We start from the raw sequence: 84963 nt of genomic DNA on the forward strand, positions 1-84963 counted from the left end.
GCATGTATTAGGCACGCCGCCAGCGTTCGTCCTGAGCCAGGATCAAACTCTCCATAAAAGTGTTTGATATAGCTCACAGTCACAAACGTGACGTTTTTTAAAACATTGACGAGATATCATGTATCTCTTTATTTCGCTTGGCTTTTTGTTCAGTTTTCAAAGAACTTTTTTCGTCGTCCTGATGGCGACTTTTAAATTATAACACCGATAAAATGTTTTTGTCAACACTTTATTTTCGTTATTATTCTTTCCTAAAATAAAAACATCGCCGCAACAGCGACGATTAATAATATATCACATCCATTTTTGTAGGTCAATACTTTTCAAAAGTTTTTTTATCTGCATTCGTACAAGCGATGGTAAATCCCCTTAGCTTTCGTTTCTTTATGAATAACTTCTACTACACCTTTTTGAACTAAGAAGCTAACTAACAGTTCTAAGTCAATGGAATACTCCTTTAACTCTGGGTGCTCCATTAATTCTGAAATCGTCCAAGGATCCATCGATCTGTTCATAATTTTAAGAATGTGCATACTCCCCAGCTGCGCTTTTGAAGTAATCGCAAATTCATTCGCAAGCAGGACTAACTCCACTCTTTTCTCAATCGTTTCATGACCTAATAGAAGTTCCTGATAAAGTTTAAACGTTTCTGGTTCAATATGTTTTACTTGATCCCAAACAGTAACCTCTGGATAAAACCCTCTTTCGATCACAGAAAGCCTCGCTTGGTGATGAAGCGCATGTAAAATATGATTAAAAGCATCGAAGTAATTCTCAGATTGATACAAAGCTTTACCCTTTTCAAATCGACGAATTAATTTTGAAAACTCAATTCCGAGTTTTTGCTGTCTTTCTTCAAACGGAAAATCATTTATTCGTTTTTTCATATTATAGACATATTCATTTCGATCAAAAAGAACTTTCCCTTTAAATACCCAGTCAATAAATCGACGATTAGAACCTGTAATCATCCATTGAAAAAGACGATCTTCATCAATAATGTTCATTGAAACGGTCTTATCTAAGTATTCATAATGTCTAACTAACCATTCACTGCTACCCTTTTCCTTAATAATTAATAGGATAACATCATGACCATCAGTAATAGTATCGAAACCAGACTCCTTCTCTACTATTAATATCCCCAACGTATCTGGCTCACTCGCTTTATCCTGATACAACTGTCGTAACATTACTTCCATCAAGTGGTCCCCTCTCTACAAAACACTACTAGAATATCGGAACATACTACTATAATTACTATTCCTAAAAAATTTCTCCACTCTTTAATATAATAAGTCAAATAATTCTTCGACAAGAAAAACCAAAACCCTCTTCTATTTATAAAAAGCTATTAAATAATTTTTTTAGATTGAACTCTATGCTATACTAAAACAAGGAGGGAACTACTATGTCTACTAAATACTCAAATAAAATAAATAAAATAAGAACATTTGCCCTTTCATTAGTTTTTATAGGGATTATCGTTATGTATGTAGGAATTTTCTTTAGAAACTCTCCTATAATTATGTCCTTAACGATGTTACTCGGTTTTTTATTCGTAATAGCTAGTACAGTTGTTTACTTTTGGATCGGTATGATTTCAACCAAATCAGTAAAAGTCGTTTGTCCTAATTGTAATACAGCAACGAAAGTACTCGGCCGAGTGGATGCGTGCATGAATTGCAACGAGCCATTAACATTGGATCCAGAGCTTGAAGGTAAAGAGTTCGACCTTAAATATAACCGCAAAAGAAGCTGATGCCATTGGCACCAGCTTTTTTAATGAGTTGATTTCTTTTTACAATCTGGGCATACTCCATAGATTTCCATACGATGGTTAGTTACGTCGAAGTTCGTAACATGTTCAGCAAGTGTCTCCACTTCATCTAAACCTGGATAGTGAAAGTCGACGATCTTTCCACAATCCGTACAAATGACATGGTAATGATCAGTTGTAACACAATCAAAACGGCTGGATGAATCCCCATATGTTAACTCTTTTACAATCCCTACTTCTTTAAACATCCGTAAATTATTGTAAACCGTAGCAACACTCATATTTGGAAAACGGCCTTCTAATGCTTTATAGATGTCATCCGCTGTTGGATGAGTCATCGATTCATATAAATACTCTAGGATTGCATGACGCTGCGGAGTCATGCGAACCTTTGTTGTTTTTAAAGAATCGATCGCTTCCTGCAGGAGATGTTTGGTCATCGTCATGCACCTCACTTTCAGAACAACAATTCTTAATTTATAATGTTTATAAATAGTATAATTAGTTTTCGGTAAATTGTCAATGTTTCCACTGTACTTTCAGTCAAAACTAAGGGTGTAAAGTTATTGACCTTGAAGTAGCGGTATGAGAGCTGGACTTGTTGGAATAATAAACGACGTGTAGCGATGCGACACCGACCTTTTTTTACCTTTTTGCTTTTCTACATGTAAGCACGCTTCTTGTAATGATTTCCGTAAATCCTCAAGATCTTTTTCTTCAACACCAAATAAAAATGTTGTATTTCCTTTTCTTAGAAAACCACCTGTACTCGCTAATTCTGTCATCCGAAAGCCCTTGTACTTTAACTGTCTTTCCACTTCATTAGCATAGTAATTTTCCATTATGCAGATCATTAACTTCAATCGTGCATCCCCTCTCTTAATAGCCTATGTTAACATCTATTAAATTAACCAAATCATTCTTACCCTGACTATACAATCCAAGGTTTTCTTTAAATATTTCAAATGCTCGATATTGATATTGAGGAGAAACTCCTGAAATGTGAGGTGTAATCGTTACATTGTCCATTGACCAAAAAGGGTGATCCTTAGGAAGCGGTTCTTGTTGAAATACATCCAATACCGCATGAGCAATGACTTTTTCATTTAATGCCTTTATTAAATCATCTTCAACTACTGTTTGACCTCTACCTATATTTATGAAAACACCGCTTGGTTTCATCACTTTAAAAAATTGATCATTAATCATTAACTTCGTCTCTTCTGTACTCGGAAGAACAGAAACTACATAATCAGAAAGTTTAAGCATATCGCCAAGAGACTCCATCGTAAACATCTGATCAATATATTCAACTTTCTTACCACTACGATTAATACCCAATGTTTTCATCCCAAACGCTTTAGCGAGTCTGGCGATTTCAGATCCAATCGCCCCTACACCTATAACTCCTATTGTTTGAGTGTTAATTTCAGTCATAGGTAGACGCCGATTCCAATCTTTATTCTCTTGTTGGTGTAATAGTTCTTTTGTTTTTCTGGCAACCTGCAATATCATTCCTAAAGTGTATTCTGCCATTGGCTTTTTATGGATCCCTTTTGCATTTGAGACAAGTATTCCTTTACTTTTTATTGCACGAAAAGGCAATTCTTCAACACCTGCTGAAATGACCATTATCCATTTTAATTTTTGTGCTTGTTTAATATGTGTTTCTTGCAGGTCTTCTCCGTATGTTATTAGTATTTCTGTATCCTCAAGATCTTTTCCTACTTCATCTATATTAGAATAAAAATGAAATGTTACCGATGGAAACTCTTCTTTCAGTCGTTGTTGTATATCTGGTTTTACTTTCGCAGATGAAACAACCTTCACATCGATCCCTCTTTTCACTTATGGTTATTATGCAAGGTTTTCTTTTATATAAGAAAGAGCTTCCTCTACATGACCTTTCACCCTAACCTTACGCCATTCCTTAACGATCTTTCCTTCTTTATCAATAATAAAAGTCGATCTTTCAATTCCCATGTATTCTTTACCAAAATTCTTTTTCAACTTCCATACATCATATGCTTCAGCTGCTTCATGATTTTCATCAGCTAGTAATAAAAATGGAAGTCCGTGCTTATCTATAAATTTTGTATGACGATCTACAGGGTCTGGGCTTACTCCTAAAATAACCGCATCCACATCTGAAAAACTTTCATGATGGTCTCTGAAGTCACAAGCTTGAGTTGTACAACCAGGAGTCATATCTTTCGGATAAAAATATAAAACAATATTTTTACCTTTGAAATCCTTTAACGATACCGTTTCTCCATTATTTGCTGGCAATGTAAATTCAGGTGCAGTTTGTCCAATTTCTACAGTCATTACTATCCCTCCAATTGTATTCTTTCCTTTCGTATAGATTAACGAAACTTGTCGCTAAGTACAACTAATCTGAACGTTTGTCCATATATATTACCGTCGTTACAACAAAAGCAGCTGGAAGTACATATCCAATTAACGCCTGCAGCATAGCGATTGGTCGGCCAAATCCTAAAGGCGTAATATCCCCGTATCCGACTGATAATAAGGTTACCGCACTAAAATACATCGTATCTTCTATGAGGTGTAAGACATTCCCGCCGACATGCCTCTTCCCTTCAGTGAGAACGGTATACCCTGCCATTTCAAAAGCCATATATAAGGCACCAAATCCAATGGTAATCGTTACATATACGATAAAAAGGACCAGAAAATTTCGAAGCGAGAGTGCTTGACCTCGAACTGGGCGGTTTTTTAATAACAACAAAATACTCATAAGAACTCCAAGAACAGCTATCAATATAACGGTTAATATCAATAATTCCCCCATAAAACCACCTCTAACCCACTTTATGTGCAAATTAGAAAAAATAGGACAACTCACAACTTTTTGCTAGAGACAAAAAAGGTGAAGAGTTTCCCCTTCACCTTAGTTTCCTGCTCCTCGATATTTAGTTACACCAACATTCCATATGAAGATAGCTAATATAAAGAAAACAATTCCCATTACTGGTGTTAACGCTGCATATATGAACCACTCTTCTCTTCCAAGGAAGTAGGCCGATGGATATACCCCAACAAAAGCAAACGGTAAGATCCAAGTTAAAATAAAACGAATAACTCCATTATATATATCAACAGGATATCTACCGTAGTTCCCAATATTGTACATCATCGGCATAAAGTCTGTTTTACTATCTGACCAGAAGCTAATACTTGCAAGCATCGTAAAAATACTTCCATAGATTAAAGCACCGCCAATGACTAACGCAATAAATATAAACGGATCGTACCAAGAAAGTGACAATTCTAATTGTATCCCTGCGTAAATCATGATCGCCATACCCGTAATAACCCCAAATAACGATTCCAATTCCATTCGTTCTAGCACAATTTGAAACAAACTATGAATGGGGCGAGTTAATACTCGGTCCATTTCCCCTTTTACAATATACCTATCATTAAAATCCCAAATATTAAAGAACGATGTGAAAATTGCATAAGGAACAAGGAAGAAACCATAGATGAAAATTATTTCCTCGCGACTCCAACCACTTAGAAATGACGTATGACCAAAGACAACTAGAATAAAAATGAGATTAACCGCCTGAAATAATAAATCAGAGAAGATTTCTACAACCGTATCCACCCGATACGTAAGTCTTGTTTTCAAATATTGAGAGGCGTATTGAAAAAACATGGATATATGAAACATCATTTAGCCTCCTTGTACTACCATTTGTTTTCTAGCAATTACCCATAAAACCTGGATTGGAACAACTAAAATAATTGCCCAAATGAATTGAATGGCTAACCCTTGCCAAACTTCAATTTGCGTAAAGCCTTCGGTAAAGATCATACTCGGAATATAACTAATCGCCTGAAACGGTAAAAACATCATCACATTTTGTGCCCAAATCGGATAAAAGCTAATAGGAAGTAATAACCCAGAAAACAGGTCAATAACTACACGCTTCCCTCTAATTAACCCAGTATTGTTATAGAGGAAGAACGTTAAAATTCCCGTAAGTAGATTTATTTGCGTATTAATAATAAAACTGAACAGAAGAGAAACAACAAAAAATAACCACGTAGAAGGACTTGCCGAAAATGTAATTGGGAAAATGATCCAAACTATCACCATACCAGGAACCGAGAAGAAAAATAATCTAAACAACCCTTCTCCAAGTCCTTGCATCGTCTTCATACCTAAGTAACTGTAGGGTCTAATAAGCTCAATAGCGACCTTTCCTTCTTTAATTTCCTGTGCAATCTCGCGGTCAATATTATTGAAATAAAACGCCCTTGCCATCCAAGCAACAGCAACATAGGTTGTCATTTGTAATACAGAGAGGCCTTGAATTTCATCGTTCCCCCCATAGATTGCCATCCATAAAAAATAATAAGCACCTATATTAATACTATAAATTAAAATCCCACTATAGTAGTTTGTACGGTAGGCAAGCATCATGAGGAAACGAATTCGAATCATCTCCACATATTTACTTGCCATAGAATACACCTTCTTCGTAAATATTACGGATAATTTCCTCTGTTGAAACTTCATTGATTCTCATATCCGACAACTTGAATTGGCTAGCTACTAAACTAATAATCTGTGAAACAACTTCTTCCTTTGTAACGACAGCTACCCAAACATTTTCTTGCTCACCTTGTTTCCATTCAACAGGCAGCCCTTCTGTTACATCCATTAATTTAGGTTTCACAACAACTTCATCAAACTGGAACTGTATCTCTTTCCCTTGCCCCCAGTTTCCACGCAAGTCCGCTAATGACCCATCATAAATGATTTTTCCTTCATCGAGCATAATGACTCGCTCACATAAAGCTTCAATATCACTTAAGTCATGTGTCGTTAATAGAATGGTTGTATTAAATCTTTCATTAATCTTCTTGAGAAATTCTCGAATTTTCAGCTTCACTAGTACGTCGAGACCTATAGTTGGCTCATCTAAAAATAATAAAGGCGGGTTATGAATTAATGCTGCAGCTAATTCACACCGCATTCGTTGACCTAAAGAGAGTTTTCTCACAGGTTTATCTAACAATGGTTCCAAATCTAATGTTTCAATAATTTCCTTAATATGAGGTTCATATTGTTCATCTGGAATATTGTAGACCTTCTTTAGAAGTCGAAACGATTCTTGCACCGCAATATCCCACCAGAGCTGTGAACGTTGTCCAAAGACAACACCAATGGTCCTTACAAAGCGCTCTCTCTCTTTATGAGGGTTCATACCATTTACGATAACCTCCCCCGCACTTGGCGTTAAGATCCCCGTCAACATTTTAATCGTCGTTGATTTACCTGCACCATTTTCACCGATATAACCAACCATTTCTCCCTTTTTTACTTCAAACGAAATATTATCGACAGCGGCTAGTATTTTATAATTTCTCGTAAGTAAATCACGAAAAGCTCCCTTTAGACCTGAACGACTTGAATAGGATTTAAACTCTTTTCGTAGTTCACGCACTTCTATCGCATTCATAATTACACCTCTCCTATATATCCTCGACGTTCATATTTAATATACTTATCTATTTTTTATAACTAAACTAGTTTAACGCAAACCCCATTTTCGCTCAAGATTAGAGCTTATGGTAAAATGAACTAGGTAAATTTACGTTAAGAGGTGTTAACAATGAATCACACGAAATCTGAAACCCTTTATGGTGAAGCAGTTGAACATATCGTTGGAGGCGTTAATAGTCCTTCACGTTCCTATAAAGCCGTTGGTGGCGGAGCTCCTGTTTTTATGGAGCGAGGAAAAGGAGCTTATTTTTGGGATGTTGATGGTAACCGTTACATTGATTATTTAGCAGCCTATGGGCCAATCATTACAGGGCATGCTCACCCACATATTACAGAGGCGATTACAAAGGCAGCCGAAAATGGAGTACTTTACGGTACACCTACAAACTTAGAAATTAAATTTGCAAAGATGCTTAAAGAAGCCATTCCTTCGATGGAAAAAATTCGCTTCGTTAACTCTGGAACTGAAGCAGTCATGACAACGATTCGTGTTGCGAGAGCTTATACTGGCCGTGACAAGATTATTAAATTTGCAGGCTGCTACCATGGACATTCAGATTTAGTATTAGTTGCTGCTGGGTCTGGTCCTTCAACACTTGGAACTCCTGACTCTGCTGGTGTACCGCAGTCGATTGCCAAAGAGGTTATTACGGTACCATTCAACTGTCTAGATAGTTTTAAAGAAGCATTAGACAAATGGGGTCATGAAGTAGCCGCAATCCTAGTTGAACCGATCGTTGGAAACTTCGGAATCGTTGAGCCTAAAAAAGGCTTCTTAGAGGGAGTTAATGAATTAGCGCATGCAGCAGGAGCCCTGGTTATTTACGATGAAGTCATTACAGCTTTCCGCTTTATGTATGGCGGCGCACAAAATTTATTAAATGTAGAACCTGATATGACCGCACTAGGGAAAATTATCGGGGGTGGACTGCCAATCGGTGCATACGGCGGAAAAAAAGAAATTATGGAAAAAGTCGCACCACTAGGGCCCGCTTACCAAGCTGGAACGATGGCTGGAAACCCTGCATCTATAAGCGCAGGTATCGCCTGCTTGGAAATTCTTCAAGAAAAAGGATTATACGACCGACTGGATCACTTAGGTGAAATCCTCGAAACTGGTATACTCGAACATGCAAAAACATACAATATCCCGATAACATTAAATCGCTTAAAAGGGGCTTTAACTGTTTACTTTACTGAAGAGAAAATAACAAACTATGAACAAGCAGAAAACAGTGATGGTGAAATGTTCGGTAAATTCTTTAAACTCATGCTTGAGCAAGGGATTAACCTCGCCCCTTCAAAATACGAAGCTTGGTTCCTTACGATAGCACACACAGAACAAGATATTCACCAAACCCTCAAAGCTGTAGAGCACGCATTTATGAATCTAAGAAAATGAATATTTATGCATTAAATACAACCAGAAAAGAAAACCCTTTTCTGGTTTTTTTATTGGAAAACCCCATGAAAACGCTTACACAATCATTATTTACTTACTCACTTTTCAGGGTAATTCCCGCTAAATTTGAATGACAATATCAAAAAAATGAATAAAAATAATTGAAATTATTCATTCCTCATGATATACTTGCTATACTATTCTGACAATTAGAACCTTCTCTATCGGGGTTCTATTTTTGATATGTTAGAATAGTATTTTGACAAGCTTTAGAGTCAAGAAGGCTGTTCGAAAAGTTCACAAACAGAGAACATGGAACTAGTTTCTTGAGTACTTAAAATTTGTTTCGGTATTTTTTGTAAGGTTTTATTACATGGTTACACACTGCTTGCAAATTTTTCGAACATGCACTTTCAACCTTAGGAGGTGAAGGTCAGACGATCTGACCATTCAGATGAAAAAAACATGGAGTCCAAGTACATTCAAAAACTTTAACACAATTGAACATGATAGCTGCGGTATTGTATCTGTCATGGAAAAGGCAAAAAAGCCAACGAAAAAAAACATTGATGACTGTATTGATGCTTTAGTTAAGATGAATCACCGTGCTGGCTTTATTAACGACGAAGGTGATGGAGTTGGGATTCACATTGACATCCCTAAAGCGTTATGGGAGCAAAAGCTAACAGCAGCTAATGTAGATAGCAGCCTCGCGCAACGCCAAGACTTTGTTGTTGGACATTTATTCATTGATAAAAAGGTTGACACAGAAGCTGCAAAAGAACGAATTCGTACGTTAGTTACGAAACATGAATTTAATCTTGTCTTTGAAACGGATCAAGTAACAAATAGCGATGCTTTAGGGCCACTAGGTCGGAAAGAAGAACCAGTATTCTTCCAAGTTGCTTTACTTCCTAATTTTGATATCGCTAAATTAAATCTAGCAATCTATAATCTAATGCTAGAAATTGAAGAAGATACAAATGTTCACGTTGCTTCATTAAGTAATTACTACGCAATTTATAAAGTCATGGGTGCTGGCGATGTTTTACCGCGTTATTATGATGACCTCGCTAACACGCTTGTGGCATCTGCTATGACTCTTGGCCATAACCGCTACTCTACAAATACCTTATCTACATTTTTCCGTGTCCAGCCTTTTAGTATCATTGGGCATAATGGTGAAATTAATACCATTTCAAAATTACGAGATGAAGCTCGTATGATTGATGTTCCACTCGTTGACGGAGCTAGTGATTCCCAAGACTTAAACCGTGTAATTGAAACAATGATTTACAGACATGGATACAGCCTATTCGAAGTATTAGATATTTTATTCCCACCAATCGTAAATGAAATTAAAGCATTACCTGAACACCTACAAGATTTATATACTTATGTTAGAGAAGCTTGGGGGCATTTTGCACAAGGTCCAGCAGGTATTATTTCTCGCTTTGGTAATGAAGCAGCATTTAGTGTCGATGCACTTGGTCTTCGTCCAGTATGGATGATCGAAAATGAGACATCATACTATTTTGCTTCAGAACAAGGAATTATTTCTTCTGCAGAGTTTGTCTCAGAGCCAAAACCTTTAGCTCCTGGTGAAAAAGTAGGACTGAAATGGAACGATGATGATACATTATCTGTCTACTTCCAAGATGAGTACCAAGAAGAAGTATACCAACGCTTAAATAAAAGATTAAATGTAGCAGGAAGTCATCTAAGATTAAACGCTCCTGCATTAGAAACAAATAAGAAAGTTTCTAGCTTACCATTAAAAGTAACGAATAATCATTACGCTGCATTTGGATGGGACCGGGAACACATTCAAATGGTTGAACAAATGGCTGAAAAAGGTGTTGAACCAATCCGCTCTCTTGGCCATGATGCACCATTAGCAGCTTTGCACCAAGGTCGTAAAAACATTGCTGATTTTATTAAAGAAAGCGTTGCTGTTGTTACAAATCCAGCAATCGACCGCGACCGTGAAATGGAGCATTTCTCCACACGCGTTATTTTAGGGAAACGCCCTTCGCTTTTTGATCATGAAGAAGGTCATACAAACTTAGAGCTTTCTTCACCTATCATTGTTGAAGGAGAAGCTGGAGTTTATTTAACAGAACAAACAGCACACCCATCCTATGAACAAATCGTCAATTACTATACAAACCTTGGAAGCAGTTACGTATTATCAGCAACATTTACTAAAGAAGAAACAGTAGCTAAGGCGTTAAAGCGTCTCGTCGAAGAAGCAGCAGAAGCTGTACAAAACGGTAAAGAGCTTATCGTCATTGATGACGCAAAATCACATGTTGACGGGAATCTATGGATAGACCCACATCTAGTTACTTCTGCTATTGACCAAGGTTTAACAGAAAAGCAAGTTCGTCGTAATTGTTCTTTAGTAGTGCGTTCTGCATCCATCAGAAGCCTACATGATATCGCTGTTCTTTTCGGCTTAGGTGCAGATGTTATTAATCCGTACCTATTAATTGCAACAGTTTGCGGCGATTCAAATGAGCCTGTCTTAAAAGTAATTGAAGCATTAAATAAAGGTTTAGAAAAAGTAATTTCCACAATTGGTATTCATGAGCTGCGAGGTTACGGACGATTATTTTCTGCGATCGGCTTAAATACTGAAGTGTCTGATGTTCTTAACATCGTTAACTTCCTTGGTTCAGATGAATTAAGTTATAACTTTGAAGAAATGAAGAAAGATGCTTTAGAACGTGTAGAAGACTTTGCAAGTGACAAAGCACGAGCAGGGAAATCTTTTCACTTTTTCCCTCGAATCTGGAAAGCAATTGGTGATATTGCATCAGGTTCAGGAGAATACAGTCAATATAGTCAAAAATTAAAAGACCAAGAGGAAAGCAATCCAATTTCTATCCGTCACCTTGCAGACATTAAAAAATCTAATAAAAAGGTTCCAGCAGAAAATGTTAATGTTGGAGTTAACAAACACAGCCTTCCTTTCATCATCAGTTCGATGTCTTTCGGTTCACAAAACGAAATTGCTTTTAGAGCATATGCCGAAGCTGCTGACCGTCTAAATATGATTAGCTTCAATGGTGAAGGTGGAGAAATTAAGGATATGCTTGGTAAATATCCGAACACACGTGGACAGCAAGTTGCTTCTGGACGTTTCGGAGTAAACGCTGAGCTTATTAACTCTACAAATCTAATTGAAATAAAAATAGGTCAAGGAGCTAAGCCTGGAGAAGGTGGTCACTTACCAGGTTCAAAAGTAACTGCGAAAGTTGCTGCTGCTCGTAATGCAACACTGGGCTCAGATTTAATTTCACCTTCAAATAACCATGATATTTATTCGATCGAAGACTTAGCTCAAATGGTTACAGAAATTAAAACAGCTAATGACCAAGCAAAAGTTTGTGTTAAAGTTCCAGTCGTTCCTAACATCGGGACAATTGCAGTTGGTATTGCAAAAGCTGGTGCTGACTACATTACCCTAAGTGGATTTGATGGCGGTACTGGTGCAGCACGTGTTCATGCCCTTCAACACGTTGGTCTTCCAGTTGAAATTGGTATAAAGGCTGCACATAATGCTTTAGTAGAGTCTGGCCTCCGTCAAAAAGTTGAACTTTGGGCAGACGGCGGGATGCGTAGCGCACTTGACATTGTTAAAATCATGTTGCTTGGTGCTAACCGCGTTGGATTTGGTACATTAGCAATGATCGCTGTCGGTTGTACAACATGTCGCGGCTGTCACTTAGACACATGTCATGTCGGTATCGCAACACAAATCGAATCAGAAGCTCAAGCGAAAGAACACGGTCTTCGTCGTTTCGTTCCTCGTCAATTTGACAATGCTGTTCAAGGGTTAATGAACTTGTTTACAGCGTTTGGAAAAGAGCTAAAAGCATTAACGGGTGCACTCGGTTTCGAAAATACGCAAGACCTAGTAGGACGTTCTGATTTACTAGAACAAACACGTGGAACGGACTTAATGGATTTAAGTAATATGCTACAAGTCATTGCGGCTCAAGATGTTCCAATGTTACCGCAACTCGAAGTTGCTGCTTCTTCTGAAGAAAATCAACTGGCTGTAGCTGCCGGTGCAGAATATCTGGACTATAATGTAGAAGATTTAAATAAATCTAGAGAGTTCAGAGGTGTGACTGCTGAGCAACGAATTCTCGGAAGTCGCGTCTCTTGTCACCGTGTGAGAGGTCACTTAGATGGCTCTTATCGCAATCTTCCTGAAGTTAAACTAAGCTTTAAAGATGGATCAATTCCTGGAAATGGTCTAGGTGCTTACAATAGTGAAGGAATTGCTATTCACGTAGATGGCGGCGCACAAGATGGGATTGGTAAGACATCTTTCGGTGGTCAAATGATGATCTTTAAAGCAAAAGGAAAAGATGGCAAGTTCTACAATGGATCAGTTGGTAAAGGAGCTGGTTATGGGGCACAACAAGGTGTATTCATGTTCCAAGGTAACGCCGATGCTCGTGCTGGTATTCGTTTATCTGGTGCTGACATGATCTTTGGAGGTCGCTTGACGAAACCATTAAAAGAAAACCATTATGCTAATCTAGGAGTCAATGCTAACCTTAAAGGATTTGCATTCGAATACATGACTAACGGACGCGGAGTTGTTTTAGGTGATCCAGGTCCATGGATTTGTGCTGGTATGACAGGTGGAGTCGTTTACCTTCGTCATCAACCAGAACTCGGTCTAACAAAAGAAGCATTACAAGCTCGTATTGCAAAAGGAGCTAAAGTGGAGCTTCAACCGCTTTCTGAAACTGGAAAAGCCGATTTAAATGAGCTTCTAGGGCTTTACCATGATCGTTTAAGTGAATACGGTCAAACAGAAGAAGCTGAATTAATTGCTGGTCTACTTAAAGACCTAGAAACAAACTTCATGCAGGTAATTCCTGTTAAGCAACAAGCAGACCCATCTGTATCAACAGAATAATACGTTTATAATCGCCCTCTCCATTGAGGGCGATTTTTTATACTACATAACTTTTGAATTGCTTTTGAGTTAAATGACCTACCTTATGTCTCATTACATTTTTGTTAACAATATAATATTGAGGAAAATTATGTTACCTTTATCTAAAATTACTTTTACTACTTGATTATTTTTTTATTAAGGTGTATATTACGTCATTGTCTTAGTTTTTAAATGCCTGTTAGCATGAAAGGGTTGTACGAATATGAAATTAGGTGCAAGAATATTTAAGACAGGTTTGGCAATCATTTTATCGTTATATATTGCAATATGGATCGGTCTAGAGAATCCATCTTACGCAGCACTTGCTGCAACATTTGCCGTGCAACCGTCTATACATCGTTCGTTTCAAACAATACTAGAACAAATTCAAGCCAATATTATTGGTGCCGTCCTTGCAGTCATCTTCGTACTCACTTTCGGCCCAGACCCATTTGTTGTTGGCTTAGTAACTGTTATCGCAATTGCCATTATTATAAAGCTAAAGCTAGAGGCATCTACAATACCACTTGCAATTGTAACAATTATTATCATTATGGAAAGCCCAGTAGATAACTTTATTGAATTTGCTTCATTTCGTTTTCTACTTATCCTTATTGGTGTATTTTCTGCATTTATCGTAAACTTAGTTTTCATCCCACCTCGTTATGAAACGAAACTTTATCATCAAGTTGTAGAATACACCGAACAGACCATCCAATGGACGATGTTACTTTTACAACGTGACGCGGATCATAAAGCCATGCGTAAAGATCTTTCGATGCTTCATGAAAAAATGGTGAAGCTTGAAAACCTTTTTTTACTATACAAAGAAGAGCGAAATTACTTTATAAAAAACAAATATAGTAAAGCCCGTAAAGTTGTTTTATTTAAACAAATGATCTTAAGTAGTCAAAAAATCTCAACGATCTTAAAAAACATAGAACGACGGGAAAATGAATTATTTCATATGCCAGAAAATCTTCAGGATCTCATCAAGGATCAATTAAGACGACTAACCGATTATCATAATCGGATTTTGCTTCGTTATGCTGGAAAAGTAAATTCACAACCAAGCCCTGAAGTTCTCGAGGAAATAGATGAGGGTAAAACCAATTTAATGGAAAGCTATTTAGACTTATATGAACAAGCCGAAATCAGCAAAGAAGAATGGCTTCACCTCCTCCCAATCATTTCTCATATCATGGAATACGAAGAAAAATTGGAGCATTTAGACCATCTAGTTGACAGTTTCTTTACGTATCATAAAAAGGAAAACAAAGTCCTTGTACAAAAAGAAGAAGAATAAGACATATACTGGTCTTATTCTCGGTTTATCAGTGCAACTTTCGATTTTTCGGCGCAACAATAAAAAAGGTAGCAGACACAACTACGTGCCTGCTACCTTCTTTTTGTAATTAATTTACGCTCTTTAATACTCGTCTTCTTTGGATAACCATGGCGATAATACCTGCTACTAATAGAGCAAGTCCAGCAAACAACCAATTATAGATCGTTGTTGCTGTGTTTGGTAGCTTTTGCCCTTCTTGTGCCTTTGGTGTTACTTCTTGTACGTTCTCATTTAATTCTTCTTCAGTAAGTTCAAATACTGAATAGATACTAAAATGATAAACAGTAGCCGTTACAACACCATTACGGTATGTTCCACCAATTAGCTCCCACTTATTTTCCTCTGCGTTCCAGTAGAAGACTTTTACATTGTTTGGATTCTTCACTTCCTTTTTATCGACATCAAAAGAAAGTTCAATACCTTCAGCAAACTCTTTTATTTTCTTGCCACCTTGTTCAAGGTTGAAATAATAAACAGAGCTTAATGCTTTCTCAATATCCGCTAACTTTTTCATAGTGAAGATCACTTCTTCATCACTTTCAAAAGTACTTGCAGGGATATTTACTACAAGATCACCTTTACTAATAATAATCGAGCCACCTACTGCTCTTAAGTGCTTGATTTGCTCTGGATCTAATGAGAGTTCAACATCCTCGAGCGAATTATTCAAGTCAATCTTTAGCGTACCATTTTTTCTTACTTCTTTTACTTTTGATGTAGGAACAGTTACTTTTTTGCCATTTACGACCAGCTTAGCTACAACTTCATTAGGTTTTGAAGTGTTAGTTTTATTGTTTTTTTGCTTTTCTGTTCCTTTCTCTTTTGACTTCTCGTTATCTTTTGTTTTGCCGTCTTTAGCAGACTCTTTATCTTTATATTTGTTATTATCTTTGTCTTTTGGCTTTTCATTCTTATCTTTGTCTTTTGGCTTTTCATCTTTATCTTTTCCTGTATCACCTGGTGCTGGTTTTGGATCACCTTCACTTGGGTCCTTAGGATCTACAACTTCTCCTTCGCCCATTTTCACTACTACAGCTGTTAATGGATCCAACCTAATGTGATCAGAAGAAAGCTCAAAACCTGTAGGGTTTACAACTTCTGTTGTCCCTGCTTCATTTCCGTCGACAATGACTTTACCTTCTGTAAGATCAATATCCGATAATGTTAGAGTACGCTCTTTATTATCAGCATTAACGAAGACATAATATTCTTCAGAGCCATCAGAAGATACTGTTTTATAGCCAATTGTTAAGTCCCACTCTTGGATTTCTGGAGCATTAATTAGTGAAACATTTGCATGTACCTGCTCCATCGTTCCTAATCTAAACGCATCACTTGAACGACGTAATTCGATTAAACCAGTAGTATATTCACGAGTTAGATTATGAATTGGGAACGTTTCTGCATTTGTTGCCATCTCCCAATCAACCTTGTTAATCATATCTGAAGAGTCATACGAATCATGGATGAAATACGGATAAACAAATGGCTTACCATTTTCATCTGTCATATAAGTTGATTTGTATGGCGCTTCTGACGTTTCGTCTCTAAATTGCTTCGTACGCCCAAACTCTTGCCCAGCATGGATAAATGCTGTCCCCTGTGCTGTTAATACCATTAAGTTCCCTAAACGAATTCTCTTATGAATTTCTTCTTGATGGAACTCTGGATCTTTCTTAATGGATTGCGCGATCACATCATGTAGTGTTAAGTTATCATGTGCTTCGATGTAAGGAACTACATCTCCAGGGTGTGTAGCGACAAAGTTATGAGGGTTAGCCGCAACATTATCAAAGATTTGCTGAATGTTTCTTGGGCCTCCTGTTAGGAAACGAGGCTGACCTTCGCTACCAAAACCAGATTTTAATTCGTTTCGGAAGTCATCAGAGAATACTCCAACACTTTCTGTATGCTGCACCCAGTCTTGGTCTGCCGCCATTACAGGGTCTCCTTCGTCACCAACGAACGTTCTCCAACCTTCACCAATCATAATGATGTTCGGGTTGATTTCTTTTGCTCGATCATAAGCGATCTGGATACTTTCTGCATCGTGATCCCCCATCATATCAAAGCGGAAACCATCTACTTTGAACTCATCAACCCAATACAAAATCGAGTCAACTAAAATTCTTCGTGCCATTTCATGTGTTGTACCTAAACGTCCACCACCGAAGCTCGTTCTTGGTGTACCGTCTGCATCCATAAAGTGATAATAGTTAGGAACTAGATCCTCAAAGATTTCAACACGTGCTGTATGGTTATAAACAACATCAAGCACGACTCCCATACCACGGCTATGGATTTCATCGATTAACATTTTGAACTCTGCAATTCGTAGCTCTGGATCATCAGGGTCTTTAGAATACATACCTGTCAGTGAGAAATAACTATGTGGGTCATACCCCCAGTTATAGTTGTTTCCTGAAGATGAGTACTCCATTTCTCGAATTGTTCGTGCCCACTCATCACCCCAGAAATAGCTCATTACTGGCAGAAGTTGAATGTGGGTTACACCTAAAGCTTCAATATAGTCAAGCTTGTCAATTAACGCTGTAAACGTACCAAACGGTGCATTTAATTGTCCTTCAATACTTGGGTCCGATGTAAAATCTCTTACGTGAACTTCGTAAATAATAGCATCTTCACGTTTTTCAAAACCTTCGATTGTTGCAAAATCTAATTCTGGACCAATTGTAGATGGATCTACAATTGCTGCTTTCCCAATAGGATATTTGCCACCACGCTCTTCATTAGCCCAAGTAGCCATTGATTTAGCATAAGGGTCAAGCGCTAAATTCGTTTCATCTCCATGCGTAATCGCAAAGTGATAATAGTAGCCTCTTAAACTATCTAATCCAGTATTGTCTTTGTTCAGTGTAACTTGCCATACACCACGATCTCCTAAAGTCATCGGAATGTCTTCCTTGATAACTTTAAATTGATCATTACTATCATAAAGAACGATAGAAACATTATCTGCTTTCGGTGACCAAAGCTTTAACGTTGCAGTTCCATCTTCATGTAACGTCGCTCCTAATTCACCTTCATAACTAAACATCTCATCGATCATTCTCCATCCACCCGTTACAGTGATTGTTTGCTCACCGTATGTGATCGTGAATGGTGTTGCTTCTAAATCATAAGCTCCATATACTTCAACGAATTTATCATCTTTAATTGATACACGATCAATAATGACTTCGTTCCCATTACGGTCAACAATTTCTAGTTCAGATTTCAATTCTTCTTCTACTAAATCTTCTGTTTTTGTAAAACGAAGTTGTATTTTCGAGTCAGAAAGAACTTCACCAGAAAGAAGCACTGTAGGCACTGAACCAAATGGATTTGTATAAACCTGATCATCGCCATCTTTAATAAAAATTTGATTATAATCTAATAACGAAAATTTATAATCGGTCGTTTGTGCATCGGTCTTTTTATTAACAAATAGGAAGCCGATCTCTTTAGCATTATCTGTTAATTGAACATCATAATAGGCACCATACTTACCTTCACCAGCAGCATCTTGTGCTCCATTTGGCCATCCATCTGAAGGAGAAATGACATCTCCCCATAACCAAGTTGACCATCCTTCATATGTTTTATCTGTTCTTTCATAATGAATTCGGATCGTATCTTTTGGAAGATTTACAGGTTCTATAAGGAATACTTCATCAGATCCTTGCTTAATCCAAACTTCATTTATTTCAGGAGAGAACAGTTCTACTAGCTTGTCATCTCCGTCCTTATCTCCATTCGTCGTATTTAATACGAGGAGACCTACTTTTTTTGCATCTTTTTTAAGTTGAATATCAACATATGCTCCGTAATCTGTACGTTGTCCTTCAATAAAAGGTGTTCCACCAGAAGGCCAATTTTCAGATGGTGAAACTACATCATGCCATAACCATAACCCTAGATTTTTATAGTTATTATCATCTCTTTGGTAATGGATACGTAAAGTGTCTTTTTCAACAGACGGAACCGTAATCTCACTTTCTCCATCCTTCTCACTAGAAGCGAGAATAAACGTCCCTCCGTCTTCTCTTCCTGGAAGCGTTAATGTTACTGTTTTATCATTTGCAACCGTAGTTGTTGTGTTATTGTAAACATCTTCTATGGTTTTTCCTGCTTTAAATGGAACAGGAATCGTTATTTCTGCAGCTTCTTTTTTTGTATTAATACCTACTAGTACTGATTGATCTTCATAACTTCTTTTAAAGATCATATAACCAGAAGCATTATTACCCTTAACTAGTTCATGACTACCTTTTGAGAAGATTTGAGAATAGTCTCCACGAATATTTAATAGTTTTTGATAATGTTCATGAACATCGTTTCCTTCGACTTCATCCCAAGGGAAGTCGTAACGATTATCATAGCGCGGCCAATTATCTTTACCAGATAACCCAAGCTCTTCACCATAATAAATAACTGGTTGACCTTTAGATGTAATCTGAAGTGCTGCAGCTACTTTCAGCTTACTCGTATCCTGGTCATTGATCAGATGAAGGAATCCATCCTCATCGTGACTTCCTAAAAATTGCCCTAACGTCGCACTGTTGTTTATGCTGTCATTTCTATCTTTAATTCTTCTATTGACCGATTCGACTTGCCCGTTGACTAAGTCACGTGCAATATATTTAAAATCAAAGTCTAATAGAGAGTCCATCATTCCTGAATTTAAATATTGTTCTGTATATTGGTTATTAGCCCCTGCACCCCACGCTTCACCAATCATCTTAAAATCAGGTTTTGCTAGAGTTAATTCGTTCTTAAAATGCATCCATGTTGTATCTTCAACGTGCTTGACGGTATCAACACGGAAATAATCAATCGTGTTTCCTTTAGCGGTAGTCGCTTTTTGTAACCAACCTACTTGCCAATCGACAATTTGCTCACGAACTTCTGGGTCTTCTGTAATAAAATCAGGAAGTCCTGCGAGTTCACCTGTTAAAGCATCACCGCCGCCACCATCTTGACGAAGCATGTCTGCAAACTTTTGACGGTCTTCATTTGAAGGAAAACCATTTGGCGGGTTCTTTACATTGTCATTTTCAAGTTTTAATCCATAACCTGTATGGTTTAGTACAACGTCAACCATGATCTTAATTCCACGATCACTAGCAGCGTCGATTAATTCATGAAAGTCTTCTAATGTGCCTAGATGTGGATTTAATTTTTCAAAATCCAATGCCCAGTATCCATGGTATCCGTAATATGGGATAGCTGCATTTGAGTCGTTGTACACTACATTATGGTAAACGTTTTCAACAATCGGTGTAATCCAAATCGTATTGATCCCTAATTCATCAAGGTAATCAAGGTTTTGAGTAATTCCTTTAAAGTCCCCACCTTGGTAGGATCCGCGGTTGTTTGGATCATAGCCATAATGATTATTGTTTGATTTATCACCATCAGCAAAGCGGTCTGTTAACATAAAGTAAATACGAGCTTCATCCCAATCAAAGTCACCTTCGTTTGCGAACTCACAAGGCTCGATATGAACTTCTGCTTCTCCACTATGGGTATTACCGTACACATCGACTACCGTAATCGGTAACGTCTTCGTACCAGCTGAGACATTGTCTCTTACAGCAATCGTAATCGCTTTCAATTCTGGATCAATTTTTGTACGTTCTTTTCCACCTAAAGCAGAAAGGTCTACGTACATTTCTCTTATCGCTTCAAGGTTTGCCTCGTTACCCTCTTGATCTTTAACCTCTAAAGCTAGCACTGCATTTTGATTATAGTTAATAGAGCTTGGTGTTACGTCTGTCGTTACTTCTATACTGATCGACGAAAGATTAATGATTGATTTTCCATCAGCATTAGTATTTAAAGGATCCGTAATTTCTTTAGTAACACCATTTTTTGTTACTAGATAAGTATATTCATACGTTCCTTCTTCGAGGTTTTCATAAGTAAAAATAAAGCGTTCGTTCTTTTCTTCGAAAGTCATATCGTGAACTTTTCCATCAAGCTTCACTTGTACAGCATCAATCGTATTCATTGCATCCTGTATATAAAGGTCAGCATCACGATAAAAGAAAGTTACATTTCCTTGTTCAATAGAAGGTGCTTGTGCGAACGGAACAGTAAAGAATTCATGCTTACCTTCTTGTACGTAAACTTTCGTCAGCTTTTCAGTTGGATTAATTTGGATTGAACGGTCTTCATCTACATCTACGACACGCCAATCAGTGCCTTTACGTAGTTTAAAGCCCATGCTTTTTGTTGATTTTCCAACCTCAATATTAGCTGTAGCAACATCGCTTACATCATCAAAGTCGATTTGGCCATTTTTTGCACCTGTATTCCAAACCCATATATTCCAATTGTCATAATCTTTATTTTCTCTTTCATAAACAAAACGGACAGTCGGAGGGAAATATGGATCAGCAGTAAAGTTTGGTTTCTCGTAATAGACTTGCCCTTCTCCTTGAACTAGCCATACTTCAACCTGGCTTTCCCCTTGAGGCATCTTGACTTTTCTTTCATCTTCTTGGCTTTCCCAGTTGCCAAGTCTAGTAATGACAGAAATCTCATCTTGCACAAACTTATATGAACCTTTAGCAAACTCTCCATCTAAAGCTTGGAAATCATACGCAGCACCGTTTAATCCAGCACCGAAAATCCACATATTCCAATCCATAGGCTTGCCATCATGACGATAGTAGTTGATGATAAACTCATTTAATCCACTAACGATCGAGATTTCTCTTTCCGAAACATACCCATCATGTTCCGCCTGAATTCTAAACGTTTTTCCAGCTTCTGCATCGCTTGCAACTGTTAAAACATTATCTACTAATTCAACACCTTCAACAGATGTTACTACTGACCAGTTTGGAGATACTTCAGAAGTTACCCCAGCCTCGTCAATAAAGCTTCCTTTGAGACTTGTTTCACTGCCTTGTTCTAAGGAACTAGGAATTTGGTCAACCACTACCCCTGGTACATATAGGATGGAATTGCCACCTTGATTATGGGGATTCAATGGGTCTATAAAGTCACCCTCATTCCAATTTTGCGCGAATGTATATTTATATTCGTATTTATTAGGGCTTAAGTTCAACGTTGTTGAAAAAACACCATTTTGTTTTTTCATAGGAATTGCGTTTGCAATATCCCACTCGTTAATACTTCCAACCACATATAGGTTGTCCCCATCATGTTCAGCATTAAACGTAACGTTACCTGCTTTATCGACTACTGGACTCTTTAATGAGTCTTTTATTTCTGTAGTAGCAAATGCCGGAAACGCACCAGAAAAAACACTGAAAAACATAAGAAATATTAAAAAGATAGCAATACTTCTTTGATTTTTTCTTTTTAGCATTATTCTTTCCCCTTCCGCAATTTTTGTAAAAACGTTTGCATAAATTAGGAATAAAAAAAGTTAAGGAACAAAGTAAATTCCTAAACATTTTTGCAAACGCTTTCCCTAAGTAAAAAGTTACTATGAAAATAGTTTTTTAGCAATATAAAAAAGTAATAATGTTGTATTGTTTTAGAAAATAATGTGAAATTTTCTTGATTTTTTAGGTTTTTCTTTGCCTCTAGTTGACACAATTACGTTTAAAGGTATGACTTAACACTATTACCAAATAGTTGGGTTGGTTTTTTAATTTATATTGATGTCCAATAAAGTTTAGGTTTTTTTATCTATCCTTCACCAATAAAAAATAACTTTAGTTGCACAAGATTGCGCAACTGTTTGCACGTAGCAATCACACAATATTTTTCTCACAAATCGTAGAGAAACTATTCTATAAAGAATAAAGGAGCTGTTAATATCAGCTCCTTTAACACTTTTTCTAATTCAATTGTTGGACTTCAAAAAGCCGCTTGTAACTACCGTTTTTACTCATCAACTCATCATGAGAACCAATTTCAGATATTTTTCCTTCCTCTATAACAACGATGCGATCTGCGTGTGTAATCGTAGACAGTCGATGAGCAACAATAAATGTCGTCCGATTTTTGGCCAAGACTTCTAATGCCTCTTGAATATAATGTTCACTTTCTAAATCAAGTGCCGACGTAGCTTCATCAAAGATAAGGATCGGTGGGTTTTTCAAAAACACTCTAGCAATGGCAACACGTTGTTTTTGACCGCCAGAAAGTTTTACACCCCTTTCACCTACTTCGGTGTCGTACCCATTCGGCAAATTCAAAATGAAATCATGAGCATTGGCAGCGATTGCTGCAGCTATTACTTCATCATCTGATGCATTCGGATTTCCCATCAAGATATTCATTTTAATTGTGTTGCTAAAAAGAATATTGTCCTGCAACACCATACCAATTTTATCTCTAATACTTTGAACTTCATAATTCCGAATATCGTGTCCATCAATTTCTATACTTCCTTCAGTGACATCGTAAAAACGAGGGATCAAGCTAATGATAGTACTTTTACCACCACCGCTCATTCCCACGAATGCGATCGTCTCTCCAGCCTTTACGTCGAGGTTAAAGTTTGATATTACCTTCGAGCTATCCTCTTCATAGCGGAAAGTTACATTCTTAAACGATATATCGCCTTTGACATATTTTAATGGTTTCGCATTTTCCAGGTCGACAATATCATACTTCTCATCTAAAAATTCAAATACCCGATCCATTGAGGCAATCGACTGCGTTAATGTAGTTGACGAGTTAACCAGCCTTCTTAGCGGATTGTATAGTCGCTCCATATACATTACAAAAGCAACCATAGCCCCAATTTCTAAGCGGCCCGTTATGACGAAATAACCTGAAACAAGAATGACTAAAAGTGGAGCAACATCTGTTATCGTATTGACAACTGCAAATGTTTTCGCGTTCCAACGGGTATGATCAAGTGCTCTTTCTAGAAAATGACCATTTCGTTTTGCAAACTGTTCTTTCTCATAGTTTTCTAAAGCAAAGCTCTTGATGACATTCATGCCTTGAATTCTCTCATGAAGATGACCTTGAACTTCGGCTAACGCTTGAGAGCGCTCTCGTGTTAAGTGCCTTAAACGAGAGTAGAAAAATTTAATTGAGAAACCATAAAACGGGAACATACATATAGCAACTAACGTTAACCACGGGCTCATTGTAAACATGATCGCCAGCGCTATTAATATAGTAAATAAATCAAGCCAAATATTCATTAATCCCGTTATTACAAAGTTTTTCGTTTGCTCCACATCATGGATCACTCGTGAAATAATTTCTCCTACTTTGCGATTAGAATAATACTTCAGACTCAGTTTTTGAATATGAGAGAAGAGTTTCTTGCGAATATCATACAAAACCTTGCTTCCAATCCACTGGGCATAGTATTGACGGAAATATTCGATAGGCGGTCGTACTACTACAAAAATGAAAAACATAATCCCCATGAGCCAAAGTAGTTTGGTTATTTTCTCTTCCTGTAATAAGGTTTCTGCTAATACTATGTCATCAATCACATATTTTACAATTAATGGTGTCAATAGCGGTATTCCGAATTTAAAAATACCAATACAGACAGCTACTAAAACGATCTTCCAATATGGTTTTACAAATTTTAAATATCTTCTTATAGAGGTCAGACCCGATCCCCCCATCAATCATTATGTATTACGTGTAACATAAAAGCGCAAGATACCTGCGCAATCATCATCACTAGTATTTACTCTTATTTGTGTGTTATAAAAAAAAGCAGACTCAAATGTTAAGTATCTGTGCACCTTATAAAAGATCTATAGGGCCTACATCTTATTGATGACCCTATTATCACAATATGAGGAGTACAGATACTTATGAGTCAGCCTCTACAGTCGGTATTGTAAAAAGCGCTCGTACCACATTTCTACAAACTGTGGTGCGAATGGTCCCTTTCTTTGATGAATCCAAGAAATAAGCTCTTCTACATTCCGTTCTAAAATATGGTCTAGTTGGTCAGGATATTTCATCTGCTTTCGATGAACTTCATATTCATCTTCGTCTAAAAGCTTATAGGTCATATCAGGAAAAACTTTAATATCTAAATCATAGTCAATATACTTTAACGCCTCTTCATCCCAAGTAAAAGGGGAACCTAAATTGCAGTAATAGTAAATTCCGTCGGACCTGATCATACCAATTGTATTAAACCAATGATTAGCATCAAAATAACATATAGCTGGTTCACGTGTCCGCCATTGGCGACCATCTGCTTCCTTGACTAAGATACGGTCATTACCACCAATTACTACTTTTGACGTCCCCTTAAGTACAACTGTTTCTTCCCATACGCGATGAATGAAGCCATTATGCTTATAACTATGGATTTGAATAACGCTTCCAGTCTTGGGGAAATCCATAAATAACTCCTTTCTCGCTTACTGATTTGGACGCCGGTGTGTAACTAAACGGTCATTAGGATCGATATATAAAGGATAATCTGGCTGATCGTGGTGGATATATTCCTTAATTAGAAAGTAACTAATTCGAAATGCTGGATCACCAGGTATTACTGGGATCTCGTTCTTTTCGCTTATATATTGATCGACAGCAATTTGCACTTTATCAATTGTTTTTGCCTTTTCAGCGTCTTCAAATACTTCAAACGTCTCTTTTGACATATAAAATTTTTGTCTCGGTATACCTTTTAAAATGCTTTTTAGTAACTTAAAGTTAATGGAGTGATCATCGTTTACTAACGAGCGCAATGAAATCCCCATCGGCATATCATTTGCACATTGCATGATAGCCTGTCTAACTTCATCAATTGACACATCAATCTCTTGGTACTGTCTTTCTTCTTCCTCCTTTTTACGTTTCTTCCTCCAGAACATGATGTTTCTCCTTCCCCTAACGAAACTGCCAATCTGAACACTTATTACGCTTCAAAAAAGTTTTATCTATATTATTATACATTTTTCAAATTTATTTTAAAATGAATAACCTAATTATTTATTTACGGATTAACTTTTAATCGATGCATTATACCAAAATATCTTGCACTAGCTCATTATTAAAAGCTTTACTTAGGCCAGAGGAGCCAAGCTATGCTTGGTTAACTAGGCAGCAATCTATAAGGAAGGTCCTATGTTGTTGATAAAAATAAATGTATGTATTGTTGGGGACTATTTTTGCTTTATCTCTTGATTTTGCCCATCCTTCACTTTCTCACCTATTTCTTACTTTTCCTGGTAATATTGATGCACTTCCTTCTCTTTCTTGCCTGTTTTTCCTTTCCTTGGTAGAACTAGCATGCTTTGCTCACTTTTTTCCGCCTCTTCCCTGCCAACACAAAAAAAGGCACTTTCTGAACGTCTCTCAGAAAGTGCCTGGCGTCAATAAAGATTATTGACCTTGTTGGTTTGAAGAAGCTTGTTGCTTACGTGCTGCTGATTGCTGGTTTTGCTGACGTACTTCTTGTGCATCAGTTTCACTAGCAAATTCAGTGTTGTAGCTTTGCCCTTGAGCTGAAGCAGCGTTTTGCTGTCTCACCTGTTGAGCGTTAGTTTTAGAAGCTTGGTTTTGTTGGTTGTTATTCATGAGTCTCACCTCCACAGAAGTTAATTTGTCCTGAACTTTATCATTTTATCCAAAAAATTTTTTACAAAAATATGAAATTAGACCATCAACTATTGTTCACGTTGGAAGGCATAGGACAAGTTCATCACACAAACAATATAAGTAAACAAGTTAAGGAGGCACTCTGAATGTACGTAGGACGTGATATGACAGAACTCTCAATGATGTCTAAGAAAGATTGGTCCGATAAGGAATTAGCTTATTTTCATAAAAACTTACAGCAAATGACCCCTTACTTAAATTCTGAAGGTGTTACGATCCATCGAGAAATTATTAGAGAAATTGAAGACAGAGGCGGATTTAAACAAGAAGCCGACTATGAACATGGCAGCCAAATTCATTACGATTAACTAACTTCTATATAGAGAACACATTAGATTTTTTCCTTGTGTTCTCTTACTTACCTTCCCAACTATAAAACTCCCCAAAAATTTGTTGCATTTCTTTTGTCCTTAAAATTTCGATCAACCGACCTTCAACAAAAATTCAAATTAAATTACACTTTAAAAATAAGGTTATTAAATAGGCAATTACCTTATTTTCCGTTAGAATATTCAGTAAAAGGATTTATTGGGAGGTTGAAAAATGATTAACCCTTCACGCAGATTAGATCACCTAACCACTAGTGTATTTTCAGAGATGGCCGAACGAAAAAGAGAAAAGATCAATCAAGGTAATGACATGATTGATTTAAGTATAGGAAGTCCAGATCAGCCACCACCCCTAATCGTACGAAAACATTTTTCAAACGAAGTGCTTCAAGACCATTCTTACCAGTATGCTATTAATAGCACTCAAGCTTTTAACGAGGCAGTCGTTTACTTTTATCGAGAAAGATATGATGTTGAAATTGAGCCTAGAGATGTCCTCCAACTAATGGGTTCACAAGATGGATTAGCTCACATTGCCTTAGCCTACTTAGATGAAGGTGACGTTATCATCGTCCCTGACCCTGGATATCCAATATATTCAGCATGTGCACATATTGCTGGTGCGGAGTTATATTATGTTTCTTTAACTGAAGAAAACCAATTTATGCCCGACCTAGAGGCGATCCCAGCAGAGATTCGAGACCGTGCAAAGTTAATGATTACGAACTATCCAGGCAACCCCACGGCTGCCCTTGCTACTAAAAGCTACTTGGAGAAATTAGTTCAATTCGGAATTAATCATAATATCTTGATCTTACATGATTTCGCATATTCCGAACTTATTTTTGACAATAAGAAACCATTAAGCATCTTTTCTGTCCCCAATGCTAGAAAGACAGCAATCGAGTTTAATTCATTATCCAAAAGTTTTAATATGGCAGGTGCCAGAATAGGATACGTTATAGGTGAACCAAACTTTCTTAAGCCACTTGCGGTATTAAAATCCCACTTAGATTACGGAGTATTTTTACCCGTTCAACATGCAGCTGTAGAAGCCTTAACAGGTGATTTCACCTTCTTAGAAGAACATTGTCAAACCTATCAGCAACGCCGTAATGTATTTATAAATGAGCTTAAAGAAATTGGTTGGTCTGTTCGACAACCTGATGGGGGGATGTTTGTTTGGGCAAAAGTACCTTCACACCATACTTCTATGTCATTTTCACTTGCTGCACTTGAAGCTGGTGTCGTCGTTACACCTGGAAATGCCTTTGGTAATGCTGGGGAAGGCTATGTAAGGATCGCTCTAGTTCAAGATGAAGAAAAATTAAGAGAGGCAGCCCAACGTTTAAGAGAAATATTATAATTACAAAATTCACAAACAATAAGAAAACACTTAAATACTGAAGTTCTCTCTATAGGAGGTCAAAAGATGAAAGCTGTTGCATATCAAAAATACGGTGGACCTGAAGTCCTCGAAGTCATAGAAGTCGCTAAACCTACACCACAGCCTAATGAAGTTTTAGTAAAAGTAGGCGCCAGTGGAATTAATCCTGTTGATACATACTTCCGCTCTGGTATTCGCCCTGTTGATCAATTTCCCTATATCCCTCACTTTGATTTAGGCGGAACTGTTGTTGAGGTAGGAGACAGTGTAACGAAATGGAAAGTTGGCGATCGAGTCTGGGGTACAAACATCAAAGGTACTGCAGCAGAGTTTGTTGCTGTGTCAGAAGAAAAGGTGTTCCCACTTGCAAGTCATTTAAGTGAAGAAGATGGTGCAGCCTTATCTATGGCATTTATGACTGCTTATTTAGCCCTTTTTAATCGTGCTCGATTAACAAAAGGCGAAACCGTGCTTATTTACGGTGCTGCTGGTGCTGTTGGGAATGCAGCTGTACAACTCGCAAAACAACATGGAGCAAGTGTTATTGCTACTGCAAGTTCACCTGAAAAAGCTAAGATCGCAACGAATGCAGGCGCTGATGAAGTCATTCTCTATAATGAAACAAATCTAGTTGATGCTGTAAAAGCTTGGACAAAAAACGAAGGGGTTCCAGTCATTCTCGATGTTTCATTAAGTGAAAATATGGAAACTGACTTTGAAGTGTTAGCAAATGGTGGACGAATCGTTACAATTGGCTCACCAAAAAACAATACACCAACATTGCCATGGCGATTTCTTAATATGAAGAATGCTTCGTTAATTGGCGTCCTTTTATTTACAGCGCGCCCACATGAATTAAAGGCTGCTGGAGAAGAAATTTCAAAACTGTTTGCAGAAAAGAAGTTAACTACTCATATCGCGAAAGTCTTTAATTTTAAAGAAGCAAATAAAGCGCACGAAGCTATTGAAAGTAAAAGCTTTAGCGGAAATATTCTAATCACCCCATAATACATGTTTATAAATACTCTCTCTTGCAAAACCTAACAAAAAATGAGGGCAAGGGGGAGTATTTTCTAATGAATAAAGATATTTATTACGTTAATCTAAATCCTATTAGTATGGATAACATCAGTCGTACACCTGTTCATGACGGACAAATGATTGAATATGAAATTGAAGCCACCGACGAGCAATATCGAGACCTGCAAAAGCTATTACAAGAAGTTCAGGCACATGACTTAGAAGCTGCTGATCTTTTTACATTTAAACACTTTAATGAAGAGTTCTCTGAAGCTGACCGTCGCGAAACACAGCGCGGGCTTAACCAAGTCTACCGCATTATCTATGAGCTTGGCACACCTACAACGAAAAAGGCGCTTGAAGAAATTCATTTAATGGATAATGACGAGGTATAGTTAACATTGTGCATTAAAATGAGAAGAGGCTGACTTCATATGAAAGTCAGCCTTTTTCTCATCAGGATAATCTCTTAACTTCGTTTGAGCATATTTTTGATAGACAAGGTTTATAAGAACTACCCTAAAAATACTGCTCCATATACTAATGCACCTGCGATAACGAGAGCGGGATGCACCTTCCATTTTTCTAAAAGTAAAAAACTAATAATGATTAATACTCCCGTTTGCCAAATTCCTGTTGCTTCGTATGAAGAAGCAAAGAAACGGTACGCTAATACTCCTAGTAATACAGCAATTGTTGGACGAATAAGCATCGTCATTTTTTTTACTTTTGGTGAGTGACGGAATTTGTATAATAGGCTTAGTAGTGCAATCATTAAGACAAGAGATGGTGCTACAGTCGCAAATACACCGACGATCGCACCGAATACTCCTCCTTGTTCGTAGCCAACAAATCCAGCCATTTTCGTAGCAATTGGACCAGGTAATGCATTACCTAATGCTAACACCTCTCCAAATTCATCAACCGTCATCCAACCATACCTATGGACAACTTCATGCTCAATTAATGGGATTGAGGCTGGCCCCCCACCATAACCAATGATACCTGGAATGAAAAACGCAATGAAGATTTCAATATAAATCATGATGGATCAGCCTCCTTTTCACTAGTTTTTCTTTTTCTTCCAACTAGTGCATATGTAAGGAGAACGGCAATAACAATCCCTGGATGTACTCCTAAAAACTCAATAATGACTAATGAAATAATTACGAGAGCTGAAGTTTTCACCCAGCCAAGTCCTTCTTTACCCTTATCGAAAAATTGCCACGTTAATACGGCCATCATGACACCTACCACAGGAAGAACCCCATGTGTCATTCCTTGAACCCAAGCCTGATCTTTATAGGCAGCTAATGACGTTAGGAATACAATCATTAGGATGATGGTTGGAACGATCGACGCCATAAGTGCATTTATCATTCCAACATAACCACCCACACGATATCCAATATAACCTGCCATCTTCGTTGCAATTGGACCAGGTAGAGTATTACCAATGGCTAAAATATCTCCAAACTCATCGTTATCCATCCATTTGTATCGTTCAACAACCTCTTTTTGAACGAGAGGGATGGACGCTGGTCCACCCCCATAACCAAAAATCCCTACTCTAAAAAAGGCAATAAAAATTTCCCACTGTAACTTCATGCTGCTCTTCCTCTCTATTACCAGACAGCAATTGCTCCATCTGTCCGCATCTCAGTTCCTCCTGCTAAGACACCCGTTTTCGGATCTCTCCAAATAATTTGCCCTCTACCGAAGCTGCCAGAATGAGGTGCAATTTGAATTTGGTGTCCTTTTTCTGCTAACGCTTGGACGAGATGACTTGGCATTGATTGTTCAACAAGAACTGTCTTATCTTTCATCCACTGCCAACGCGGAGCATCTAAAGCTGATTGTGGATTTAGATGAAAATCAATAGTATTCATAATAACTTGCATATGTCCTTGTGGCTGCATAAAACCACCCATTACTCCAAACGGACCTACAGGCTCATTATCTTTTGTTAAAAAGCCTGGAATAATTGTATGGAAAGTTTTCTTATTTGGAGCAAGAGCATTGTCATGCTCCGGGTCCATCGAGAAGTTATGACCACGGTTTTGTAGAGCGATTCCTGTACCAGGTACAACAAGTCCTGATCCAAAGCCCATATAGTTACTTTGAATAAATGAAACCATATTTCCTTCTTCATCAGCCGTTGCTAAATAAACCGTTCCGCCTCTTGGTGGTTCGCCAGCTTCTGGCATTAATGCCTCATCACCGATAAGGTCTCTTCTTGCTTTTGTATACTCTTCAGATAAGAGCTTGTCCACTGTCGTTTTCATCGCGTTTGGTTCGGTAATATACTTCATGCCATCTACAAACGCTAATTTCATGGCCTCAATTTGCTTATGTAATGTATCAACACTATCACGTTGTGAAAATTCATAACCTTTGGCAATATTTAATGCCATAAGGGCAATGAGCCCTTGCCCGCTCGGTGGAATTTCCCACACATCATAACCGCGGTAGTTAACACTAATAGGGTCTACCCATTCAGGAGTGAAGTTTTGTAAATCTTCTTTACGTAAAAACCCACCATATTGTTTAGAGAACTCATCGATCTTATCAGCAATAGTACCTTCATAAAAATCCTTTGCGCCTGTTTCAGCAATTGCGCGTAACGTTTCAGCATGGCCTTTTGATGACCAAAGCTCTCCTACTTCAGGCGGCCTGCCATTTGGTGCAAATGTATCGAACCAATACTTAAACTCATCACCATCCAGCTGTTTCTTATAGCTATTGTAAGCACCTTTCCAAAAGTATGCTAATATCGGTGATAATGGGTATCCATTTTCAGCGTACTCTATCGCTGGTTGGAGAACTTCTTTTAAAGGTAATTTCCCGAACTTTTCCGATAATTCAGCCCATGCTGCTGGGACACCAGGTACTGTAACAGGGATCCAGCCAAACTTCGGAATTTCTTCATGCCCTTTTTCTTTAACTGCATCGATAGAAATTGCGCTTGGTGAAGGACCACTTGCATTTAAGCCATGTAATTCTCCCTTTGTCCAAACGAGTGCAAAAGCATCTCCACCAATCCCGTTAGAGGTAGGTTCAACTACTGTAAGACAAGCTGCTGTTGCAATCGCAGCATCAATCGCATTTCCACCTTTTTTAAGAATATCCAAACCTACTTGAGCAGCAAGTGGTTGAGAAGTTGCCACCATTCCTTTTTTTCCATATGTGACCATTCGCTGTGATGAATAAGGATACTCATTTCCTTTTTCTAATAACATGTAAATGCCCCCTTTTTATGTCTTATTTTCTATTCTACTTTGTTTCCCCATTTTTCTGCAAAAATAAGTCCTTCTAATTGACGTCTTATCTCCCAGCCTTCTGCTTCTAAAATTGGTTTTTCAGGATAAGTATTAGTATATCCAATCGAGAGCAACGCCACAGGATCAATATGAGGTGGAATGTTTAATATATCTCTAATATCATTTTTCTTATAAAAGCTTACCCAGCCCAAAGCTAACCCTTCTACTGTAGCCGCAAGCCACATATTTTGAATAGCACACGCTGTAGACATAATATCTGTTTCAGGAATTGAGTTTCTTCCCAAAACATGAGATCCACCTCGGGTTGGATCACATGTCACACAAATTGTAATTGGTGCTTCTTTTAATCCTTGTACTTTTAGTCCAAGAAACTTTTGATGTCTTTCATCCGTATCTTCATAATGTATGGCAAGAGCCCTCTTCTCTTTATTAGCTGCCCAAGCAAGCTTCTCTTTTACTTCATTTGATTGAATAATAATAAAGTTCCATGGTTGCATAAAGCCTACTGATGGTCCATCATGGCCTGCCTGAATGATGTTCATAATTGCTTGCTCTGGAATTTCTTTATTTGTAAATGTTCTTACATCACGACGGCGTTTAATGACATCATATACCGTTTTTTTCTGCTCTTCATTATACATAGCCGTTCCCCCTTAGAAATTTGATTTTGATTGACCACCATCAACATTTAAGGTCGCCCCTACAACCCATGAAGCTTTTTCACTCGCTAAAAAAAGAACTGTATTTGCTACTTCCTCCACTGTCCCAAAACGGCCAGCGGGAATTTCATTCTCAACGAATTGATTGATTTTTTCAGGATTTTCCTCTAAGCGTCTTTGCCAATTACCTGTTGGGTGTAGAATTGAGCCAGGTGCAATACCGTTTACCCGAATCCCATCTTTAATCACTTCATCTGCAAGCGATTTAGTAAAACTAATCATCGCAGCCTTTGCACTATTATATGTCGGTTTTCCACCTGATTCCCTACCGAAAATCGATGAAATATTCACGATTGCTCCTGACTGGTTTTTCTTCATAACTGGTATTGCCAGTTTACTAAATTGAACAGCGGAGAAGTAATTAAGCTGCATCGCCTCTTCAAACAAAGATAGGTCTGTTTCTAAAGTTGTTGAACCGTTACTTCCACCTACATTATTAACAAGAATATCAATCGTTCCAAAGTGAGAGAGCAGCTGTTCAAATGCCCGCTCCCGTTCTATAGCATTCGTTAAATCTGCTGCAATACAAACAATGTTTCCAAGCTCTTGCTGCACCGCTTCTAAAACGGCAGTATCTCTTGCCATTATTGCTACTCTTGCCCCTTCTGCAATAAAGCCTTTTGCGATAGCTTTACCAATTCCTTTAGATCCGCCAGTTACTAATACTACTTTATTCTGTAAATTTAAATCCATACGTTCACCTTCTTATTTGCTGTTCAATTATTTTTTGATGCGAAACTGGAAAAGGATAGCTTTCGATTGAATTTGCATCCACCCATCTCGTTCCCTCATTATTCAATTGATTTTCTTCAATAACGGTTCCTTCATATACGGTAATATTCCAGACCAAATGTGAAAAAACATGCTCTACCTTCTGGACTTCTTCACCGATTTTAACCGACATCCCTAGCTCTGTACTTATGAAGTCTTTCAGGCAATCTGGCTCACTTTTTTTACTTTTTGTTGTTTCAATGTTAGGAAACTGCCATAGTTTCGCTAGCAACCCAGTGTCTGGACGCCGTTGGATAAGTACTTCACCCTTCTGATTCCTCAATACAATAGCAGCCATATCTTTTACCTTTACTTTTGTTTTCTTCTCTTTAATTGGCAAGCTCTTTTCTTTTCCAACATAGTAAGCTCGGCAATGTTCGCGAACAGGACACAACAAACAGCCAGGTGACCGCGGTGTACACACCAAGGCACCTAACTCCATTAAACCTTGATTGAATTCTGACGGCTTGTGCTGCGAGATCAATTTAGTTAATGCACTTTCAAAGATTGGCCTTGTCTTGGCCTTGCCAATATCTTCTTCAATTAAGAGAATTCTTGAAATGACTCGCATGACATTTCCGTCTACAGCTGGTTCAGGCTTATTATAAGCAATACTTAAAACGGCTCCAGCTGTATAGGGTCCTACTCCTTTTAATTGGCTAATTTCTTTTTTCGTATCTGGTACCTTTCCTCCGTACTCCTCTACAACTTCACGGACTGCTGTTTGTAAATTTCTTACGCGAGAATAATAACCTAAACCCTCCCACGCCTTTAAAACTTGCTGTTCTTCAGCGAAAGCCAAATCTTGTAGTGTTGGAAATTTATGTACAAAATTATTATAATAAGGGATAACCGTATCGACTCGAGTTTGCTGCAGCATGACTTCTGAAACCCAAATTCGATACGGATCCTTTGTCTTTCGCCAAGGTAAATCTCTTTGATGTTCTTCAAACCAATGAACTAGTTGTTCCTGAAAACCTTTTATGTCAAATTCTCGTAGTATTTCTGTCGTCAACCTTGTACCCTCCAGTTGTTACACTTCTTTCTTAGCACGAAATGCCCAACAATGAATTTTTTCCTTTCCACCTTCAACCATAGAATGAATTCTACTAAAAAGGTGATGTTCATCATCTCGTCTAAGTTTTTTCAAAGCTACATAATGTGCTTCTGTTGGAACCTTAAACATTTCTACATACAAATGTGGTTGATCTGTTGCAACAAACCACTGTATCTCTTTCGCTTCAAAGTTCGGAAGTTCGGCAATGATATGTTCCATAGCTTGTTCATATTCATTAACATTATCTGGTTTTATTCTATACTCCATGAAAATTTGTAAAGATTGTGTCATAATCTCAATTCCCCCTTTTTAATAAGGTCAATTTCGGGTATAAATAAAGTAATGACTGTAAATAAGAAAAATATAGAAACTAATATTCCACACTATAAATAAAATCCCCAAAAAGCCAATCTTTTCTGAAGGGTCACTACGTACCGCTTTTGGGTAAGATTTGTTTTTGAACAGGAGCGATCTGTATATAGTGAAACAGCTTATTTTTATCATCAAGCTTCACCGAAAGGAGGTAGTTCAGCTTGGATACTGGAACTCACGTTGTAATGGGAATTGCTCTCGGTGGGCTTGCCACACTAGATCCTGTCGTTGGAAATGACCCAGTAATGAGACAGACCGTGATGGTAGCAGCCATTATCGGCTCACAAGCACCTGACTTTGATACCGTTCTAAAGTTAAGAAATAATGCTGTTTACATACGTAATCACCGAGGAATAACACACTCCTTACCAGCTATCTTAATCTGGCCTTTTATAATCGCTGGAGGTATTTCTATGTTAGTTCCAGAAGTGAATTATTTACATTTATGGCTTTGGACATTTATTGCTGTTTTCCTTCATGTTTTTGTCGACATTTTTAACGCTTATGGGACACAAGCTTTGCGACCGATAACTCAAAGATGGGTTGCCCTTGGATCGATAAACATTTTTGACCCTTTTATATTTCTAGCACATGTTGTTGGAATTATTTTATGGCGTTACGGCTTTGATCCAGGCTATACCTTTTTGGCTATTTATTTTGTTCTTATACTTTATTATATTTGGAGGTTTCAAGCTCGATCAAAAGTGATTGCTCATGCTAAGTCTCTCCATCCAACAGCAACTCATGTGTTTATTTCACCAACATTTCGTTGGAATCAATGGCATTTAGTTATAAGAACGAAAGAAATGCTATATGTTGCAGAATCAAGAAATCATAGAATAAATTTCTTTGAACAATATCCTTTTGAACCTATTCCAGATGATCCCATTATTAATGCAGCTAGAAAAGATGCAAACCTTTCTGCATTTCTATCCTTTTCTCCTACATACCGGTGGGAGGTTGAAAGTGATAACTGCCAATATGAGGTAAGATTTATCGACCTAAGATACAGAACAAAAGGGCATTATCCTTTTGTTGCCATTGTGCAATTAGATGAAGATCTTAATATTTTGAGCTCATATACAGGTTGGGTATATAGTGAAGAAACATTAAAACGGAAACTTGAATTATCAACACAATCTTAAGGTTGACTCTTATGTGGCATTTCATTATGCCACTGGAGCCAACCGTTTCCTTTTTATAAGAGGTAAACACATATTTAGTTTTTTAAGCCATCATCTTCAAGTAAATGTTTAAATTTCTCATTTTTTGAAGCGTATGAATGCAAATATGGTCCATAATTCGTTATCCATTGCATTACAATTTGCTCGGTTTTTTCGGGTCCCTCATAGGTTCTTCCTGATTTAGCACGTGTTGCTTCAAAATCCTCCCATAAGCTTTCCACCCATTTTCGAGCTTGGCCATAAGATAATTTATCATTTCGTCTCATTAATTGGTCCGCTAAGCGCTCAAATCGTTCATTCATTTAACTTTACCTCCTATAACAATTATTGCATATCATATGATGGCTTGTACCATCTCATACTATAAGAGAAGCAAGCAATGATGCTTCAATGTTTGGTCCAACTTTAAGTTGTAGTTCAAAGGAGGGTTCACCGATGCGTAACAAAGAGAAAGGATTTCCAAACCGTATGTCATTTTCGGGAGAACCAAGAGCAAAAGAAGAATATTCTTCTAAACGAGCTGACGGTAGCATTCGAGATCATCCCCAACAGCGGATGAAGCAATCGAATCAATCTCGCTAAATGATTTTGATTTCATTTCTCTAAGCTATTAGGAGGTGTTTACCTTGCATAAGGTAAGAGGTAAAAACTACGCTGATCCATTCCAATCTCCACGAGCTAATCCAAAGCATGCATTCCATCAAGTGAACGGTGAAACAGAAAGAGGTCTCCACAACTACGTTCTTAAAGTTCAAACAAGAAAACGTTCGTAACTCTCATGAACGTTTAAGTCTTCACAACCTTTTCCTTCCTTATTTTAAAGGAGAAGCAACTCCTCTGCTTCTCCTTTTTTCTTGACTAAATTGACTTATTTATTTTTCAATAAAGAAATTGGTACCCCTTCTAGTTCACTGCTTCCATTTCGGAAACCCCAAGCAAACCTTCCGTTCATATACGAAATTACAAAGGTTGATTGATCATCGACCATTTCATATGTTGTCCCTGGTTGATAATCTTCAGGATCAAGTAAATAAGCTTTGGCAAGAAGCATTTTACGCTCATAGACAGCAAACTCACTAACCATTCCCATTTGTTCTGCTTTTTTTGCTTTTTCATTTAACCGTCCTATTTCATTATTGAGTTCATAGGCCGTCATTTCACTATAACGCTTTTCCATTTCCACGCCTCCATCGGCTTTAACCATATTATTTACTTATTATAATTGATTTTCGCTAATGGAACCAATAACAATGCTTTCCTCTCACGCTATAAAATGAGATAGGCAAAAATCAAACCAATCACACCTGAAAAAAATGCATAATAAAACATAGGTAATAATGTTAACCGAATGATGGGTCCTTCCTTACCTAATAAGCCAACAACTGAAGCTGCTGCCACTACATTTAGCACACAAATCATATTTCCTCCATTGGACCCTAGAACTTGTAATGCTAAGACTAACATAGGATCAACGCCAATTTGATCTGCAACGCTAAATTGAAAAAGGGAAAACATCATATTACTAAATGTCGCACTACCAGATACAAATGATCCAAGTGCTCCGATAAAAGGCGCTACAAGCGGCCAGCTTCCCCCCAATGCACCTGATACCGTATTTGCTAATTCCATCGGCATACTCTCCAAACCAGCTCCGTTTACGCCAGAATTAATGAAAATACGTACCATTGGAACTGCTGTAAACAATGTAACAGCGCTTCCTACAACAGCTTGGGCGGAAGAGCCAATTGCTGTTTTTATTTTGGCAGTGTTCATCTTATGAATCACAAAAGTAATTAGGACAACCATTACGAAAATCGTTCCAGGTAAGTATAGCGGCTCAAGACTAGTACTAATATTTGTATTTAAAATATTGGGCCAGCTTAATCGTACAGATTGAAACCAAGCTTTAAATGGCAATACTTCTAGTCGCGTTAGAACGAGAAAAAGTCCCACAAGTAAATAAGGCACCCAAGCCATAACTAAGTTTAATGAAGGATCTTTTTTTTCTTTCTTATGAGAAGTTAAGACTTTTCCTACCCAGTCAGGTGACCATTTTTCACTTGGAGCAAAGTCCCAAGCTTGTTTTGGAAGTAGGAAGCCTCTTTTAGCCGCAGGAACTACGACCATTAATCCAAATAATCCACCAAAGATAGATGGAAACTCTGGACCAAGAAAAACAGCTACTAGTAAGGCCGGGACGGTAAATGCTAGCCCTGCAAATAACGCGAACTTCCAGACTTGCAAGCCTTCTCGCCATGATTTGTTCTCACCAAAAAAGCGCGTCAACATGACGACAAGAATGAGTGGCATAAATGTGCCAACAAATATATCTATTTGCATGACTTGAGCTCCAACACCTTTAATATACTCTCCAATATGAGTAGGGTCAGTTAAATAAGGTGTCACTACAGCTGCTATTTGAGAACCTTCTTGCAACCCCTGTTCTACCCCGACAATAACAGGTGTCCCTACTGCCCCAAAAGAAACAGGGCTACTATCAGCTATCAAGGCGAGGACAACGGCTGCTAATGGAGGAAAACCTAGTGCAACTAGAAGAGGAGCTGCAATTGCTGCTGGAGTCCCAAAACCTGCTGCCCCTTCAATAAAAGCTCCAAAAAGCCATGCAATAATAATGAGCTGAACTCTTCTATCAGGGCTAATTTCTAAAAAGCTATTTCTAATTGTCGTTATAGCCCCACTTAGCTGCAAAGTATTTAATAATAAGATAGCTCCAAAGACAATATATAAGATTGAAAAACCAATAATAATTCCCTCTAAAGACGCCGCAACAATTTGAACAAAAGGAACTTTCCAATACAAGTACGCTAATAAGCCCGTTGCAACTAAGCTAATTGGCATCGCTTTTATCGCAGGCATCCTCAATACTACTAGAAACAATAAAACGGCAATGATTGGAGTTAAAGCTACGATGCTACTCACAAAAATTTACTCCCTTTCTATCGCTTAGATATAACCATAATAACAAAGTATGTTCAATCATTCACAATCTCTTTGTTATTATTTTATGACATTTTATTGTTCCCTATTTTCCTCTAAGTATTGATCAATGAGGTCTAGTGGAAATCCTTTTTTATAAAGCCACTGCTTCATTTTATATCGATATTCATAATCCCCTAAATGAGCAAACTTTTTTTTGCCCTTTTCAGCTTGGAATGAGATAGCTTCCCACTTTTGATCATTATCAAAGGAAACTGTGCTTGTCCTAATCCCTTCCTCAATGGCTTCATATGAATACCCTTTGGCTAGAAGTTGGCGTGTAATTCTTTGTTGATATGCTTGTTCTGACTCCCTTAACGTTTTCTTCGCTTGTTTCTCGATCCATTTTAAAATATGTTCTAATTGTTCAGCATATGTATATTCATCAAGAGCCTCTAATGCTATCTTTCCGTAAATTCCTTTCTTTGAAAGCTCCTGTTTAATATTCTTAGGGCCTTTTACTCCAGTATTTTTTTTCGTACGTACAAAAGCAGTTGCAAAATCATTATCATTTAAAAAGTTATATTCATTGAGCTTTTTAAGTACTAAGGATATTTCTTGGTCGGCAAATTCTTTTCTTTTTAAATAGTCGATGACTTCTTTTTCTGATCTCATCCGGTACGATAAATAGGATAATGCTAAGTTATAGGCTTTTTTCACTTTATCTTCAGCCAGTATTTTTTCAACTGCTTCAACATCAATCTCCATTCCTTTTTTAAGACCCCAAGAAATAAGTACATCTTGATCAACACTAAACCCGTACTCTTCTCCGGCTCCATTATCGATAAAGATATTAAAACGCTCAGCATTATTTTTTTGCGTAGTAATTTTTGTAATAACAGCCATCCAACCCAACTCCTTTCTTCAGTGGTTTGTATCATTAAAGGTTTTGTTAATATTATGGATATAGGTTGATTTAACAACCTTATTTTAAAAGGTATTTTACTTTTGTAATTTTTATAAATTACTTATACTATAACTAAACAATAGTTGAACATCCATTAAATTCTTGAAAGGCGGTGGTTTTATGAATATTGCAATTGCTGGAGGTACTGGCTTTATCGGTACAGAACTAACACAACATTTCACAAAACAAGGTCATCAAATTTATATTTTAACGCGAACGCCTAAAGAAAAGAAGGAGAACATTAACTTTATTCAATGGTTAGTTCCAGATTCTAAGCCACATGAGAAGCTTCCCAAAATTGATGTATTTATTAATTTAGCTGGAGAGTCGATTGGTGCTGGTCGCTGGACTCAGCAGAGAAAAGAGCGAATTTTAAAAAGCAGAATTACAGCTACGAAAGCTGCCGTTTCGTTGATGGAACAACTAGAACATAAGCCTTCAGTGTTTATTAACGCTTCTGCAATTGGTGTATATGGGCATTCTAATACGATTACCTTTACAGAAAAAAATACCGACGGAGGCAAACAAAATTTTTTAAAAGACGTTGTAGTACAATGGGAGAAAGAGGCAGAAAAAGCCAAAAATATCAGTATCCGCACCGTCCTACCTCGCCTAGGGTTGGTCTTAGATAAAAATGAAGGTGCACTACCTAAGATGTTGCTTCCCTACGAGTTGTTTGCTGGGGGAGCTTTAGGATCAGGAGAACAATGGTATTCATGGATTCACATTCAAGATGTTGTTGGAATGATTGAGTTTGCGATAAATAATGACCAAATAGAGGGAGCCTTAAATGTAACTTCACCTAACCCTGTTCAGATGAAAGAAATGGGCAAAGCTATTGCTTCTGCTTTAAAACGCCCGCATTGGTTACCGACACCTTCTTTTGCATTAAAACTAATTTTAGGTGAAATGAGTGCCTTACTCCTTGAAGGACAGCGAGTCATACCTGATAAAGCTATTCACCATGGTTTTACGTTTTCTTTTCCATCCATTGACGGGGCGTTAAAGCATTTATTAGCAAATGATTAATATGAAATCATAGTCCTTATGTAATTCATAATTTTGCTAATCCAAAATTTGCTTATAGTAATAGAATATTTTTCCTTCAATATACTCATACTGTAATTATCACTTCAATACTAGGAGGAAAAATTATGGAGAAAAAGAAACGTCGTGACCAACAAGAAAGACATACTCTAAAAAAGGCACAACAAGTAACATATCAATCAGAATTCAAAGCTGCTGATCGTGCTGCTCGCAGATAATTAGTCTGGGTACCTTTTTTGTGTTTGGAAAATATTTTATCACATGAACGTTAAGCTCCTTTCTCAAAATAACAATAGGTGTTGTTATAGATACAACATCGATAATTAAGCGAGGAGGGTTCTTAAATGGGTAAAAAGCGAAAAAAACAACAACAAATTGCTAATGTAGATAACGATGGAATGAATGTAGAGTACTCTGCAGAATTAGCTGATGCTGAAGATATTGAAGCAAATGAACGCGCAGCTGCTGCTGATCGACGCGCAAAAAAGAAGAAAAATAAATAGCTCCCAATAAAAATTTAAATACTTAAACTAGCGGTTGACTTTCGAAGCAGTAAGATAATGCTCTTAAGTCAGCCGTTTTAGTTTGATTTTTTAGTCATTAACAACTTGTTTTATAGCCAAAAATCAGCAACACAATGTTCTTTAAGACTGCTTATATAATAATTCGTCATCTTTTGTTAGATTTGCTCACATTTTTTCAAATTGTTCGAAAACACTAAGATATGGAAGGAATATGAAAGATACGTGCTCTTAATAGATGGTAACGTAAGTCATCCTAATTAATCATTGATTATCCTTAAATAGCTGGTTTGCTTTAATTTCCACATCCCCTTATCATTTATAATAGCTAAGTTAAATATTTATAAATCATCCATTTAAGGAGGAATACGCTATTATTTACAATAATTTGCGATTTGTAGGTGAAAAGCGATGAGTCAACTAACAAAGACACTTACCCAACCTATTCCAAACGTAACTTTTGAAAAGCCTTCTGTTGAAGATGGCGCTGCAATGTGGGAACTTGTGAATAACTCTACGCTAGATTTAAATTCTTCATACAAATACATTATGTTTTGTGAGTTTTTTGCAGAAACATGTGTCGTAGCAAAAGAAAATGGCAAGGTGGTAGGGTTTGTTACAGCTTTCATACCTCCTACGAAACCAGATGTCATTTTTGTATGGCAAATCGGAGTTGATGCTTCTCAAAGAGGAAAGGGTCTTGCATCTCACCTTTTACAAGAGTTGATTATCCGAGAAGGTTGCCAAAACATTAATTATCTCGAAGCCACTGTTACACCTTCTAATCAGGCCTCTCAATCACTATTCCGACGCCTTGGGCGAGATCTCAAAACGACCTGCGAAGTGTTAGAATGTTTCTCTGAAGATTTGTTTCCTGGGGACGACCATGAAGCAGAACTTACTTTCCGAATTGGACCATTCAATAAAGATAAATAATTACTTGTAAAAATTTATTAGGAATGCGCTTGATTCGATCGGCACATGTGAAACACTTCACAAAATTTTAGATTGATGATAATTCCTTTCTTACAAAATAAAAGGAGGATCTATATAAAAATGGAAACGAATAATTTAAGTATTTTTAATGAATTAGAATCAGAGGTACGTAGTTATTGTAGAAGCTTTCCCGCTGTTTTTAACAAAGCAAAAGGTTACAAATTATGGGATGTTGAAGGAAATGAATATATTGATTTCTTCTCTGGTGCCGGTGCATTGAACTACGGTCACAATGATCCTAAAATGAAGGCTAAGCTAGTGGATTATATCTTAAATGATGGAATTGCCCATTCCTTAGATAAAGCCACTGAAGCAAAAGCAGAGTTTTTAGAGAAATTTAATAATGTAATTCTTAAACCTCGTAATATGGAATACAAAGTTATGTTCCCTGGACCAACAGGAACAAACACAGTAGAAAGTGCATTAAAACTTGCAAGAAAAGTGACTGGCCGTACAGATGTAATTAGCTTTACTAATGGTTTTCACGGGATGACAATTGGTTCTTTATCAGTAACAGGTAATTCCTTTAAACGTAAGGGTGCTGGTATTCCATTGCAACATGTCGTAACAATGCCATATGATAGCTTCGTCAATGACGAACTCGACACTCTGGAGTATCTCGAGCGCTTTTTAGAAGATAACGGAAGCGGAGTTGAAATTCCTGCCGCTATGATCCTCGAGACAGTCCAAGGTGAAGGAGGCATTAATGCTGCCCGTTTCGAGTGGCTGCAAAAAGTAGAAAGCATTTGTCGCCGATGGGGAATTTTACTCATCATTGATGATGTTCAAGCAGGTGTGGGAAGAACAGGTACATTCTTCTCTTTTGAAGAAGCTGGTATTAAACCAGATATCGTTTGCTTATCAAAATCAATTGGCGGCTACGGTTTACCGCTTGCTTTAACTTTAATTAATCCTAAATATGATATTTGGGAGCCTGGTGAGCACAACGGAACATTCCGTGGCAATAACCTAGCATTTGTTACTGCAACTGAAGCACTTACTTATTGGGAAAATGATGCTTTTGAGAAAAGTATCCAAAAGAAATCTAAAAAGATCTCTGAGTTTTTAGTTGGGCTTACTGTAAAGTACCCACAAATTAAAGGTGAAGTTCGCGGTCGTGGATTTATGCAAGGAATTGTGACCGAGGTAGATGGCCTTGCTTCTGATATTGCGAAAGCTGCCTTTGAACGTGGTCTTATCATGGAGACAGCAGGTCCAAATGATGAAGTATTTAAACTCTTCCCTGCTCTTACGATTGATGATGAAGGACTAGAAAAAGGTTTTGCTATTATCGAAGAAAGCATCCAAAGCCTAGTAAACGAAAAAGAACTCGTATCTTCATAAGATTATAACTATAGAAAGGTATCAGCGCCATAAATGCGCTGATGCTAAATATCATATCTTAAATACAAAATTATTGGAGGAAACTACAAATGAAAGTCATTAAATTAGAAGATGTTATTGGAACTGAAAATGAAGTAAAAAGTGATAATTGGATTAGCCGTAGGTTATTATTTAAGAAGGACGGAATGGGATACTCCGTAAATGATACAATTATTAAAGAAGGTACAGAAACTCACATTTGGTACCAAAATCATTTAGAAGCGGTTTATTGTATTGAGGGTGAAGGTGAAGTAGAAACTTTAAGCGATAATAAAATTTATAAGATTACTCCGAACACTCTATATGCTTTAGATAAACATGATGAGCACCTACTTCGTGCAACAAAAGGCGATATGCGCATGGTGTGTGTATTTAACCCACCACTTACTGGACGAGAAGTTCATGATGAAAATGGCGTATATCCAGTTGATGAAGACTAATACTAAAACAACCTAAAAAAGCTGTGCTTAGGATTTGTATCCTACGGCACAGCTTTTTATTTTCTACTATGGTCTCTAATCATATTTCCATGCTTTGTACATATCTATGATAAAATAAAGGTGTATTATTATGTAAAGGAGACTATTATATGGAAGTGATTGCAGCGTTTAGTGTTATCTTATTTTTTATATTTGGTTTATTTCTTTTAAACATATTCACTAGTATTTGGGCTTATCGTGATGCTATTAGTAATGGAAATAGTAAGGAATATGCCCTGCTTGTTTTAATAGGAACCTTATTTTTTCCGATCCTAGGATTAATCGTTTATTTTTTCATTCGAAATGACTGAACCAATAATACCTTTATTAATGCAGAAGGATTTTTTGAAACTTAATATTATTCGAATTAATTCCAATTGTTTCTAATAAGTCCTTAACCTCATCTAATGAATCAGCAGGATATGCTGACTGACAAATATGATCTGTTTTGGACAATTTTTCTTCAGTTATTACTTCTTCTACCATGAGGTCTTTCATTGAAGATATAACTTTGATTACCTCTTCATCTCTCTCAAACGAAATGAGTCCAGTAACGTTGTTGTATAAAATAATAAGCGGTACATTTGTCAGTGGATGTACAAAATGTGCTTTATAAATAGCTTGTTCCATAGTTCAAACCCCTCCTTCTTACTTTAGTTCATATTCTACCATGAAAAAATGAAAGTCTCACATAAATTGAAACTTTTTCAGAACCAATCGAGTTGTTACAGCGCTTATCTCCCACTTAGCTACCGCTTCCTCGAAGGCTTAAAGTGGGAGTCTTAGTGCCAGTAGAACTAGATAAAAATAAGGATGACTCATAGGCTGCTTATATCGAAGCCCCTCCTTGAATCATCCTCATCTTAATTTATTTTTTCATGTTGCTATCAATCTCTGATAATAGTTTACTAGCATCTCTTGCTGTTAGCCTTTCAATTGAGTGAGCAATTCGATTACCAATTATCATAAAGCCTAAGAAAAGGGAAAAAAACACAATAACGAAAACAACAACAAAACCTTCAAATAACCCCATATGTCCCCTCCTTGTAATATGCTTTATGAAACTATATGAGGTTAGCAGGCGTTATATGTGCGGTAATTCTCATTCATACCACAATAAATTGAAGATCTTTTGAACTTTTTCAATCACATCCTTTAAAAAGATCAAAAAAAACACGAAGACCTCGCCATCTTCATGTTCTTTTTCTTAGTACGCTTGTCAGTTGTTTTCTAGCTCACTTACACGCCGCTTTCCTTTTTCCGAAACAGCCTGTTTTCTTACCATCGTCTTAATATTAGTAACATGACGAAAACGTAGTGCAGACCAATCTTCGTCGACTGCAACTTGACGTACAGGTTCATAGTCTTTATCTGCTAATAACTCTGCTACTGATTCGCGACTACAATTAGATCCTTTGTATGTTTTAGAAGATTTCTTCGGATAACATAACCAGAGTAATCCGTCTTCCGAAATTACCTCTACTGCTTTACCACCTAACTCTCGTAAAAGTTCATTTGAAGTGCCAAAAACTTGAACAAAAGTGTAGTTTTCTTCTTTCACCTCTGTATGAACTTCTGCTTCAAATGAAGCAATGACTTCCTCATATTCTTTCGGAGCATTTAGAATTAAGACAGGTTTGCTCTGGTCTTTTAACTGTAATTTTTTAATAACAAGGTTGATTTCTTTCATTATGGTCGCCCTTTCGATAATCATAAATTTTCCAATTTTATTATAGGTGAATGGTTTGTAAGTATCAAAAGGAGTAATTCCACTGAAACTAAAGCTGACTCGATAGTGATGACCCCTTCTATTCTAGAAGAGTGGATTATACGAGGCAGCTTCTTCTTCATTTATTCATAACGTTTATCTTGGTAGAAGTAATTAGGAGTCAACACTTCATTTTCATATGGTTTGTGAAAAATATGAGTTGTAGCTGGTGAAACAGGTGGTATTAGCCATGTCCAATCTCCTGTTATCGATCGTGAACAACGTTTTTCTTTTTCCTCAAAATGTTGAAATTGAGATGCTGCGGTATGATGATCGACGATACTAACGCCGTTCTTTTTAAATGAATGCAAAACTGCAACATTTAACTCAATTAAAGCTTTATCTTTCCATAATGTCGAAGCACGACTCGTATCTAACCCCATAATTGAAGCAATTTTAGGAAGCATGTTGTAACGATCTTCATCAGCTAAATTCCTTGCTCCAATTTCCGTACCCATATACCAGCCATTAAAAGGAGCCGCTGTATAGTGGATACCTCCAATTTCAAGCTTCATTTCTGATACAATCGGGACAGCATACCACTTTAATTGCAAGTCAGCAAACCCTTTAATCTCTGGATGAATAAGTGGAACTTCTAAAACGATATCCTTAGGAATATCAAACCATTGTGGATCTCCCTTTTTCAATTGAATAACGTAAGGTAATACATCAAAATGTGTCCCCTCATCCTTCCATCCTAACTCTTCACAAAACTTAGTAAATGAAATAGAAGCTGGATCACCAATGATCCCATACTCTGTATCATATCCTGCATAGCGTATTAGTTGATAGTTCCATATTCTTACTTGTTCTTCACCATTAATAACAGGTTTAAACACTGTTATTGTCGGGAGGATTTTCCCACCATTAGTCCCGTATGTAATATGCTTATTTAAGGCACTAATGACTTGTTCACCAGTATCTGCATTTCTTGCATCTAAGACATGAAGACTATCCCAGAATAATCGACCAATACAACGATTGCTATTCCGCCATGCCATCCGTGCTCCATGCTCAAGTTCTTCATATGTATGATCGTAATGTCCCGTTTTTTCAATTTCTTCTCTAACCTCTGTTAACCTTGCCTTAATTTGTTCCTCATTTTTACCTAGTTCTCTATAACAGATATATATGAAATTTTCCGCTTCTGTCAATAAATCTTGCTTTGTTTGCAAAACTGTCCACCCCATTGTTATAAATAACCCTTTTTTTAGTATGACCGTATTAATTATCATTATTATAGCCGACATTTTTATCTACAACTGTTGGTACAAGACTATTTCACTAAAACGACACAGGATGAAATGTTTAATGCCATGTCTAAATCTAACGTGACTCGGCAAAGATAATTGCTAAGTGTAAAGGGGGGAGTTCCATTTAAACTTAGAGTTTTATCGTTTAATATACGTCATGGTCTCGGTACGGATCGCCGTGTCGACTTACATAGAATTGCCAAAATCATTAAACAAAGTGATGCTGATATCATTGGTCTTAATGAGGTTGACAAAACATTCTCAAAGCGAAGTCAGTTTCTTGACCAGACGAGTTGGCTTGCCGAAAAATTGCAAATGGAGTATGTTTTTGCACCAGCTCTTTCCATTCAATCCCGTAAGGTCGAACGCCGTGAATACGGAAATGCTTTATTTTCAAGGTTTCCTATTAAAAATTCTACTAGCCACATTGTACGTCTCCAACCTTTTCTATGTGAGCCACGGTCTATAATCGATGCTACTATTCAAATTAACCAAACTTTAGTGAAAACGTTAATTACCCATGTTAGTCTGCATCCTTTATTAAGAAAAAAACAAATAAAAAAAATATTAGAGCATTCTACAGACGAACTCCCAACTCTGTTAATGGGAGATTTAAATTGTAGACCCCATTCTAGAGATTACCGTAAAATAGCTAAATATTATCACAATACATGCGAAAAACGTATAATAAAAGAACTTTGTACCTTTCCATCACGGAAACCAAAGTTTCAACTAGACTATATCTTTGTAAATGATAAGTTGGATGTCATTTATTCCGATGTTATTACGACCTATAAAGAAGCATCTGATCATTTACCGATAACCTCGTTAGTTAAAATTAAAAATGAAACATCGATCACTTTGTAAGCTTCCCCATCTTCAGGTCTGTCGAAGAGGGGAAGTTTTCTACATGGTCGCACCGTTATGGTTTCTTGTTGATGTGCCTTATTATAGCTCTCAAAATCAGCATGCACATAAGATTAACCTCATAACCAATCCTTACTTTTCCTTTTTCACAATATTGTTGTTTTTATTAGCAGCAACATACTGATATAATCACTGTATAAAGCTTGTTTACTACAAGAGGGAGGTTCAACATGTTAGATACACCGCTTAAATGGTTTCGAAACATTGGTATTCTAGAAGGCTGGTCATTTTTATTGCTTCTAGGTGTAGCTATGCCTTTAAAATACATTGCAGATCTGCCCCAGTTTGTTACTGTGATTGGTGCAGCCCACGGGGCATTATTTATGCTTTACTTAGCAATCGCTTTATATGTTACCGTAAAATACAAATGGCCTTTAACACGATTTATTGGTGCTACTCTTGCAGCTGTAACTCCATTTGGTCCTTTTATTTACGATGCTCGGATTTTAAAGTCCTACAAAACAGAGGTTAAGGAAAGCATCTAATTTATTTCTTTATCGAACAATTAACCGCTAATTCCATTTTGAGGAGCAGCGGTTTTTTCGTGTGGGTTTTAGAACAGCACTCTTCCTCTTTTTTCCTTATCGCTGTTCTAAGTGAGGATTTGGAACATGCATTTCATGTAATCAGCTACGCTCTCTTACTTCTAAGTAACACAGATTTGGGACAAAGTAATAGTCCCTATAACGCTGCTAGCAATTTGTTAAGTTCCTCCTCCTCTATTTCTTTCCATTCGCCTTCCTGTAGTGATCCGAGTAGTATGTTCATGATGCGAATTCTTTGAAGACGTTCTACTTTATATCCAAATACTTTACTCATCCTCCTAATTTGCCGATTGAGCCCTTGTGTAAGAATAATGCGAAACGTATTATCGTTGATACGAGATGTATGACATGGTTTTGTTTTTGTCCCGAGAATTTCCACCCCAGCTGCCATGCCATGAAGAAATTCATCTGTAATTGGCTTATCGACCGTTACAATATATTCTTTTTCATGATTTTTTTCAGAATGCATTATCTTATTAACGATATCACCATCATCTGTAAGTAGGATTAATCCTTCTGAAGCTTTATCTAGTCTGCCTATCGGAAATATTCGCTTCGGATAGTTGATGAATTGAATTATATTTCCTTCTACTAATGGTTGTGCTGTACATGTAATACCGACTGGCTTATTAAAAACTATGTAGGTTTTTTTATCACTTTCTTTGATCTTGATTTGTTTCCCATTAACACGGACAACATCTGTTAGCTCTACTGTATCTCCATGTTCACAAATTTTTCCGTTAATAGTAATGCTTCCAGCGTCAATTAAACGATTAACCTCTCGTCTAGAACATTCACCTGTTAAGCTAATAAATTTATTAATTCTCATCTTTTGTTCCTTTCCTAGGTGAGGGAACCTTATTTCTATTCTACTAAATCATATATTAATATACGCAAAAAGCTACGGTTTCATCTGAATACCGTAGCCTTCTTTTCATTTTTATTCATTTAAATTTTAAGCTCTGTTAATGTTGATAAGAATGAAAGGCCTGTGAAGCTTAGCTCGACATTTTGTCTTTATCTTTGTTATATTCATTTTCCCAGTAATCTGCGTTTTTAATATTTAACTTCACAGGGTCAAACACTGGATCGATCCCTTGTTTTTTCTGCTCTTCGTAATCTTTAAGTACTCTTAGTGCAGGTTTTGCCAAGATCAGAATAGCAATAAGATTTAACCAAACCATCAAGCCTAATCCGACGTCCCCTAAAGCCCAAGCAAGATCTGCTTCGCGAACAGCACCGAAGTATACAGCACCGAGTAAAACTATTTTTAAAATAAACATTCCAAATTTATTTCCTTTACCACGAATTAAGTAAGCGATATTCGTTTCTGCCATATAGTAATAGGCCATAATTGTAGTAAATGCGAAGAAAAATAACGCAATTGCAACAAAAGCTGCACCAAAGCCAGGAATTACAGATTCAATGGCAGCTTGAGTATAACCTGCTCCTGCAGGAACTTCACTAATATAACTTACAATTGTATTTCCAGCTCCATCAACAACATTATACATTCCTGTAAATAAAATCATGAATGCCGTCGCAGAACATACTAGTAACGTATCAATATATACCGAGAATGATTGCACTAACCCTTGTTTCGCTGGGTGAGAAACTTCAGCTGCTGCTGCCGCATGTGGACCAGTTCCTTGACCAGCCTCATTTGAATAAATCCCACGTTTTACTCCCCAAGCAATAGCTAAACCAATAATTCCACCAAATGCAGCATCAGCACCAAATGCACTGCTAACAATTAATGAAATAACAGCTGGGAGTTGTGTAATATTTGCACCGATAATAACGAAAGCAAGTAAAATATACGCAACAGCCATAAAAGGAACAACTAGCTGTGCAACGTTTGCAATCCTTTTAACCCCACCAAAGATAATAACAGCGATAATAGCAACAAGTATTGTTGCAGTCAGCCAAGGCTGAATCGAAAACGCATTTTCAACTGCAATCGCAATTGAATTTGATTGAATACCAGGCATTAGTAAACTCATCGCAAGAAGTGTAGCGACCGCAAAAATAACAGCGTACCACTTCCAACCGATACCTTTTTCAATGTAGTAAGCAGGTCCACCACGATAAAGACCGTCTTGCTTTTCTTTATAAACTTGAGCTAATGTCGATTCAATAAATGCACTTGATGCTCCGATAAAAGCAATCGTCCACATCCAAAACACGGCACCAGGTCCCCCGAAGGCAATCGCAGTTGCAGTCCCAGCAATATTACCAGTACCAACCCTTCCTGAAAGCGCTATCGACATCGCTTGGAACGATGATACACCAGCGGATGAACTTTTACCTTTAAACATCAAAGTAACCATATCTTTAATGTGCCTTACCTGTAAAAAGCGAGTAAGAATTGAAAATAACAAACCTACTCCTAAACAAAAGTAAATCATCGGATTACTCCACAAAACACCATTAAGCCAGTTAACTAAAGTTTCCAAATAAATCCCTCCTCTTTTTCTCAATTGAATTTTTAGAACTTTTTTTATATTCGAATTATAATTTAAAAATATCTTTATGGCAATATACTAAAACGTTAATTTATTAATTTACTAAAGTAATATAGTAAAAAAATTTGATTAAAAAAGCCACCTCAAACAATTGAAATGGCTTTGGTAATAATGGGAAATTACTCGCTTTAAAGAGATTGAGTTTTCCTTCTAAACCTTTGTACGGTTAATAATATCATCCCTAACAGTAATAATAATATTCCGCTTCCCATGTAGTTATACATTGGTGTTGCAGTATTTGGTAATTTATTTTTCTTAATAGGTGTTACAATTGTTTCACTTTTCTTTTTCTCTTTATTTATGGCTTTCTTTTGATTTTGTGCAGGCTTTTTTACTATTGCTTCTTCTTCAGTTTCTTCCTCCTCTACTGGCAATTCAGTTGGTGGTTCTTCTAAAACTGGTTCGTCCACTGGTGGTTCCTCGACCACTGGAGGCTCTTCTATAGGCGGCTCTTCTACCGGTGGTTCTTCATCGATTGGTGGTTCCTGTATATTCGTTATATTAATTAAGTTTACAGATTCATAGCCAAAGATATTCTTTACATAAACAGTATACGTCCCATTTTCAGTTACTTGAAACTCACCATCAGTAATGATATTCCCTTCTTCTTGAAAGTCTGCAACTGCTTTCTCACCTTGCAGCCATTTCATATCTGTAGCTTGTCCGCTAGCTGAAACAGCAATAGTAATAGGATCACTCGTTTGTTCCGATGTTGAAGCTGTTAACTCTATTGAAGAAGGAACTAATAGTGGGACTAACAATTGGTTCGCTAAGTTAGCAAGGACTTGATGACCTGCTGGATTCGGATGAACATCATAAGGAAGTAAGTAGTTTAGTTGTTGGTTAGTATAAGGACTATAAGCATCCGCTATGAAAGAATGGCTACGTGAACCTATTAACTTTATGACGTTATTCGTATTAAAGATCATTTCTTCAGCTAATGCATAAAACCCTGGTCCAATAGGGTTTTCTAATGGAATTGGATTATACAACGTATAAAGAATAATCGGTGCTTGAGTCTGTTGCCTTATAGTCGAAATAATGGTTTGCAAATTTGAATTTAATGCTCCTATAGCTAAAGCAACATTCATAGTAAGTGTCTCGGGATCAAATGATGTGGGGTCAGTTACTAGCCCAGCAAAATTCGAGGCCTGCAGTAAATCATTGCTACCAATATTGAGCGTTATTACATTTGCATTTTGTACTGCCTGAATAAAAGATGGTTGCGTTTGTAATGCTTCTAGAAGATCGGCTGATGTCGCACCTGGAACTCCTAAATTTGTTACATTCAATTGGTCTTCACCTATTAAATAAGGAAAAGCCTCACTACCTGGGTTTCCTAAACCATAACCATATGTAATCGAATCACCTAAAGCAACTAAAGATGGTCTAGTAGGTTCATTTGCCAGGGCAAATGAAGAAAACAATGTACTTGCTAGTAACAAGGTAATAAGTAACAAAACTAAACGCTTGAGCTTCAAAAAAATTCCTCCTATATTCAATTTTTCATACTAATCTTTCACATTATAATTCTATTTTACTGAATATTCTATAAATTATTTTGTTGAAATATAACATGTTTTGTAAAACATTCGTGACTTTCCTATCACTCATCCTACTCAACATTAAAAATGGTGCCAGGCACCTTTAAGGTGCCTGGCACCATTTTTTAGATGGAGTTTTCTGCATTAATATAGCCAGCTCCGTATATATAAACCTCTGGTACTCTTAGATTGTTCCATAAATCTGTACCGTTTTTCAGGTTCTGTTTTACTTGGTCAGGAGTTAATGATGGATTATGTTCTAACATTAAAGCAACAATACCTGCACAGATTGGGGTAGCCATGGAAGTGCCTGATAGAGTAATATAGTCTGAGCCAACGCGGTTTCCTTTTTGCAGTTTATCTATAAACGATTTCGGTGATCGAAGTGAGACGATATTTACACCTGGAGCTACAATATCTGGCTTTATCTGCCCATATAATGTTGGTCCTCTACTTGAAAAACTTGCAACATCATCATCTTCTCTTTCCACCGTATCTCTATCATCCAATGCTCCAACGGTAATTACTTGTCGACTTACACCTGGGCTGGCAATAGTCTCGAATTCCGGACCGCTGTTCCCAGCAGCAACACAGACAACAATTCCCGAAGTCCAAGCTTCATTTACAATTTGTACCATAGGGTCATCATTTTCACTATCATGCCTTAGAGCTGGTCCTCCTAAGGACAAGTTGATGACATCGATTCTATTTTCTGGATTACTTGCATTGTAATTTATACAATATTCTACTCCTTGCATGACAGTTTCTAGCGTGCCTGACCCTAATTTATCTAACACTTTTATCCCTACCAAATTAGCTTCAGGGGCGGGCCCTCTATATCTGCCATTAGATGCTGAACCGTCTCCAAGAGCATCCCCTGCACAATGAGTTCCATGTCCGTTATCATCGTATGGCTCAATTCTTTGATTAATAAAATCCACAAAATTAACAATCCTACCCGAAAGATCTTGATGAGGGTGAACCCCCGTATCAATAACAGCAATAGTGACTCCTCTTCCAGTAAGAGTCGTTCCGTTTCTCACAACATCTCGGGCATTTGCTGCAACAACAGCCGTATCTAACAAAGCTTGAACTTCACGATTTAAATATATTTTTTTTACATGAGAACAGCTTGTTAATATTTTTTCTAAAGCAATTGGTGTCATTTGAGCACTGCAGCAAGATACACTAGTAAACTCATTTCGAATTTTACAGCCAGAATGGCCATTGAAAATTTGTTCGACCTCCGAACACCCCTGTTCATAACACCCCTTTTCAAACTGAATGATTACTGAAAATCTTTTGGTCCTTTTTATGACACCTTCAAAAAATTTATGAAGAAAACAAGGTGTCCATTTAAAGGGCTTGTATTGATTTAATACTTTTTCCCGTAATGGTTTGTCTAACTTATGGGCATGAGCTCGCACCATTTGTACCATAGAATATCCAAACAAAAATCTCCCCTCCTATTTATCATTTGCAATACTCTATGGAATTTTTAAGAGTTTTGACTTGGTTAATGTCCATTCTCGTAAAAAATATGCTAGTGACTAGGGTTTTTTTGACTATTTGATTAATTTCTGAATTATCTGTTAAAATATAGTGAGTAAATTGATTATCGTGTTCGTTTCTATTTAAAAGGTTGTATCCGTATACTTTATAAATACCTTTCTTAGGTTCCTAAAAAGGAGCTTGGAAAATATAAGAGAAGGAGTTAAATGCATGAGTAAATTAAATTTACATTCACAACATAATAATGAGAAAAATAGTAGAGATATCTATTTAGAGGGGGTAGTAAATTTCCGAGATTTAGGTGGATACCCTACAGCTGATGGTCGAAAAGTCAAGTGGGGACAATTTTTTCGATCAGGGGCGCTTAACGGGCTAACAGAAAATGATGTGGTTCGTTTACAAAATCTAGGAATTAAGAGAATATGTGATTTACGCCGAAGTATTGAAACAAAATCAAAACCTAATCCGAGAATTTCTGGAATTGACTACATTCATCTGCCCGTTATTCCAGAAAATGAAGATAAAGAACAGGTTAGGCAAGTTGGCGAATTATCTTTACATGGTGAAAAGATCCAGTTGGGTGAGCCTGGTGAAATGCTTCTACGATTAAACCGTGTAATTGCCCACCAAACAAATACTTATTCTCAACTATTAAGAATGCTGTTTGAAGAAGAAAGTGTGCCCTTAGTTATTCATTGTGTTGCGGGTAAAGATCGCACAGGAGTATGTAGTTCATTGATACTAATGACTTTGGGTGTCCCTGAAGAAATAGTAATCGAAGACTTTACGTATACAAATAATTACCTTGAGCAATTAAAGCAAAAAATCCTTACTAAAAGGTTCTTAGAGAAAACCAAAGATGTTAACCCTCAATCTATTGATGCCCTACTAGAGGCAAGACCAGATTACTTAAAAGCATTTTTAAAAGAAATCGCCGATCATTATGGTACCTTCGACGACTATTTATCTCAAAATCTAGGGATAAGTAAACAAGATCGTAAAGATATACAAAATCGTTACTTAATCTAATGAGTTACATGTGTTATTGACTATACTTTTTTGTATGTTTACTAATTAAACCAAAAGTATAACTCCAACTGTACAAGGACTGGTTCAATTATGTCTGCTTCAGGGCCATAGGTTAAACGGTGAAGGCCAAATAACCAATGGAAGACAACGATGTCAAAGCTTGCAAAAAAATCCTGAAGCAGCAATTACACCGTGAAAAAAAGGCTAGAGAAAACCATTTTCTACAAATGATAAAGGCTGTTTTTCATAAACTTCGGTGCTAAAGCGTGAAGAACCAAGCTTATAAGTCTTATAGCAAAGAGCCAACAATCTTTGAGAAAACAGCCTAATAAAATTAGGAATGTTCGTACTCCTCCAAAGGCTTGATGACCTCTTCTTCTGTTTCAGCTACTCCTCTGGCTTCTTTCGGGCTCTTTGATGACCTCTTCCTTCTTTTCAGCTGTTCCTCGGGTTTCATTCCCGCTCTTTGTTGACCTCTTCCTTCGTTTCAGCTGCTCCTCGGGCTTCATTGAGTCTCTATGATTCCCTCTGTCTTCAGTATTAAAGCCTCTGAACTTTCTACTGTTATAGTTGCTGTTAATTCTAACGCATAGATAAGGTTGGTATGAAATAGCCGATCTATAAAAGCACCTTTTAAAAAAACTTTTATACAAAGGCGTTGTTTAAGCATTTTGTTCGACGTATTAGTGAAAATACTAAAAAAGGTAATCTTATAGATTATGAGCAATTGTTTTAATTAACTTTACTAAGTGTGTATGAAATAAGGATTTTCTCCTTAACATATTGTAAAATAACATTGGAGTGATTCAGGGCAAGTTTTATAAATGAGCGCAAAAAAGACTATTGGAGGATTTACTTTTTCATGGAAGAATACAATCAAATTAGCAGTAAATACACTTTTTTGTATGGTTTCCATTCACGAAAGTATTTTAAACTTTTTATTACCGATAATGGCATTTGTGGGGCAGTAATTGCAGGAACCATACCTGATCCCATTATGGCTGATATTATGCTACCTCGAAACCCTGCTGGCTTTTTCTTAGAACCAGTTTACAATAAAAAGATCATGAAACGCCATGATAAAGAAGATGAACTAGATACAGATACAATTGAAAGTCTAGATTACCTAAAGTTAGACAAAAAGAACTTCTTTTGGAAAAAGGAAGAAGTCTCTGAAATAAACATTCAAGCAAAAATGCATAATTTTACATGGCCAGCTAAAAATTCGGGTACAATTACTTTTCACTTACCTAAAAGAAAAAAGAAGACCTTTATTATGTATCCCGTGCAGGATATCGAAGGTTTAATTGAAGAACTAAAAAAAGTGATAGCTAATGTTAAAGTAACCCACTAACATCTGTTACTATCTCGTTTATGCATTCAACTAAAAGAACCAGGCTCTAAACGATAACAAAAAGAGTTGCTACATCATTATTAGCAACTCTTTTTTCTAATCTTTTGTTTTTAGTTTTTGTTTAAAATTAAACTTGTTGAGTTTCTAACACTTCATGAATATTTTTATATGGGAAATTATGCGCCCTCGCTATACCTTCATAAACGATCGAACCATTCATAATATTCAAGCCCCTCAATAAAGCTGGGTTATCTATACATGCTTTTTTATAGCCTTTATTCGCAACTTGGATAGCATATGGTACAGTAACGTTCGTCAATGCAATCGTTGACGTTCTTGGAACAGCTCCTGGCATATTCCCGACCGCATAATGGACAACACCATGCTTTGTATAGGTGGGATTAGCATGCGTTGTTACTCGGTCAACTGTTTCAAATATACCGCCTTGGTCAATCGCAACATCTACGATCACAGTACCTTCTTCCATTAATCGAACAGTCTCTTCAGTAACAAGCTTAGGTGCTTTAGCTCCTGGGATTAAGACAGCGCCAATAACTAAATCAGCTTCTGTACAAGCGTCACTTATCGTTTGAGGGTTGGACATTATCGTTTGAATAGATGTTCCAAAAATATCGTCTAGCTCCCGCAAACGGCTCGGGTTTACATCAATAATTGACACATCTGCCCCTAATCCGATCGCAATTTTCGCTGCATTGGAGCCAACAACTCCTCCACCAATAATTGTTACTTTGCCACGTTTAACTCCAGGAACACCTCCGAGTAATACTCCTTTACCACCTTTTGCTTTTTCAAGAAATTGTGCACCAATTTGGGTAGCCATTCTACCTGCGACTTCACTCATCGGTGTCAAAAGAGGAAGCGTACCGTCTTCTAATTGTACGGTTTCATAAGAGATGGCAACGACATTCTTTTCTATCAGTGCTTTAGTTAAATCCCGTTCTGCTGCTAGATGGAGATAAGTAAATAAGATCAGTCCATCATAGAAGTATGGATACTCTTCTGGAAGAGGTTCCTTTACCTTCATGACCATGTCACATGTCCAAGCCTCTTCTGCTGTTACGATAACAGCACCCGCCTCGGTATATAGCTCATCATAAAAACCAGATCCGAGTCCTGCACATGTTTCCACAAAAACCTGATGTCCTTCCTTCACTAGATTTAATACCCCTCCAGGAGTTAAAGCAACCCGATTTTCATTGTTTTTAATTTCCTTTGGAACGCCAATCCGCACAACAACGAACCTCCTTTTTCAGTGAATAATGCTATAAAGGGGGAGGTGCCAGGCACCTTTTTGGTGCCTGGCACCTCTTTCTTTTTATTTATCTTTTAACTCATTTAACGATTCTTTTAGTATTTTAACTAGGAAGGCAAGGTCTTCCTCTTCAATATTTAGTGGAGGTGAAATCGTTAAGACATTATTGTACCCTGCTACTGTCGCACCATTTTTACCAATAATGACGCCTTTTTGCTTACAAGAAGCAATAACTTTATTGACGATACTTACATCAATTGGTGCCTTCGTATTTTTGTCTGCAACGAGTTCAATACCAATGAGAAGACCTTTTCCACGAACATCGCCGACATAAGGATGGTTTTGCAGAAGATTTTGCAGATCGTTTTTAAGCCGTTCTCCTAACTGTTTTGATCGTTCAAACAAGCTTTCTTTTTCCATAATTTCCAAGTTCTTTAGAGCCAATGCACAAGCAGCAGGGCTGCCACCGAATGTGTTTACGTGTCTGAAGTAGTCATACTGCTCTGTTCCATTAAACGCTTCGTATATTTCTCGTTTAACTGCGGTTGCTGATAACGGTAAATATGCACTCGTAATCCCCTTGGCCATCGTAATTATATCTGGTTTGACACCGTAGTTCATAAACCCAAACGGCTCACCTGTACGTCCAAACCCACAAATAACCTCATCAACAATCATTAAAGCTCCGTGCTTTTCACACACGTCTTTTACAGCAGACATATATCCATCTGGTGGAACGAGAACGCCTCCCCCAGTAATGATTGGCTCCATAATCACAGCAGCGATCGTTTCACTTAATTCCCATGTCATCGTGCGATCGATTGCTTGGACCGCTTCTAATTCCTCTGGAGGACAATCGGGGGCATCATTGGAACGGTAGAGGTCAGGTGGTGGTACATGGATAAAACCAGGCGCTAACGGTTCATATTTGTACTTTCTTTCAGCTTGCCCAGTTGCAGCCAGTGCTCCCATTGAATTTCCATGATACGCTCGATACCTTGAAATGAATTTATACCGATTGTGGTCTCCTTTTTGCTGATGGTATTGTCTCGCTATTTTGAAAGCCGTTTCATTTGCTTCCGAACCACTATTTGAGAAAAAGAAAACATACTCATCCCCTAGTAATTCATTTAGTTTTTCCGCTAGCTTAATAGCAGGTAAATGACTTTGTGTTAAAGGAAAGTAAGCTAATTCTTTTAATTGTTCATAAGCTGCTTCAGCTAACTCCGTGCGACCATAACCTACATTTACACACCACAGCCCTGACATAGCATCTAAATACCTATTTCCGTCATTATCAGTAACCCAAGCCCCTTTCGCTTTAGTTACTACCATCGTACTTTGTGGATTGTAAGGCTTCATAGAGTGCCAAATATACTTTTCATCTTTTTCAAGAGCTTTCATATTTTCATTTGTTCTAAGCATGCCCTTCCTCCTTCCTTCCTTAAAAAATTTATTATATTAAAAAGCTGTTTTCGTTAGCTTTGGCTTCGGCTATTCAAGAATTGATTTGAATGCTAAATGAGTGGGCTTCCGCCCAAAAATGATGAAAGCCTTTTCTATCGATTAGCTCATTGAACTAACATGTTAAAAGTCGTATCTTGAAGTAATCATCTTCTTACGAGTAAAGAAATTAACACCGTCTTTTCCATTTACATGGAGGTCGCCATAGAAGGAATCTTTCCAGCCAGAGAATGGGAAAAACGCCATTGTTGCTGGTACTCCTACGTTAACCCCTAGCATTCCTGCATCCGCTTCTTCACGGAATTTACGAACAGCTTTTGCATCCTTCGTATAAATCGTCGCCCCATTTCCATAACGTGATTTTCGGATGTATTCTAGACCTTCATCTAAGTCTTCTGCACGTAGCATACTAATGACTGGTGCGAAGATCTCTTCTTTTGCGATAACCATTTCTGGTGTAACATGGTCAAAGATTGTTGGACCTAAGAAATTTCCGTCAGTCATTTCGTCTATTTCCTTACGACCATCACGAATGAGTGCTGCTCCTTCTTCAATACCTTTTGAAATATAATCTAATACTTTCGCTCGATGCGAATCGCGAATGACTGGTGTTAAAAGTACTTCATCATCTAATCCGTTCCCGATGATTAATTCATCAGCTCGCGCCTTTAATTCCCTTACAAAAGCCTCTCCATCACCTACTACAACAACTGCACTACAAGCCATACAACGCTGACCTGCACTACCATAAGCCGATGCAACAATATGTGTAACCGCCTTTTCTACATCAGCATCTGGCATAACAATGTGGTGGTTTTTTGCACCAGATAGTGCCTGAACTCGCTTACCATTTGCTGCTGCTCGTTCATAAACATATTTCGCGACAGGTTGAGAACCTACAAAGGAAATTGCTTTAATTTCTTCATGATCAAGTAATCCATTTACAACATCATGAGCCCCGTGAACAACATTTAGTACACCCGCAGGAGCACCTGCTTCTGAAAACAACTCTGCGAGTCTATTTGCTAACATTGGTGTTCTTTCAGAAGGCTTCAAGACGAATGTGTTTCCACACGCAACGGCCAACGGAAACATCCATAGAGGTACCATCATTGGAAAGTTAAATGGGGTAATCCCACCAATTACGCCTAATGGGTACCTGAACATTTCAGAATCAATGTCTTCAGCAATTCCAGATAACGTTTCTCCCATCATTAATGTAGGTGCCCCCGCTGCAAACTCTACACATTCAATTCCACGTTGTACTTCACCATGTGCTTCTTTAAACGCCTTCCCATTTTCTTGAACGATTAACTTTGCTAATTCGTCATGATTATCTGATAGTAATGTGTGAAATTTAAATAGAATACGAGCACGCTTTGGTACTGGTGTGTTTTTCCACGTTTTAAAAGCTTCACTAGCTGCTTGAACCGCTTGGTCAACATCCTCTTTTGTTGATACAGGAACGGTAGCCAATACTTCCCCTGTTGCTGGATTCGGTACATCTAATGTGCTCTCTCCGTTTGATTCCACCCATTGGCCATTAATATAATTTTTTAAAACATTTGTTTGTTTTTGTATCATAGTCATCGTTATTACCTCCTATATTTTCTGATTTTTCAATCAACTATTCCCTTGTAATCATTATCTCTCATTTTGAAAAGGCATTCATTAGACACAATGTCAAATATCTCACGAATAAAATTCCACAAAATGAACAATGAAAATAATAATGATGAAAATATAAAAATAACGAAAATGGTGCCAGGCACCTTTAGCGCAGTAGCGCATAAAAGGTGCCTGGCACCATTCTATTTCTCTGTTTTCTTCGAACTTTCTCTCTACCGTTCATTTATTTCCTGTGCGGGTATGTGTTCATTTTCATCGGTCATATGGAGGTAATCGTATGCTAGTAACATAAATTCGATTGCTAGTCTTTTTTCTGGATTCATAAAGTCTTGACCTAGTAGACCTTCTAGCTTTTCTATGCGGTGATACATTGTTTGTCTTACAACGAACAGTCTTTTTGCCGTTTCTTGTTTAGAGCCGTTACATGCTAAGTAGGCTCTCAAGGTTTCTATTAACTTCCCATTATATTTTTGATCATATTCCATTACAGGTTGTAAGTACTCCATAACAATTTCTTGTAAGTCACTATGTCTATTAATGAGTGACAAGATCCGGTATAAATGCAAATCATCATAGAAATAACTTTTCCCTTCATTCGACAATTTATCTTGTAGTATCAACGTTTCTTTTGCAGTTCTGTAACTCATATGTATGTCACTAAGCTGTTTCACAAATTTTCCTACTCCGAATGAAATCGTAGATACCTTTAACTTTTGACAATACTCTGCTGTATTTAAACGCTTAAAGCCATCAGTCATTCTCACTTTCCACGTTTTTACGGTTCGCTTATTGCCTAAAATGAAAATAAGGAGATGTCTAACTTCAATTGAAAAAACATAAAAACCCTGTTGTTCAAAGATCGTTCGAAATAGTAGCTTAAAGTAAGTACCGTCTAACGTAGACGATTTATCAGTTAAATTTAACTTACAAGCACAAACGACTCCTCCGTTCAACTTAAGACCTGGCTCAACGTAGGCTAAATGTTCTTTAATCCCCTCATTACTGTGATGACCCTCTAACCAATCTGTCATCCATTCAGCTTCTTCCATCCTTCTTTTTTCTTCAACATATAAATCGCGTAATAAATATTGTGCAAGTGCAGTTGTCGTTCGATCTAAGATGAGCAAATCAAATTCGTTTATCTCTTTATCTTTTGTCACAATTACTAACTCAGCAAATTGGTGGCCTAAAATTTGAACAGGCTGACGAGCAATAGAAGCCACTGGACTATTCTGTTGCTCACCCTCTATTTTTTCTAGTACTAACCGTCTTTCGATTGCAGATAATTGAGGTATAAAAATAGTATCTTCATCGAGAAAGGCAACAATTTGTACATCTAAGAATTTTTGAAAAAACGTTAAAATCTCTTCATAGTGGTTAATTTCTAATAGTTTTTTATTTAAAGTTTGGGAATAGCTTTCTAGGTCGGAAATCATTTGGTATTGTTGATTGATTAGTACGGAATGAATATCTTGTGTGATTTGCACAAATGCTACTTCTTCATGAAAAAGAATAATTGGAAACTGATGTTCATTTGCTATTTCAATAACTTCTTGAGGAATAATAGAGGTATGAGTTCCCATCTCAATACATAAGCCTGATGCATTGCTTTCAATTAGTTGTACGAGAAAAGAGATAAATAAAGCTTTATTATCTTTCCAGCCTAAACCAGTTGTAAGAATAAGTTCGTTACCATTCAATAGCTTTTTTATATTGATTACTTCAACGACATGAACCCATTTCACATTTCTATTTAAGCCTTCTGCCCCAGCAATAACTTCTGTATTACTAAAATGTTTTCTGTGTAAGATTTCATTAATCGTTATATATGATTTCATTGACTCACTCCTTCTTTAACATTTATCTGTTAACGAGGATACAACGTAACAAACTATTTCTATATACATTTTTAAATTACCTTTATTTTCAAACAAAACAAAAATAAAGCTTGATAGATTTTCTCTTAACCTTCTCAACTTGGAACTTGTCTTATAGAAAAACAAAAAGAGACAGGGATTTCCCCTGTCTCCTATTAATTCATCTTCATCCCACTTAGCCAGTTCGCTGATTTTGTTGAATAATAATAGAACTAAAATATTTTCTCGCATCAGCTGTTAAAATATGAAGTCGTTCGATTGAATTTTTATGACCAGATGGGTCTGGCTTTTTTAATTCAAACTCTACAAATGCTCCACTTAAATTTTCAGTTACACCTTTAATCACATAACCTTGTTCTATTAAAAAATCAATTTTTTCTCTTTCGGCAATAAATTGTTGATATTCAGCCATCAGTTTCCTCCTTATTCGTAAATGACTTCCTAAGGTGCAACTTTCTGCACTTCTTCCTTTCCTTCGCTAATTTCCCAATCTCTTCCTACCGTAATCCCTAAATACTTTTCATCACTAGGATCTTCAATTTCTGCTTGTTTATATTTCACAAACCACCAGTACTTAGCAAGGAAATAATAGGATACTAAACCTACAGCAAACCCAACAATAAACGAATAGTTGGCTAAGAAATACGCTGCAGCTCCACCTAGGATCCAGGCAATATATCCAGCCGCATTAAAACCTCCTGCATAACTATATTGACCATCTTCCTTATATAAATCAGGGACATTTACGCGACGTTTACGAAGGAGATAGTAATCAGCTACTAAAATTCCAACAATCGCAGATAGAATTCCACCGACAATAAGTAAAGCTGGGATAATAATGCCAAACAAGCTCCATGGTTGCACAAGGGAACCGATCACACCTGCTGCTACTACACCTGCCCAAAACGGAACTTTAGGTCCTCCAACATTAGAAAAGATAGTCGCAGCTGGAATTAAGTTTGCAGATATATTTGTAGACCATTGTGCAAATACAATCATAAGCAATAGAACACCTAGTACTAAACCACTCGCTGCTTGTTGAAGGGCAACGACTGGGTCATAGTTCGCAACCGCAATATAGGATACCCCTCCGATTACAACCATGAACGTTTGTACAATTGGTAAAGCAATTAAGCTTCCTGCAATTTGTGATCTATTTCTTTTAAACCAATTTCTTTCATGCTTTGGTCCTTTTATAAAACGAGAAATAGATGGCATATCAGCAGCAAGTGTACCCCAGAAGCCCATATTACTCATAATAACAATCATAAATGCAGTAATAGCAGCTCCTCCAGTTACTGGACTCTCAACCCACGCCCATACATTTCGACCCTCTGCTAATGCTTGATCAGATAATGTTAAGTACATCCAACCTGAAATGATAATAATAATCGGCGCAGCTAAATCAGCAAAACGTTCAACAGCTTTTATACCTAAAGCAGTATTTATAACTTGAAGTGTGGCAAAAATTAAAAAGCAGACAAACCAATTATCGAAACCAAATAAAACAAATAGTATTCCATTCATAGCAGTTGAACCGAAGTACGTATTAATACCAAACCAACACGCTGCAACAAAGCCGCGAATGACTGAAGGGATATGAGTTCCAATCGTACCAAAAGGAGCCCTCATATAGACTGGAAAGGATAATCCATGTTCAACACCAATGTCACCTGTTAGTGTCATACATAGACCTATCGCTAAACTACCGATAACAGTAGCTAATACAACCCAGCCAAGTGAGAGACTCTGAACACCAGAACCACCAATAGCAAATGCTGCTAGAACAACAGCCATTCCAACCCAAATGAATGCGAACCCAACTGACCCAATTTTCTTTCCACTATGTGGAATTGGTAACAAATCTGGAGACTTTAGATGACTTTGTTTTTCCTTCATTCTATCACCCTACCTCATAAAATTTCATAATATTCAGTTAAATAATGACAGATCGACGTTGGGCCTCGTACTTTGTTTATGAAAGCAACTGCTCGACCAAATGTATTTTGGCCAAGCAATTGTTATTTTACTGTTGGTTTGTAACAATTACTAATTACTTACTTTATCCGTTACATCGGTTGCTGATGAATTGTATCTTGCTCTCTTGATATACTGTCCTTTCCCTACTTTACCTACAAACTGCTTCTCACGAATAACAAACTCACCTCGAGATAACACTGATACTGGTTCACCCGTTACCTGCATTCCTTCAAATGGGTTATAGTCAGCAGCCATGTGATGAGTTTCAGCTGAGATCGTTCTCTCAATATTTGGATCAAAGATGACAATGTCTGCATCTGCTCCGACAGCAATTGTTCCCTTTTGCGGATATAAACCAAATAGCTTGGCATTTCTAGTTGATACAATATCAACAAATTGGTTCAAGCTAATACGTCCTTTTTTTACACCTTCAGAATAGAGAATACTGACTCGATCCTCGATAATTGGTCCTCCATTAGGAATTTTAGAGAAGTCTCCTTTCCCTAAGTCTTTTTGACCGTTAAAGTCAAAGGAACATTGGTCAGAACCTAATGTTTGCAGGTCACCATTCTTCAGTGCATTCCATAATACATCTTGATGCCACTTTTCTCGAAGCGGCGGTGACCAAACATACTTAGCTCCTTCAAAATTTGGCTTCTCTAAGTAGGTCTGATCAAGTACTAAATACTGCGGACATGTTTCTCCCCAAACATCATAACCTTTTCGTCTAGCTTCTGCGATCTTCTCAACTGCTTCAGCACATGATACATGAACAACATATAGTTGAGAGTTTGCTAACCCAGTTAATTGAGCAGCTCTTCCAGTTGCTTCTCCTTCCACTTCTGGTGGACGTGTTAAAGCATGATAGATTGGATCTGTATTACCTTGTTCTAACGCTTGATTTACTAAGTATTCAATTACATCACCGTTTTCAGCATGAACCATGACTAGCCCACCAAGTTCTTTTGCCGCTAATAATGTCCGGAACAGTGTACCATCATCGGCCTGGAACACGTTTTTATAAGCCATAAATACTTTAAAAGAAGTAATTCCTTCTTCTTCCATAACAACTGGTAACTCTTCTAAAACATCTTCATTTATTTCACCAATCATCAGGTGAAAGCTATAGTCGATAACGGCTTTATCCTTTGATTTTGCATGCCATGTTTGGATGGCATTTTTCATTGGCTCACCTTTATTTGTTAAACAGAAATCAATAACGGTTGTCGTTCCGCCAAAGGCTGCAGCAATTGTTCCCGTTTCAAAGTCATCCTTAGAAACCGTCCCGCCAAACGGCATTTCAAGATGCGTATGAGGGTCAATGCCACCTGGAAAAACATAAGAACCTTTTGCATCAATTACTTCTGCACCACCTACTGGAAAATCATGCCCAATAGCTGCAATCTTACCATTTTCAATAAGTAAGTCCGCTTGATACGTATCTGTTGCTGTTACAATTATTCCGTTCTTTACGATTTTCTTCATTTGTTTTCCCCCTAATACTCATTACTTAATAATATCTACTTCACAGCTTTGAACTGAACCGATAGCCGCCTGTCGTTCGTTCCACGTCATTGGTGGATGCTCACTTTTTACTTCAACCATATCGATAGCTCCGTCTACTGGACAAACAATTGAGCATAAGTTACAACCAACACAATCTTCCTCACGAACTTGTAAATAGTCGTTGCCATTTCCATCCTTAAGCATATCGATACACTGGTGGGATGTATCCTCACAGGCAATATGACACTTATTGCAATTAATACAAACATCATTATTGATCTTTGCAACAACTTTATAATTTAAATCCAAGTTCCCCCAATCCGAATAACGTTCAACGGACTTACCAATAATTCCATCTAGCGAAGAAATCCCCTTTTCATCTAAATAATTTGATAGACCTTCAATCATATCTTCGACGATACGGAACCCATGGTGCATCGCAGCTGTACAAATTTGCACCCCTGTTGCTCCCATTAATAGAAATTCGACTGTATCCTTCCAGTTGGAGATGCCGCCAATTCCCGAAATTGGAACGTTAATACGAGGGTTGCGTGCACACTCTGCCACCATATTAAGTGCAATTGGTTTAACAGCAGGTCCGCAATATCCACCATGAGCACCTTTTCCTGCTACATGCGGAATTGTATTCCATGTATCAATATCTACTCCTGCTAGACTGTTGATCGTATTAATCATACTAATGGCATCGGCCCCGCCTTGAACGGCTGATTCAGCAGTAACAGTAATGTCTGTAATATTTGGAGTCAGCTTTACGATTACAGGTGTTTGAGCTACTTCTTTCACCCAGTAGGTCTGCTTCTCAACGAGTTCAGGCACTTGACCAGAAGCCGCTCCCATTCCACGCTCAGCCATTCCATGCGGACAGCCAAAATTAAGCTCAAGGCCATCGACACCAACATCCTCAACTCGTTTCACAATCTCATGCCATTTTTCTTGCTTTGGTTCAACCATTAACGATGCAATAATTGCGTGATTAGGGAAACGTTTTTTCGTTTCATAGATTTCTTTTAAATTAACTTCAAGTGGGCGGTCTGTAATTAGCTCGATATTATTAAATCCAGCAACCTTTTGACCATTAAAACTGACAGCAGCAAAGCGTGAGGAAACGTTTAAAATAGGATCACCTAACGTCTTCCAAACTGCTCCTCCCCATCCTGCTTCAAATGCTCGTTGAACTTGATAGCCTGAATTTGTTGGAGGAGCCGAAGCAAGCCAGAATGGGTTCGGCGACTTTATTCCTGCAAGATCTATTCGTAAATCAGCCATAGTGAAATCAACCTCCTCGATTTTTCATTACGCAGTTTCTGTTACTTGCTTAAATAATTGCTTATGAATTGCGTAAGCCGTTTCTTTCCCTTGCTGCGCAGCAGATACAACCATCGCTTCTCCTTGTCCTTTACCAAAGATTACATCTCCACATGCAAAGATTTTTTCGTTTGATGTTTGAAATGTCTCTTCATTAATCTTCACGACTCCACCGTCATGCTCTAAACCAAACTGTTCTATTAATTGAATATAGCGTGATTGACCAATCGCTTTAATCACAGCATCTACTTGTAAAGTAAACTCAGACCCTTCTACAGGTAGAGGCCGTCTTCTCCCACCTTCATCAGGCTCACCTAACTCCATTTTGATACATTCAATCGCTGTCACCTTACCATTTTCATCCCCGACAATTCGTTTCGGAGCGGTTAACCATCGGAATTCAACACCATCTTGTTTTGCGAATTCATATTCAAAATCGTAAGCTGTCATCTCTGCTTCTGTTCTTCGGTAAAGAATTTTTACATTTTCAGCTCCAAGACGAACAGAACATGTCGCACCGTCAATTGCTGTATTTCCAGCTCCTATGACGACTGCACGTTTTCCTAACAGATGATCGGAAACTTTTTCTTTCGTCTCTTTGACAAAGTCAATCGCATCATAGACCCCATCTAAGTCTTCTCCATCAATACCAAGCTGGGGTACACTAGACATTCCAATTGCTAAAATGACAGCATCGTAGTTTTCCGTTAGCTCAATAACAGAAACATCTTTTCCAACTCTTGTATTTGTACGAATTTCTACATCTAAGCTCTTTACTTGATCAACTTCCCAGAATGAAATTGCTTGAGGTAAGCGGAAGGAAACGATACCGTACGTATTTAAACCACCCGCTTCTTTTTCCGCTTCGAATATCGTAACTTGATAGCCTAGTAGTGCTAATTCACGAGCTGCAGATAAGCCAGCAGGACCACCACCGACAATCGCAACCTTTTTACCGTTTTTCTGACCAGCTTTGAACAACACTTGTTCATTTTTGATGGCCCAATCGGTTGCAAACCGTTGCAGGTTTCCGATCATGATTGGTTTGGTAGAGTGATTAAGTACACAAGCACCTTCACACAATTCTTCAGTTGGACATACGCGAGCACAGCTTGCACCTATTGGGTTTGACGTCATGATCGTCTTTGCGGATCCTTTTAAATTTTCAGATGCAATTTTTTTAATAAAAGTAGGGATGTCAATTCCAGTAGGGCAAGCGGTAATACAGGGAGCATCGTAGCAATATAAACAGCGGTTCGCTTCTTCAATAGCTTCTTGATTGGATAGGCTTGGGTGGACTTCTTCAAAGTTTTTCTTCAAATCGACTAACGATATATTTGTAGAGCTCTTGGGATTCAATAGAAATGCCTCCTTTACAAATTAAAGTCGAAACTTTCGTAGGGGCTACAACTTTACATAAAGTTATGTTTTCAATAAAATTGGATGGTTTTTTTAGAAGAGTTATTTATTAAGACTATTAATGTGAGTGGTTATTGGGCTTATATAACAGCTTGAAGTTTGGTAGGGTGATTTATTTCTCTCGTTTATTTGATTCCAATATTAAGGTCCTTTCAGTATTCAAAAAGCAGACATTTTAAAGATAGAAGATGACTCAAAACAAAAACATCATCCAGCCACCGTCATCGTTCAATAAGAGTGGTGAAGCGGAGACACTTTTGATGAGTCACCCTCATTCGTTTTAGTTTTTTATGGAAGAAGTGAGGTCATTTCCTCATAAGTTTCTGGACGACGATCACGGTAGAATTGCCATGTGTCTCTGACTTCACGGATGAGCTTTTTGTTCATCTCACCAATTATGACTTCATCTTGGTCACGACTCCCTATTGAAACGAAGCTTCCTCTAGGATCAACTAAATACGATTGACCATAGAACTCTCCCATATTCCAAGGAGCTTCTACTCCTACACGGTTAATTGCACCAACATAATAACCGTTTGCTACTGCATGAGCAGGTTGCTCTAACTTCCAGAGGTACTCTGATAAACCAGCAACTGTTGCCGACGGATTAAAGATGATTTCAGCTCCCTTTAATCCTAGTAATCTTGCACCTTCTGGAAAATGACGATCATAACAAATGTATACACCGACTTTAGCAAAAGCTGTATCAAAGACTGGATACCCTAGGTTTCCTGGCTTGAAGTAATATTTCTCCCAAAACCCATGACCTTCATTTCCTACGCCTACTTGAGGAATATGTTGTTTTCGGTATTTACCTAAATAAGATCCGTCTGCATCAATAACCGCAGCAGTATTATAGTAAGTCGCAATTCCTTCACGTTCATAGATTGGTAGTACGATTACTACACCTAATTCTTTCGCTAACTCCTGAAACCGTTTGGTTGTCGGACCATTTGGAATTTCTTCAGCCGCATCATACCATTTCGAATTTTGCTCAGAGCAGAAATATGGGCCATAAAAAATCTCCTGTAAACAAATAATTTGAGCGCCTTTCTCCTTTGCCTCTCTTACTAACTTTATATGTTTTTCGATCGCCTTTTCTTTATGGACCTCCACTGCTTGGTCCCCATGTACATCGTTAGAAGCTTGAATTAGTCCAATTTTAACGTTATCTGACATTTCCATTCCTCCTTGATATATCAATACATTTATAGATAAAGTGAAACTTCACCCCGTAGATATTCATTTCTACAGAGATTAGTTAAACCAATCAACTACAGGTAGATTTACCTTACAAACGACTTGTAAGCGTTTACATATCTTTTTGGTTCAGTACGATTTTTTTCTACTATCCTTCTATGTACCTCCCCTCTTTTACTAGGCTCTTTTCTTAAAGATTGTTGCTCTAGTTTATTGGACCGTTAACTAAGCGAAAGCTTGGTTCTTCACGCTTTAGCGTTCAAAAAAACGGTCCAATAGCAACAAAGGTATAAAACACTTTACATAGAAGTATTTATGACTGAATATTTAGAAGTTTAAGTTAATTTTACTTATTATTTTAGGCTAATACACTATACAAAGTGTTAAATGGTGCTATTCAATTATTTATCATTTTGTAAAATATAGTTATTGCTTTCTAGTAAGGGAATTTATTAGCCCAACCTGTTTCATATCATTTAGCCAAGCTAGTTAATAACTCTAGTTATAACATAGTCTTTATGCAAAAATTGTTGTATTTTCGTGGGAACAGAAAATAGCTTGTTAACTAATCTCTCAATTTCCCCTCCAAAACATAACAACATTTTTGTAGGATGCATTAGCCCGGTTTATCTAAGGAGATCACTGATACTTTTCACAATTTTACTTATGAATAAATTAACATAATAGTTTGACAATTTTAACAAAAGGACATACAATATAATTTGTAAGCGTTTTCATGCAAGGAGGTTAGATCTATGTCCTTTACTTCTACATACTCGAACGATAAAGAGCATTTAATTGATTCTTTAATTAAACATCAACATTATAAAATGCCAGATGGTCGCCAGTTTTATCAAGCAACAGAACAAGAATTGAAGCTACTATTATGTTCACAGCAAAAAAATCAATATCATTTCTGTAATAACCACGAGAATTAAATTAAACCATTATAAAGAGCCTGTATGAGTTTAATCTTTCATACAGGCTTTATCATGTGCCGTGAATTAAGGCTAGATTAATGGCATATTCGTTATTTCCCTTGTGCTTGTTTTATTTGCTTACTTCTTAATTGTCCACAAGCAGCATCAATATCCGTCCCATGTTCTTGTCGAATTACACAGTTAATTCCATTCTTCTTTAATGTATCATAAAACGCTAATACAGATTCCTTCTCACTTCTTTGATATTGACTATGCTCATCAACTGGATTGTATGGAATTAAATTCACATACGTTAAACGACGTCTGTCACCAATTAAATCAGCAAGCTCTTGAGCAGTTTCACGTTGATCATTTACATCTCTTAATAAAATATACTCTAGAGTAATTCGACGATTTGTCTTTTCAATATAGTAATCAATAGCTTGCATTAATTTTTCAATCGGGATTGCACGATTGATTTTCATAATACGTGATCTGAGTTCATTGTTTGGAGCATGTAATGAAATCGCTAAATTTACTTGCATTTTTAAATCGGCAAATTCATAAATTTTATCCGAAAGTCCACTCGTAGAAACGGTTATATGTCTTGCACCTATCGCAAGACCTTTTTGGTCCTTCATGATTTCTAAGAAGTCAATCAGGTTGTCAAAGTTATCAAACGGCTCACCGATTCCCATGACAACAATATGACTTACTCTTTCATCTTGACCTGCTTCATCTAGGTGATGCTGTACATTCATAATTTGTTCTACGATTTCACCACTCGATAAGTCACGACTTTTCTTTAATAATCCACTCGCACAAAAACTACAGCCAATATTACATCCTACTTGTGTTGTTACACAGACAGAAAGTCCATATTTATGGCGCATTAAAACAGTTTCAATTAAGTTTCCATCCTGTAGTTTAAATAAAAATTTCACCGTGCCGTCAGCAGATTCTTGTTTTACATGTTGTTTTAATGTATGAATAACAAAGTGTTCTTCTAATAATTGCAAACATTCCTTGTTAACATTTGTCATTTCTGAAAAACTAGTTACCCGCTTTCGATATAACCAATCCCACACTTGTTGTGCCCGGAATTTTTTATGGCCATGCTCCATAAGCCAAACTGTTAACTTCTCTAATGTTAATCCATAGATGGATGATTTACTCATTTATTACCCTCTTTTCAACACTTAAAAATTTGCTTTGTTAACAAACTTGTAGTTATGTTTATTATTGTCTCAAAATTTATATATTAAAACAAGAATGGCGATCAGTCAAATAATGCAAGTTCGTATCATTACCCATTTTTTCTGTAATAATGCAACTTAACATGAAAGATATACAACTTAATAAGGACTGAGCCTATAATAAATAAGGCAACATAATTAAAACATAAGTTAGACCCGTATGATACGATTGTTCTATTAGGAGTTGAATATATGAAGAAGTGGGCTTTTGTTTCTGATTTTGATGGTACCATTTCACACCAAGATTTTTATTGGTTAGTAATCGAAAAGTATTATCCAGAGGGGCATGACCTTTTTACTAAATGGAAGGCACAGGAAATACTTGATATTGACTTTTTACGTAAAGTATTTTCTTCAATCCATCAAAGTGAGGAGAACATTATTGAAGACATTTTATCCATTTCAATTGATGAGTACGTTCCGACCTTTGTTAAAAAGGTCCAACAGCATGGTGGGGACTTTTTCGTGTTAAGTGCTGGGACAGATTATTATATTTACCACATCTTAAAAAAGCACGGAATTAATAACGTTAAAATCTTCTCAAATGAAGGGGTTTTTCAAGAAAAGAATATTCATTTAAACATAGACGAAGCTCACCGCCATTTTTCCAAGAGATATGGTATTGATAAATCTAAAGTGATTAACGAATTAAAACAAGAGTATACGGAAGTTTATTTTATTGGTGACAGTGAACCAGATAGTCATCCAGCACCCTTTGCCGACTTAACATTTGCTAAGAATGGTCTACAGGATTTATTACGTGAAAAGAACATTCCGTTTATCCCTGTTGAGACATTTAAAGAAGTTGAAGCCTATTTAATTACCAAAGGAGTGCTCACTTAATGATCACTCCTGTAACAAGTGTACCCATTCCTGCGATATTAGAAATTAAAAACGGTGTCATCCATCAATTAGGAGACATTTTAGAAAAGCATCAATTTGCAACAGCTATTATTATTTTTGACCCATTTACGTATGAAAACTTCAAAGAGGACATTCTTAAGGTTAGGACTTCTATAAATATTGAAACATTAATCCTATCTTCAAATCTTGATATACAAGATTTAATTAAAAAAGCTTTTGAGTTATCACGATACGATGTCGTCATTGCAATAGGTGGTGGATCTATCGTCGACTATGGAAAATATATTGCATTTGCTAGAAGAAGTCCGTTCATTAGTATTCCTACATCAGCCTCGAATGATGGCTTTGCAAGCAGTAATTGTTCCATTCTCGTTGATGGTAAGAAAACGACTGTACCTGCAAGAGTTCCATACGGAATTTTGGCCGACTTAAATATTATAAAACATGCACCAAGCCGTTTTGTTTTAGCTGGGATCGGTGACTTAATGAGTAACATTACAGCGATTTACGACTGGGAGTTTGAAGAAAGACACGGAAAAAGTTTTGTAAATGCCTTTGCATCAATGTTAAGTAAAAAAGCAGTAAATAGCTTTATTCGCACGCCAATGACAGACATTAAAAACCCCATCCTCCTAAAAGAGTTAATTAGTTCAGCTACAATGGGAGGAATCTCGACTGCAATTAGTGGAAACAGTTCACCTATTAGTGGTTCTGAACATCTTATTTCCCATGCCTTAGATAAAATTGCAGCAAAACCCGCGATGCACGGGATTCAAGTTGGAATAGCAACATATATTATGGCTAATGTACAAAACCACCGAGCTGTGAGAATGAGAAAAGTATTTGAACGCACAGGGTTTTTTCAGTATGTAAAGACACTCAACCTACTAAAGCATGAATTCGCTACCGCCATACAAATGGCTCCTAGTATTAAACCGAATCGATATACATATTTGCATGATCCAACCTACCAAGCAAAAGCATTACAATTCCTAGAGGAAGATCCGATCATAAATGAATTGTTAAAGTGAAAATGAACTTACTCATAGACCAAGGTTCCGTAAAAGAAACGAACAACAATAGGCTTTACAAAACATTCCAAAAAAAGCTGACTCAAAACCCTTCAAAAGAAGAGTTTAAGTCAGCTTTCAATTAGTTGCCAGACTGTTTTCTTTCAATAAATTTGAATATTTCCATCATAATTAACACTGAAGCAGCGACTGCCATCATAATGAACCATTCTATTAGGGTGACTGGCTCTACATTAAGAACCACTTGCATGAATGGAATATACGTCGCACCAATATGAATTGCTTGAGCAGCTATAATTGCCCATATGAGTAATCGATTGCTAAAAAATCGCATAGAAAATATTGATTTTTTCTCGGATCTACAGTTCAGTACATGGAAATTCTCAAAAAACACAACGAGTAACAGTACTAAATTACGTGCCGTAAATTCACTTAGATTAAATACATCAATCATAACAACCCAAGCTAAGAAAGCTACCGCACCAATAAATACCCCTGAAGTTATAATTTGACGAATCATAATAGGATTAAACACCGATTCTTTTGGTGAACGTGGCTTTTGTTTCATTTCGTCGCCTTCTTCTGGTTCAAAAGCAAGAGCGACGTGCTGAACACCATTTGTAACGAGATTTAACCATAAAATTTGTGCAGCCAGTAACGGTAGCGGATAGCCAAATAAGATGGATAATATAAACAATACAACTTCAGCAACACCAGTTGAAACAAGCAAGTATATAACCTTACGAATATTGTTATATGACACACGTCCTTGCTTAATACCAGCTACAATCGAAGAGAAATTATCATCGGTAATAACGATATCTGCAGTTTCTTTTGCTACATCTGTACCTGATCCCATCGCCACTCCGATATTGGCTTCTTTTAACGCTGGGGCATCATTTACCCCATCACCAGTTACGGCAACAAAGTGTCCATTAGACATCAATGCCTTAACAATCGTTTGTTTTTGAATAGGTTCAACTCTAGCAAAGACCGTTTTTTCTGCGACAAAATGATTAAACTCTTCTTCACTCATTGATTTTTCTAATTCCGTTAATTCTGCTCCAGTTACAACCTCTTTTTCAGAAGTAGCAATGCCTAGTTCTTTTGAAATCGCTAACGCAGTAACTGGATGGTCCCCTGTCACCATACAGACATTGACACCAGCTTCAATACTTTCTCTGACCGCAACTTTAGCTTCTTGGCGGATCGGGTCGATCATCGCTACTAAACCTAAAAATATCATTTCGTTGAGATGCTCGTGCTTTAATTGTCCCTCAACTAGAGCAGTTGTCTTTTTTGTAAAAGCGAGTACACGATACCCATTTCTCGCTAAGTCTAATGCCTGTTTTTCAATGAGCTCCGAGCTGATTGGCGCAAGGCCGTCCTTTGTTTGCATATGTGAACACATGGGAAGTAATGCCTCTAGTGCCCCTTTAACGTTAATATCCATTTCTGATTCGCTAACCTGGTTAGCGGTAGCAGCATATCGGTAATCTGCATCAAATGGAATAATACCAACCTGCGCATATTTAGATAAAAGGGAGGTCATTGATATACTTTCTTTTTCACCTAGAATTAGCAATGCAACGTCAACCGAATCCCCTTGATGATGCCATCCATCTTCTTTTTCATAAATCGTTCCTTCATTACATAGGACACTCGTTTGTATTAGGTTATAAGCTAGTTGTTTTTGGTCACTATTTGCCTCAATTTTCCCATTCGGCTGATAGCCTTCCCCAGATACTCGTAATTGTTCTCCGTTAGGTAGCGCTAACCTTTTTACAGTCAATTCGTTATGAGTTAACGTTCCTGTTTTATCACTAGCAATGACAGTACAACTTCCTAATCCTTCAACAGCTACCAGATTTCGAACGATTACAGATAGTTTCGTCATCCGATTCATTCCATTTGCTAACGTTACTGTAATCCCAACTGGTAAACCCTCTGGAATAGCTGCAACTGCTAAAGCAACTGCCATAAAGAAAATTTCTTTATGTTCATACCCTTTAAATAAGGCAAGTAATGCAAGAAGTATTGTAGCTCCCAAAATAGCAATAGCAACGTTTTTTGTAAATACTTCCATACGTTGAATTAATGGTGTTTTTACATCGCTCGGGGCAAATACTGAAGCCGCAATTTTACCAATTTCAGTTTTTTCTGCTGTTTCTGTTATTAACCCTAGTCCAGACCCTCTCGTTACAACTGTACTTGCAAATGCCATATTTATACGATCGCCAAGAGGGATATTTTCTTTTGGAAGCGCAGCAGTTTGTTTCGTTACAGGAATTGACTCCCCTGTTAGGAGTGACTCATCAATTGAGAGACTATTTGCTTCTATTAATCTCATATCGGCTGGGACTTTTAATCCTGGGTCTAATAAAACAATATCTCCAGGAACAAGATTTTCAACATCTACCATGGACTTCTGTCCATTTCGGATAACTTGAGCTGTGTGAGGAACAATTTTCTGGAGAGCTTTAGCACTCTTAGCTGCATTCCATTCTTGATATGTGCCTATTAATGCATTTAAAAGAAGAACGATTAAGATAAAACCAGCATCGATGAATTCCTTTAAAAATAAAGAAATAACGCCAGCCAACAGAAGAATATATATTAGAGGGCTTTTAAATTGCAATAAAAATATTTTATAAATCGAAGGCGGTGGTTCACTCGGTAAAACATTTTTCCCGTATTCATTTAACCGCCGATTTACTTCCTGATCGCTTAATCCATGTACTGTTGATGAATATGCTGAAAACATTTTCTCTAATGAGTATGTATGCCAGTTTTTCATGATCCTCCCCCACATTACCTTTTTATTATAGCTATAGCACCTTACTATAATAATTTACTTAATAATATCGCTAATTTAATCTTAACAAATGACTACTAAAATACTATTGGGGGATTCCCTGATTGAACAAATCAGGATGTCTCCTAATATATCAGAATAAAGTATTAGTTTAAAATAGATTAAGGAATATTACCTATTACCTTTAGGGGGGGGATTGCAAATATGGAAATTAAAGTGAATGAAGTTGAAGTATTGAGGCAATTATTATATGCTACTGTACAGAATAATGGGTTAAATTGCCCAGAAACAGTAAGGATTAGCCAACTGTTAGATGATAAATTAAATGATTTTTTATACTTTATAAATAAATGATTACAGAAAAAGGCGGGCCTCTATAAAAAGAGCCCGCTTTTTACTTAGATTGTTTTCGTAAGCTACGTTGCTATTTTTCCCCTGAAGTTTTCTCAACCCTATTTAAGGGATTTTGGTATAAAAAAATTCAGGATTTCTCCCGATAACATTAATTTAAAACGCCTGTTATTATTTAGGTAATTACAATAAATGACCGAAAACACTAATTGAAATCAGTTTATAGAAAAAACATTTAGGAAGGGAGTTGGCACATAATGCTAAGCCTTATTGGAATGTTATTAATCAGTTACTTACTATTAACGATACATTTAAATAATCTCTCAAATAACTAACAAAACACTATTTCGTTTTAGCAAAGGATGATCCTCAATGTGGAAGATAGTACCGATTTGTGAAGATATTTTTGGTTTATGGGCAGAACAAAGTGACAACGATGCTTGGACTGCAACAATGATACTCAAAGAGTCCCATTATCAGATAGAAATAATTGCAGAAATTCATATCTCCTATTTAAATCATATGGATGAAGTAGATAACCTCCTTAATGAAATTCGTGATTTTTCTAATTTTATTAAAAAAGCAAAAGAAAAAGAGTATGGAGAAATACACTTTCATTGTAAGGGGATATCTACCTTTAATAATAGCTATCCCTTACCTTCATTCTCACATTCCAGTGGGCTTACTTTTATAGATACAGAGTTTACTGAAGAACTACATAACGCTTACAAAACAGTAACTATATAACCAACCTAAACTTAAAGAAACGTCCTCTCGCAGAATTGAAATTTATTAAGATTGTATTTCAATAAAGTATTGATTTACCTTCTTGAATGTAGTCATGAGCCAAGCAAACTTGGCTCATTTTTTAAGTTCAATTCATGGTAAAACGTGGTGGTTTAACTCATTTAAAAGCCAAAGAAAAAGTGACCTAACTCTGCCTGCAAAAGGCAAAGAAATGTCACTCAAAGAGAATTCTCATATGTTTTTTTAAGAAATTACTTAGGAAACTTTCCGCTCCTCATACTTTCCTTTGATCATTTTCAGATAGTAATTTTCTTTTTCATTGCTTGCCATAAAGCTTACGTAAGATTGTTCTGTAACTGCATAATATACGAATATTTCTCCAGTTTTGAACCGTACGTGAAATTTTTTTGTGGTTTTGTCATATGCTATAGATTCAATATTTTCCGTATCAATTGTCGTATAAGATAGTGTCATTTGCCTTCTCCCCCTGTGTTCCTCTATTATTTTATGATACTTTTATTTTTAACCTAATTTTACCTTCGCTTTTTCTAACGATATTCATTTATTTAACAACGTAAACATCGCATGATGCTTTCTGTACCACATGGAAACTGACACTTCCTAAAAAGAAGCGCTTAATACCCCCAAGCCCTCTATTTCCAAGGACAATTAAATTGACATCCTGCTTCTCTGCAAATTCGATAAGCGTAATTGATGGAGAGCCTTTTAGAATAAATGATTCCTTTTCGTTTGGTAAATCTTGAATCATTTCTTCAGCTACTTTAATATTCTCTTCTGCTTCTTTTTTATAAATATCAGCAATATAATGATAGTTATGAGCTTCATAGGACGCATTTGGGAGATCCCAAACAGTTACAATTAAAACCTTGGTTTCGATATTTTTTTCTGCAATCTCTTTGGCTTTCAGCAAAGCTTTTTTACTAGTTTCAGAGCCATCATAAGCAACTAATATTTTTGAAGTATTCATCGTTTTTTTACCTCCTAAAATTGAATGTTGAAACTTTGATTTATATAAAAAATTTTATAATTAGCTATTTGAGAGTCTACTATGATGCATAATCAGTAGTATGTAACAAACTAAAAACGTTGCGATTAGATAAAGCATTTTAAGTAACTCCCTTCTTTGTCTTCCTTATGTAAATCATAACAATTGTTTCTATTAATTGTTATCGGGAAATATCCTGAACTTTTTCGGAACTAAAACCCTGAAAAATGAATAATAGTACTCCTACTTTTGTTCCGTTGTACTTAAATAACCCTAGCTTTCATCAAGTAACATTGAATAGTCCTTAATCCCCTTGACTGAAGTTCTTCAGGTGTCAAAAGAGCAAACAAAAAAGCCAAGCTATGCTTGGCTTTCAGTCACCCCTATAAAAATCAGGATTTTGGAAAAGTTAATGTTACGGTTGTCCCTTTACCTAATTCCGAGTCAATTTGGAAGGTGCCTTGAACACTTTTAGCACGTTCCTCCATACTAAAGAGACCTACACCCTTTCCATTATTTTTTCTATTAAATCCTTTTCCTTTATCCTCAATAGAAACTTCAATATTATCTTCTTTCTCTACTAAGGTAACATGAGCATCAGAAACATTTGCATACTTTGCAATATTCGTTAATGCTTCTTGAATAACCCTATAAATTGTCGTTTCCTTTTGCATACTAAGACGTTTACGTAAATTAGTTTCGAACTCAACTTTTATTCCGTAATACTGTGAAAATTTGTCAATATGTCTATTTATCGCTGGAACTACACCTAAATCATCTAACAGCGATGGCCTTAAATCCCAAGCCAGACTTCTTATTTCCTCCATGATACCTGATACTTCATTCCGAAGCATTTCCATTGATGAATAGTTTTGCTCACTCATCATTCGGTCCATATGAATAATTAATGAGAATAAACTTTGACCAATGCCATCATGAAGTTCTCGCGAAAATCGCTTACGTTCTTCTTCTTGAATTTCCATGACACGGTTCATCATTACTTTTAATTCTTCTTGTGCTTTTTTTAACTGTGTCACTTCATTACGAATAGCCAAGTATTGATAGGGTTCACCATCACGTGCTAAAAAGGGAACAATTGTTGTATTTACCCAATAATAAGAACCATCCTTCGCCCTATTTTTTATCTCGCCCTTCCATACCTTCCCTGAAGATATAGTTTTCCATAGGTTTTTCATAAACTCTTTGCTATGATAACCTGAATTAATAAGTCGATGATCTTGATCGATAAGTTCTTCTTTATCGTACTTAGAAATTTCGCAAAACTTTTCATTAACATATTTAATTTTGCCTTGATGATTGGTAATAGCTACAATCGTTGACTCATCTAATGCAAACCGAATGTCTGCCATTTCTTTAAGAGACTGCTTTAGTTTATCACGAAACATAGAGTCATCAATATGCTGATCAAGCTGTTTTAGTAAACTCAACTCGTTCTGTTCATAACCTTTATTTACGTTATCAAAGGCTTTTTCCTTAGTCAAAATTAAGCAGTCCTTTCTGTAGAGCATATTTCACTAATTCTGGTCTAGTTCTAAAATGAAGCTTCTCCATGATATTACTCTTATGTGTTTCAACTGTCTTTACGCTAATGATTAGATTTTCAGCTATTTCCTTGTTAGAATAACCTTTTGCAATCCACTCTAGTACTTCTTTTTCGCGTTGTGACAGAGATTCAAACGTTTTAGAGTTGCCTCCGTCGTTTAACTTTTCCATATACTCGCTCATTAATCTCTTAGTGGCAGTAGGATTTAAGTAAGCATTTCCCGTCGAGACCGATTGAATAGCTGCTATTAAATCTTCATGTGGGGAGCTTTTTAATATATATCCAGATGCTCCTGCATGAATTGCGTTAAATAAATACTCGTCATCATCATGCATAGTAAGAACTAAAACCGCAGTTTTAGGTAATAGCTCCTTAATTTCTGCCGTAGCCTCTAATCCACCCTTACCTTGTGGCATACTCAGATCCATCAATATGACATCTGGTTGCAACTTCTGAGCTTTTTCAATAGCTTCATCCCCATCAGCTGCTTCTCCAACTACTTCTATATCATTTTTTCCATTTAATAGCATAGCCAGTCCAGAACGAACGACAATATGATCATCGACAATAAGAAGTTTTATCATGATGAAAACCTCACTTCCCACTATATATATCTTTTTTAACCTATATTTATAGTAATAATATTATTATTACTATAACATAAAGCTTTACATTTATATTGAACTTTATGGCTTGTTACCAATTACAATATTACCCTATTTCATTATTGTAATGTCTAAATATGTATTATTTGTGAGCATTATATCTGCATCGGAGCTGAAAATCAACGTATACCAAGAATAGGCTTAAACAGCTAAACAACAAAAAAGCGATTCCATTTTTCAAGCTGTAACTTGATCAAATGGATATCGCCTACATTATATTTTTTATTAGTGGAAATAAAAATAATTACAGCCAGGGATTTTTATTTTTTACTATTTTCTTCATCTAATAGGAGCGCTATTTCTCCTGCAAGGTTTGTAATTGTTTGTATGTCTTGTTCGTTATATATTCTATTATTGCGACTACCTACAAGAAGTACGCCTACTATACTATTATTTAATAGTATAGGTGCCGCAATTGCGGATTGTAGTTGCTCCGCAAGCATAATCGGTGATTCTAATCGTCTCTTTTCCGCATTAGCTGAACTATCATCAATTATAATAATTCGACCGTGCCGAGCTACCGCACCAACTAAGCCACTACCATATTTCTTTCGCATATTCTTATACTTTTCATTTAAACTACCAGCGGCTTCTCTCCAGCAAATTTGGTGACTGATTGGAACTACTATGGCTATTGCTGCAAAATCACTAGAAGTTTTTGAATTAAGTTCCTCTAATATTTCCATTTTGACTACATCCCCACTAATGTCTTTTTTAATCTATACTCATTTTATACCTTTTATGAGGAATTGTAATTCGGGAAAAACCCTGATTTTTTTATAATCTTAATAAGTTTTTTTTCTACTATACCCTATAATTTAGCTTGTTTGATGTCGCTGATTTCAAAGGTGGAATAATGTTATAAGCTGCATCTTAAGCTAAGTTACCTAGGACCCTGCTGCTGTAATAACAGCATAAGTCACAAGGCTTTTCGGAGTAACTAAGCTAAAACTATGACTTTTCTGTTAACTATTGCTAGAATCCCTTTAAAGTATTATCGAGTTACAATTACTTTGAAGCTATAAAGTAATTCTTTTTAGAATTTTTCTAAAATAACTAACGAAAGAGATAGTAATTATGTTGGTTTGCTAAATTAAGAACACTCTTCTACGATTGGCAATCGAATATAAAAATTAGTTCCTTCATTCACTGTACTGCTTACACTTAATTTACCTCGCATTGTCTCAATAATATTAATAGCTGCCATCATCCCAAGACCCGTTCCTTCCCTCCCCTTAGTTGTAAAGTATGGTTCTCCCAACCTGGAAACTTGTTCTTTAGTCATGCCTTTCCCATTATCAGAAATTACTACTATAAGTTCACCGTTTTCTTTTTTCGTTTCAATATACAGCCTCCCGCGATCTGGCATTGCTTCTATACAATTTTTAGTAATGTTTAATAAGCATTGTTGAAAGACTTGAGTCTCTCCTTCAATAAAATAATTTTTAAGCTTTGTTACTATTTCGACACCGTTCATATTAGCTAATGGTGTAATGATTTGTATAGTCCTTTCTAATTCTTCTTTGACGTTCAAATTTCTTTTATTTTCAGGTGAAGGTTTGGCAAATGTTAAATAATTACGAATAATATCATTAGCCCGATCCACTTCTTCGATGGATATTTTTAAAAACTTTTTTCTTTGCTCTTCTGGAATGTCATTTTGTTCCATCATTTGTAAAAAACCTTTAATCACCGTTAACGGATTTCGAACTTCGTGTGAAACTGAGGAAGCAAGATGACTGACGATATCCATTTTTTCCGCCTTAATAAGTCTTTTTTTAATTAACAAGCTTTCTTGAAAAACTTCATAGAGATATATAGTTATAGCAGTCGTACAGTATGTTAACGTTAAGAAAATGAGAAGAAATGAATAAGAGAAAGGAGCACCAAATAGTAGCGTTGAGTTTACGATCGCCAACAAAGCTGCAAATAGGGATAGAGAACTTCCTAAAATTATTTTATTCTTACGGGATGATTTTCCGAAATAATCGGTTAATAATATGATACAAAATAAAAGTATTATAACCACTATTAACGTAGCGTGAACTCCAGTTCCCCCTACTAAAAACCGATAAAAAATGGTAACCGCAGCTAATAAAATACTAGTGGAAACCCCTCCGTAAAGACCCGCAACCGTCAGCACCACTAGGCGTAAATCAAAAATATAACCATCCATAATCGTAATTGGAAACGAAATACAGCTGATAATTGCTAAAGAAGCTGATATTATAACGATCCAATTCTTTCGGATTTTCGATAATCTTTGTGCATTCACTTCTACTAGGATAGGTATAAATAGTAAAAAAACAATTACAAAAAGGACATTTAACAATAATTGCTCAATTCCTTCCACAATAATCATACCTTCTTTCTAGAATAATAGTGTTTAAATCTACTTATGTAATATATTTTTATATTCAAAATTAATTATTTAGATTATAACATTGGATAAGCCTAATACTACAACAAATAAAAGAGGCTGGGACAAAACCCAGTAAATAAAAAATAGAGTGGCATTCACCCTAATGAGGGTGAGTGCCACTCTTTA

The 84963-nt window shown here is 36.9% G+C and carries 78 protein-coding genes and 1 rRNA gene; 27 read left to right on the forward strand and 52 right to left on the reverse strand.

What is annotated here, in order from left to right:
- Together GKP30_RS16155 and GKP30_RS16160 are read right to left on the reverse strand one after the other, a co-directional pair.
- A 16S ribosomal RNA gene (locus GKP30_RS16155) occupies positions 1-58 on the reverse strand; the annotation flags it as partial.
- A 277-nt stretch (positions 59-335) separates the two neighbouring features.
- Entirely contained in the window at positions 336-1202 is an 867-nt protein-coding gene (locus GKP30_RS16160) for a nucleotidyltransferase-like protein (RefSeq protein WP_216830500.1), read from the reverse strand.
- A 209-nt stretch (positions 1203-1411) separates the two neighbouring features.
- On the opposite strand from GKP30_RS16160, the gene GKP30_RS16165 reads away from it, so the two are divergent.
- A complete protein-coding gene (locus tag GKP30_RS16165) occupies positions 1412-1762 on the forward strand; it encodes a YgzB family protein (RefSeq protein ID WP_216830501.1) in 351 nt (116 codons plus the stop codon).
- A 20-nt stretch (positions 1763-1782) separates the two neighbouring features.
- On the opposite strand, the gene perR is transcribed toward GKP30_RS16165, so the two are convergent.
- From perR to GKP30_RS16205, 8 genes are all read right to left on the reverse strand, one after another.
- Positions 1783-2220: a peroxide-responsive transcriptional repressor PerR gene (gene perR / locus GKP30_RS16170; protein ID WP_216830502.1), complete on the reverse strand. Its 438-nt coding sequence runs from the start codon at positions 2218-2220 to the stop codon at positions 1783-1785.
- Between the two features lie 123 nt (positions 2221-2343).
- Positions 2344-2634 carry a cyclic-di-AMP receptor gene (locus GKP30_RS16175; protein ID WP_328703173.1) on the reverse strand — a complete coding sequence of 97 codons (291 nt, stop codon included), beginning with the start codon at positions 2632-2634 and terminating at the stop codon, positions 2344-2346.
- Between the two features lie 25 nt (positions 2635-2659).
- A complete protein-coding gene (locus GKP30_RS16180) occupies positions 2660-3610 on the reverse strand; it encodes a D-2-hydroxyacid dehydrogenase (RefSeq protein ID WP_216830504.1) in 951 nt (316 codons plus the stop codon).
- A gap of 27 nt (positions 3611-3637) precedes the next feature.
- Positions 3638-4108: a thioredoxin-dependent thiol peroxidase gene (bcp, locus tag GKP30_RS16185; RefSeq protein ID WP_216830505.1), complete on the reverse strand. Its 471-nt coding sequence runs from the start codon at positions 4106-4108 to the stop codon at positions 3638-3640.
- A gap of 64 nt (positions 4109-4172) precedes the next feature.
- Positions 4173-4595 (reverse strand): potassium channel family protein, encoded by a 423-nt coding sequence (locus tag GKP30_RS16190; RefSeq protein ID WP_216830506.1) that lies wholly within the window; start codon positions 4593-4595, stop codon positions 4173-4175.
- 99 nt (positions 4596-4694) lie between these two features.
- A complete protein-coding gene (locus GKP30_RS16195) occupies positions 4695-5480 on the reverse strand; it encodes an ABC transporter permease (protein WP_216830507.1) in 786 nt (261 codons plus the stop codon).
- A gap of 3 nt (positions 5481-5483) precedes the next feature.
- On the reverse strand, positions 5484-6278 hold the full coding sequence (locus GKP30_RS16200; protein WP_216830508.1) for an ABC transporter permease: 795 nt from the start codon (positions 6276-6278) through the stop codon (positions 5484-5486).
- A complete protein-coding gene (locus GKP30_RS16205) occupies positions 6268-7278 on the reverse strand; it encodes an ABC transporter ATP-binding protein (protein ID WP_216830509.1) in 1011 nt (336 codons plus the stop codon). The genes GKP30_RS16200 and GKP30_RS16205 overlap by 11 nt, the downstream gene beginning before the upstream one ends.
- A 153-nt stretch (positions 7279-7431) precedes the next feature.
- Here GKP30_RS16205 and GKP30_RS16210 point away from each other — a divergent pair, with 153 nt between their 5' ends.
- The 3 genes from GKP30_RS16210 (at position 7432) to GKP30_RS16220 (ending at position 14993) form a co-directional block, all read left to right on the forward strand.
- Positions 7432-8724: a glutamate-1-semialdehyde 2,1-aminomutase gene (locus GKP30_RS16210; RefSeq protein ID WP_216830510.1), complete on the forward strand. Its 1293-nt coding sequence runs from the start codon at positions 7432-7434 to the stop codon at positions 8722-8724.
- 454 nt (positions 8725-9178) lie between these two features.
- A complete protein-coding gene (locus GKP30_RS16215) occupies positions 9179-13666 on the forward strand; it encodes a glutamate synthase-related protein (protein WP_216830511.1) in 4488 nt (1495 codons plus the stop codon).
- Positions 13667-13910: 244 nt separating this feature from the next.
- Positions 13911-14993 (forward strand): FUSC family protein, encoded by a 1083-nt coding sequence (locus GKP30_RS16220; RefSeq protein WP_216830512.1) that lies wholly within the window; start codon positions 13911-13913, stop codon positions 14991-14993.
- Positions 14994-15102: 109 nt separating this feature from the next.
- On the opposite strand, the gene GKP30_RS16225 is transcribed toward GKP30_RS16220, so the two are convergent.
- The 5 genes from GKP30_RS16225 to GKP30_RS16245 form a co-directional block, all read right to left on the reverse strand.
- The gene (locus GKP30_RS16225) at positions 15103-22377 is read right to left on the reverse strand and encodes a pullulanase (protein WP_216830513.1); all 7275 of its coding nucleotides are present in this window, start codon (positions 22375-22377) and stop codon (positions 15103-15105) included.
- A gap of 478 nt (positions 22378-22855) precedes the next feature.
- Entirely contained in the window at positions 22856-24601 is a 1746-nt protein-coding gene (locus tag GKP30_RS16230) for an ABC transporter ATP-binding protein (RefSeq protein ID WP_328703174.1), read from the reverse strand.
- A gap of 222 nt (positions 24602-24823) precedes the next feature.
- Positions 24824-25354: a nucleoside tri-diphosphate phosphatase gene (gene ntdP / locus GKP30_RS16235; protein WP_216830515.1), complete on the reverse strand. Its 531-nt coding sequence runs from the start codon at positions 25352-25354 to the stop codon at positions 24824-24826.
- Positions 25355-25372: 18 nt separating this feature from the next.
- Entirely contained in the window at positions 25373-25828 is a 456-nt protein-coding gene (locus GKP30_RS16240) for a DUF3939 domain-containing protein (protein ID WP_216830516.1), read from the reverse strand.
- 511 nt (positions 25829-26339) lie between these two features.
- Positions 26340-26534, reverse strand: a complete 195-nt coding sequence (locus tag GKP30_RS16245; protein ID WP_216830517.1) for a gamma-type small acid-soluble spore protein — start codon at positions 26532-26534, stop codon at positions 26340-26342.
- Positions 26535-26701: 167 nt separating this feature from the next.
- Here GKP30_RS16245 and GKP30_RS16250 point away from each other — a divergent pair, with 167 nt between their 5' ends.
- From GKP30_RS16250 to GKP30_RS16265, 4 genes are all read left to right on the forward strand, one after another.
- Positions 26702-26923: a cytosolic protein gene (locus GKP30_RS16250; protein WP_216830518.1), complete on the forward strand. Its 222-nt coding sequence runs from the start codon at positions 26702-26704 to the stop codon at positions 26921-26923.
- A gap of 235 nt (positions 26924-27158) precedes the next feature.
- The gene (locus GKP30_RS16255; protein ID WP_216830519.1) at positions 27159-28310 is read left to right on the forward strand and encodes an LL-diaminopimelate aminotransferase; all 1152 of its coding nucleotides are present in this window, start codon (positions 27159-27161) and stop codon (positions 28308-28310) included.
- 66 nt (positions 28311-28376) lie between these two features.
- Entirely contained in the window at positions 28377-29339 is a 963-nt protein-coding gene (locus GKP30_RS16260) for an NADPH:quinone reductase (RefSeq protein WP_216830520.1), read from the forward strand.
- 68 nt (positions 29340-29407) lie between these two features.
- On the forward strand, positions 29408-29746 hold the full coding sequence (locus GKP30_RS16265; RefSeq protein ID WP_216830521.1) for a hypothetical protein: 339 nt from the start codon (positions 29408-29410) through the stop codon (positions 29744-29746).
- A 119-nt stretch (positions 29747-29865) separates the two neighbouring features.
- Here the strand turns inward: GKP30_RS16265 and GKP30_RS16270 are convergent, their stop codons facing one another.
- Genes GKP30_RS16270 through GKP30_RS16300 form a run of 7 tightly spaced genes read right to left on the reverse strand, consistent with a single transcriptional unit; the run spans position 29866 to position 35470 of the window.
- Complete coding sequence (locus GKP30_RS16270; RefSeq protein WP_216830522.1) at positions 29866-30396, reverse strand: chromate transporter; 531 nt, start codon at positions 30394-30396, stop codon at positions 29866-29868.
- Positions 30393-30959 (reverse strand): chromate transporter, encoded by a 567-nt coding sequence (locus GKP30_RS16275; RefSeq protein ID WP_216830523.1) that lies wholly within the window; start codon positions 30957-30959, stop codon positions 30393-30395. The genes GKP30_RS16270 and GKP30_RS16275 overlap by 4 nt, the downstream gene beginning before the upstream one ends.
- A 17-nt stretch (positions 30960-30976) precedes the next feature.
- Positions 30977-32590, reverse strand: a complete 1614-nt coding sequence (gene ggt, locus GKP30_RS16280) for a gamma-glutamyltransferase (protein ID WP_216830524.1) — start codon at positions 32588-32590, stop codon at positions 30977-30979.
- 29 nt (positions 32591-32619) lie between these two features.
- Positions 32620-33273: a 5,6-dimethylbenzimidazole synthase gene (gene bluB, locus GKP30_RS16285; protein WP_216830525.1), complete on the reverse strand. Its 654-nt coding sequence runs from the start codon at positions 33271-33273 to the stop codon at positions 32620-32622.
- A 12-nt stretch (positions 33274-33285) separates the two neighbouring features.
- The gene (locus GKP30_RS16290) at positions 33286-34044 is read right to left on the reverse strand and encodes an SDR family NAD(P)-dependent oxidoreductase (protein WP_216830526.1); all 759 of its coding nucleotides are present in this window, start codon (positions 34042-34044) and stop codon (positions 33286-33288) included.
- Between the two features lie 4 nt (positions 34045-34048).
- The gene (gene mutY / locus GKP30_RS16295; protein ID WP_216830527.1) at positions 34049-35137 is read right to left on the reverse strand and encodes an A/G-specific adenine glycosylase; all 1089 of its coding nucleotides are present in this window, start codon (positions 35135-35137) and stop codon (positions 34049-34051) included.
- A gap of 18 nt (positions 35138-35155) precedes the next feature.
- On the reverse strand, positions 35156-35470 hold the full coding sequence (locus tag GKP30_RS16300) for a hypothetical protein (protein ID WP_216830528.1): 315 nt from the start codon (positions 35468-35470) through the stop codon (positions 35156-35158).
- A 242-nt stretch (positions 35471-35712) separates the two neighbouring features.
- Between GKP30_RS16300 and GKP30_RS16305 the strand changes: the two genes are divergently transcribed.
- Positions 35713-36696, forward strand: coding sequence for a metal-dependent hydrolase (locus GKP30_RS16305; RefSeq protein WP_216830529.1), 984 nt, complete (start codon positions 35713-35715; stop codon positions 36694-36696).
- A gap of 74 nt (positions 36697-36770) precedes the next feature.
- On the opposite strand, the gene GKP30_RS16310 is transcribed toward GKP30_RS16305, so the two are convergent.
- Positions 36771-37037 carry a YfhJ family protein gene (locus GKP30_RS16310; RefSeq protein ID WP_216830530.1) on the reverse strand — a complete coding sequence of 89 codons (267 nt, stop codon included), beginning with the start codon at positions 37035-37037 and terminating at the stop codon, positions 36771-36773.
- A 133-nt stretch (positions 37038-37170) separates the two neighbouring features.
- Between GKP30_RS16310 and sspK the strand changes: the two genes are divergently transcribed.
- Together sspK and GKP30_RS16320 are read left to right on the forward strand one after the other, a co-directional pair.
- The gene (gene sspK, locus GKP30_RS16315; protein ID WP_216830531.1) at positions 37171-37317 is read left to right on the forward strand and encodes a small, acid-soluble spore protein K; all 147 of its coding nucleotides are present in this window, start codon (positions 37171-37173) and stop codon (positions 37315-37317) included.
- 44 nt (positions 37318-37361) lie between these two features.
- Complete coding sequence (locus tag GKP30_RS16320; RefSeq protein WP_075388112.1) at positions 37362-37508, forward strand: YpzG family protein; 147 nt, start codon at positions 37362-37364, stop codon at positions 37506-37508.
- A gap of 95 nt (positions 37509-37603) precedes the next feature.
- Here the strand turns inward: GKP30_RS16320 and GKP30_RS16325 are convergent, their stop codons facing one another.
- The 3 genes from GKP30_RS16325 to recX all read right to left on the reverse strand — a co-directional run bounded on the left by GKP30_RS16325 (position 37604) and on the right by recX (position 40578).
- A complete protein-coding gene (locus GKP30_RS16325) occupies positions 37604-37912 on the reverse strand; it encodes a YfhH family protein (RefSeq protein WP_216830532.1) in 309 nt (102 codons plus the stop codon).
- A gap of 89 nt (positions 37913-38001) precedes the next feature.
- Complete coding sequence (locus GKP30_RS16330) at positions 38002-39675, reverse strand: L-lactate permease (protein ID WP_216830533.1); 1674 nt, start codon at positions 39673-39675, stop codon at positions 38002-38004.
- A 93-nt stretch (positions 39676-39768) separates the two neighbouring features.
- On the reverse strand, positions 39769-40578 hold the full coding sequence (gene recX, locus GKP30_RS16335; RefSeq protein WP_216830534.1) for a recombination regulator RecX: 810 nt from the start codon (positions 40576-40578) through the stop codon (positions 39769-39771).
- Between the two features lie 181 nt (positions 40579-40759).
- Here recX and GKP30_RS16340 point away from each other — a divergent pair, with 181 nt between their 5' ends.
- The 7 genes from GKP30_RS16340 (at position 40760) to GKP30_RS16370 (ending at position 45376) form a co-directional block, all read left to right on the forward strand.
- Positions 40760-41668, forward strand: a complete 909-nt coding sequence (locus GKP30_RS16340; protein ID WP_216830535.1) for a TIGR01777 family oxidoreductase — start codon at positions 40760-40762, stop codon at positions 41666-41668.
- A gap of 125 nt (positions 41669-41793) precedes the next feature.
- A complete protein-coding gene (locus GKP30_RS16345) occupies positions 41794-41904 on the forward strand; it encodes a YfhE family protein (protein WP_216830536.1) in 111 nt (36 codons plus the stop codon).
- A 126-nt stretch (positions 41905-42030) separates the two neighbouring features.
- Entirely contained in the window at positions 42031-42189 is a 159-nt protein-coding gene (locus GKP30_RS16350) for a YfhD family protein (protein ID WP_216830537.1), read from the forward strand.
- A 429-nt stretch (positions 42190-42618) separates the two neighbouring features.
- Positions 42619-43143: a diaminobutyrate acetyltransferase gene (ectA, locus tag GKP30_RS16355; RefSeq protein ID WP_216830538.1), complete on the forward strand. Its 525-nt coding sequence runs from the start codon at positions 42619-42621 to the stop codon at positions 43141-43143.
- 120 nt (positions 43144-43263) lie between these two features.
- Entirely contained in the window at positions 43264-44547 is a 1284-nt protein-coding gene (gene ectB, locus GKP30_RS16360; RefSeq protein WP_216830539.1) for a diaminobutyrate--2-oxoglutarate transaminase, read from the forward strand.
- Between the two features lie 89 nt (positions 44548-44636).
- A complete protein-coding gene (locus GKP30_RS16365; RefSeq protein ID WP_216830540.1) occupies positions 44637-45026 on the forward strand; it encodes an ectoine synthase in 390 nt (129 codons plus the stop codon).
- Between the two features lie 149 nt (positions 45027-45175).
- Positions 45176-45376 (forward strand): PLDc N-terminal domain-containing protein, encoded by a 201-nt coding sequence (locus GKP30_RS16370; RefSeq protein WP_216830541.1) that lies wholly within the window; start codon positions 45176-45178, stop codon positions 45374-45376.
- A 16-nt stretch (positions 45377-45392) separates the two neighbouring features.
- On the opposite strand, the gene GKP30_RS16375 is transcribed toward GKP30_RS16370, so the two are convergent.
- From GKP30_RS16375 to GKP30_RS16390, 4 genes are all read right to left on the reverse strand, one after another.
- Positions 45393-45695, reverse strand: a complete 303-nt coding sequence (locus GKP30_RS16375; RefSeq protein ID WP_216830542.1) for a hypothetical protein — start codon at positions 45693-45695, stop codon at positions 45393-45395.
- A gap of 238 nt (positions 45696-45933) precedes the next feature.
- Positions 45934-46098, reverse strand: coding sequence for a hypothetical protein (locus tag GKP30_RS16380; RefSeq protein ID WP_216830543.1), 165 nt, complete (start codon positions 46096-46098; stop codon positions 45934-45936).
- A 186-nt stretch (positions 46099-46284) separates the two neighbouring features.
- Entirely contained in the window at positions 46285-46755 is a 471-nt protein-coding gene (locus tag GKP30_RS16385; RefSeq protein ID WP_216830544.1) for a DUF3052 domain-containing protein, read from the reverse strand.
- A gap of 161 nt (positions 46756-46916) precedes the next feature.
- Positions 46917-48008: a nitric oxide synthase oxygenase gene (locus GKP30_RS16390; protein ID WP_216830545.1), complete on the reverse strand. Its 1092-nt coding sequence runs from the start codon at positions 48006-48008 to the stop codon at positions 46917-46919.
- A gap of 174 nt (positions 48009-48182) precedes the next feature.
- Here GKP30_RS16390 and GKP30_RS16395 point away from each other — a divergent pair, with 174 nt between their 5' ends.
- Together GKP30_RS16395 and GKP30_RS16400 are read left to right on the forward strand one after the other, a co-directional pair.
- Positions 48183-48953, forward strand: coding sequence for an endonuclease/exonuclease/phosphatase family protein (locus GKP30_RS16395; protein ID WP_216830546.1), 771 nt, complete (start codon positions 48183-48185; stop codon positions 48951-48953).
- A 230-nt stretch (positions 48954-49183) separates the two neighbouring features.
- Positions 49184-49498 (forward strand): DUF3817 domain-containing protein, encoded by a 315-nt coding sequence (locus tag GKP30_RS16400; protein WP_216830547.1) that lies wholly within the window; start codon positions 49184-49186, stop codon positions 49496-49498.
- Positions 49499-49694: 196 nt separating this feature from the next.
- On the opposite strand, the gene GKP30_RS16405 is transcribed toward GKP30_RS16400, so the two are convergent.
- The 4 genes from GKP30_RS16405 to GKP30_RS16420 form a co-directional block, all read right to left on the reverse strand.
- Positions 49695-50387, reverse strand: a complete 693-nt coding sequence (locus GKP30_RS16405; protein ID WP_216830548.1) for a pseudouridine synthase — start codon at positions 50385-50387, stop codon at positions 49695-49697.
- Positions 50388-50556: 169 nt separating this feature from the next.
- Entirely contained in the window at positions 50557-52014 is a 1458-nt protein-coding gene (locus tag GKP30_RS16410; protein WP_407928628.1) for an alanine/glycine:cation symporter family protein, read from the reverse strand.
- A 197-nt stretch (positions 52015-52211) separates the two neighbouring features.
- Entirely contained in the window at positions 52212-53564 is a 1353-nt protein-coding gene (locus GKP30_RS16415) for an SGNH/GDSL hydrolase family protein (protein WP_216830549.1), read from the reverse strand.
- Positions 53565-53752: 188 nt separating this feature from the next.
- Positions 53753-55081 (reverse strand): S8 family peptidase, encoded by a 1329-nt coding sequence (locus tag GKP30_RS16420; protein WP_216830550.1) that lies wholly within the window; start codon positions 55079-55081, stop codon positions 53753-53755.
- Positions 55082-55349: 268 nt separating this feature from the next.
- Between GKP30_RS16420 and GKP30_RS16425 the strand changes: the two genes are divergently transcribed.
- Entirely contained in the window at positions 55350-56168 is an 819-nt protein-coding gene (locus GKP30_RS16425) for a tyrosine-protein phosphatase (protein WP_216830551.1), read from the forward strand.
- Between the two features lie 862 nt (positions 56169-57030).
- Positions 57031-57522, forward strand: coding sequence for a hypothetical protein (locus GKP30_RS16430; protein ID WP_216830552.1), 492 nt, complete (start codon positions 57031-57033; stop codon positions 57520-57522).
- Between the two features lie 127 nt (positions 57523-57649).
- Here GKP30_RS16430 and ald read toward each other — a convergent pair whose 3' ends face one another.
- The 10 genes from ald to GKP30_RS16480 form a co-directional block, all read right to left on the reverse strand.
- The gene (gene ald, locus GKP30_RS16435) at positions 57650-58774 is read right to left on the reverse strand and encodes an alanine dehydrogenase (protein ID WP_216830553.1); all 1125 of its coding nucleotides are present in this window, start codon (positions 58772-58774) and stop codon (positions 57650-57652) included.
- Between the two features lie 84 nt (positions 58775-58858).
- Positions 58859-60220: an aspartate aminotransferase family protein gene (locus tag GKP30_RS16440; protein ID WP_216830554.1), complete on the reverse strand. Its 1362-nt coding sequence runs from the start codon at positions 60218-60220 to the stop codon at positions 58859-58861.
- 162 nt (positions 60221-60382) lie between these two features.
- A complete protein-coding gene (locus tag GKP30_RS16445) occupies positions 60383-61843 on the reverse strand; it encodes a CoA-acylating methylmalonate-semialdehyde dehydrogenase (RefSeq protein ID WP_407928630.1) in 1461 nt (486 codons plus the stop codon).
- Between the two features lie 257 nt (positions 61844-62100).
- Positions 62101-63726, reverse strand: coding sequence for a PucR family transcriptional regulator (locus GKP30_RS16450; protein WP_216830556.1), 1626 nt, complete (start codon positions 63724-63726; stop codon positions 62101-62103).
- 214 nt (positions 63727-63940) lie between these two features.
- Positions 63941-64177 (reverse strand): hypothetical protein, encoded by a 237-nt coding sequence (locus tag GKP30_RS16455; RefSeq protein WP_216830557.1) that lies wholly within the window; start codon positions 64175-64177, stop codon positions 63941-63943.
- A gap of 29 nt (positions 64178-64206) precedes the next feature.
- Positions 64207-65664 carry an NCS1 family transporter gene (locus GKP30_RS16460; protein WP_216830558.1) on the reverse strand — a complete coding sequence of 486 codons (1458 nt, stop codon included), beginning with the start codon at positions 65662-65664 and terminating at the stop codon, positions 64207-64209.
- Positions 65665-65814: 150 nt separating this feature from the next.
- On the reverse strand, positions 65815-67230 hold the full coding sequence (hydA, locus tag GKP30_RS16465; RefSeq protein WP_216830559.1) for a dihydropyrimidinase: 1416 nt from the start codon (positions 67228-67230) through the stop codon (positions 65815-65817).
- Between the two features lie 21 nt (positions 67231-67251).
- Complete coding sequence (preA, locus tag GKP30_RS16470) at positions 67252-68538, reverse strand: NAD-dependent dihydropyrimidine dehydrogenase subunit PreA (RefSeq protein ID WP_216830560.1); 1287 nt, start codon at positions 68536-68538, stop codon at positions 67252-67254.
- A 27-nt stretch (positions 68539-68565) separates the two neighbouring features.
- Complete coding sequence (locus tag GKP30_RS16475) at positions 68566-69936, reverse strand: NAD(P)-dependent oxidoreductase (protein ID WP_407928629.1); 1371 nt, start codon at positions 69934-69936, stop codon at positions 68566-68568.
- A 348-nt stretch (positions 69937-70284) separates the two neighbouring features.
- Entirely contained in the window at positions 70285-71175 is an 891-nt protein-coding gene (locus GKP30_RS16480) for a nitrilase-related carbon-nitrogen hydrolase (RefSeq protein WP_216830561.1), read from the reverse strand.
- 776 nt (positions 71176-71951) lie between these two features.
- On the opposite strand from GKP30_RS16480, the gene fbpA reads away from it, so the two are divergent.
- On the forward strand, positions 71952-72134 hold the full coding sequence (fbpA, locus tag GKP30_RS16485) for a Fur-regulated basic protein FbpA (protein ID WP_216830562.1): 183 nt from the start codon (positions 71952-71954) through the stop codon (positions 72132-72134).
- Between the two features lie 92 nt (positions 72135-72226).
- Here fbpA and rlmN read toward each other — a convergent pair whose 3' ends face one another.
- A complete protein-coding gene (rlmN, locus tag GKP30_RS16490; protein ID WP_216830563.1) occupies positions 72227-73294 on the reverse strand; it encodes a 23S rRNA (adenine(2503)-C(2))-methyltransferase RlmN in 1068 nt (355 codons plus the stop codon).
- A gap of 270 nt (positions 73295-73564) precedes the next feature.
- Between rlmN and GKP30_RS16495 the strand changes: the two genes are divergently transcribed.
- Both GKP30_RS16495 and GKP30_RS16500 read left to right on the forward strand, forming a co-directional pair.
- Positions 73565-74215: an MtnX-like HAD-IB family phosphatase gene (locus GKP30_RS16495; protein ID WP_216830564.1), complete on the forward strand. Its 651-nt coding sequence runs from the start codon at positions 73565-73567 to the stop codon at positions 74213-74215.
- Complete coding sequence (locus GKP30_RS16500) at positions 74215-75267, forward strand: iron-containing alcohol dehydrogenase family protein (protein ID WP_216830565.1); 1053 nt, start codon at positions 74215-74217, stop codon at positions 75265-75267. The genes GKP30_RS16495 and GKP30_RS16500 overlap by 1 nt, the downstream gene beginning before the upstream one ends.
- A 121-nt stretch (positions 75268-75388) precedes the next feature.
- Here the strand turns inward: GKP30_RS16500 and GKP30_RS16505 are convergent, their stop codons facing one another.
- Positions 75389-78064 carry a cation-translocating P-type ATPase gene (locus GKP30_RS16505; protein WP_216830566.1) on the reverse strand — a complete coding sequence of 892 codons (2676 nt, stop codon included), beginning with the start codon at positions 78062-78064 and terminating at the stop codon, positions 75389-75391.
- Between the two features lie 222 nt (positions 78065-78286).
- Here GKP30_RS16505 and GKP30_RS16510 point away from each other — a divergent pair, with 222 nt between their 5' ends.
- Both GKP30_RS16510 and GKP30_RS16515 read left to right on the forward strand, forming a co-directional pair.
- Positions 78287-78436 carry an aspartyl-phosphate phosphatase Spo0E family protein gene (locus tag GKP30_RS16510; protein ID WP_216830567.1) on the forward strand — a complete coding sequence of 50 codons (150 nt, stop codon included), beginning with the start codon at positions 78287-78289 and terminating at the stop codon, positions 78434-78436.
- A 369-nt stretch (positions 78437-78805) separates the two neighbouring features.
- A complete protein-coding gene (locus tag GKP30_RS16515) occupies positions 78806-79180 on the forward strand; it encodes a hypothetical protein (RefSeq protein WP_216830568.1) in 375 nt (124 codons plus the stop codon).
- A gap of 255 nt (positions 79181-79435) precedes the next feature.
- On the opposite strand, the gene GKP30_RS16520 is transcribed toward GKP30_RS16515, so the two are convergent.
- The 6 genes from GKP30_RS16520 to GKP30_RS16545 form a co-directional block, all read right to left on the reverse strand.
- Positions 79436-79654, reverse strand: a complete 219-nt coding sequence (locus tag GKP30_RS16520; protein WP_216830569.1) for a KTSC domain-containing protein — start codon at positions 79652-79654, stop codon at positions 79436-79438.
- Positions 79655-79742: 88 nt separating this feature from the next.
- A complete protein-coding gene (locus GKP30_RS16525) occupies positions 79743-80168 on the reverse strand; it encodes a universal stress protein (protein WP_216830570.1) in 426 nt (141 codons plus the stop codon).
- Between the two features lie 410 nt (positions 80169-80578).
- On the reverse strand, positions 80579-81592 hold the full coding sequence (locus tag GKP30_RS16530; RefSeq protein ID WP_236035153.1) for a sensor histidine kinase: 1014 nt from the start codon (positions 81590-81592) through the stop codon (positions 80579-80581).
- A gap of 88 nt (positions 81593-81680) precedes the next feature.
- Positions 81681-82334 (reverse strand): response regulator transcription factor, encoded by a 654-nt coding sequence (locus GKP30_RS16535; protein WP_236035146.1) that lies wholly within the window; start codon positions 82332-82334, stop codon positions 81681-81683.
- Between the two features lie 341 nt (positions 82335-82675).
- Positions 82676-83101, reverse strand: a complete 426-nt coding sequence (locus GKP30_RS16540; RefSeq protein ID WP_216830572.1) for a GAF domain-containing protein — start codon at positions 83099-83101, stop codon at positions 82676-82678.
- Positions 83102-83508: 407 nt separating this feature from the next.
- Positions 83509-84777, reverse strand: a complete 1269-nt coding sequence (locus GKP30_RS16545) for an ATP-binding protein (protein ID WP_216830573.1) — start codon at positions 84775-84777, stop codon at positions 83509-83511.
- Positions 84778-84963: the final 186 nt, after the last annotated feature.

Source organism: Alkalihalobacterium elongatum, from assembly GCF_019024285.1.
GTDB classification, from domain to species: domain Bacteria; phylum Bacillota; class Bacilli; order Bacillales; family Bacillaceae_F; genus Alkalihalobacterium; species Alkalihalobacterium elongatum.

What these genes read in the sequence shown, in the direction of transcription:
- GKP30_RS16340 (WP_216830535.1), top strand. Translation starts at nt 40,760, where the DNA reads ATGAATATTGCAATTGCTGGAGGTACTGGCTTTATCGGTACAGAACTA.
- GKP30_RS16225 (WP_216830513.1), bottom strand. Translation starts at nt 22,377, where the DNA reads ATGCTAAAAAGAAAAAATCAAAGAAGTATTGCTATCTTTTTAATATTT.
- GKP30_RS16400 (WP_216830547.1), top strand. Translation starts at nt 49,184, where the DNA reads ATGTTAGATACACCGCTTAAATGGTTTCGAAACATTGGTATTCTAGAA.
- bcp (WP_216830505.1), bottom strand. Translation starts at nt 4,108, where the DNA reads ATGACTGTAGAAATTGGACAAACTGCACCTGAATTTACATTGCCAGCA.
- GKP30_RS16515 (WP_216830568.1), top strand. Translation starts at nt 78,806, where the DNA reads ATGTGGAAGATAGTACCGATTTGTGAAGATATTTTTGGTTTATGGGCA.
- GKP30_RS16195 (WP_216830507.1), bottom strand. Translation starts at nt 5,480, where the DNA reads ATGTTTCATATATCCATGTTTTTTCAATACGCCTCTCAATATTTGAAA.
- GKP30_RS16510 (WP_216830567.1), top strand. Translation starts at nt 78,287, where the DNA reads ATGGAAATTAAAGTGAATGAAGTTGAAGTATTGAGGCAATTATTATAT.
- GKP30_RS16405 (WP_216830548.1), bottom strand. Translation starts at nt 50,387, where the DNA reads ATGAGAATTAATAAATTTATTAGCTTAACAGGTGAATGTTCTAGACGA.
- GKP30_RS16500 (WP_216830565.1), top strand. Translation starts at nt 74,215, where the DNA reads ATGATCACTCCTGTAACAAGTGTACCCATTCCTGCGATATTAGAAATT.
- GKP30_RS16220 (WP_216830512.1), top strand. Translation starts at nt 13,911, where the DNA reads ATGAAATTAGGTGCAAGAATATTTAAGACAGGTTTGGCAATCATTTTA.
- perR (WP_216830502.1), bottom strand. Translation starts at nt 2,220, where the DNA reads ATGACCAAACATCTCCTGCAGGAAGCGATCGATTCTTTAAAAACAACA.
- sspK (WP_216830531.1), top strand. Translation starts at nt 37,171, where the DNA reads ATGCGTAACAAAGAGAAAGGATTTCCAAACCGTATGTCATTTTCGGGA.
- GKP30_RS16205 (WP_216830509.1), bottom strand. Translation starts at nt 7,278, where the DNA reads ATGAATGCGATAGAAGTGCGTGAACTACGAAAAGAGTTTAAATCCTAT.
- GKP30_RS16530 (WP_236035153.1), bottom strand. Translation starts at nt 81,592, where the DNA reads ATGTTTCGTGATAAACTAAAGCAGTCTCTTAAAGAAATGGCAGACATT.
- GKP30_RS16385 (WP_216830544.1), bottom strand. Translation starts at nt 46,755, where the DNA reads ATGAAAGAAATCAACCTTGTTATTAAAAAATTACAGTTAAAAGACCAG.
- preA (WP_216830560.1), bottom strand. Translation starts at nt 68,538, where the DNA reads ATGGCTGATTTACGAATAGATCTTGCAGGAATAAAGTCGCCGAACCCA.
- GKP30_RS16270 (WP_216830522.1), bottom strand. Translation starts at nt 30,396, where the DNA reads ATGATTTATATTGAAATCTTCATTGCGTTTTTCATTCCAGGTATCATT.
- GKP30_RS16430 (WP_216830552.1), top strand. Translation starts at nt 57,031, where the DNA reads ATGGAAGAATACAATCAAATTAGCAGTAAATACACTTTTTTGTATGGT.
- GKP30_RS16345 (WP_216830536.1), top strand. Translation starts at nt 41,794, where the DNA reads ATGGAGAAAAAGAAACGTCGTGACCAACAAGAAAGACATACTCTAAAA.
- GKP30_RS16525 (WP_216830570.1), bottom strand. Translation starts at nt 80,168, where the DNA reads ATGAATACTTCAAAAATATTAGTTGCTTATGATGGCTCTGAAACTAGT.
- GKP30_RS16240 (WP_216830516.1), bottom strand. Translation starts at nt 25,828, where the DNA reads ATGTTCTGGAGGAAGAAACGTAAAAAGGAGGAAGAAGAAAGACAGTAC.
- GKP30_RS16210 (WP_216830510.1), top strand. Translation starts at nt 7,432, where the DNA reads ATGAATCACACGAAATCTGAAACCCTTTATGGTGAAGCAGTTGAACAT.
- bluB (WP_216830525.1), bottom strand. Translation starts at nt 33,273, where the DNA reads ATGTATAATGAAGAGCAGAAAAAAACGGTATATGATGTCATTAAACGC.
- GKP30_RS16260 (WP_216830520.1), top strand. Translation starts at nt 28,377, where the DNA reads ATGAAAGCTGTTGCATATCAAAAATACGGTGGACCTGAAGTCCTCGAA.
- GKP30_RS16380 (WP_216830543.1), bottom strand. Translation starts at nt 46,098, where the DNA reads ATGGGGTTATTTGAAGGTTTTGTTGTTGTTTTCGTTATTGTGTTTTTT.
- GKP30_RS16250 (WP_216830518.1), top strand. Translation starts at nt 26,702, where the DNA reads ATGTACGTAGGACGTGATATGACAGAACTCTCAATGATGTCTAAGAAA.
- GKP30_RS16425 (WP_216830551.1), top strand. Translation starts at nt 55,350, where the DNA reads ATGAGTAAATTAAATTTACATTCACAACATAATAATGAGAAAAATAGT.
- GKP30_RS16245 (WP_216830517.1), bottom strand. Translation starts at nt 26,534, where the DNA reads ATGAATAACAACCAACAAAACCAAGCTTCTAAAACTAACGCTCAACAG.
- GKP30_RS16545 (WP_216830573.1), bottom strand. Translation starts at nt 84,777, where the DNA reads ATGATTATTGTGGAAGGAATTGAGCAATTATTGTTAAATGTCCTTTTT.
- GKP30_RS16540 (WP_216830572.1), bottom strand. Translation starts at nt 83,101, where the DNA reads ATGGAAATATTAGAGGAACTTAATTCAAAAACTTCTAGTGATTTTGCA.
- GKP30_RS16160 (WP_216830500.1), bottom strand. Translation starts at nt 1,202, where the DNA reads ATGGAAGTAATGTTACGACAGTTGTATCAGGATAAAGCGAGTGAGCCA.
- hydA (WP_216830559.1), bottom strand. Translation starts at nt 67,230, where the DNA reads ATGAAGAAAATCGTAAAGAACGGAATAATTGTAACAGCAACAGATACG.
- GKP30_RS16440 (WP_216830554.1), bottom strand. Translation starts at nt 60,220, where the DNA reads ATGCTTAGAACAAATGAAAATATGAAAGCTCTTGAAAAAGATGAAAAG.
- GKP30_RS16290 (WP_216830526.1), bottom strand. Translation starts at nt 34,044, where the DNA reads ATGGATTTAAATTTACAGAATAAAGTAGTATTAGTAACTGGCGGATCT.
- GKP30_RS16495 (WP_216830564.1), top strand. Translation starts at nt 73,565, where the DNA reads ATGAAGAAGTGGGCTTTTGTTTCTGATTTTGATGGTACCATTTCACAC.
- GKP30_RS16200 (WP_216830508.1), bottom strand. Translation starts at nt 6,278, where the DNA reads ATGGCAAGTAAATATGTGGAGATGATTCGAATTCGTTTCCTCATGATG.
- ectB (WP_216830539.1), top strand. Translation starts at nt 43,264, where the DNA reads ATGGAAACGAATAATTTAAGTATTTTTAATGAATTAGAATCAGAGGTA.
- GKP30_RS16460 (WP_216830558.1), bottom strand. Translation starts at nt 65,664, where the DNA reads ATGAAGGAAAAACAAAGTCATCTAAAGTCTCCAGATTTGTTACCAATT.
- ntdP (WP_216830515.1), bottom strand. Translation starts at nt 25,354, where the DNA reads ATGGATTTCCCCAAGACTGGAAGCGTTATTCAAATCCATAGTTATAAG.
- GKP30_RS16375 (WP_216830542.1), bottom strand. Translation starts at nt 45,695, where the DNA reads ATGGAACAAGCTATTTATAAAGCACATTTTGTACATCCACTGACAAAT.
- rlmN (WP_216830563.1), bottom strand. Translation starts at nt 73,294, where the DNA reads ATGAGTAAATCATCCATCTATGGATTAACATTAGAGAAGTTAACAGTT.
- ggt (WP_216830524.1), bottom strand. Translation starts at nt 32,590, where the DNA reads ATGTTATTAGAAAAAGGAAATGAGTATCCTTATTCATCACAGCGAATG.
- GKP30_RS16455 (WP_216830557.1), bottom strand. Translation starts at nt 64,177, where the DNA reads ATGGCTGAATATCAACAATTTATTGCCGAAAGAGAAAAAATTGATTTT.
- GKP30_RS16175 (WP_328703173.1), bottom strand. Translation starts at nt 2,634, where the DNA reads ATGATCTGCATAATGGAAAATTACTATGCTAATGAAGTGGAAAGACAG.
- GKP30_RS16450 (WP_216830556.1), bottom strand. Translation starts at nt 63,726, where the DNA reads ATGAAATCATATATAACGATTAATGAAATCTTACACAGAAAACATTTT.
- GKP30_RS16325 (WP_216830532.1), bottom strand. Translation starts at nt 37,912, where the DNA reads ATGGAAAAGCGTTATAGTGAAATGACGGCCTATGAACTCAATAATGAA.
- GKP30_RS16480 (WP_216830561.1), bottom strand. Translation starts at nt 71,175, where the DNA reads ATGTCAGATAACGTTAAAATTGGACTAATTCAAGCTTCTAACGATGTA.
- GKP30_RS16365 (WP_216830540.1), top strand. Translation starts at nt 44,637, where the DNA reads ATGAAAGTCATTAAATTAGAAGATGTTATTGGAACTGAAAATGAAGTA.
- GKP30_RS16310 (WP_216830530.1), bottom strand. Translation starts at nt 37,037, where the DNA reads ATGAATGAACGATTTGAGCGCTTAGCGGACCAATTAATGAGACGAAAT.
- GKP30_RS16255 (WP_216830519.1), top strand. Translation starts at nt 27,159, where the DNA reads ATGATTAACCCTTCACGCAGATTAGATCACCTAACCACTAGTGTATTT.
- GKP30_RS16265 (WP_216830521.1), top strand. Translation starts at nt 29,408, where the DNA reads ATGAATAAAGATATTTATTACGTTAATCTAAATCCTATTAGTATGGAT.
- fbpA (WP_216830562.1), top strand. Translation starts at nt 71,952, where the DNA reads ATGTCCTTTACTTCTACATACTCGAACGATAAAGAGCATTTAATTGAT.
- GKP30_RS16190 (WP_216830506.1), bottom strand. Translation starts at nt 4,595, where the DNA reads ATGGGGGAATTATTGATATTAACCGTTATATTGATAGCTGTTCTTGGA.
- GKP30_RS16300 (WP_216830528.1), bottom strand. Translation starts at nt 35,470, where the DNA reads ATGACACAATCTTTACAAATTTTCATGGAGTATAGAATAAAACCAGAT.
- recX (WP_216830534.1), bottom strand. Translation starts at nt 40,578, where the DNA reads ATGGCTGTTATTACAAAAATTACTACGCAAAAAAATAATGCTGAGCGT.
- GKP30_RS16350 (WP_216830537.1), top strand. Translation starts at nt 42,031, where the DNA reads ATGGGTAAAAAGCGAAAAAAACAACAACAAATTGCTAATGTAGATAAC.
- GKP30_RS16370 (WP_216830541.1), top strand. Translation starts at nt 45,176, where the DNA reads ATGGAAGTGATTGCAGCGTTTAGTGTTATCTTATTTTTTATATTTGGT.
- GKP30_RS16165 (WP_216830501.1), top strand. Translation starts at nt 1,412, where the DNA reads ATGTCTACTAAATACTCAAATAAAATAAATAAAATAAGAACATTTGCC.
- ectA (WP_216830538.1), top strand. Translation starts at nt 42,619, where the DNA reads ATGAGTCAACTAACAAAGACACTTACCCAACCTATTCCAAACGTAACT.
- GKP30_RS16445 (WP_407928630.1), bottom strand. Translation starts at nt 61,843, where the DNA reads ATGATACAAAAACAAACAAATGTTTTAAAAAATTATATTAATGGCCAA.
- GKP30_RS16215 (WP_216830511.1), top strand. Translation starts at nt 9,179, where the DNA reads ATGAAAAAAACATGGAGTCCAAGTACATTCAAAAACTTTAACACAATT.
- GKP30_RS16275 (WP_216830523.1), bottom strand. Translation starts at nt 30,959, where the DNA reads ATGAAGTTACAGTGGGAAATTTTTATTGCCTTTTTTAGAGTAGGGATT.
- GKP30_RS16520 (WP_216830569.1), bottom strand. Translation starts at nt 79,654, where the DNA reads ATGACACTATCTTATACGACAATTGATACGGAAAATATTGAATCTATA.
- GKP30_RS16535 (WP_236035146.1), bottom strand. Translation starts at nt 82,334, where the DNA reads ATGATAAAACTTCTTATTGTCGATGATCATATTGTCGTTCGTTCTGGA.
- GKP30_RS16505 (WP_216830566.1), bottom strand. Translation starts at nt 78,064, where the DNA reads ATGAAAAACTGGCATACATACTCATTAGAGAAAATGTTTTCAGCATAT.